General features: G+C 68.9%; 97 protein-coding genes, 1 tRNA gene and 2 pseudogenes (2 of these 100 running past the window's edge). 49 read left to right on the top strand and 51 right to left on the bottom strand.

All coding sequences use genetic code 11. The annotated features are described in order from the left end of the window. The 6 genes from EV659_RS03195 to EV659_RS03170 all read left to right on the top strand — a co-directional run. Positions 1-187: the final stretch of a phosphoserine transaminase gene (locus EV659_RS03195; RefSeq protein ID WP_132707393.1), read on the top strand. The gene continues 971 nt to the left of window position 1, outside the view; 187 of the gene's 1,158 nt are visible here — the last part of the coding sequence; its start codon lies beyond the left edge, outside the window; its stop codon occupies positions 185-187. 189 nt (positions 188-376) lie between these two features. Then, positions 377-1,963 (top strand): phosphoglycerate dehydrogenase, encoded by a 1,587-nt coding sequence (gene serA / locus EV659_RS03190; protein ID WP_132707392.1) that lies wholly within the window; start codon positions 377-379, stop codon positions 1,961-1,963. Positions 1,964-2,003: 40 nt separating this feature from the next. Then, positions 2,004-3,233: an ATP phosphoribosyltransferase regulatory subunit gene (locus EV659_RS03185; RefSeq protein ID WP_132707390.1), complete on the top strand. Its 1,230-nt coding sequence runs from the start codon at positions 2,004-2,006 to the stop codon at positions 3,231-3,233. 48 nt (positions 3,234-3,281) lie between these two features. Then, a complete protein-coding gene (locus EV659_RS03180; protein WP_132707388.1) occupies positions 3,282-4,574 on the top strand; it encodes an adenylosuccinate synthase in 1,293 nt (430 codons plus the stop codon). A 183-nt stretch (positions 4,575-4,757) separates the two neighbouring features. Continuing rightward, a complete protein-coding gene (locus tag EV659_RS03175) occupies positions 4,758-6,779 on the top strand; it encodes a protein kinase family protein (RefSeq protein WP_132707386.1) in 2,022 nt (673 codons plus the stop codon). Between the two features lie 6 nt (positions 6,780-6,785). After that, complete coding sequence (locus EV659_RS03170) at positions 6,786-7,265, top strand: hypothetical protein (RefSeq protein WP_132707384.1); 480 nt, start codon at positions 6,786-6,788, stop codon at positions 7,263-7,265. Positions 7,266-7,490: 225 nt separating this feature from the next. Here EV659_RS03170 and rpoH read toward each other — a convergent pair whose 3' ends face one another. Both rpoH and xseA read right to left on the bottom strand, forming a co-directional pair. After that, positions 7,491-8,399, bottom strand: coding sequence for an RNA polymerase sigma factor RpoH (rpoH, locus tag EV659_RS03165; protein ID WP_132707383.1), 909 nt, complete (start codon positions 8,397-8,399; stop codon positions 7,491-7,493). Positions 8,400-8,718: 319 nt separating this feature from the next. Continuing rightward, positions 8,719-10,209 (bottom strand): exodeoxyribonuclease VII large subunit, encoded by a 1,491-nt coding sequence (gene xseA / locus EV659_RS03160; RefSeq protein ID WP_132707381.1) that lies wholly within the window; start codon positions 10,207-10,209, stop codon positions 8,719-8,721. A gap of 324 nt (positions 10,210-10,533) precedes the next feature. On the opposite strand from xseA, the gene purD reads away from it, so the two are divergent. The 3 genes from purD (at position 10,534) to EV659_RS03145 (ending at position 13,790) form a co-directional block, all read left to right on the top strand. Further along, entirely contained in the window at positions 10,534-11,802 is a 1,269-nt protein-coding gene (gene purD, locus EV659_RS03155; RefSeq protein WP_132707379.1) for a phosphoribosylamine--glycine ligase, read from the top strand. A 40-nt stretch (positions 11,803-11,842) separates the two neighbouring features. Continuing rightward, positions 11,843-12,919 carry a phosphotransferase gene (locus EV659_RS03150; RefSeq protein ID WP_132707377.1) on the top strand — a complete coding sequence of 359 codons (1,077 nt, stop codon included), beginning with the start codon at positions 11,843-11,845 and terminating at the stop codon, positions 12,917-12,919. A gap of 91 nt (positions 12,920-13,010) precedes the next feature. After that, positions 13,011-13,790 carry an alpha/beta fold hydrolase gene (locus EV659_RS03145; RefSeq protein ID WP_132707375.1) on the top strand — a complete coding sequence of 260 codons (780 nt, stop codon included), beginning with the start codon at positions 13,011-13,013 and terminating at the stop codon, positions 13,788-13,790. Between the two features lie 79 nt (positions 13,791-13,869). Here the strand turns inward: EV659_RS03145 and EV659_RS03140 are convergent, their stop codons facing one another. The 4 genes from EV659_RS03140 to EV659_RS03125 all read right to left on the bottom strand — a co-directional run bounded on the left by EV659_RS03140 (position 13,870) and on the right by EV659_RS03125 (position 17,273). Further along, entirely contained in the window at positions 13,870-14,352 is a 483-nt protein-coding gene (locus EV659_RS03140) for a thioredoxin family protein (protein ID WP_132707373.1), read from the bottom strand. A 126-nt stretch (positions 14,353-14,478) separates the two neighbouring features. Further along, complete coding sequence (locus EV659_RS03135; protein ID WP_132707671.1) at positions 14,479-14,916, bottom strand: nucleoside deaminase; 438 nt, start codon at positions 14,914-14,916, stop codon at positions 14,479-14,481. Positions 14,917-14,960: 44 nt separating this feature from the next. Continuing rightward, positions 14,961-16,073, bottom strand: coding sequence for a carotenoid 1,2-hydratase (locus EV659_RS03130; RefSeq protein WP_207894048.1), 1,113 nt, complete (start codon positions 16,071-16,073; stop codon positions 14,961-14,963). 201 nt (positions 16,074-16,274) lie between these two features. Beyond that, positions 16,275-17,273 (bottom strand): RluA family pseudouridine synthase, encoded by a 999-nt coding sequence (locus EV659_RS03125; RefSeq protein ID WP_200288011.1) that lies wholly within the window; start codon positions 17,271-17,273, stop codon positions 16,275-16,277. On the opposite strand from EV659_RS03125, the gene EV659_RS03120 reads away from it, so the two are divergent. Continuing rightward, complete coding sequence (locus EV659_RS03120; protein ID WP_200288009.1) at positions 17,272-17,649, top strand: hypothetical protein; 378 nt, start codon at positions 17,272-17,274, stop codon at positions 17,647-17,649. The genes EV659_RS03125 and EV659_RS03120 overlap by 2 nt on opposite strands. After that, on the top strand, positions 17,610-18,146 hold the full coding sequence (locus EV659_RS03115) for a M67 family metallopeptidase (RefSeq protein ID WP_132707367.1): 537 nt from the start codon (positions 17,610-17,612) through the stop codon (positions 18,144-18,146). The genes EV659_RS03120 and EV659_RS03115 overlap by 40 nt, the downstream gene beginning before the upstream one ends. Before the next feature lie 266 nt (positions 18,147-18,412). On the opposite strand, the gene EV659_RS03110 is transcribed toward EV659_RS03115, so the two are convergent. Then, positions 18,413-20,605, bottom strand: coding sequence for a methyl-accepting chemotaxis protein (locus EV659_RS03110; protein ID WP_242463658.1), 2,193 nt, complete (start codon positions 20,603-20,605; stop codon positions 18,413-18,415). A gap of 425 nt (positions 20,606-21,030) precedes the next feature. Between EV659_RS03110 and EV659_RS03105 the strand changes: the two genes are divergently transcribed. Next, a complete protein-coding gene (locus EV659_RS03105; RefSeq protein WP_132707363.1) occupies positions 21,031-22,344 on the top strand; it encodes a DmpA family aminopeptidase in 1,314 nt (437 codons plus the stop codon). Positions 22,345-22,440: 96 nt separating this feature from the next. On the opposite strand, the gene EV659_RS03100 is transcribed toward EV659_RS03105, so the two are convergent. The 12 genes and pseudogenes from EV659_RS03100 to uvrA all read right to left on the bottom strand — a co-directional run bounded on the left by EV659_RS03100 (position 22,441) and on the right by uvrA (position 35,287). Then, entirely contained in the window at positions 22,441-23,169 is a 729-nt protein-coding gene (locus EV659_RS03100) for an SDR family oxidoreductase (protein ID WP_132707361.1), read from the bottom strand. Positions 23,170-23,173: 4 nt separating this feature from the next. After that, positions 23,174-23,758, bottom strand: a complete 585-nt coding sequence (gene hutX / locus EV659_RS03095) for a heme utilization cystosolic carrier protein HutX (RefSeq protein WP_200288007.1) — start codon at positions 23,756-23,758, stop codon at positions 23,174-23,176. Beyond that, positions 23,751-25,199: a heme anaerobic degradation radical SAM methyltransferase ChuW/HutW gene (gene hutW, locus EV659_RS03090; protein ID WP_200288004.1), complete on the bottom strand. Its 1,449-nt coding sequence runs from the start codon at positions 25,197-25,199 to the stop codon at positions 23,751-23,753. The genes hutX and hutW overlap by 8 nt, the downstream gene beginning before the upstream one ends. Positions 25,200-25,241: 42 nt before the next feature. Beyond that, positions 25,242-25,565, bottom strand: a complete 324-nt coding sequence (gene hmuQ, locus EV659_RS03085; protein WP_132707668.1) for a heme-degrading protein HmuQ — start codon at positions 25,563-25,565, stop codon at positions 25,242-25,244. A 243-nt stretch (positions 25,566-25,808) separates the two neighbouring features. After that, positions 25,809-25,937, bottom strand: a pseudogene (locus EV659_RS15290) (heme ABC transporter ATP-binding protein); the annotation flags it as partial. Positions 25,938-26,042: 105 nt separating this feature from the next. After that, positions 26,043-26,483, bottom strand: a pseudogene (locus tag EV659_RS15285) (ATP-binding cassette domain-containing protein); the annotation flags it as partial. Positions 26,484-26,503: 20 nt separating this feature from the next. Continuing rightward, a complete protein-coding gene (locus tag EV659_RS03075) occupies positions 26,504-27,559 on the bottom strand; it encodes a FecCD family ABC transporter permease (protein ID WP_132707667.1) in 1,056 nt (351 codons plus the stop codon). 89 nt (positions 27,560-27,648) lie between these two features. Further along, positions 27,649-28,518 carry a heme/hemin ABC transporter substrate-binding protein gene (locus tag EV659_RS03070; RefSeq protein ID WP_242463657.1) on the bottom strand — a complete coding sequence of 290 codons (870 nt, stop codon included), beginning with the start codon at positions 28,516-28,518 and terminating at the stop codon, positions 27,649-27,651. A 775-nt stretch (positions 28,519-29,293) separates the two neighbouring features. Continuing rightward, on the bottom strand, positions 29,294-30,664 hold the full coding sequence (locus tag EV659_RS03065; protein ID WP_165878679.1) for a pyridoxal phosphate-dependent decarboxylase family protein: 1,371 nt from the start codon (positions 30,662-30,664) through the stop codon (positions 29,294-29,296). Between the two features lie 341 nt (positions 30,665-31,005). Next, on the bottom strand, positions 31,006-31,422 hold the full coding sequence (locus EV659_RS03060) for a hypothetical protein (protein WP_132707353.1): 417 nt from the start codon (positions 31,420-31,422) through the stop codon (positions 31,006-31,008). Then, positions 31,397-32,074 (bottom strand): hypothetical protein, encoded by a 678-nt coding sequence (locus EV659_RS03055; RefSeq protein ID WP_132707351.1) that lies wholly within the window; start codon positions 32,072-32,074, stop codon positions 31,397-31,399. The genes EV659_RS03060 and EV659_RS03055 overlap by 26 nt, the downstream gene beginning before the upstream one ends. Positions 32,075-32,398: 324 nt before the next feature. Then, complete coding sequence (uvrA, locus tag EV659_RS03050; RefSeq protein WP_132707349.1) at positions 32,399-35,287, bottom strand: excinuclease ABC subunit UvrA; 2,889 nt, start codon at positions 35,285-35,287, stop codon at positions 32,399-32,401. A gap of 367 nt (positions 35,288-35,654) precedes the next feature. Here uvrA and EV659_RS03045 point away from each other — a divergent pair, with 367 nt between their 5' ends. The 9 genes from EV659_RS03045 (at position 35,655) to EV659_RS03005 (ending at position 44,638) form a co-directional block, all read left to right on the top strand. Further along, positions 35,655-36,143 carry a tetratricopeptide repeat protein gene (locus tag EV659_RS03045; RefSeq protein WP_132707347.1) on the top strand — a complete coding sequence of 163 codons (489 nt, stop codon included), beginning with the start codon at positions 35,655-35,657 and terminating at the stop codon, positions 36,141-36,143. 257 nt (positions 36,144-36,400) lie between these two features. After that, complete coding sequence (locus EV659_RS03040; protein ID WP_132707345.1) at positions 36,401-36,961, top strand: YbjQ family protein; 561 nt, start codon at positions 36,401-36,403, stop codon at positions 36,959-36,961. After that, complete coding sequence (locus EV659_RS03035) at positions 36,954-37,487, top strand: heavy metal-binding domain-containing protein (protein ID WP_165878678.1); 534 nt, start codon at positions 36,954-36,956, stop codon at positions 37,485-37,487. Before EV659_RS03040 ends, EV659_RS03035 begins: the two co-directional genes overlap by 8 nt. Next, on the top strand, positions 37,484-37,828 hold the full coding sequence (locus EV659_RS03030; RefSeq protein ID WP_132707341.1) for a DMT family transporter: 345 nt from the start codon (positions 37,484-37,486) through the stop codon (positions 37,826-37,828). Before EV659_RS03035 ends, EV659_RS03030 begins: the two co-directional genes overlap by 4 nt. A 107-nt stretch (positions 37,829-37,935) precedes the next feature. Next, a complete protein-coding gene (gene ssb / locus EV659_RS03025) occupies positions 37,936-38,457 on the top strand; it encodes a single-stranded DNA-binding protein (RefSeq protein WP_132707339.1) in 522 nt (173 codons plus the stop codon). 284 nt (positions 38,458-38,741) lie between these two features. Beyond that, entirely contained in the window at positions 38,742-39,884 is a 1,143-nt protein-coding gene (locus EV659_RS03020; protein WP_132707337.1) for a DUF2336 domain-containing protein, read from the top strand. Between the two features lie 85 nt (positions 39,885-39,969). Further along, on the top strand, positions 39,970-41,688 hold the full coding sequence (locus EV659_RS03015; RefSeq protein ID WP_132707335.1) for a PAS domain-containing sensor histidine kinase: 1,719 nt from the start codon (positions 39,970-39,972) through the stop codon (positions 41,686-41,688). A gap of 64 nt (positions 41,689-41,752) precedes the next feature. Continuing rightward, a complete protein-coding gene (locus tag EV659_RS03010; RefSeq protein WP_132707333.1) occupies positions 41,753-43,003 on the top strand; it encodes a trans-sulfuration enzyme family protein in 1,251 nt (416 codons plus the stop codon). A 159-nt stretch (positions 43,004-43,162) separates the two neighbouring features. Next, positions 43,163-44,638: a DUF4139 domain-containing protein gene (locus tag EV659_RS03005; protein ID WP_132707331.1), complete on the top strand. Its 1,476-nt coding sequence runs from the start codon at positions 43,163-43,165 to the stop codon at positions 44,636-44,638. A 203-nt stretch (positions 44,639-44,841) separates the two neighbouring features. On the opposite strand, the gene EV659_RS03000 is transcribed toward EV659_RS03005, so the two are convergent. The 4 genes from EV659_RS03000 to EV659_RS02985 are packed head-to-tail and all read right to left on the bottom strand — an operon-like array spanning position 44,842 to position 50,681. Beyond that, complete coding sequence (locus tag EV659_RS03000) at positions 44,842-45,156, bottom strand: DUF3240 family protein (RefSeq protein WP_132707330.1); 315 nt, start codon at positions 45,154-45,156, stop codon at positions 44,842-44,844. Then, complete coding sequence (locus EV659_RS02995) at positions 45,149-48,241, bottom strand: efflux RND transporter permease subunit (RefSeq protein ID WP_132707328.1); 3,093 nt, start codon at positions 48,239-48,241, stop codon at positions 45,149-45,151. The genes EV659_RS03000 and EV659_RS02995 overlap by 8 nt, the downstream gene beginning before the upstream one ends. Continuing rightward, entirely contained in the window at positions 48,241-49,377 is a 1,137-nt protein-coding gene (locus tag EV659_RS02990) for an efflux RND transporter periplasmic adaptor subunit (RefSeq protein WP_132707326.1), read from the bottom strand. The genes EV659_RS02995 and EV659_RS02990 overlap by 1 nt, the downstream gene beginning before the upstream one ends. Next, positions 49,374-50,681 (bottom strand): TolC family protein, encoded by a 1,308-nt coding sequence (locus EV659_RS02985; protein WP_132707325.1) that lies wholly within the window; start codon positions 50,679-50,681, stop codon positions 49,374-49,376. The genes EV659_RS02990 and EV659_RS02985 overlap by 4 nt, the downstream gene beginning before the upstream one ends. A 261-nt stretch (positions 50,682-50,942) precedes the next feature. On the opposite strand from EV659_RS02985, the gene EV659_RS02980 reads away from it, so the two are divergent. Then, entirely contained in the window at positions 50,943-51,737 is a 795-nt protein-coding gene (locus tag EV659_RS02980; RefSeq protein ID WP_132707323.1) for a dienelactone hydrolase family protein, read from the top strand. Between the two features lie 51 nt (positions 51,738-51,788). Here EV659_RS02980 and EV659_RS02975 read toward each other — a convergent pair whose 3' ends face one another. The 5 genes from EV659_RS02975 to EV659_RS02955 all read right to left on the bottom strand — a co-directional run bounded on the left by EV659_RS02975 (position 51,789) and on the right by EV659_RS02955 (position 56,673). Further along, on the bottom strand, positions 51,789-52,946 hold the full coding sequence (locus EV659_RS02975; RefSeq protein WP_132707322.1) for a GNAT family N-acetyltransferase: 1,158 nt from the start codon (positions 52,944-52,946) through the stop codon (positions 51,789-51,791). 179 nt (positions 52,947-53,125) lie between these two features. Then, a complete protein-coding gene (locus tag EV659_RS02970) occupies positions 53,126-53,587 on the bottom strand; it encodes a RidA family protein (protein ID WP_132707321.1) in 462 nt (153 codons plus the stop codon). A 97-nt stretch (positions 53,588-53,684) separates the two neighbouring features. Further along, the gene (locus EV659_RS02965) at positions 53,685-54,368 is read right to left on the bottom strand and encodes a GGDEF domain-containing protein (RefSeq protein ID WP_165878677.1); all 684 of its coding nucleotides are present in this window, start codon (positions 54,366-54,368) and stop codon (positions 53,685-53,687) included. Between the two features lie 265 nt (positions 54,369-54,633). Continuing rightward, on the bottom strand, positions 54,634-55,953 hold the full coding sequence (locus EV659_RS02960; RefSeq protein WP_132707317.1) for a DNA polymerase IV: 1,320 nt from the start codon (positions 55,951-55,953) through the stop codon (positions 54,634-54,636). A 54-nt stretch (positions 55,954-56,007) separates the two neighbouring features. Then, entirely contained in the window at positions 56,008-56,673 is a 666-nt protein-coding gene (locus tag EV659_RS02955) for a hypothetical protein (RefSeq protein WP_132707316.1), read from the bottom strand. A gap of 201 nt (positions 56,674-56,874) precedes the next feature. Between EV659_RS02955 and EV659_RS02950 the strand changes: the two genes are divergently transcribed. Then, positions 56,875-57,240: a response regulator gene (locus EV659_RS02950; RefSeq protein WP_132707314.1), complete on the top strand. Its 366-nt coding sequence runs from the start codon at positions 56,875-56,877 to the stop codon at positions 57,238-57,240. 6 nt (positions 57,241-57,246) lie between these two features. Continuing rightward, a complete protein-coding gene (locus EV659_RS02945) occupies positions 57,247-58,803 on the top strand; it encodes a PleD family two-component system response regulator (RefSeq protein WP_132707313.1) in 1,557 nt (518 codons plus the stop codon). Here the strand turns inward: EV659_RS02945 and rpmG are convergent. Continuing rightward, positions 58,796-58,963, bottom strand: coding sequence for a 50S ribosomal protein L33 (gene rpmG / locus EV659_RS02940; protein WP_132707311.1), 168 nt, complete (start codon positions 58,961-58,963; stop codon positions 58,796-58,798). The two genes, EV659_RS02945 and rpmG, sit on opposite strands and share 8 nt — an antisense overlap. Positions 58,964-59,228: 265 nt before the next feature. On the opposite strand from rpmG, the gene EV659_RS02935 reads away from it, so the two are divergent. After that, on the top strand, positions 59,229-59,999 hold the full coding sequence (locus EV659_RS02935) for a hybrid sensor histidine kinase/response regulator (protein WP_132707310.1): 771 nt from the start codon (positions 59,229-59,231) through the stop codon (positions 59,997-59,999). 297 nt (positions 60,000-60,296) lie between these two features. On the opposite strand, the gene rnr is transcribed toward EV659_RS02935, so the two are convergent. From rnr to EV659_RS02905, 6 genes are all read right to left on the bottom strand, one after another. Continuing rightward, positions 60,297-62,690 carry a ribonuclease R gene (rnr, locus tag EV659_RS02930; protein ID WP_200287496.1) on the bottom strand — a complete coding sequence of 798 codons (2,394 nt, stop codon included), beginning with the start codon at positions 62,688-62,690 and terminating at the stop codon, positions 60,297-60,299. A 6-nt stretch (positions 62,691-62,696) separates the two neighbouring features. After that, a complete protein-coding gene (gene topA, locus EV659_RS02925) occupies positions 62,697-65,561 on the bottom strand; it encodes a type I DNA topoisomerase (RefSeq protein ID WP_132707308.1) in 2,865 nt (954 codons plus the stop codon). A 155-nt stretch (positions 65,562-65,716) separates the two neighbouring features. Next, positions 65,717-66,832 carry a DNA-processing protein DprA gene (gene dprA, locus EV659_RS02920; protein WP_132707306.1) on the bottom strand — a complete coding sequence of 372 codons (1,116 nt, stop codon included), beginning with the start codon at positions 66,830-66,832 and terminating at the stop codon, positions 65,717-65,719. A 67-nt stretch (positions 66,833-66,899) separates the two neighbouring features. Then, a complete protein-coding gene (gene plsY / locus EV659_RS02915) occupies positions 66,900-67,484 on the bottom strand; it encodes a glycerol-3-phosphate 1-O-acyltransferase PlsY (RefSeq protein ID WP_132707305.1) in 585 nt (194 codons plus the stop codon). Positions 67,485-67,568: 84 nt separating this feature from the next. Then, on the bottom strand, positions 67,569-68,807 hold the full coding sequence (gene pyrC, locus EV659_RS02910; protein ID WP_132707303.1) for a dihydroorotase: 1,239 nt from the start codon (positions 68,805-68,807) through the stop codon (positions 67,569-67,571). Further along, positions 68,804-69,772, bottom strand: a complete 969-nt coding sequence (locus EV659_RS02905) for an aspartate carbamoyltransferase catalytic subunit (RefSeq protein WP_132707665.1) — start codon at positions 69,770-69,772, stop codon at positions 68,804-68,806. The genes pyrC and EV659_RS02905 overlap by 4 nt, the downstream gene beginning before the upstream one ends. 176 nt (positions 69,773-69,948) lie before the next feature. Here EV659_RS02905 and EV659_RS02900 point away from each other — a divergent pair, with 176 nt between their 5' ends. The 13 genes from EV659_RS02900 to EV659_RS02845 all read left to right on the top strand — a co-directional run bounded on the left by EV659_RS02900 (position 69,949) and on the right by EV659_RS02845 (position 83,044). Continuing rightward, on the top strand, positions 69,949-71,100 hold the full coding sequence (locus tag EV659_RS02900) for a COX15/CtaA family protein (protein ID WP_132707302.1): 1,152 nt from the start codon (positions 69,949-69,951) through the stop codon (positions 71,098-71,100). Then, positions 71,072-71,455 carry a divalent-cation tolerance protein CutA gene (cutA, locus tag EV659_RS02895; RefSeq protein ID WP_200287487.1) on the top strand — a complete coding sequence of 128 codons (384 nt, stop codon included), beginning with the start codon at positions 71,072-71,074 and terminating at the stop codon, positions 71,453-71,455. The genes EV659_RS02900 and cutA overlap by 29 nt, the downstream gene beginning before the upstream one ends. 214 nt (positions 71,456-71,669) lie before the next feature. Then, on the top strand, positions 71,670-72,128 hold the full coding sequence (gene rplM / locus EV659_RS02890; RefSeq protein ID WP_132707300.1) for a 50S ribosomal protein L13: 459 nt from the start codon (positions 71,670-71,672) through the stop codon (positions 72,126-72,128). Between the two features lie 5 nt (positions 72,129-72,133). Continuing rightward, positions 72,134-72,643 (top strand): 30S ribosomal protein S9, encoded by a 510-nt coding sequence (gene rpsI, locus EV659_RS02885; protein WP_132707299.1) that lies wholly within the window; start codon positions 72,134-72,136, stop codon positions 72,641-72,643. 155 nt (positions 72,644-72,798) lie between these two features. After that, positions 72,799-74,358: a hypothetical protein gene (locus EV659_RS14630; protein WP_165878676.1), complete on the top strand. Its 1,560-nt coding sequence runs from the start codon at positions 72,799-72,801 to the stop codon at positions 74,356-74,358. A gap of 94 nt (positions 74,359-74,452) precedes the next feature. Then, complete coding sequence (locus EV659_RS02880; protein WP_165878675.1) at positions 74,453-76,687, top strand: protein-disulfide reductase DsbD family protein; 2,235 nt, start codon at positions 74,453-74,455, stop codon at positions 76,685-76,687. 133 nt (positions 76,688-76,820) lie between these two features. Continuing rightward, positions 76,821-77,471 carry a redoxin domain-containing protein gene (locus EV659_RS02875; RefSeq protein WP_132707295.1) on the top strand — a complete coding sequence of 217 codons (651 nt, stop codon included), beginning with the start codon at positions 76,821-76,823 and terminating at the stop codon, positions 77,469-77,471. 201 nt (positions 77,472-77,672) lie between these two features. Further along, positions 77,673-78,554, top strand: a complete 882-nt coding sequence (locus EV659_RS02870; RefSeq protein ID WP_165878674.1) for a 1-acyl-sn-glycerol-3-phosphate acyltransferase — start codon at positions 77,673-77,675, stop codon at positions 78,552-78,554. A 17-nt stretch (positions 78,555-78,571) separates the two neighbouring features. After that, positions 78,572-79,189: an NnrU family protein gene (locus EV659_RS02865; protein WP_165878673.1), complete on the top strand. Its 618-nt coding sequence runs from the start codon at positions 78,572-78,574 to the stop codon at positions 79,187-79,189. A 203-nt stretch (positions 79,190-79,392) separates the two neighbouring features. Beyond that, positions 79,393-80,265 carry a flagellar motor stator protein MotA gene (motA, locus tag EV659_RS02860; RefSeq protein WP_132707290.1) on the top strand — a complete coding sequence of 291 codons (873 nt, stop codon included), beginning with the start codon at positions 79,393-79,395 and terminating at the stop codon, positions 80,263-80,265. A gap of 262 nt (positions 80,266-80,527) precedes the next feature. Continuing rightward, the gene (gene argC, locus EV659_RS02855; protein ID WP_132707288.1) at positions 80,528-81,646 is read left to right on the top strand and encodes an N-acetyl-gamma-glutamyl-phosphate reductase; all 1,119 of its coding nucleotides are present in this window, start codon (positions 80,528-80,530) and stop codon (positions 81,644-81,646) included. Positions 81,647-81,716: 70 nt separating this feature from the next. After that, positions 81,717-82,559 carry a phytoene/squalene synthase family protein gene (locus EV659_RS02850; RefSeq protein WP_132707286.1) on the top strand — a complete coding sequence of 281 codons (843 nt, stop codon included), beginning with the start codon at positions 81,717-81,719 and terminating at the stop codon, positions 82,557-82,559. 56 nt (positions 82,560-82,615) lie between these two features. Then, positions 82,616-83,044 (top strand): VOC family protein, encoded by a 429-nt coding sequence (locus EV659_RS02845; RefSeq protein ID WP_132707285.1) that lies wholly within the window; start codon positions 82,616-82,618, stop codon positions 83,042-83,044. Positions 83,045-83,201: 157 nt separating this feature from the next. Here the strand turns inward: EV659_RS02845 and EV659_RS02840 are convergent, their stop codons facing one another. From EV659_RS02840 to EV659_RS02830, 3 genes are all read right to left on the bottom strand, one after another. After that, positions 83,202-83,873: a DJ-1/PfpI family protein gene (locus tag EV659_RS02840; protein WP_132707283.1), complete on the bottom strand. Its 672-nt coding sequence runs from the start codon at positions 83,871-83,873 to the stop codon at positions 83,202-83,204. Positions 83,874-83,973: 100 nt separating this feature from the next. Next, complete coding sequence (locus tag EV659_RS02835; RefSeq protein ID WP_165878672.1) at positions 83,974-84,585, bottom strand: YceI family protein; 612 nt, start codon at positions 84,583-84,585, stop codon at positions 83,974-83,976. Positions 84,586-84,924: 339 nt separating this feature from the next. After that, entirely contained in the window at positions 84,925-87,606 is a 2,682-nt protein-coding gene (locus tag EV659_RS02830) for a zinc-dependent metalloprotease (protein WP_165878671.1), read from the bottom strand. A 204-nt stretch (positions 87,607-87,810) separates the two neighbouring features. Between EV659_RS02830 and EV659_RS02825 the strand changes: the two genes are divergently transcribed. Continuing rightward, positions 87,811-88,611 carry a hypothetical protein gene (locus EV659_RS02825; RefSeq protein WP_132707277.1) on the top strand — a complete coding sequence of 267 codons (801 nt, stop codon included), beginning with the start codon at positions 87,811-87,813 and terminating at the stop codon, positions 88,609-88,611. Between the two features lie 34 nt (positions 88,612-88,645). On the opposite strand, the gene EV659_RS02820 is transcribed toward EV659_RS02825, so the two are convergent. The 4 genes from EV659_RS02820 to EV659_RS02805 all read right to left on the bottom strand — a co-directional run bounded on the left by EV659_RS02820 (position 88,646) and on the right by EV659_RS02805 (position 94,545). Further along, entirely contained in the window at positions 88,646-89,026 is a 381-nt protein-coding gene (locus EV659_RS02820; protein WP_132707275.1) for a hypothetical protein, read from the bottom strand. Positions 89,027-89,200: 174 nt separating this feature from the next. Further along, entirely contained in the window at positions 89,201-89,746 is a 546-nt protein-coding gene (locus EV659_RS02815; protein ID WP_132707273.1) for a DUF6702 family protein, read from the bottom strand. After that, positions 89,739-92,159, bottom strand: coding sequence for a M1 family metallopeptidase (locus EV659_RS02810; protein ID WP_200287783.1), 2,421 nt, complete (start codon positions 92,157-92,159; stop codon positions 89,739-89,741). Before EV659_RS02810 ends, EV659_RS02815 begins: the two co-directional genes overlap by 8 nt. Next, on the bottom strand, positions 92,152-94,545 hold the full coding sequence (locus EV659_RS02805) for a M1 family metallopeptidase (protein ID WP_132707271.1): 2,394 nt from the start codon (positions 94,543-94,545) through the stop codon (positions 92,152-92,154). The genes EV659_RS02810 and EV659_RS02805 overlap by 8 nt, the downstream gene beginning before the upstream one ends. Positions 94,546-94,714: 169 nt before the next feature. Here EV659_RS02805 and EV659_RS15115 point away from each other — a divergent pair, with 169 nt between their 5' ends. The 3 genes from EV659_RS15115 (at position 94,715) to EV659_RS02790 (ending at position 97,400) form a co-directional block, all read left to right on the top strand. Continuing rightward, a complete protein-coding gene (locus EV659_RS15115; RefSeq protein WP_132707269.1) occupies positions 94,715-95,260 on the top strand; it encodes a PilZ domain-containing protein in 546 nt (181 codons plus the stop codon). 90 nt (positions 95,261-95,350) lie between these two features. Then, entirely contained in the window at positions 95,351-96,949 is a 1,599-nt protein-coding gene (locus EV659_RS02795) for a carbon-nitrogen hydrolase family protein (RefSeq protein WP_132707267.1), read from the top strand. A 226-nt stretch (positions 96,950-97,175) separates the two neighbouring features. After that, positions 97,176-97,400, top strand: a complete 225-nt coding sequence (locus tag EV659_RS02790; RefSeq protein ID WP_132707265.1) for a YgaP family membrane protein — start codon at positions 97,176-97,178, stop codon at positions 97,398-97,400. Positions 97,401-97,597: 197 nt separating this feature from the next. Here the strand turns inward: EV659_RS02790 and EV659_RS02785 are convergent, their stop codons facing one another. Further along, a complete protein-coding gene (locus EV659_RS02785; protein WP_132707264.1) occupies positions 97,598-98,326 on the bottom strand; it encodes an MBL fold metallo-hydrolase in 729 nt (242 codons plus the stop codon). A gap of 163 nt (positions 98,327-98,489) precedes the next feature. On the opposite strand from EV659_RS02785, the gene queA reads away from it, so the two are divergent. The 3 genes from queA (at position 98,490) to EV659_RS02770 (ending at position 100,975) form a co-directional block, all read left to right on the top strand. Then, on the top strand, positions 98,490-99,545 hold the full coding sequence (gene queA, locus EV659_RS02780; protein ID WP_132707262.1) for a tRNA preQ1(34) S-adenosylmethionine ribosyltransferase-isomerase QueA: 1,056 nt from the start codon (positions 98,490-98,492) through the stop codon (positions 99,543-99,545). A gap of 71 nt (positions 99,546-99,616) precedes the next feature. Beyond that, the gene (gene tgt / locus EV659_RS02775) at positions 99,617-100,768 is read left to right on the top strand and encodes a tRNA guanosine(34) transglycosylase Tgt (protein ID WP_132707261.1); all 1,152 of its coding nucleotides are present in this window, start codon (positions 99,617-99,619) and stop codon (positions 100,766-100,768) included. A 131-nt stretch (positions 100,769-100,899) separates the two neighbouring features. After that, a tRNA-Lys gene (locus EV659_RS02770) sits at positions 100,900-100,975 on the top strand. 96 nt (positions 100,976-101,071) lie between these two features. Here the strand turns inward: EV659_RS02770 and EV659_RS02765 are convergent. The 3 genes from EV659_RS02765 to EV659_RS02760 all read right to left on the bottom strand — a co-directional run bounded on the left by EV659_RS02765 (position 101,072) and on the right by EV659_RS02760 (position 102,556). Beyond that, a complete protein-coding gene (locus EV659_RS02765) occupies positions 101,072-101,449 on the bottom strand; it encodes a site-specific integrase (RefSeq protein ID WP_242463591.1) in 378 nt (125 codons plus the stop codon). Continuing rightward, positions 101,436-101,669, bottom strand: a complete 234-nt coding sequence (locus tag EV659_RS14970; protein ID WP_242463592.1) for a hypothetical protein — start codon at positions 101,667-101,669, stop codon at positions 101,436-101,438. The genes EV659_RS02765 and EV659_RS14970 overlap by 14 nt, the downstream gene beginning before the upstream one ends. Before the next feature lie 359 nt (positions 101,670-102,028). Then, positions 102,029-102,556 carry a GPO family capsid scaffolding protein gene (locus EV659_RS02760; RefSeq protein WP_165878670.1) on the bottom strand — a complete coding sequence of 176 codons (528 nt, stop codon included), beginning with the start codon at positions 102,554-102,556 and terminating at the stop codon, positions 102,029-102,031. Positions 102,557-102,707: 151 nt separating this feature from the next. Between EV659_RS02760 and EV659_RS02755 the strand changes: the two genes are divergently transcribed. Further along, positions 102,708-104,501: a terminase large subunit domain-containing protein gene (locus EV659_RS02755; protein WP_132707255.1), complete on the top strand. Its 1,794-nt coding sequence runs from the start codon at positions 102,708-102,710 to the stop codon at positions 104,499-104,501. Beyond that, positions 104,501-105,478 carry a phage portal protein gene (locus EV659_RS02750; protein WP_132707253.1) on the top strand — a complete coding sequence of 326 codons (978 nt, stop codon included), beginning with the start codon at positions 104,501-104,503 and terminating at the stop codon, positions 105,476-105,478. The genes EV659_RS02755 and EV659_RS02750 overlap by 1 nt, the downstream gene beginning before the upstream one ends. On the opposite strand, the gene EV659_RS02745 is transcribed toward EV659_RS02750, so the two are convergent. From EV659_RS02745 to EV659_RS02735, 3 genes are read right to left on the bottom strand one after another with little or no spacing between them, the layout of a single operon-like run. Further along, positions 105,463-105,855 carry a type II toxin-antitoxin system death-on-curing family toxin gene (locus tag EV659_RS02745; protein ID WP_132707251.1) on the bottom strand — a complete coding sequence of 131 codons (393 nt, stop codon included), beginning with the start codon at positions 105,853-105,855 and terminating at the stop codon, positions 105,463-105,465. The two genes, EV659_RS02750 and EV659_RS02745, sit on opposite strands and share 16 nt — an antisense overlap. A gap of 9 nt (positions 105,856-105,864) precedes the next feature. Beyond that, positions 105,865-106,086 (bottom strand): hypothetical protein, encoded by a 222-nt coding sequence (locus EV659_RS02740; protein WP_132707249.1) that lies wholly within the window; start codon positions 106,084-106,086, stop codon positions 105,865-105,867. 44 nt (positions 106,087-106,130) lie between these two features. After that, positions 106,131-107,690, bottom strand: coding sequence for a Fic family protein (locus tag EV659_RS02735; RefSeq protein ID WP_132707247.1), 1,560 nt, complete (start codon positions 107,688-107,690; stop codon positions 106,131-106,133). A gap of 766 nt (positions 107,691-108,456) precedes the next feature. Between EV659_RS02735 and EV659_RS02730 the strand changes: the two genes are divergently transcribed. Together EV659_RS02730 and EV659_RS02725 are read left to right on the top strand one after the other, a co-directional pair. After that, a complete protein-coding gene (locus tag EV659_RS02730) occupies positions 108,457-109,722 on the top strand; it encodes a sensor histidine kinase (RefSeq protein ID WP_132707245.1) in 1,266 nt (421 codons plus the stop codon). Between the two features lie 4 nt (positions 109,723-109,726). Continuing rightward, positions 109,727-110,710, top strand: a complete 984-nt coding sequence (locus EV659_RS02725; protein WP_132707243.1) for a hypothetical protein — start codon at positions 109,727-109,729, stop codon at positions 110,708-110,710. Positions 110,711-110,847: 137 nt separating this feature from the next. Here EV659_RS02725 and katG read toward each other — a convergent pair whose 3' ends face one another. Further along, positions 110,848-113,082 (bottom strand): catalase/peroxidase HPI, encoded by a 2,235-nt coding sequence (gene katG / locus EV659_RS02720; RefSeq protein WP_132707242.1) that lies wholly within the window; start codon positions 113,080-113,082, stop codon positions 110,848-110,850. 357 nt (positions 113,083-113,439) lie between these two features. Continuing rightward, positions 113,440-114,416, bottom strand: partial view of a methyl-accepting chemotaxis protein gene (locus EV659_RS02715; RefSeq protein ID WP_165878669.1) — the 3' portion only. 316 nt of this gene lie beyond the right edge of the window; 977 of the gene's 1,293 nt are visible here — the last part of the coding sequence; the start codon falls outside the window, past its right edge — the gene reads right to left on this strand; its stop codon occupies positions 113,440-113,442.

Genomic DNA, 114,416 nt, shown 5'->3' with positions numbered 1-114,416 from the left:
GGCCCAGGTGCCCAAGAAGATCGACGCGCTGTTGCAGGGCGAGGGTGTCGCCTACGACATCAACGGCTATCGCGACGCGCCGCCGGGCCTGCGCATCTGGTGCGGCGCCACCGTCGACACCGACGATGTGGCCGCGCTGACCGGCTGGATCGACTGGGCCTACGAGACCGTCAAGGCCGACTTTTAAGCCATTGGCACGTTCGCCCGGGCGCCGGCCGAGGTCGGCATGCGGGTTGGCACATTTTCATTGACAGGTGAGGCGACGGCAGCCCCGGACACGTCGTGTTCGGACATGCCGGCCGCCGCGTCTCGACGGCCGGTTGGGCGGTTCGTCGAGAGGCGGCCGGACCGCCCGCGCCGCACACAGGAGCATCACATGGTCAAGGTTCTTATTGCCGATAAAATGAGCCCCAAGGCGGCGGAGATCTTCCGCGACCGGGGCGTCGACGTGGACGAAAAGCCGGGCATGAGCCCCGACGAGCTCAAGGCGTGCATCGCCGAGTATGACGGCCTGGCGGTGCGCTCGGCCACCAAGGTGACGCCGGAGATCCTGGCCGCGGCCGACAATCTCAAGGTGATCGGCCGCGCCGGCATCGGCGTCGACAACATCAATGTGCCCGAGGCCACCAATCGCGGCGTGGTGGTGATGAACACGCCGTTCGGCAACTCGATCACCACCGCCGAGCACGCCATTTCGATGATGATGGCGCTGGCCCGCAACATCCCCGCCGCCAATGCCTCGACCCAGGCCGGCAAGTGGGAAAAGTCCAAGTTCATGGGCGTCGAGGTGCACGGCAAGGTGCTGGGCATCATCGGCTGCGGCAATATCGGCCAGATCGTCGCCGACCGCGCCTTGGGGCTGAAGATGCGCGTGCTGGGCTATGACCCGTTCCTGTCGGAAGACCGGGCGCGCGAACTGGGCATCCGCCGGGTCGAGTTGGACGAACTGTTCGCCAAGTCGGACTTTATCACCCTGCACACGCCGCTGACCGACCAGACCCGCGGCATCGTCGGCAAGGCGGCGTTCGACAAGATGAAACCCGGCGCGCGGCTGGTGAACTGCGCACGCGGCGGCCTGGTGGACGAAGCGGCACTCAAGGAAGCGCTCGACAGCGGCAAGATCGCCGGCGCCGCGCTCGACGTGTTCGCCGAAGAGCCGGCCAAGGAGAACGCGCTGTTCGGCACCGCCAATTTCGTCGCCACCCCGCATCTGGGTGCGTCGACCACCGAGGCGCAGGTCAATGTGGCGATCCAGGTGGCCGAGCAGATGTCGGACTATCTGTTGACCGGCGGCGTGACCAACGCGCTCAACATGCCGTCCTTGTCGGCCGAGGAAGCGCCGCTGTTGCAGCCCTATATGAAGCTGGCCGAACAGGTCGGCGGGTTCGCGGGCCAGATCACCGAGTCGAGCCTGAAGAAGGCGCGCATCGAATATGAGGGCCATGTGGCGACCTTGAACACCAAGCCGCTGACCGCCGTGGTGCTCGAAGGGTTGCTGGCGCCGCTGATGGACTCGGTCAACATGGTCAACGCCCCGGTGATCGCGCGCGAACGCGACATCGAGGTGGCCGAGGTCAAGCACGACCGCGCCGGCGATTATCACACGCTGATTCGCCTCACCGTCGAGACCGACCGGGGCGAACGCACGGTGTCGGGCACGCTGTTCGCCAACGAGGCGCCGCGCATCGTGCGCATCAACGATGTGCCGATCGAAGCGCGCTTGTCCCAGCACATGCTCTACGTCACCAACAACGACAAGCCGGGCTTCATCGGCGCGCTGGGCAGCACGCTTGGCGAGGCGGGCATCAACATCGCGCGCTTCAGCTTGGGCCGGCCCGGCGACGACGGCCCGGACGGCATCGCCGTGGCCCTGGTGGCGGTCGACCAGCCGGTGGGCAAAGAGGTGCTGGACAAAATCAACGCCTTGACCCATGTGCGTCAGGCCAAGGCGCTGCGTTTCTAGCGCGCGCACCCCGACCCCGACCGGAGGACCGACCCCAGCCATGACTGCCGAGCGACCGCCGTTCGCCCCGGGCCCCGGCGCCCGCGGGCTTCTGCCCGAAGGGTTCCGCGATCTCATGCCGCCCTGGGCCGAGCATGAGGCGCGGCTGACCGACCGGCTGACCGCGACGTTCGCGGCCCATGGTTATGAACGGGTGTCGCCGCCTCTGGTCGAGTTCGAAGACAGTCTGGCCGGGGCGGGCTTCGCCGGCGCCCCGGCCGGACGCCTGAGCGCCGGAGCGGCGCCGATGTTCCGGCTGCTCGACCCGGCGTCGAACCGCATGATGGCGGTGCGCAGCGACATGACCTTGCAGATCGCGCGCCTCGCCGCCACCCGGCTTGCCGATCGGCCGCGCCCGCTGCGGTTGAGCTATGCCGGCCATGTGATGCGCGTGCGCGGCAGCCAGTTGCGCCCGCAGCGCCAGTTTCGCCAGGCCGGCGTCGAGTTGATCGGCGCCGAGGGCCGCGAGGCCGAACTGGAAGTGATCGCGCTCGCCGTCGAGGCGGCCGAGACCGCCGGGCTCGACGGTCTGTCGCTCGACCTGACCATGGTCGGCTTCGTGCCGGCCCTGGCGCGCGGCCTGGGCCTCGACGCCGCTGCGGCCGAGACCTTGACCGCGGCGCTCGACACCAAGGATGTGGGCGCGCTCGACGGCTTGGACGAGACCGCGCGCGGCTTGGGCCGCGGCGTGCTCGAAGCCGCCGGTCTGGCCGAGCCGGCCTTGGCGCGCCTGTTGGCGCTCGACCTGCCGGACGAGGCGGCGCGCCTGGCCCGCGACCTGGCCGACCTGGCCGGGCGGATCGCCGCCGATGTGCCGGGCGTGGCGCTGACCGTCGACCCCGGCGAGACCCGCGGCTTTCACTATAAGCGCGGGGCCGCGTTCAGCCTGTTCGCCCATGGCGTGCGCGGCGCGCTGTGCCGGGGCGGGCGCTACCGCACCGGCGGCGCGGACGCGGCCGGCACCGACCGGGGCCCGGGCGGCGAGCCGGCGGTGGGCTTCTCGCTCTATCTCGATACCATGTTACAGGGCCTGGCCCCGCCGGCGCCGGCCGAAACCGTCTATGTGCCCGCCGGGACGCCGCGCGCCGAGGCCGCTGCCCTGCGCGGTGCCGGGTGGCGCACGGTCAACGGGCTTGCCAAACCGGGCGACCCCGTGGAAGAAGCACGGCGGCTGCAGTGCAGCCACGTTTTGACCGACCGGGGTCCGGTGCCCGTTTCCACCGCCGGCTGATCGCGCCGGCGCCCGCGAACCCAATTCTTCTGCACAGGAGTAACGCGCATGGCCAATGTGGTGGTCGTCGGCTCGCAATGGGGCGACGAAGGCAAGGGCAAGATCGTCGACTGGCTGTCCAACCGCGCCGATGTGGTGGTGCGGTTCCAGGGCGGCCACAATGCCGGTCATACGCTGGTCATCGACGGGGTTACCTACAAACTGTCGATCCTGCCGTCGGGCGTGGTGCGCAGCAACCGCGTGTCGGTGATCGGCTCGGGCGTGGTGGTCGATCCCTGGGCGCTGGCCGACGAAATCGACCGGCTGACCGCACAGGGCGTGTCGATCACGCCGGATAGTTTGCAGGTGGCCGCCAACGCGGCCCTGATCCTGCCGTTCCACCGCGAGTTGGACGGGCTGCGCGAGGACGCCACCACCGGCGTCAAGATCGGCACCACCCGGCGCGGCATCGGCCCGGCCTATGAGGACAAGGTGGGCCGCCGGTCGCTGCGCCTGTGCGACCTGAAGGACCCGGCGACCATCGAGGCGCGGCTCAACGGCCTGCTCACCCACCACAATGCGCTGCGCAAGGGCCTGGGCGCGCCCGAGATCGACAAGGCGGCGACCATGGAGGCGCTGGCCGAGATCGCGCCGCGGGTGCTGCCGTTCGCCACGCCGGTGTGGCGGACGCTCGAACAGGCCGAGCGCAGCGGCCGGCGGATTCTGTTCGAAGGCGCGCAAGGCATCCTGCTCGACGTGGACCACGGCACCTATCCCTTCGTCACCTCGTCGCACACGGTGGCCGGGCAAGGGGCTGCGGGCGCCGGCGTCGGCCCGCGCGCGCTCGACTATGTGCTCGGCATCACCAAGGCCTACACCACCCGCGTCGGCTCGGGCCCGTTCCCGAGCGAACAGAATGACGCGGTGGGCCAACGGCTTGGCGAGCGCGGCCGGGAATTCGGCACGGTCACCGGGCGTAGCCGGCGTTGCGGCTGGTTCGACGCCGTGGCGGTGCGCCAGGCGGTGGCGGTGTCGGGCATCGACGGGCTGGCGCTGACCAAGCTCGACGTGCTCGACGGCTTCGACGAACTCAAGGTCTGTGTCGGCTACGACCTGGACGGCAAGCGGCTCGATTATCTGCCCTACGCCATGGACGAACAGGCGCGCGTGCGGCCGATCTACGAGACCATGGACGGCTGGAGCCAGAGCACCGAGGGAGCGCGCAGCTGGGCCGAATTGCCGGCCACCGCGATCAAGTATATCCGCCGGATCGAGGAACTGGTCGGCGCGCCGGTGGCGCTTTTGTCCACCAGCCCCGAGCGCGACGACACGATCATGGTGCGCGACCCGTTCCAGGACTGACCGGACGGCGGGCGAGGCCGCGGGCCACCGACCATTGTCGGGCGGTCGGGGGCGGTCGGGTTGGGTCTCCCGCTACCCCGCCGGCGCCTGTTTAACGCCAGTTTAAGGGTCATCTGCTGTTGTTCAGCAGACGGGGGCCGGGCTGGCGTGCCGCCCGGTTCTGCGCGACCAGGGACGATTTCTATGGCTGTGACCGCGACCGACCGGACCGAAGCGCTCGATTTCATCGAGATCGACTTTACGCGGCCGTATCCCAATCTGGACACGTTCGGCGGCCGCGCGTTCGCGGCGCGCGATCTGCGCCGGCCACGTCAGATGGTTTATGCGGTGATCCAGCGTCCCGGCGTGCCGACCCGCGGCGACGTGTTTCGAAAACTGGTCGCCTTGCCGGCGGTCAACCTGGTTAACCCGACGTTTCAAGGCGTTACCAGGGTGAAGATCGACGGCCGCCAACGCGAGGCGCTGGTGACCGTGATCGAGTTTCCCGGCGACAAGCCGATGCTGGTGCCCGGCGGCAAGGCGGCCTCGGTGCCGTTTCCGACCATTCGCCAGGTGATCCTGCCGGCCTGCATCCGGGCGCTTCAGGCGCTGCATGGGCGCGGCATCTATCACCGCAACATCCGCCCCAACACCGTGTTCATGTCCGGCTCGGGCAGCCAGGATTTCTTCCTCGGCGAATGCGTGACGGCGCTGCCGGGGGCGGGTCAGCCGTCCTGTTTCGAGCCGCTCGAACGCTCCAACGCCAACACCGAGGCGCGCGGCGAGGGCGATTCGGGGTGCGACATCTTCGCGCTGGGCGCCACGCTCCTGTCGCTGTTCTTCGGCGAGACGGTGGGCCAGGACCTGACCGAGGAGCAGATGTTCGAGGCGCGGGTCAACCAAGGCTCGTTCTGGGCCTTGAGCCGGGGGCGCGACATCCCCGGCGCGCTGGGCATTTTGTTGCGCGGCATGTTGAACGACGACCCCGAGGACCGCTGGACCGTGCGCGACCTGTCCAACTGGCTCGATGGGGCGGTGCCGACCCGGCGTTCGGGCATGCGCAGTTGGGCGCTCGCCCGGCCGGTCAAGTTTCAGGGCAAGATGTTCACCGACCGGCGCATGCTCGCCCGCGCCTTCGCCGAGGACGAACGCCGCTCGGCCGAGTACATTCGCAAGCTGGACTTCGGCAACTGGATCCAGCAGATCGTCACGTCCGAGTTGTTCACCGAAAAGCTCGAACGGCTGCTCGATGTGTCGCCCGACATGGACCTGTCGGCCAGCGGCAGCAGCGACGCCAAGCTGGTCGCCCGGGTGTGTGCGTTCCTCGACCCGCGCGGGCCGATCCGCTATCGCGGCCAGTCGTTCATGCTCGACGGCGTCGGCACCGGGTTGGCGCGCCAGATGGCCGACGGCAACGAACCGGGCATCGCCGCCTATGACGACATTTTGCGCGGCGGCTTTCTGGAGACGCTGGTCGAAATTATCATGGAGAAAGACAAGGGCATCAAGCCGTTCTACGCCCATCTTTTGCCGACCATGCAGACCATGAAGACGCTCGACGTGGGCGGCGGCGTCGAATATGCGCTCTATTCCCAGTGCGACGGCATCGAGTGCCTGTCGCCCAAGTTCGACGGCAAGCATGTCAACACGCTGCGCGCCGCGTTGGTGGCGCTCGACGAAAGCGTCGCCGCCGACAGTTCGGCCAAGGCGCTGCTCGACCGGCATGTGATGGCGTTCATCGTCGCGCGCGGGCAGGGGTTGGAATCGGTGCTGCGGCGCATCGGCTCGGCGGGCGACGATAATCTCAAGCTGATCCCACCGCTGATGGATCTGCTCGGCTATCTGCAAAGCCAGGGCAATGTGGGCGATCTGCCCAATCTGGCCAGCATCATTCTCAACGCCTTCCGCCCGGTGGTGAAGGACCTGAAATCGAAGACCCGGCGCAACCAGGTGGAAAAGTTTCTCAAAAGCCTGGAGGGTATCGGCAGTTTGTCGAAGCTGATGGCCAAGATCGATCTGGCCGAAGTGACCCGCCGCGATGAACGCGAATACTATCAGGCGCAGGCCCAATGTGCCAAATTGGCGCATGATCGACGGCAACTGATCCGCAAGGTGAGCCCGCGCGAGGGACCGATTCTGCGCACCGGGTATAGCGCTGCTCAGACCATGGGCTATCTCCTGGTCTCGGGCGTGACCACCTTTGCGGCGTTCCAGTTTTTGGGATAACAGGCGATGGCCAAGGCAGCGGCCGCCCAGGCGGGCAAGAAAAGCAAGAAGAAGCGCGGCTTCGGCTCGACGCTGCTGTTTGTCCTGTTCATTCTGGGCCTGATGGTGGTCAAGCCCGCCGTGGCGCTGGTGACCGCCATCGGGCTGGCGCCGACGCTGGTGGCGATGATCGTCGAAAGCGGCGAGTTTCGGGCTGTGCGCGTGCGCACCATTTTTGCTTTCAACCTGACCGGCGTGATCCCTTATGTGGTGAAGTATTGGTTCCGCAGCGACTTGGAAATGCTTCTCCAGGACTTCACGCAGATGTGGCTGTTCATCGTCATGTATGGGGCGGCGGCGGCCGGAATGGTCGTGCTGTGGGCCGCGCCGGTGGTGGTGGCGACCTTGGTACAGATGCGCAATTTCGATCAGGTCAAGAAGATCAACAAGGTCGAAGAAGATCTGGTGGAAGAGTGGGGCGAAAGCGTCCGCCAGACCGATACCTGAGCGCACCGTTTGCCCTGCCGATCGCGCAGCGAAGCGCCGCCCATATCGGCCGTGTAACGATGGATCGGTCAGGCAGTATCACACTCTGCAAGCGACGGGCGGCCTCGCGTTGAGCCGCTGGCGGCGAGCCTGGCACCGAACGTCGCGGGCATGACCGAGGCCGGCAGGGCGCGGGGGAGGCGGTTGGCCGGGACCGTGCCTCGGCCCGCCGCTCCCCGCTCGGGATCAGGCTTCGGCGTCTTCGAGCTTCGGCGTGGCGTCCTGGCGCGCCTTGTTGCGCACCGCCTTTTGCAGTTTTTCGAACGCGCGCACCTCGATCTGGCGAACCCGTTCGCGGCTGATGTTGTAAACCTTCGACAGGTCTTCCAGCGTCGTCGGGTCTTCCTTCAGCCGGCGTTCGGTGAGGATGTGCTTTTCACGCTCGTTGAGCACGTCCATGCTGTCGCGCAGCATGTGCTGGCGGTGGCGCAGTTCTTCGGACTCGGCATAGAACACTTCCTGCGACGGCGTTTCGTCCACCAGCCAGTCCTGCCATTCGCCGTCGCCGTCGATGCGCACCGGCGCGTTCAACGAGTGGTCGGGGGCCGACAGCCGACGGTTCATGCTGATCACATCGTCTTCCGACACCGACAGCTTGGTGGCGATCTGCTCCACCTGATCGGGGTGCAGGTCGCCTTCCTCGACCGCCTTGATCTGGCCCTTCACCTTGCGCAGGTTGAAGAACAGCTTCTTCTGCGCCGCCGTGGTGCCGATCTTGACCAGCGACCAGGAGCGCAGGATGTATTCCTGGATCGATGCCCGGATCCACCACATGGCGTAAGTGGCAAGCCGGAAGCCCTTTTCGGGATCGAACCGCTTGACCGCCTGCATCAAGCCCACATTGCCCTCCGAGATCAATTCGGAGACCGGCAGGCCATAGCCGCGATAGCCCATGGCGATCTTGGCCACCAGACGCAAATGGCTGGTCACCAGCGTATGGGCGGACTCGGTGTCTTCATGTTCGACCCAGGCTTTGGCAAGCATGTATTCCTGCTGCTGCTCCAGCATGGGGAACTTGCGGATTTCCCGCAGATACTGACTAAGACTGCCCTCCGTCGCCGGGGTCGGCAGTGTTGCTCGGGTGGGCGTTGCCATGGTTTCCTCGCTCTCTTTTACCGTGTCATTTTACGGTCTACGGCCGAGACCGGATTAACCCTTTGCGGCTGGCCCGTTTAGGTGGGGTCCGACAGGCCGTTGTCAAGCCGGGGTAAACGCTCGGCCAGGTGCCTAAGCCCTTGACCTGAGTGTACGCCGCGCCGGGGTTTCCTGGCTAGGGGGCGGGGGTATGGCACAGCCCCGGTCACGACCCAGCCGACCGCGCGGCACCCGACCCGCGTCCCCTTTGGCCGCCCCGGGCTTTGTCGCAGTATGGCAGAAATCTCTCTCAACGATGGCGCTGGGGCGGGCTTGTCGGTCAGAACAGCGACGCCTGCCGACCGTCGCCGGCACCGGTCTGACGTTTTGCCGTCTTGGGCCGCTTCGCCGTCGCGCGCTTGGGTACGGCCGAGCCGGGCGTCGGGCTGGGCTCGGATCCGGCCGTGGGGCCGTCGCCGCCCGGGGCTGTCACGTCGGTGACGGTCAGCGCGGCCGCGCCGTCCTGCATCAGCGCCGTGACGCTCTGGCCCGGGGCCAGGTCAGTGCGGCGGCGCAGGACGGTGCCGTCGGCGGCTTGCAGGATCGCGTAGCCGCGCCGGAGCACGCCCTGGTGGCTGAGCGAGGTGAGCAGCCGGGCCGAGGCCGCCAGCCGGTCGCGGTCATGGCCAAGGCGCCGGCGCGCGGCCGGCGCCAGGCGCGCGGCGCTCTGGGCCAGGCGCTCGCCCTTGAAGCGCACGCCCTGGCGCAACCGGCCGAGGGTCAGCCCGCCGGCGGCGCGGTTCAACTCGCCCCGGCGCTGGCCGGCGACCGCGCGCAGGGCGCGGGGCAGGCGGCCCGCCGCCTCGTCGAGGCGCTGGCGCGCGCTGCCCAACAGGTCGCGCGGGCGCGGCAGGGCGCGGCCCAGATGGGCCAGTCGTTCGGCCCGGCGGTCGAGGTCGCGCCGCCGGGCCTGGACCAGCCGCGCCGCGCGGTCGGCCAGGGCGGCGTCCAACTCGGCCTTGACCGGCACGGCCATCTCAGCCGCGGCGGTGGGCGTCGGCGCGCGCCGGTCGGCGGCATAATCGATCAGCGTGGTGTCGGTCTCGTGGCCGACCGCCGAGATCAGCGGGATCGCGCTGTCGGCCGCCGCGCGGACGACGATTTCCTCGTTGAAGCCCCACAGATCCTCGATCGAGCCGCCGCCGCGCGCGACGATCAACAGGTCGGGGCGCGGCACCGCGCCGGTGCCGTCGAGCGCGTTGAACCCTTGGATCGCCGCGGCCACCTGGCCCGCCGCCGCCTCGCCCTGGACCTGAACCGGCCAGATCAGCACCCGGCGCGGGAAGCGGTCCTGCAACCGGTGCAGGATGTCGCGGATCACCGCGCCGGTGGGCGAGGTGATCACGCCGATCACCTCGGGCAGATAGGGCAGCGGCCGCTTGCGCTCGGCCGCGAACAGGCCTTCCGCCGCCAGCGCCTTCTTGCGCTCTTCGAGCAACGCCATCAGCGCGCCGGCGCCGGCGGGCTCCATCTCGTCGATGATGATCTGATACTTGGAGCGGCCGGGATAGGTGCTCAGCTTGCCGGTGGCGATCACTTCCAGCCCGTCCTCGGGCTTGAAGCGCAGGCGGCCGGCGGTGCCGCGCCAGCACACGCCGTCGAGCACCGCCCGGTCGTCCTTGAGCGCCATATAGACATGGCCCGAGGCGGCGCGCTTGACGCCCGACAGCTCGCCGCGCACCCGCACATGGCCAAACTCGCCCTCCACCGTGCGCTTGAGCGAGGCGGAGAGTTCCGAGACGGTGAGCGTCTGCACATTGTCGAGGGTCATGGGCGCGGGTCGAGCCTTTCATCAGCGGCGGGGCCGGGTCGGGTCGTGACCGGGTCGGCCCAGGCGGGCGGCGGATCGGGCTGGCCGGTTGGACTGCCGGTCGGGGCTGGCCGGTCAGGGCTGGCCGGTCGGGCTGGCTTGAGTCTGGCGCGCCGGCCCCGGCGGTGCAAGCCCTGGCGCCGGTCGAGGGGTGGTTTGGGGCGGTATCGTCGGCGCTATCTGCCACACGCGCACCGGGCCGGTCCACGGCGATCCTTGCCGCGCCCGCCCGGTGTGCTAGAACCGCCGCCGTTTCGATAGCGTGCGGCGACCAAGGGGGTAGGCATGAACGTGTTGGTGATCGGTGGCGGCGGGCGCGAGCACGCCTTGTGTTGGGCGTTGGACCGCTCGGCGAGCGTCCAGGAGGTCTATGTGGCGCCCGGCAATGCCGGCACGCTCGACCAGGCCCGGCCGCTCGACCTGGATGTCCAGAACAGCGAGGCGGTGGCGGCGGCGTGCGCGCGCCATGGCATCGACCTGGTGGTGGTCGGCCCCGAAGCGCCCCTGGTGGCGGGTCTTGCCGACGATTTGCGGGCCAAGGGCATCGCCGTGTGCGGGCCGGGCCGCGCGGCGGCGCAACTGGAAGGCTCGAAGACCTTCACCAAGGAGCTGTGCGCGCGCGCCGGCATTCCCACCGCGCGCTTTGAAAGCTTCGACGACCGGGCGGCCGCGCGCGCCTATGTGCAGGCCCAAGGCGCGCCCATCGTGGTCAAGGCCGACGGGCTTGCCGGCGGCAAGGGCGTGGTGGTGGCCCAAAGCGTCGACGCGGCCCTGGCGGCGGTCGACGGCTGTTTCGACAAGCCCGGCGCGCGGGTGGTGATCGAGGAATGCCTGACCGGCCCCGAGGCCAGCTATTTCGCGCTGTGCGACGGCGAGACGGTGTTGGAACTGGGCACCGCACAGGACCATAAGCGGGTCGGCGAGGGCGACACCGGCCCCAACACCGGCGGCATGGGGGCGTTTTCGCCCGCCGTGGTGTTGACTCCGGCGCTCAAGCAGCGGGTCCATGACGAGATCGTCGCACCCACCGTGCGCGCGCTGAAAGACGCCGGCACGCCGTTCGTGGGCATCCTCTACGCCGGCTTGATGCTGACCGAGGACGGCCCGAAGCTGATCGAATACAATGTCCGCCTGGGCGACCCCGAGGCGCAGGCGCTCCTCGTCCGGCTTGAGAGCGACCTGGGCGAGTTGTTGATGGCGGCGGCGCGCGGCCGGCTGGCCGGCCACACCGTGGCGCTTGCTCCGCACAGTGCGCTGTGCGTGGTCATGGCGGCCGAGGGGTATCCCGGCGCGGTCGAAACCGGCACGCCGATCGCCGGCATCACGGCGGCCGAGGCCGAAGGCGCGACGGTGTTCCACGCCGCCACCCTGCGCACCGCCGACGGCGCCCTGCACGCCATGGGCGGCCGGGTGCTCGGCGTCACCGCGCTCGGCGCGGACCTTGCCGAGGCGCGCCGTCTTGCCTACCAATCGGTGGATCGCATCGATTGGCCGGCCGGGTTCTGCCGGCGCGACATCGGCGCGGCCGCCGCCGGGGAGGGCGGCGCCACATAAGCCGGGCGGCAAGCCCCGGCGAACCGGGGGAGGACGGCCCATGTCCCGAGACGAGCAGTTTTCCGGCACCATGCCGGTGCGCGACGCCCACGCCTTCGACATCGCCGCGCTCGACGCCTGGATGCGCGACCATGTGGCGGGCTACACGCCGGGCCTGGCGGTCGCCCAGTTCAAGGGCGGCCAGTCCAACCCGACCTACAAGCTGACCGACGGCGCCGGCCGCGCCTATGTGCTGCGCCGCAAGCCGCCGGGCAAGCTGCTCAAGTCGGCGCACGCGGTCGACCGGGAATACCGGGTGATGACCGCGCTCGGCCGCCACACCGACGTGCCGGTGGCGCGCACCCACGGGCTGTGCACCGACGACGGCGTGATCGGTACCTGGTTCTATGTGATGGACCATGTGGACGGTCGGATCTTCTGGGACGCCGCGCCGGCGGGATTGACGCCCGAGCAGCGCGGCGCCGTCTTCGACGCCATGAACGAGACCATCGCCGCCCTGCACCGGGTCGACCCGGCGGCCGTCGGCCTCGGCGACTATGGCAAGGCGGGCAATTATTTCGCCCGCCAGATCGCGCGCTGGTCGACCCAGTATCGCGACGACGCGCAAGCCGGCCGCATCGCCGCCATGGACCGGCTGGTCGAATGGCTGCCCGACAACATCCCGCCGGGCGACGAGACCCGCATCGTCCACGGCGATTTCCGCATCGACAATCTGATCTTCGACGCCGAGGCGCCGCGCATCCGCGCCGTGCTCGATTGGGAATTGTCGACGCTCGGTCACCCGCTGGCCGATTTCGCCTATCACTGCTTGATGTATCGCATGCCGCCGCAGGGCTTCACCGGGCTCATGGGCCAGGACATCGAAGCCCTGGGGCTGCCGTCCGAGGCCCAATATGTGGCCGCCTATTGCCAGCGCACCGGGCGCGATCCGATCCCCGCGGACGAGTTCGATTTCTATATCGCGTTCAACATGTTTCGGCTGGCGGGCATCCTTCACGGCATCCTGGGCCGGGTCAGGCGCGGCACCGCGGCGTCGGCGCACGCGGCGAGCCAGGGCGCCATGTGCGAGCCGCTCGCCAAGCTCGCCTGGGCGCAGGTGGAGCGGCTGGCGGCCTGACCGGTGGCGGCGCATTCTTCTTTCCGGCGCGGCGCGCGGACCCGGTGACCGGGCGCGACCGGCCGAGCCATTGCGGACAAGGACCAGGGCCATGCATGTGAAAGCGGCGGGACAGCGGATCGACTATGACGCGGGCGGCACCGGGCGGCCCTTGCTGGCGGTGCACGGTTGGACGTCCGACCGGCACACCTTCATGGCGTTGCGCCCGCATCTGGAGGCGAGCTACCGGGTGCTCGCCCCCGACCTGCCGGGCTTCGGGGCCAGCCCCGCGCCCGACGACGGGCCGGTGACGCTGGCCTATTATGCCGACCTGATGGCGGCGTTCCTGGCGACGCTCCAGATCGAGGAACCGGTGTTGCTGATGGGCCATTCCATGGGCGCGCAGATCGCGCTGGAGATGATCGCCGCGCGGCCCGACGCGTACACCGGCGCGGTTCTGCTCGATCCCGCGCCGATCGTCTGGACCGACAAGATGCGCTGCGGCATGGAAGCGACCCGCGCCGGGCTTGGCCGCGATCCGCAGGCGACGCTGACCGCGCTGCGCGACAAGGCGTTTTTCCGCGGTCACGAGCCCGATTGGCTGCGCGACGAGATCGCCGCCACGGCGGCGGCCGCCGACCCCGCCGTCACGCGCGCCGCCTTCGACGCCATGCTGGACTGGGACGGGCCGGCCGCCCTGGCGCGCGCCGCCGCACGGCCGTTGCTCTATGTGGGCGCCGACCGGCCGCAGAACCGCGAACAGGACATCCGCGCCCACGCCCCGGCGATCCACTGGGGCCGCACCGTGGGCCACGGCCATTTCAACCATGTGCTGGCCGCCGAGCAGGTGTTGGCGATGATCGACACGTTTCGCACGCTGACGCGCGTCTGACCGGTCTCGGGTCGTCAAGCGGGGCAGCCAGCTTGAGCGGCGGGCCTGGGTGGTCGGTCCCGGCGACCCCAGGCGGCGCTCAGGCCTCGGTGTCCGTGTCTTCCTCGGCAGGCAATTGCCGGGCGTTTTCGGTCGGCAGATGGCGGTCCAGGAACCGGTCGATGGCATCGGGCGAGGTCAAATTGGCGGCCCGCGCCACCTCCTCGCCGTTGTGGAACAGCAGCAGGGTGCCGGTTTTGGCGACCCCGAATTGCTGCAGAAAATCCTTGTCGCGGTCGTAACTGACCCGGAAGGCGCGCAGCTGGGGCGTCCCGCCGGCGGCGGACAGGGCTTCGAAGGCATCGTTTTGGACGCGGCAGATCGGGCACCAGGAGGCATAGACCTCGACCAGCACCGGCTCGCCGCGGCTTTGCGCGCGCTCGAACGCCAGGGCGCGATAGTCCTGCCAGCCGCTGGGCATGGTGTCGGCCGGCCGCACCGCCAGATAGAGCCGGTCGCCAACCGGGCTCAGCGCCAGGATCGCCAGCGCCGCCAACAGCCCGGCCCATATGGTCTTCCTCATCACCGCTTTCCTGTCCTCAAGATCCCCCTCGACGCCGCGTTGCCCCGCCGCGTTGGCTCATTCTATCCGCGATCAGCTTGCCATAGCGGTAAACACATGCCCGCGCAGGCGTCACGAAGCAGCGAGTCAGCGGTCACGTTGGCGTGAAAAAAAGGCGCGCAGAAGGCGGGCGGCGGCGCGCTCGCCCAGGCCGCCATAGACCTCGGGGCGGTGGTGGCAGGTGGTGCGGTCGAATACCCGTGGCCCATGGACCACGCCGCCGCCCTTGGGGTCTTCGGCACCGAAATAGACCCGGCGCAGGCGGGCGTGCGCGATGGCGCCGGCGCACATGGCGCAGGGCTCCAGGGTCACATAGAGGTCGCAGCCGGCGAGCCGCTCCTGGCCGAGCCGTTGTGCCGCGGCGCGAATGGCCAGGATTTCGGCGTGGGCGGTGGGGTCGTTGAGGGCGCGCGGCGCGTTGCCCGCCTCGGCCAGCACATGGCCCTGCGGGTCCACCACCACCGCGCCCACCGGTACCTCGCCCGCCGCTGCCGCGCGCTCGGCCATCACCAGCGCGCGCGCCATGTGGGGCGAAAAGGCGGCGACCCGGCCGTCGCCGCGCCCGGCGTCTAGCGCGGCCACCATTTGCGCGGCATACGAAACGGCAGCATGGCGCGCACCAGCCCGGTGTCGAAGCGGTCCAGGTTGAGGCTTTCGTGCACGGTCGCCACCCGCGCGCCGAGCAGCGGCGCCTCCAGCACCGAACGGGTGTAGAAGGGCGAATCGTCGATGGTGCGGACGCTGTGGGGCGGCTGGCCGCCGTCGGTGCGGGTGCGCCGGTGCATCCGCCAGCCGGTCACCGGCAGCGCCACCTCGGCCGGCGGCTCGAACTCGCTGACCCGGCCGTCCGCATGGTAGCGCAGGCCCAGGGCATTGTGCGTGCCGTCGCGCCGGTCGGCGGCATAGAGCGTGACCGTGTCGCCGCCGAGCCGCCCGCGCGACCAGTCCCAGCGCGCGAACGCCTTTTCCAGCGGCTCGGTGCCCCAATTGCTGTCCACATAGGCATGACCGGACCAGGCGAGCGCGGGGGCGGTCATCGCCACCTCGGCGCGGGCCACCGGCGCGATCGGGCGCCAATGGTGGCGCGCCGCGGCGTCGAGGGCATGGGCCGTGGGGTTGAGTGCCTTGGCGTGGACGGTGATCGTGCCTTTGAGCCGCCGCGGCACCGGGGCGGTGCGTTCGTCGATCTCGATGGTCAGGGTGTCGCCGTTCCAGGTCAGCGCACTCGGCCCGACGGTGATGCCGTCGGCGCGTTGGTCGAGCGCCTCGGCGCCGCGTTCGGTCATCGCCCAGCGGTCGCCGCGGCCGCGCCCGGCCAGATCGTAAAGCGCCACATTGATCGCGCAGTGGTCGCGCGGGTCCCGGCGCCCGGCCCACACATAATAGGGCGAAAACACGCTGCCGATGAAGGCGATGATGGTCAGCCCGTAGCGGCCGTCATCGCTGAGCGCATCCACATACCACCAGCTGTAGCCACCCGGCGGCGGCGTCCACACAAAGCCAAGATCGCCGCCGCCGGCCGCGGTGGCGGCGGATCGACCAGCGTCCGGCGTCGCGGCGGCGGGACCGATGGCGGCCCCGTCGGTGCCGTCGGGTCCTTCGGCGCCTTGGGGGGCGGTGCGGTGCTCCGGGCTGCCGGGGGTGGGGCGGGCGGTCGTGTCCGATGTCATATCCGATGCCATGGGGCGCGGCTCCTCCTTCGCCTGTGGGGCGTGACCGATGCGACGGGCGCGGGCCCGCAGCGCGCGCTCGCGGCGGCTGACCGGCCCTGTCTGGTCAACTTGGCCCCGGCCCGCGCGGCGGTCAATATGGCGAGGCGGGGATCGCCCGGGTGGTGCGGCCGGGCCTTGCGGTCGGGAGCGGCGCGGTCAGGGCGGGGCCGGTCAGGGCGCGTCGGCGGCGGTGAGCCTGGCGACCAGGGCGGCCATGTCGTCGGGCAGCGGCGCGGAGAAGGTCAGTGCCGCGCCGCTCACCGGGTGGCGGAAGGTCAGGTCGGCGGCGTGCAGCGCCTGGCGGGGAAAGCCGCGCAGAGCGTCGGCGGCCGGGGCGCCCAAGGCGCGGGCCAGGCGCTCGCGCGCCGGCGCACGGCCATAGAGCGGGTCGCCGACCAGCGGGTGGCCCATATGGGCCATGTGCACGCGCACCTGGTGGGTGCGGCCGGTCTCCAGCGTGCAGCGCACCAGGGCGAGCGCGGCGGCGCGGCCGCGGCCGGCGAACCGGTCGAGCGTTTCATAGTGGGTGACTGCGCGCTTGCCGCCGGTGGCGCGCACGGCCATGCGTTTGCGGTCCACCGGGTGGCGGCCGATGGCGCCGTCGATACGCCCGGCGGCCGGGCAAGGCGCGCCCCAGACCAGCGCCCGGTAGCGCCGGGTCAGGCTGTGTTCGGCGAACTGCTGGGCAAGGCCCTGGTGGGCGCGGTCGGTCTTGGCGGCGACCATGACGCCCGAGGTGTCCTTGTCCAGCCGGTGGACGATGCCGGGCCGAGCGACCCCGCCGATGCCCGACAGACTGCCCCGGCAATGATGCAGGAGCGCGTTGACCAGCGTGGCGTCGGGGTTGCCGGCGGCCGGGTGGACCACCAGGCCCGCGGGCTTGACCAGCACCACCAGATGGTCGTCCTCGTAGAGGATATCGAGCGGGATCGCCTGCGCCTCGGGGATTGCCGGGGCGGCCGCCGGCACCGTGACCCGGTAGGTCTCGCCCAGCGCCACCGGGCGTTTGCCTTCCCGCACTGCGGTGCCGTCGGCCCGGCATACTTGGCCCGCCTGTATCAAAGCTTTAAGACGTGTCCTCGACAATGTCGGCAAACGGGCGGCCAGCCAGCGGTCGAGCCGCCCCCCCGCCTCGGCGGGATCGGTTACCTTGAGGGTATGAAACGCCATGGACGAATTGCCATCGCGCGCCGCCGCGTCTGCACCTGTACCGCCGCCACTGCCGGGGGCGTCCGGAGGCGTCTCCTGGGGTCTCAAGGCCGCCGTGGCGGTCATGGGGCTGATCCTTGCCATTGGCTTCGGGGTCGTGGTGGCGACGATCCTCTATCGCATCGGTGCGATGGAGGAAAGCGTCGCCGCGCCTGCCTCGACGACCTTCACCGCGCCGGCGGACAGCCGCCTGATCGCCACCCATCCCGCGGGGGACGGGCGCCTTGTGCTGGTCTATGCGCTGGCCGCCGGCGGTCATCTGATCGTCTTCGCCGACCCAGAAACGGAGCCCGAGACATGGCAGACCATCCGCCTGCGCCCCGCCACGTCCTTCTGAACCGGGAGGCCGCCGACCGCTTCGTCCAGACCGCCCGGGTGGCAGTGCCCAACGAGGCGTGCGGGTTGGTGGTCGGTTGGTGGGACGACGACGTGCTGACCGTCGAACGGTTCGTGGCGACCCGCAACCGGGCGGCTGGCCCGGACGAAGACGGCGGCAGCGGCCAGTTCGAAATCGACCCTCAGATGCACCTGCAACTGCAACGGATGCTGCGCGGCAGCGGCCGCAGCATCGTCGGTTGCGCCCATTCGCATCTCAGCGGCCCGGCCGAACCGTCCGCGGTCGACCGGGCCAATGCCGGCGAACCGCGTTTTCTGTGGCTGATCGTCAGCCTCGGCGACAAGGACCTGAAAGCCTGGTGGCACGAAAGCGAGGGCCGCTTCAGCCCCTTGGCCATTCGCTGGATGCACGCCAGCGACAAGGCTGACGCCCTGAGCGACGGCGTCCCGGCATCGGCCGACGCCGCCGGCTCCGACGAAACCGGCGGCGCGGCGTGATCGCGCCGGCGCGCGGGCGAGGTGTCCGCCGGGCTTGGGCGTCAGCGGACCGGCCGGTGGCTGTGCCGCCGTTCGCCCGGTCACGCCAGCCGGCCGCGGCCGAGGGTGTTGGCGTCGGTGTTGAACCATGAGGGTGTGGCTGGGAGCTTGATCGAGCAGGTGGCCCACCGAGCCGGCCCCGGACCAAGGCCGGCCGCCCTTGCCGGGTCCTGGCGTCGGCGTCGTCACCGCGCACCGCCGGGATCGGCCGGTGCGCGGTGATCGGCTCAATCCGTGGAGATCTGGCGCACGTCGTTGACGAAGCGTTCGATCTCGCTGCGCAGGCCGTTGGCGCTGCTGGCCAGGTCGTCGCTGGCTTCCTGAACCTGGCGCGAGGCTTCCTTGGTCTCGCTGACGCCGTTGGACAGGCCGGTGATGGTGCTCGACACCGCGCGCGTGCCGGTGGCGGCGTCGGCGATGTTGCGCGCGATCTCGGCGGTGGCGCTTTGCTGTTCTTCGACCGCCGCGGCGACCGTGGTGGCCTGTTCCGAGGTCGCCTGGATGGTCTTGTAGATGTCGGCCATGGCCTCGGCGGCGCGCTTGGAATGGCCTTGGACGTCGCCGATCTGGGTTTGGATCTGCTGGGTCGCGCGGCCGGTCTGGGTGGCCAGCGACTTGACCTCGCTGGCCACCACCGCGAAGCCCTTGCCGGCTTCGCCGGCGCGCGCCGCCTCGATGGTGGCGTTGAGCGCCAGCAGGTTGGTCTGTTCGGCGATGTCATTGATCAGGTCGATGACCTCCGAGATGGCGTTGGACGAGGCTTCGAGCGCTTCCATCACGCTCATGGTGGCGTGGGCCTTTTCGGCGGCGGCATGGGTGGCGCTGTTGGCGCGTTCCATCTGCTGGCCGATTTCCTGCGCGGTGGTGCCCAGTTCCTCGCTGGCGCTGGCCACGGTTTCCACATTGCTGGTGGCTTCTTCCGCTGCGGCGGCGACGGTTTGCGCCTGGCTGTCCGAGCGTTCGGCGGTGGCGGTCATCGCCTTCGAGGTCATGGCCAACTGGTCGGTGGCCGCCGACACGGTGCTCATCAACTCGGCGATCTGGGTGTCGAAGGCGCCGATGCGTTGGGCCAGGGCGTCGGCCTTCTTCTGCCGCGCGTCGGCTTCGGCGCGCTCGCGCTCACGGTCGGCGTCCTTGCGCGCTTCTTCGCGTTGACGTTCGGCTTCTGCGGCCGCGCGCTGGTCTTCTTCCAGGCGCCGGGCCTTTTCCTGGTCGCTGAGGCGCTGGACCAGGCTTTCCTTGAAGAAACGCACCGCCTTGGCCATGTGGCCCACCTCGTCGCCGCGGTCGTTATAGGGCACGTCGACGGCTAGATTGTTTTGCGACAGCGCGTCCATCACGCCGGCCATGCTGGCGATCGGCCGCGACAGGGATCGCGCCATCAACGCTCCGATAATGCCGACCAGCACGATGACCGTCAGGCCCAGAACCAGCATTTTCAGTCCCATGCCCACCACCGGGGCTTGCGCCTCTTCCATGTCCAGTTCGGCCAGCATGGCCCAACGGTTGCCCAACAACGTGAACGGCCGGTACGCCGAGAGCACTTTCTGGCCGCGATAGTCGTCAGCGATCATTACCCCTTGTTGCCCGGCGAGCGCGGCGGCGACCGCCTGACTGTCGATCCGGCGGTCGAGGATGGTGGTTTGAGCGCTGAACCGGGAATCCGAGCGCATCAGCCGGTCGTTGCCGACCACATAAGTCTCGCCGGTGTCGCCCATGCCGTCGGTACGCTGCATGATCGTATTGAGGCGATCGATCGGCATCTGGAAGGCGAGGACGCCGGCAATGCGGCCATCGGCGGTGCGAATCGGCTGGGCGATGAAGCTGGCCGGAGCGCCGTCGCTCGGCGCGTAGGCGGTGAAGTCGATGAACACCTGCTGGGCGTCTTGGCCGGCCGCCAGCGCATCGCGCACGCTGTGACCCAGGCCGGAATCGCGGTAGATCCCGGTGGTCAGGTTGGTGGCGAAATCGGGTTCCTTGAACACCGAATAGACCAGATCGCCGTCGCGATTGACCAGAAACACGTCGTAATACTTGCGTTCGGTCTGGAGCGACCGGAACCAGCGATGATAGCGGGCGTGGGCTTCGCTGTAGCGCGAGCCGTCGTCGGCGGCGTCCAAGCGCTCGCGCTGTCCCGCCGGATGGGGGTTTTGCTCGATGTACAGGCGTTGTAGCCGGGTATCGGCGTCGCGCCCCAGGGCCTGCCAGCCGTTGTCGAACGCCTCCAGCGCTTCCAGGGTGTAGGGGTTGCTGGCCACCAGCCGCAGGTCTTCCCGGATTGCCGACGTGTATTGCTCCAATTCCGCATGTCGCGCGGCCAGGACCGCTTCGAGTTTCTGGCGGACCTCGTCTTTGACCTGTGCGCCGGCAGAAAGAAAGCCCACGAGGCCGACCCCCGACGCCGCCACCATCAAGAACATAACGATCAATGATGGCAGCTTCTTGCTAATCTTAACATTATTCAGTGCTTGTAGCATTTTACTGGACCTTCACAGGGGTGGGGTCGATGGTTCGCCGCTGGCCATCTTTGCCAAAGCGCCGGGTGCTGGCACCGGCGGCTGTTGTTCGACGGCGGCTCATCAGAGGCTGCCGGTCGGTTGGCCACGCGGTCTTTGGGCGTGCGATAGCAGCAAAGCGGTTTCGATTTAGTGAACAATGACAAGAATTCGAAAACATTGTTGGTCGGCGCTTTTTCGGGGCCGAGCCGGTTCGGCGTGATGGCGAGGACGGTGTCGCCGTGCCGTGGCGGCGCGTGTTGACCCCGGCGGGTCGGCGGGTTCCTCTAGGTCGCGGCGGGCCTGCGACCACCGCCGGAGCAGATCGCCAGAGCAGGGAGGCGACGGATATGATCGAGGCACAATCGCTGGATCGACGCGCGGGCGGCGTGCGCGTGAGCTGCCGGTTGGCGACGGCTGGTGTGCTGCTGGCATTGCTGGTGGCGGGTTGGTCGCCGGTGGCGCGGGCGGCGGAGGCGCGAGTGCGTGACCGGGGCATCGAGATCGGCGTTCTGGCCACCGGGCCGCTCAACGCCATCACCGACGTGGCCGGGGTGCGCGTGGGCCAGGTGACGCTGGCCGCGCCGCCGGCGCGCAACACCGGCGTCACCGCCATCGTGCCGGCGCCGGGCAATCTGCGCCAGCGCCCGGTGCCCGCCGCGGTCCACGTGGCCAATGGCTATGGCAAGCTGGCCGGTATCAGCCAGATCCGCGAACTGGGCGAGATCGAGACGCCGATCGTGCTGACCAACACGCTCAACGTGGCCGAGGGGCTGGCCGGCGTGGTGCGCTGGACTCTCGACCGGCCGGGCAATGAGGATGTGCGCTCGGTCAACGCGGTGGTCGGCGAGACCAATGACGGGTTCTTGAACCACATCCGGGCGCGCGCGGTGACGCCCGAGCATGTGATCGCCGCCATCGAACGTGCCGAGACCGGCCCGGTGGCCGAGGGCGCTGTGGGCGCCGGGCGCGGCACGGTGGCGTTCGGCTTCAAGGGCGGCATCGGCACGGCGAGCCGGCGGCTGCCCGAGACGCTCGGCGGCTGGACGGTGGGCGTGCTGGTGCAGGCCAATATGGGCGGCATTCTGACCGTCGACGGGGTGCGCGTGGGCGAGGCGCTGGGACGCTATTATCTGCGCGAGGCGGTGGCGCCGGCGCATCACACCGATCGCCAGGGCGAGGGCGAGGGCGAGGATGAGAACAAGGGCGAGAACGAGGGCGGGGGCGCGGCGCCGGGCCCGGGAACGGCGCCCGGCGACAATCCCGACGGCTCGATCATGATCGTGGTGGCCACCGACGCGCCCTTGTCGGCGCGCAACCTGGAGCGGCTGGCGCGCCGGGCGGTCGCCGGGCTGGCGCGCACCGGGGCGTCGCTGACCAACGGCTCGGGCGACTATGTGATCGCCTTCGCCACCCATCCAGCGGTGCGGCGCGCGCCGGTGGACGGGGTGCGGCCGGTGGCGCACTGGCCCAACGCCGCCATGTCGCCGCTGTTTCAGGGCGTCGCCGAGGCCACCGAAGAGGCGATCTTGAACGCCCTGTTCGCCGCCGAGCCGGTGTCGGGCCACCGGGGCGCGGTCGACGCGCTGCCGGTGGCGCGGGTGATGGAACTGTGGCGGGCGGCCGGCGGGCGGGGTGAGAGGACCGGGGAAGCGCCGCGCTGACCCACGCGGCTTGGTCCTCGCGCGCACCCCATGCCCGCCGGCCGCCCGCAGACCCGGGGGCTGGTGTGAACCCGGGCCTGTCTGGGGGCCGGCGGGTCAGGCCGCCGGCTGATCGGCGCCGCGCCAGACGCGCACATCGTCGGGCGCGCTGAGCGTTTCGGGGTCGATGGCCGACAGCGTGCGGCCGATGGTCGCCGGGTCGTCCAGGCAGTCGAGCACCAGGCGCGCCAGGTCGGCGCGGCCGATGCGGCCGTGGACGCGCGGGTCGTCGTAAAGCTGGCCCGTGCCCTGGCCGCGCGCCCGGCCCTGTTCGCCCGCCGGACCGTCCACCAGGCCGCCGGGGCGGATCACCGTCAGGTCCAGGTCGGCGGCGCGGGCATGGTCCTCGCCCTTGGTCTTTTCGGCCAGCACCGGGCCGATCGCCGCCAACAGCCGCTCGGACGCATGGGCCCGGCTGTCGCCGGCGCCGAGCGAGGTGACCAGCACCAACCGGCGCACGCCCGCGTCGACCATGGCGTCGACCACGGTCGCGGTGCCTTGGGCGTCGGCCGAGGCGCCCACCGGCCCGCCGCCCAGGGTCGAGACCACCTGGCGGTCGCGGCCGAACGCCGACATCACCATGGCCACGTCGTCGGCGTCGAGCGCGTCGCCGGCGACCACCCGTGCGCCAAGGCTGGACAGCGCCTGGGTGTCCGACTGCGGCCGGGCCAGGGCGACCACGTCCCAGTCGCGCGCGCGGGCCAGCCGGGCCACTTCAAGGCCAGTGCCACGGGTGCCGCCGAACAGCAGGATGCGTCCGGGGGCCAAATGCTCGCTGGTCTGCATGGGCCTAGCCCTCCGCCCCGAGCGGCCCGGCGCCGTCCCGGGCCGCCTCGGCGACCAGCCGGTCGCGCAAGCGCTCGAACCGGGCCACCTGGTCGGGCTTGAGCTGGCGGTTGTCGTCGCGGCCGACGAACACCTTGAACATGATGCCGCCGTCTTCGTTGAAGAACAGGATCGCGTGGCTGGCCGAGCCCATGAACGGCCGGCTCAAGAACCGGATCGCGGCGCAGCGGTGGTGGCGGATGTGGCCGCCCAGGGGCTGGCCGCCGCCCAGATTGAAGAAGCCGTGGCCTTCCGAGCCCTTGGGCACCTCCGAGGCGCATTCCAGAATCAGGTCGGGGGTATGGACCAGGACCATCAGCCGGCCCCAATCGGTCAGGTCGTCCATGACCGTCTGGAAGAACCGGCCGGGGATCGCCGCGCCGGTCTCAGCCGGCAGGCAGTCGGCCACTTGCCGGGGCGTCAGGCCGTGGTCCTTGGCGATCGCCTCGATCACGCCGTCGGTGGATTGGGCGAACTGGGCGCGCACGGCTGCGAGTGCTGCGGCGTGGTCGTCGGTGGGGTCTGCGGGCATTGCGGCGGTGTCAGCCATGGGAACGGGTCTCCTGTGTCGATGGGGCGGCGTCGGGCCGGTGGTCGAGCCCGACCATGATCTGTTGCAGGCCGGCGATCAGGTTGGTCTGCCAGAACCAGCCGGCGGCGGTCAGCGCATAGCCGCCGGGCGCCGGCGCGATCAGGCGCGCCGCCTGCCAGTGATCGAGCAGCGGCGCCAGGGCGGCGGTCAGCCGCTCGCCGCGCTCGGGCCCGGCCAGCCGGGCGATGCGCGCCGGCGCGATGCGGCCGGTCTCCAGCGTCGCGGCGATGGCGCCGCGCCAGTCGGCGCCGGCCATGGGCCGGAACAGGAAGCTCAAGGGCTTGGTGCCTTGGGCGATGGCGGCGGCATAGGCGTCCACGTCGGCCTCGACCGCGTAGCGGTGGCCGGCCAGCCCGCCGCCCGCGCCGGCGCCGAACGCCAGCCCGGTGGCCTGGGCCTTGATCAGATGGTTGTAGAGGTTGCGCTCGCGCGGGGTGCGCGCCCAGTGCGCCTGGCTCAACTGGCGCCAGCCCGACGCGTCGAGCAGCGCGCGGCCGGCGGCATAGCGCTCGGCCTGTTGGCCCAGGTCGGCGGCCGGCGGCAGCGCGCCCTTGGCGATCGACTTGTCGAGCGGGCTGTCGGGAATGCGCGTCAGGGCATAGAGGTCGACGCCGTCGAGCCCCAGCTCGGCCACCGTCTGCACATCGTCGAGCCAGGTCTCCAGGGTCTGGCCCGGCAGGCCGTAGATCAGGTCGCAGACCACGGCGGCGCGGTCGTGGGCGACCAGGTCGGCCATGAAGCGCTCGGCGCGCGCCCGGTCGGCCTTGCGGCCCAGGCGCTGGCGCAGCGCGGTGTCGAAGCTTTGCACGCCGATGGAAAAGCGGTTGGCGCCGGCGTCCAGGCAGGCGATGACCTTTTCGTCGTCGAAGCCGTGGATGCGGCCTTCCACGGTGATCTCGCAGTCGGGCGCCAGCGGCAGGTGGCAGCGCACCGCCTGGATCAGCGTGAACAGGTCGCGCGCGGTCAGCGCCGTTGGCGTGCCGCCGCCCAGATAGACGGCGTGCACCGGGCCGCTGGCGATCGCCGGCCGGTCGGCGTGGAGCGCCAGGTCGGCGACCAGCGACGCGGTATAGCGCGCCGAGAAGTCGCCGCGCGCCGAATTGCGGTAAAAGCCGCAGAACAGGCAATGGTTGGCGCAGAACGGCACGTGCAGATAGGCCACGGTCTTGCCGGTGCGCGGCATCGCCAATAGCTCGGCAAAGCGCGCCTGGGCGTCGTCCACGGGCTCGGGCCGGCGCGCGAACCAGTGGGTCGACGCGCGCCGCTCGAAGGCGCCGGTCAGCGCCGGCCGGTCGAGCCGGGCGCGCGCGATCTCGGGCATCGCCGGCGCGGCCTTGGGCGCGGCGCCAGGTGCGGTGTCGGGCGCGCTCGGCTCGTGGCCGGACAGGGCCGCACTCATGGCCGCGCTCCGACCATGGACATGGCGGATAACAGGGTGGCTCTAACGCCCTTCACCGTCGACCTCCTGGATTACATGAAAGCCCTCGAACCGGGGGCCGCCCTCATACATATGCCGGGTCTTGCCGCCGTCCTTGTGGGCGTCGCGGAACGATTGCGATTGGGTCCACGCCTCGAATTCCTCGACCGAGCGCCACACCGTGTGGCTGGCGTAGAGGATCACGCCATTGTCTTCGGGCCCCTTGAGCATCTGAAACTCCACGAACCCCGGCTGGTCCTTGAGCCGGCTTTCGCGGCTGGCCCACACCGCCTCGAAATCGGCGGCATGGTCCTTGAGCACCGAGAAGCGGTTCATGGCGATATACATGTTGGCGATGGACATGGGCGGCAGTCTCCATGGTCTTTCGGGTTGGCGATGCGGTCCGACAGGCCCTCAGACCGGCATCAATTGGGGCGCCCCCCGGGTCGGGTGGCGCTCGATGGTGACGGCCAGGTCGAAGACGCGGCCGATCACCGGGGCGGTCATGATCTCGTCCACGGTGCCTTGGGCGGCCAGGTGCCCGTCCGCCAGCACCACCATCCGATCGGCGTAAAGCGCCGCCAGATTGGGGTCGTGCAGCACCGCCAGCACGCCGACGCCGTGACGGTCGGCCCACAGGCGCGCGGTGCGCATGAGCTGGTGCTGGTGGGTGAGATCGAGATTGTTGGTCGGCTCGTCGAGCAGCAGCAGCCGCTCGGACGGCAGCGGGTTAAGGCCGTCCGAGGCGGTGTCCGAGGCGGTGTCGGCTGCGGCCTCGGATGTGGTCTCGGATGTGGTCTCGGGCCAGATCTGGGCCAGCACCCGGGCCAGTTGCACGCGCTGGCGTTCGCCGCCCGACAGGGTCGGATAGACCCGCTCGGCCAGGTGGCCGGCGTCGACCGCTTCGAGCGCGGCCAGCGCCACCTCCAGGTCGCGGGCCTCGCTCGACCGGCCGGCATGGGCGCTGCGGCCCATCAGCACCACCTCGAAGGCGCGGAACGGGAACGACAGCTCCGACGATTGCGGCATCACCGCGCGCAGCCGGGCCAGATCGGCGCGGCGCCAGGCGCCGAGCGGCCGGCCGGCGATGCGGACCTCGCCGGCGCACGGGGCGAGCGCGCCCGACAGCACGTGCAGCAACGTCGACTTGCCGGCGCCGTTGGGGCCAATGAGCGCGGTCACCTGGGCGGTTTCCAGGTCCAGCGAGACGCCGTCGAGGATCGCGCGGCCGCGGCGGCGGACGGTCAGGTTGCGGGCACTCAGCATCGGATATCCCTCCTCGGTGTTCACCACAGGCCCAGGCCCCGGCGGCGCATCAGCAGCCACAGGAAGAACGGCCCGCCCACGCAACTGGTCAGGATGCCGATCGGCAGTTCGGCCGGCAGCACCAGGGTGCGCGCCAGCACATCGGCGATCAGCAGCAGGCTGGCGCCGAGCAGTGCTGCGGCCGGCAACAGCACCCGGTGGTCGGGGCCGATGGCCAGGCGCACCAGGTGCGGCACCACCAGGCCGACGAAGCCGATCACCCCGGTCAGCGCCACCGACGCGCCGACGGCCAGCGCCGCCAGCACCACCACCCAGTTCTTGGTGCGCTCCACGTCGAAGCCCAGATGGGCGGCCTCGCGCTCGCCGAACAGCAGCGCGTTGAGCGGCCGGGCGAGCCGGACCGCCGCCAGCGCCGGGATCAACATCAGCGGCGCGGCCAGCGCCAGCCGGTCCCAGGTGACGCCGCCCAGGCTGCCCAAGAGCCAGAAATTGAGGTCGCGCAACGCCTGGTCGTCGCTGAGAAAGATCAGCAGCCCGATGGCCGCCCCGGCAACCGCGTTGAGCGCGATCCCGGCCAGCAGCATGGTCGCCACCTCGGTGCGGCCGCCGCGGCTGGCGATGCGATAGACGATCCAGGTGGTCGCCAGGCCGCCGGCGAACGCGGCCAGCGGTACCGCCACGTCCTGGGCGATGGCGGCGAGGCCGAACGGCAACACGCCGCCGAGCACGATCACCAGCGCCGCAGCCAGCCCGGCGCCGGTGGACACACCGATCAAGCCGGGGTCGGCCAGCGGGTTGCGGAACAGCCCCTGCATGGCCGCGCCCGAGACCGCCAGCGCCGCGCCCACCAGCATGGCCAGCAGCGTGCGCGGGCTGCGCAGGGCCACCAGCACCGTCTCCTGCACGCTGGTATGGTCGGTGAGCGCGGGCAGGCCAAGCCGGCTGGCCAGGATCGACAGCGCATCGGCGGGCGGGATCGCCACCGCGCCGACGCCGAGCGACAACAGCACCGACAGCACCAACAGAGCGCCGATGGCGGTCAGGGCGATCCGGCTGCGGTCGGCGTGCTGGGCCATCGCCCGCGCCGGGTCGAAGCGGTCGGCCGGGCTCTCGGCCGGGCTCTTTGTGGGGGCCGAACGGGGCAAGACGGGGGTTCCGATGGTGCTCATCGCTGGACCGTCCGGTCCGGGTGCAGTTTGGTCGCCAGGGTGTCGACCGCTTCCGGCAGCCGCGGGCCGAAGCCCAACAGCAGCAACATGTCCATGGCCTCCAGCCGGCCGGCCCGGGCCGCCGGGCTGTCGGCGAATTCGGGCCGCGCCAGGATCGCCGCCTTGCTGCCGGCGGCGTCGAGCGTGCGTTGCGGCACCAGGATGATATCGGGGGCGGCGGCCGCCGCCGCCTCGGGCGACAGCGGCTTGAATCCGTCCATACCGTCGAGCGCGTTGCGCCCGCCGGCCAGGTCGATCATGGTCGCGGCGGACGTCCCGGCGCCGGCCGCCATGGGCGGCCCGCCGGCCAACGAGATGACGAACAGCACGCGCGGGCTGTGGTCGATCGCCGCGATCCGCGTCGCCACCTCTGCATAGGCGTTGTCGAACTGGTCGAGCAGGGTCGCGCCGGCGGCCTGGCGCCCCAGCGCCTCGGCGACCCGGGCGATCTTGGTGCGCACCCCGTCGGCGCTGGTGTCGTCGGGCACGGTGACGATGGTCAGACCGGCGGCGTGCAACTGCCGGATCACCGGCGGCGGGCCGGCGTCTTCGATCAACAGCACCAGATCGGGGTCGAGCGCCAGGATCGGCTCGGCGGCCAGATTGCGCATATAGCCCACATCGGGCAGGTCGCGCGCCGCGGCGGGATAGAGGCTGGTGCTGTCCACCGCCACCAACCGGTCCTGCGCGCCCAGGGCATAGACGATCTCGGTCAAGGCACCGCCCACCGCGACGATGCGTTCGGGACCGGCGTCGGCGGCCCAGGCAGCGGGGCCGCCAGCGGGATTGGCCGGGGCGACCGTGACGGCAAGCGCCACGGCCAGCATCCTGGCCACGGGCTGGCCCAGCGTTTGCGCGACGAAGCCATGACCCTTGGGGCGCCCCGGGCGCTTTTTCCTGTCCGGTGGCGGGCTGCCCGCCTGGTCGGTTTTCGGGTCGCGGCAGTGGGCGCAAGGTGGCTTGGGACCGGGCGAGGGTCGGCGCAGGGTCACGAACCGGAGAAAACGCATGGCGAGCCTCTTCGCTGTCGGTGGAGGGCGCCCGTGGACGCCTCCTTCGCTGCTATCGCAAATCATGCGCAATATCAATCACAATCGCGAATAAGTCGCGATATCACGCAGGGCGGCCAGGGTGCCCGATCGATGGTGCCAGGATCGGGGAGGGGATGCCGACGCGGCTATTGGCCTTGGCGGTGGCACTGTCTGGGGCACGGGCGGGCGCGCGATGGTCGACGCGGCGGGTCCGCTCGCGCTGCACCGGCAGGCCGCCACGGCGCCGCTTGGCCGGTCCGGGCTTGGCCTTGCACGCCCCACCACCGATTGCGGCATGGCGAGCCGCCCTGTGGCGGCGCGATAGGCAATCGCCGCCGGCGGCCGGATCGCTGCCGAGTGTGGGGTCTTGGCGCCCATGGCCGGCAGCGGTGTGCGGCGGCGATGGGCGGCGTCGGGGCGCTCGCCATGGCGGGATGGGCGATCAACGCGAAACGGCGGCCGGCTTGCCTGGCGTCCACCTTCGCCGGTCGGGTCGCCGTGCAAACCCCGGTGCCACCCCTGGTCGATCCCTTGCGATCGATCAGGGCGGCGCCGGGGGGGGGGCGAGCGGTCAGGCGGTTTCGTACATCTGGCTTTTCAGGAACTGCGCCAGGGTGTCGATGTCGGTGGCTTGGGTGCGGCCATTGGTAACGCAGAAGCGCAGCATGGGCACGCCGTCGAGCTTGGCCTTGGAGATCCAGAAACCGCCCTGTTCCAGAGCCGCGGTCAGATAGCGATCGACCGATTCGGGGCCTTCGGGGGGCACCAGGCAGGCGACCGCGGCGGGCGACTCGTTGGCCAAGTGCCAGCCGGCTTTGGTCAGCGTGTCCACCAGCCGGTCGATCAGCGCGATCGCATGGTCCACATGGGCGGCATAGCCCGACCAGCCGGCATTGGCCAGCGACAGGAACATCCGCAGGCCGACGAACCGGCGCGACCATTGGGTGGAGGTGCGGTAATAATTGGTGCTGCCCTCGTCGTCGGGCATGTACATGGTGTCGATGTCGAAGGTCTGTTCCAGGATCTCGGGTCGGGTGACCAGGATCATGCCCGCGCCCATGGTCATGGCGAACCATTTGTGGCCGTCGATGGTCACCGAGTGGGCGCGTTCCATGCCGGCCAGTGCGGCGCGCCGGGTCGGCGAGGCGATCAGCGCGCCGGCCCAGGCGGCGTCCACATGGCACCACATGCCGTAAGCCTCGGCCAGGTCGGCGCAGGCGGACAACGGGTCGATCATGCCGGCATTGGTGGTGCCGGCGGTGGCGGCGATCAGCACCGGCACATGGCCCAGGCTGAGGTCGGTCTGGATTTCCCGTTCGAGCGCCAGCGTGTCCATGCGGCCATGGCCGTCGGTGGCGACCAGGCGCACGGCGTTGCGGCCCAAGCCGGTGGTGTGGGCCAGTTTCACCCAGGCCAGGTGGCTCTCGCACGAGGTATAGATCACCGGCGGTCCGGCGAAGGCGGCGACGCCGTCCTGGCCGAAGCGTGGTTCGACCGCGGTCAGCGCGCACCACAGGGCGGTGGCGTTGGCTTCCGACCCGCCGCTGGTGAAATGGCCGGCGGTCTGGCGCGGCAGGCCGGCGCGTTGAGCCACCTGGCGCAGCACATGCTCCTCGATCGCCACCAGCTTCGGCGCCGCCGACCAGAAACAAACCTGCGGGTTGTAGGCGTTGACCAGTCGGTCGGCGCACTCGGCGGGAAAGGTCGGCGCGGGGTTAAAGAGGCCGATATGATGCGGGTGGGTGGTATGAACCATGCCGGTTTCAAGCGCATCGATCGACCAGTCGAGCAAGGGTTGCAAGTCTTGCGGGTGTTCGAAGTCGAAATCGGCCAGATTGTCGAACCAGCTCTGGGTCGGTGGCTCGGGCAGCGCCGGGCGCTGTCGGTATTGGGATCGCGCATCGGCCAGGCGCGCGGTCACGAGATCCTCGACCGCCGCCATTCGCTCCATATCTGGAAATAGGTCAGGATTGCTAGCCATAGTGTTTTCCCGAGGTCAGTGTAAGGTATGAAAAGTGTTGTTCCGAGACGCGTTAATAAAACGATATCAAAAAATCAGCTTTCTAGGCTTTATGGTTAAGATTTGTGTCGGGTCGTTTCCCTCCCCGCGCCGGCCGGCGCGGGCGGGAGAGAAAGACTCGTTTTCGATCAGAATTTTCCGGGCCAGACCGGCGTCGGGTGTCGGCGACGCCGCTGCCGGTCATGCCGCGCCGCGTCCCCCTTTGGCCGTGTCGCTTGGTCGCATCGGCGGCGGGGTGGGCGGTCGGTGGTGTGTCGCCGGCCTCAGCCGCCGGCGATCAGCGCCCGGGCGGCGAGCGCGCACAGCACCGCGACGGTCAGGTTCACCAGTGTGCCAAGCAGATAATAGGACGGGTTGGCGGCGATGCGCTCCTTGCGCACGAACTCCTTGGCGCCGATCAGGATGGCCAGGGCGCTGAACTGGTCGGCGAACACCAGCACGAACAGCAGAACCGTCTCGCAAAAGCCGATCCAGAAGCCGGTCGCGCGCCAGTCGAACACCCGCCCGCGGTCGCTGCTGTCGGGCAGCGGCGCCGTGGGTTCGCCCGGCCTGGGCACGGTGTTGTCCGATTTCAGGTGCGGAATGCCCAGGCGGATCACCAATGTGGACAGGATGAAGGCGACCGCGAAGGCCGCCGCCAGAATGCCGACGCTGTCAATCCAATTCCATTGATTCAGCATAATCAATGTTTTCCGATTGTTTGAGGGCGGCGAGGCGGGCGCGCAGGGTGGCCTCGGCGTCGATCAGCAGGGTCAATTTGCCCCGATGCACCGCGTCCGACACCGATTGGGGGAATTTGCCCAACGCCTCGGCCACGTCCTTCTGGTTGTCGCCCCGGGCCAGGCGCTCATAGACGGCGAACTGATAGTCGGTGAGGTCGGCGAGGGCGGCTTCCACCAGGGCGGCGAGGCTGGTCAGGGTGCGTGCTTCGAGCCCGTCGCCGACCTGCCAGACGCACGGGGCGTCGCGGGTTTTCAGCCGCGCCATGGCTTGGCTTGCGGCCTTGAACACCGGCCCGCCCACCTGGCGGATATCGGCGCTGCGGGCGCCGGCGCGCCCGGCGGCGACCACATAGCGAAACCCGGCATGATCGCGCAGCACCCCGCGCAGGTGAGCCAGCGCCTCATAGGCGGCGGCGGGATCGGCGAACAGGCCGGCGATTTCGTCGCCATAGCTGAGCGCCAGCGGCACCCGCAGGGTCTCGGCCATGCTGTCATTGAGGGTCGCCAGGGCCGGTTCCACCGCGCGCACCAGCGCGGTCGCAGCATCCCGCGACAAGGCTGTCGAGCGGCGCAGGTCGAGCATCAGCAGGATGTCGGGCGTCGGCGGCATCGGACAATGATAAGCGATTGATTATCGCGAAACAATGCTTGTGCCCGGTCGGGGCGGTCGGGGCGGTCGGGGCGGTCGGGTCGGTCGGGGTCGGTCGGGGGGAGCCGGCGGCGGCTGGATTGCCGCGCCGCCTTGCGGCGGCTCGCAAATGGCGGGGAGGGGAGGGTTGGTGGGGTGTCGCGGTGGCTGTCCCGTCCGGTGGCAGGGCGTGGGCGTCCATCCCCGGCCGCAATTGGCGAGGGTCAGCGACGCCATCCATCGGGCCGGCGGCCGGGTGCGGGAGAGAGGGCGCGGGCGGGCCGGCGCCCCCCTCCGGTCGCGCGGTTATTCGGCGGCGGCGCGGGTGCGGGCCGCCGCCAGGATCGGTTTGAGATAGCGCCCGGTGTGGCTTTCGGGCGTCTCGGCCACCTGTTCGGGCGTGCCGGTGGCGACGATCCGGCCGCCGCCGTCGCCGCCGTCGGGGCCCAGGTCGACGATCCAGTCGGCGCACTTGATCACTTCCAGATTATGCTCGATCACCACCACCGTGTTGCCCTGGTCGACCAGCGCCTGGAGCACGCCCATCAGGTTGCGCACATCCTCGAAATGCAGGCCGGTGGTCGGCTCGTCGAGCACATAGAGCGTCTTGCCGGTGGAGCGCTTGGCCAGTTCCTTGGCCAGCTTGACCCGCTGCGCCTCGCCGCCGCTCAGCGTGGTCGCCGCCTGGCCGATGCGCACATAGCCAAGCCCCACGCGCGCCAGCATGGCGAGCCGGTCGCGCACCGCCGGCACCGCCTTGAACAACTCGACCCCGTCCTCGACGGTCATGTCGAGCACGTCGGCGATCGACCGGTCCTTGAACTTGATGTCCAGGGTTTCGCGGTTGTAGCGCGCGCCCTTGCACACGTCGCAGGTGACGTAGACGTCGGGCAGGAAGTGCATCTCGATCTTCAGCAGGCCGTCGCCCTGGCACGCCTCGCAGCGCCCGCCCTTGACGTTGAAGCTGAACCGGCCGGGCTTGTAGCCGCGCGCCTGGGCCTCGGGCAGGCCGGCGAACCAGTCGCGGATCGGCGTGAACGCGCCGGTGTAGGTGGCCGGGTTGGAGCGCGGCGTGCGCCCGATCGGCGACTGGTCGATGTCGACCACCTTGTCGATCTGGTCGAGCCCCTTGAGCGCGCGGTGCGCGCCCGGCTGCACGCGCGCCTTGTTGAGCTGCCGGGCGACCGCCTTGTAGAGGGTTTCGTTGATCAGCGTCGACTTGCCCGAGCCCGACACGCCGGTGACGCAGGTCAGCGTGCCGAGCGGGATCGCCACGTCGACATCGGCCAGATTGTTGGCGCTCGCCCCCTCCACGCGCAGCATCTGGCGACGCCGAGACTTGCCCACGGTCTTGCCCCGGCGGCGCTCGGCCGGCACCGCCACCGCCCGCCGGCCGGACAGATATTGCCCGGTCAGGCTGGCGTCGTGGCCGAGCACGGTGTCGAGCGTGCCCTCGACCACCACCTCGCCGCCATGCTCGCCGGCGCCGGGCCCCATGTCGATGATATGGTCGGCGGTGCGGATCGCGTCCTCGTCATGCTCGACCACCAGCACCGTGTTGCCCAGGTCGCGCAGGTTCTTGAGCGTCTCCAGCAGCCGGTCATTGTCGCGCTGGTGCAGGCCGATGGACGGTTCGTCGAGCACATAGAGCACGCCGGTCAGCCCCGAGCCGATCTGGCTGGCCAGCCGGATGCGCTGGCTTTCGCCGCCCGACAGCGTCGCCGACGAACGGGCCAGGGTCAGATAGTCGAGCCCCACATCGTTGAGAAAGCCCAGCCGGTCGATGATCTCCTTCAAGATCCGGTCGGCGATGGCGCGCTTCTGGTCCGACAACTGGTCGGGCAGGGCGCGGAACCAGGCCAGCGCCTGGCGCACCGACAGCGCGCTGACCGCGCCGATATGGCGCCGGTCGCCGAGCTTGACCGCCAGCGCCTCGGGCTTGAGCCGGTGGCCCGCGCACGCCTCGCAGGTGGCCGAGGCCTGGTAGCGCGCCAGGTCGTCGCGCACCATCTGGCTGTCGGTCTCGCGCCAGCGCCGCTCGATATTGTGGATCACGCCCTCGAACGGCCGCTCGACGGTGTAGGTGCGCCGGCCGTCGTCATAGACCATGGCCACCGGTTCGCCGTCCGAGCCGTAAAGGATCGCCCGGCGCGCGGTCTCGGGCAGGTCGGCCCACGGCGTCTCCATGGCGAACCCATAGTGGCGCGCCAGGCATTGCAGGGTCTGGCGGTAATAGGGCGCCTGGGTCTTGGACCAGGGCGCCACCGCGCCGTCCTTGAGCGCCAGGGCCGGGTCGGGGATCACCAGCTCGGGGTCGAAATAGAGCTTGACGCCCAGGCCGTCGCACGACGGGCAGGCGCCCTGCGGGCTGTTGAAGCTGAACAGGCGCGGCTCGATCTCGGGGATCGTGAAGCCCGAGACCGGGCAGGCGAACTTCTCCGAGAACAGGTGGCGCTCGGGCTCGCCGTCGCCGTCGCGCGGCGCGGTCTCCACCGCCGCGAGCCCGTCGGTCAGCGAAAGCGCGGTCTCGAAGCTGTCGGCCAGGCGCGTCTCCAGCCCCGCTTTGACCACCACCCGGTCCACCACCACGTCGATATCGTGTTTGTACTTCTTGTCGAGCGCCGGCACGTCTTCGATGTCGTAGAACCGGCCGTCGACCTTGACCCGCTGGAAGCCCTTTTTGCGCAGCTCCTTGAATTCCTTGCGGTATTCGCCCTTGCGGTCACGCACGATCGGGGCCAGCAGATACAGCCGCTGGCCGTCGCCCAGCGCCAGCGCCCGGTCGACCATCTCGCTGACCGTTTGCGCGGCGATCGGCTCGCCGGTGGCCGGCGAATAGGGCGTGCCGGCGCGCGCCCACAACAGGCGCATATAGTCGTAGATCTCGGTCACCGTGGCGACCGTCGAGCGCGGGTTCTTCGACGTGGTCTTCTGTTCGATGGAGATCGCCGGCGACAGGCCCTCGATATGGTCCACGTCGGGCTTCTGCTGCATCTCCAGAAACTGCCGCGCATAGGCCGACAGGCTCTCCACATAGCGGCGCTGGCCCTCGGCATAGATGGTGTCGAACGCCAGGCTCGACTTGCCCGAGCCCGACAGCCCGGTGACCACGGTCAGGCTGTCGCGGGGAATATCCACGTTGACGGACTTCAGATTGTGCGCGCGCGCACCGCGCACCGACAGCGTCTTCAGCATCGGATCGATCCCAAGCGGATGGGGCCACGCCGGCCGATGGCCGGGGCGGCTGGGAACAAAAGGAGACTCAGCCGCGGACCATAGCGCAGATCCCGCACCGTGCAATGCGGCAGAGCGTATATCAGTTCCATGCGACGTTTTGTTAACAATTTCGCACTAGCGTCCGGCGCATGAGGCGGTCGGGCCCAGCGGTGCTGCGATGTCCACATATCCGGCTGGTCTCATGGCTTCGGCTCAATCCACAAGGCGTTGTTTGGTGTATTCGAGGTTCCCGGTGCGCCCGGGGGCGGGAGTATGTGGTATGGTTCGGCGGTTGATACTGTCTGTTTGTGTCGTTTTGTTGCTGTCGGGAGTGGCGGGTCGGCTGGTGGCCAGCGTCGATGATCGGCTGTTTGCTACCGGGAAGCGTGCCTATGCGACCGGCAATTATCGATCGGCGGCGGCGGCATGGCGGCCGCTGGCCGCTGGCGGCGATCCCAGGGCGCAGTATCGTCTTGGCCGGCTGCATGAACGCGGCGAGGGCGTCGCGCCCGATGGGGAGACGGCCCGGGCCTTGTACACGGCCGCGGCGTTGAGCGGGTTCGGGCCGGCGCAGTTGGCGCTCGGTCGGATGCTGGCGCACACCGGCGCGCCCTTGGACGACCTCGCCGAGGCGCTCACCTGGTTGATCCTGGCCGAAGAGCGGGACGTGGTCGGCGCGGCGGCGCTGCGGCAGGCGTTGGCGCCGACCCTGTCTTCGACCGATGTCCGGCTGGCTGAGTTGCGCGCCGAACGCTGCCGCTTGAGCCAGTATCGGGTGTGCGCCGTCACCCCGACCGACGGGCGATGGCAGTACGCCGCCAGCCAGTCGCGCTAGGCGGTCTTTGGTCCGCGATACCACCCACAGACAGGGCGGTGTGCCGGTTGCCGGTCCATGGCCGGCCACGGCGCCGCCGGGGTTGGCGCTTCGGCCGGTTGCAGAAACGCGCGCCCGGCGCCCGGCGCCCGGCGCCGGTTTCCGGGCGGCTGGTCGGCTTGTCTGCCGCTTTTTGGCTGCTTGGGCCTCCTGGCCGCTTGACCGCGTTATCGCCTTGCCTGATCTTGGTGCCCTTGCGTGCGGGGTGGGGATGAGCCATGGCGGTTTTGCGTGACAACCAGCCGGCCGGTCGGCTGATCGTAACCAATACCGAAACCGTGCCCGGCCACCGGGTGGTCGAGCAGTTGGGCGTCGTCCAAGGCAGCACGGTGCGCGCCAAGCATCTGGGCCGCGATATTCTGGCCGGCTTGAAGAATCTGGTCGGCGGTGAACTCAAAAGCTATACGGCCTTGATGACCGAGGCGCGCGAGGAGGCCATCGCCCGCCTGGTCGCCGAGGCCGACGGGCTCGGCGCGGACGCGGTGGTCAATCTGCGCCTGTCGACCATGACCGTCACCGACGGCGCCGCCGAGATCCTGGCCTATGGCACGGCGGTACGGCTTGTGCGCGTCGCGACCGAGGAGCAGGCGCCCGACCGTCAAATCCGCGAGCGCCCCGCCCCCGAGCGTCATGCCCCGCACGGACAGCCCGCGCCGGCGGCCGATCCCAACAGGGACGCCGCCCTGGGCGCAACCGTCCCCGGTCCCGGCGCGGCCGATCCCCTCTCGGACGCAGCCGACCCGGGTGCCCGGTCCGCAAGCGACCATCGCCATGACTGAGGCGGCGTCGGGGTCCGCTGTCGCCTGGCTCGATTGGGTTGGTTTTGTCCTGCCCGACACCGGGTGGCAGGTCGCGTTCGCGGCGGTGTCGGTGTCGGCCGGGCTGTGGCTGGCCAGTGTGTGGCTGGCGCGCCGCCATGACCGGGCGCTCGACCGCCATGACCGGTCGCCGGGCCGGCCGCTGTTGTCGACGCTGCCGCCGCCCGCCGATACCGGGTCGGCCCAGCTGATCTTTGCCTCGGTGGTGTTGAGCCATTCGCTGAGCCGCATGCTGTTGGTGGTGTTGCGGCGTCTGGTGGGCGGCGAAGTCGCAGCGCTGGGGCTGACGGTGCGGCGGGCCCGACGCGAGGCGCGGCGGCGGCTCGAACGTGCGGCCCGCGACGCCGGTTGCGACGCGGTCTATGGCCTGCGCTTTGCCGGTGTCAGCCTCGGCGCGGGCGGTCTGAAGACCGTCGAGGTGGTCGTCTACGGCACCGCCGTGCGCGGTGCCGGGCGCATCGACGCTCGACCCGGTGGGGGCCGATGATGGCCTGGTTGGCGTTGTTCGTCTGCATTGCGCTCGAGGTGGCGGCGACCACCTTGCTCAAACTGTCCGACGGGTTCGCGCGCCCCGGCCCGGCGACCGCGTCGCTGGCCCTTTATGGCGTGACCTTCTGGCTGCTCGCCTGGGTGTTTACCCGGTTGCCGGTGGGGATCAGCTATGCGGTCTGGTCGGGCGTCGGGGTGGCGGCGATCACCCTGATCGGCTGGGTGGCGTTCAAGCAGTCGCTCAACGGCTTGCAAATGCTGTTTTTGGCGCTGATCCTGATCGGCGCGGTCGGGCTCAACCTGACCACCGGCGCCACGCCGCCCGACGGCGGGGCTTGATCCCGGACCCGGGGCCGCGCCATATGCCGGCCCTGGCGCGGCCGGCCGGCATTCTCTAAGCTCCGGCGCGCACCCACAGCCAACCTCCCGAAACGATAGGATCAGCCATGGCAGGCAGCGTCAACAAGGTCATTCTGGTGGGCAATCTGGGCCGCGACCCGGATGTGCGCACGATGCAGAACGGCGGCAAGGTGGTGAACCTGTCGCTCGCCACCTCGGAAAGCTGGAACGACCGCCAGACCGGCGAGCGGCGCGAGAAGACCGAATGGCACCGGGTGGTGATCTTCGACGACCGCCTGGCCGAAACCGCCGAGCGCTATCTGCGCAAGGGCTCCAAGGTCTATGTGGAAGGCCAGTTGCAGACCCGCAAATGGCAGGACCAGTCGGGCCAGGACCGCTATTCCACCGAGGTGGTGCTGCAACGCTTCCGCGGTGCGCTGACCATGCTCGACGGCCGCGGCCAGGGCGCCGGCGGTGGCCAGGGCGGCGACTATGACCAGGGCCCCGGCGGCAGCGGCGGCCCGGGCGGTCAAGGCTATGGCGCCGGCGACTACGGCCATCAGGGCGGCGGCTTCGACCAGCGTCCCGGCGATCTGTCGTCCGATCTCGACGACGAAATCCCGTTCTGACGCCGGGCTGCGTGCAGCCCTTCGGGGCTGCACGTTTTGCACGATTTTCTTGTCGTCTGATCGCCTAAAAATATAGTCTCTGTGCAAAGCAAGTCGTCAACCTGAAGCATTGTTGTGGGCGTTACTGTACCGCCTTTTGGTTCAAGCATCGATGATCGATGAAAAAAGATTTGAATCCTCTTTGCTGTTCGACTAATGATAGACCGGATTTTGCCATAATCGGTGTTTCTCACACTAGGGTCGCTGTTCAATAGGGTGGCAGGGTCGACAGGGGAATCGGAGCCATGATTGCCGACATGGAAGACCTTCTGGCGCTGGCGCGGTCACGAACCGCCGAGGGCCGGCACAGGCTGGTGGAGAACATCACGGACCTGTTCCTGAGCCCGGAGTACCGCCTCTCGGATCATGAACGGGCGTTGATTTCCGATATTCTGATCAAGTTGGTCGACTCCATCGAACTGGACCTGCGCCGTGAGTTGAGCGTGGCGCTCGCCCACAGCGATGTGGAGATGACCGAATTGGCGCGTCGGCTGGCCAATGACGACATCACCGTGGCCTGGCCGCTGTTGCAACGCACGCGTCTGCTCCAGGACGTGGACCTGATCGAGATCATTCGCTTTCGCACCGAAGAGCACCGGGTGGCGATCGCCAAGGGCGACGGCGTGACCGAGCCGGTGTCGGAGGCGTTGGTCGCCTATGGCGGGATCGACGCGCTCGAAGCGCTGGTCAACAATCCCAAAGCGGCGATTTCGCGGTCGGCCATGGCCCATCTGGTGGCCGAGGCGCGGCGCTATGACAGTTTTCACGAGCCGCTGGTGTCGCGTCACGACCTGCCAACCGATCTGGCCTATCGTCTGTATTGGTCGGTGTCGGCGGCGCTGCGCCGGCACATTCTGGAGCAGTTCGATATCGACGAAGCGACCGTCGACGAAGCGTTGCGGCGCGCCAACCAGGCCGCCGAGGTCGCCCGGGCCGAGGCCAACGGCGCCCAGGTAACCGCCGAGCGGCTGGTCCGGCGCCTGGCCGAGGCCGGCGACCTGACGATCGATTTTCTGCTCAACACGCTGCGCAACGGCCATATGCCCGTGTTCGTTGCCGGCATGGCCTTTCTGGTTGGCGTCGACCAGCCGACCGTCTGGCGGGTGGTGACCGACAAGGGCGGTGAAAGCCTGGCGATCCTGGCCCGGGCCGTGGACATGACCCGGGAGCAATTCACCGCCATGGCGCTGCTGACCACCTCGTCGCGCGGCGGACCCGAAGTGCAGTCGACGGCCGTGGTCGAGAAGCTCACCAGCCTGTTCAACCGGATCGACACCGCCAAGGCGCGCAAAGCGCTGGTGCTCTGGCAACGCGATCGGGTTTTCGACGAGGCCATAGAGGAACTGCGCCATGTCCGGGAAAGCGGGGGAGCCGTCGCCGGGTCGTGAGCCCGAGGACGGCGGATTTACGGCGACCGTGACCTCCTTGCGCCCGACCGACCGCCCGGTCGGACGGCGCGATCGCACGACCGAGATGGACACGCCGTCGCCGCGCGACCGGCCGTCGTCCAGCCCGGCTGAGCCGGACCATGGCCGGTCCGACCCGGTGGCGGCCGGTCGGCTTGGGGCCGATCGGACACCGGTCGATGACGGCCGGGCGGAGGCCCGTGGCGGATGCGGCCAGCAAGCCCCGGCGGGCGTTCTCGACAGTCTGTTGGTGGATCAGAGCTGTGCGGCGTTTCTGTGCGATGCCGACGGCACGGTGGTGGCGCGCAATGCCACCAGCACCGCCGTCTGGCCCGACCTGAGCCCGTTTGCGGCGCGCCTCGAACCGGTGGCCGCGGGGGTGGCGCAGGGGCAGCAAAGCCAGGTGATGGTCGAGAGCGGTCAGGCGTGGCTGGCGCAGCGCTGTTTTCGCGGTCGGGTGTTCCCTGTTCGGCCGCCGGCATGGAACGACATCGCGGTCGCGGCTGTGTTCGAGGACATCACCGACGACCGGCACTGGCAGGCCGCCGGCGCCACGCGGCCCGAGGATGACGCCCGGCTGTCGGATTTCGCGCGGGCGGCCTCCGACTGGTTCTGGGAGACCGACGCCGACGGCCGGCTGACCGTCCTGTCGCAGCGTTATACGGCGTTGACCGGGCGGCCGTCGGTGATCGTGCTGGGCCAGCCGCTGTCGGCGGTGGCGCGGATCAATGTGACCGCCGACGCCCCTGGCCGGGTCGATGGCGATGGCGGTCTGGACCGGGGCGGCGGCCGCCATTACCGGGTCGACGATTTGCTGGCCGCCCGGCGTGGCTTTCGCGACGTGGAGGTGGCGCTGATCTGCCAGGACCAGGCGACCCTGCCGGCGCTTCTGTCGGGCGTGCCGGTGTTCGACCCGCAGACCGGCGAATTCGCCGGCTTTCGCGGCTCGGGTCGGGATATCACCGCGCTCAAGCGACGCACCAACGAGGCACTCGCGGCGCGCGCCGAGCTTGAGGACACGCTGCTGGAGTTGCGCACCCGCAACCTTGAACTCGACGTGGCCTCGGCGCGCGCCGAAGCGGCGCTCAAGGCCAAGAACGAGTTTCTGGCCTCCATGAGCCACGAACTGCGCACACCGCTCAACGCCATCATCGGCTTCAGCGAGGCCATGACGCTGCAGGCGTTCGGCCCGCTCGACGGCAAGTATCAGGAATATGGCAACGATATTCTGGGCTCTGCGCGCCACCTGCTCGGGCTCATCAACGACATTCTCCAGGTCTCGCTGATCGAAAGCGACAAGCTGGAGATCGAGGAAGAGGCCGTGTCCTTGTCCGACATGGTGCGTCAGGCCCATGCGATGTTGACGGTTCGGGCCGAGCGCCAGGGGGTCGACCTGTCGCAGGTGGCGTATGACGGCGATCTTGCGGTGCTGGCCGACCCGCGTCGGTTGCTCCAGGTGTTGACCAATCTGGTCACCAACGCGGTCAAGTTCACGCCGTCGGGCGGCTCGGTCGGCGTCCAGGTGCGCGGGCCCGAGGACGACGGGCTGATCCGGGTGACCGTGTGGGACACCGGCCAAGGCGTCCCCGAAGAACACCGCGAGGCGATTTTCAACCGCTTCCACAAGGGCGCGAGTTCGGTCTATGCCAGCAGCGGCGAGGGCGTCGGGCTCGGCCTGTCGATCAGTCGCCACCTGGCCCAGGCGATGGGCGGCAATCTGTGGCTGGAAGACAGCAGCGACGCCGGCAGCCGCTTCACCATCGACCTCAAGCCCGCCGCAGCTTAGAACGGGTCCCACGCGGGGGCGCGACCGCCCATCCGTGCCGTGCCATTACACCGGGACCGACCCCATGACCTGCTCAGAGCCGCGCTCCGAGACCACAACAGAGCCCTCCGCCGAGCACTTCGCCGGGCGTGGCGGCGACCGCCCGACCGCGCCGCGCACCTCGACCGCCGGGCTGGCGCCGGCGACCCTGTGCGCCCAAGCGGGCCATGCGCGCGACGCCGCCACCGGCGCGGTGGTGCCGCCCGTTCACCTGGCCACCACCTATGCCCGCGACGCCGACTATGCGCTGATCGGCCCGGAATATACCCGCGACCAGAACCCCAGCTATGCGGCGGCTGAGCGGGTGATCGCCGGCCTTGAAGGCGGGGCTGAGGCGGCGCTGTTCGCGTCGGGTCAGGCGGCGGGCCAGGCGGTCGCTGCGGCGCTGGTGCCGCCCGGCGGGCGCATGGTGGTGCCCACGCTCGGCTATCACGCGCTGTTGCGCCAGTTCGCGCGGCTGGGCCGGCGCTATGGCTTCGCCGTCGACCGCTACGACGCCCGCGACCCGGACGCCCTGGCGCGCACGATTGCCGCCGGGCCGGTGGATCTGGTCTGGGTCGAGACGCCGTCGAACCCGCTGTGGCAGGTGGTGGACATCGCCCGCGCGGCCGAACTGGCGCACGCCGCCGGGGCGGTGCTGGCGGTCGACAACACCGCCATGACGCCGCTGTTGCAACGGCCGCTGGCGCTCGGCGCCGATCTGGTGATGCACTCGGCCACCAAGGCGCTCAACGGCCATTCCGACGCCATGGCCGGCGTGCTGGTGACCGGACAGGCCGACGAGACCTGGGCCCGGGTGCGCGCCGAACGCGCCCAGGCCGGCGCGGTGCCCGGGCCGTTCGAGGCCTGGTTGCTGCTGCGCGGCCTGCGCACCCTGGCGCTGCGCGTGGGCCAGGCCTCGGCCAATGCGCTGGCGCTGGCCGAGGCGCTGATGGGCCATCCGGGCGTCGAGGCGGTGCTCTATCCGGGGCTGGCCGACCATCCGGGCCACGCCGTCCACCGCGCCCAGACCGACATCCGGCGCGGCCATGGCAGCCTGCTGTCGATCCTGGTGCATGGCGGGGCGACCCGGGCCCGGCGGGTGGCGTCGGCGACCCGGCTGTTCATCCCGGCGACCTCGATCGGCGGCGTGGAAAGCCTGATCGAGCACCGCCACACCATCGAAGGCCCCGACAGCCCGACGCCGGAGAGCCTGTTGCGCCTGTCGGTGGGCATCGAGGACGCGGACGACCTGATCGCCGATCTGGTCCAGGCCCTCGACCGCACGGCGCCCTGATAGGGCCCCGGCAGTCTCGGACCATCTCTGGCACGGGCCCTGGTCCGCCTTGCGCCCCGTTGCCGCCGGCTTCCGGCCCGGCCACACTGGCGGCCGCGGTCGGATCACAGTTTCGCCACGCCGCCGGGTTGTGATCGCCCAAGGACAATGGAGGACTATATGGCTCAGACGACGATTTCCCGCCCCCGGCGTCATGGCGTTGCCGCGCTGGCGCTGACCGCGCTGCTCGGCTCGGGGCTCGGCTCGGGCGCGGTGGTTTTGGCCCCGGCCGCCCGGGCTGCCGACGCGCCGGGCGAGCGCACCGCCACGGTCGACCAGCGCACCGGCCTGTCGTTGACCATCTATAACGACGATCTGGCGCTGGTGCGCGACGCCCGCCGGGTCGATCTGCCGCGCGGCCGTACGCGGCTGGCGTTCGAGGGCGTGGCCCCCGGCATCGACGCCCCGACGGCGCTGCTCAAGGCGCCGGGGGTGACGCTGGTCGAACAGAATTTCGACTATGACCTCTTGACCCCGCAGAAGCTGCTGGACAAGGCGGTGGGTGGCACCGTGCGGCTCTATCGCACCAACCCCGCGACCGGTAAGGAGACGGTGGAGACCGCGCGCGTGCTGGCCGCCAATGACGGCGCGGTGCTGCGCATCGGCGACCGGATCGAGACCCTGGCCGGTGACCGTCTGCCCGGCCGCATCGTCTTCGACAGCATCCCCGACACCCTGCGCGCCGAGCCGACGCTGAGCCTGACGCTCGACGTGCCCGAGGCGGGCGAGCGGCCCTTGTCGCTCACCTATATGACCGGCGGTCTGTCGTGGCGCGCCGATTATGTGGGCGTGCTGTCGGCCGACGAGACCGACTTGTCGCTCCAGGGCCTGGTCACGCTGACCAATGACAGCCCCATGGCGTTCGACCAGGCGCTGACCCAGTTGGTCGCCGGCGACGTCAACCGGGTGCGCGACGACCGGCGCAACGACATGGTCCAGCCGCGCATGGCGATGATGGCCGAGGCCCGCGGCCAGGCCGAAAGCGAGGCGCTGATGGACTATCACCTCTACACGCTGCCCGAGCGCACCACCATCGGCGCGCGCCAGACCAAGCAGGTGGGCTTCCTCCAGGCCGACGGCGTGCGGGTCGCCAAATCCTACAGCCGGCGCTTCTACGGCTTCAACACCGCGCCCAAGCCGGTGCCGGCCCGGGTCGCGCTCGACCTCACCAACGACGCGGCGAGCGGGCTCGGCCAGCCGCTGCCCGCCGGCATCGTGCGCGTCTACACCGCCGACAGCGCCGGGCGCGCGCAATTCGTCGGCGAGGACCGGATCGACCACACGCCCAAGGCCGGCGACGTCCGCCTGGCGCTTGGCGAGGCGTTCGACGTGCGCATCGAGCCCAAGCTGGTGGCGCGCCAAGAGGTCGCGCGCGACCGCGACACGCGGGTCTACGAGGCGACCCAGCGCTACACGGTGACCAATGCCCGGGCCGAGCCGGTCACCGTGGCGGTGGAACAGGCGATGCCCGGCACCTGGGAGATTCTGGACGAGAGCCAGCCCCACGAGCCGGTCGACGCGCGCACCCTGCGCTGGACGGTCGAGGTGCCGGCCGAGGGCGAGACGGTCCTGGAACTGCGCGCCCGCATCCGCTGAGTGAACGACGCCGAGGGCGCGGCGGTCTGGTCGCCCCCTCGGCGCCCGCGCCTGGCCATGGCGGCCCCCCTGGCCGCCGTCCGGTTCGGGGCCAAGCACCGGCTGGATGGCGTCGCTGGCGCTCGCCATGACGGCTGAATGCGGGCACGGCGGCGAAACGCCGGACGGTGCGGTCCTTGTGCCCGCCCCGTCCGGCGCGTGGTCTACAGCCGTCCCGAGCCGAGCACCGGCAGCAGCCAATAGCGCAGGCCGGTGCCGGCGAAGTCTTGTTCCAGGCCGGCGAGCAGGTTGTGCGCGCGCTCGGCCGGGCACAGCAGTTGGAACGCCACGCCCTCGCGGCGGCCGGCGACCTGTTCGCGGACCGTCATGGTCGACGGGGCCTCGCCATGGCCGCGCCCGGCGAAGCTGAAGAAACCCGGCGCCTCGGCGCGCGCCATCAGCCAGTCGACCATGTCGGTCTCATGGGCCGGCGGCACCATCAGGGTCAGGATCACCTCGGCGGTGGCGAACTCAGTCATGGGCGAGCGCTCCCTTCACGCCGGTGGCGGTCTTGACGCCGAACCGGCGGTACAAAATCGGCAGGATGATCAGCGTCAACAGGGTCGACGAGATGACCCCGCCGATCACCACGATGGCCAGCGGGCGCTGCACCTCGGAGCCGGGGCCGCTGGCCAGGGCCAGCGGGATCAGCCCGAAGGCGGTGATCGAGGCGGTCATCAACACCGGGCGCAGGCGCCGCTCGGCGCCCTCCTGGACCAGCCGGTCGAGCGACCAGCCGCGGTCGGCCAGATGGTTGAAATGGGTGATCATCACCACCCCGTTCATCACCGCGATGCCCAACAGCGCGATGAAGCCCACCGACGCCGGCACCGACAGATACTCGCCGGTGATCGCCAGGGCGACCACGCCGCCGACCAGGGCGAGCGGGATGTTGCTCAACACCAGCACCGCCTGGCGCACGCTGCCCAGCGTCGAGAACAGGATCAAAAAGATCAGCCCGAGCGCGATCGGCACCACCACCATCAGCCGCTTGGCGGCGCGCTGCTGGTTTTCGAACTCGCCGCCCCATTCGAGATAATAGCCGGTCGGCAGGTCCACCTGGGACGCGACGGCGGCCTGGGCGTCCTCGACGAAGCCCACCAGGTCGCGGCCCGAGACGTTGGCGATCGCATAGGCCAGCCGGCTGCCGCGTTCGCGCGCGATCGCCACCGGGCCCTCGACGCGCTCGATGGCGACGATGCGGCCGAGCGGCACGGCGCGGTGGTCGGGCAGGGTGATGCGCAGGCTTTCCAGGCGCACCGGCGAGGTGGCCATGTCGCCGCCGGTCTTGATCTGCATGGGCAGGCGCCGGTTGCCCAGATAGATGGTGCCCACGTCGAGCCCTTCGAGCTGGGCGCGCAGCACGTCGGCGACCTGGTCGACGCCGAGCCCCAGCCGCCCGGCGGCCATGCGGTCGATGGTCAGGCGCAGATATTGCTGACCCTCCTGGGTCGGCGTGTAGACGTCGGCGGCGCCGGGCACCTGGGCCACCACGTCGACCACCCGCTGGGCAACCCGGCTGAGCGCGGCCGGATCGTCGCCGAAGATCTTGATCGCCAGGTCGCCGCGCACCCCGGTCAACATCTCGTCGACGCGCATCTGGATCGGCTGGGTGAAGGTGGTGGCGACGCCGGGGAAGCGGTCGAGCAGGGTGCGGATGCGGTCGATCAGCGCGTCCTTGCTGGCCACCGTCCACTGGTCGCGCGGCGCCAGTTCCAGGAACGTGTCGGTCTCGTTGAGCCCCATGGGGTCGAGGCCGATCTCGTCCGAGCCGGTGCGCGCCACCGTGCCGGTGACTTCCGGCACCTCGGCGAGCAGGGCGCGCTGGAACGACAGGTCGATGTCGAGCGACTGGTCGAGCGTGATCGACGGCTGTTTCTGCAACTGGACGATAAGGTTGCCCTCGTCCATGGTCGGCATGAAGGTCTTGCCCACCTGGGTGAACAGCAGCCCCGCCACCGCCAGCAGCCCCAGCGCGCCGCCGATCACCAGCCGGCCGTGGCCGAGCGCCAGTCGTAGCGACGGCCGGTAGAGCGCGTGCAGCCGGCGCACCAGCCACGGGTCGCGGCCGCCCGGGCGCAGCAGGAACGAGCCGACCACCGGGATCACCGTCAGCGCCAGCACCAGCGCGCTCGCCAGCGCGAACACGATGGTGATCGCCACCGGGCGGAACAGCTTGCCTTCGAGCCCCTGCAGGCTGAGCAGCGGCAGGAACACCACGATGATGATGCCGATGCCGGCGGTCACCGGGGCGGCCACTTCCGTCGCCGCGCGGTACAAAAGGTGCAGGCGCGGCAGGCCGCTTTGGCCCTGGTCGCGCAGCTTGGTGGCGCTGTTCTCGACCACCACGATGGCCGCGTCGACCAGCAGACCGATGGCGATCGCCAGCCCGCCCAGGCTCATCAGATTGGCCGACAGCCCCACCGTGTGCATCAGGATGAACGTGGCCATGGCCGCCAGGGGCAGCACCAGCGCCACGGTCAGCGCCGCGCGCCAGTCGCCCAGGAACACCATCAACAGCAGGATCACCAGCACCACCGCTTCCAACAGCGCCTCGGTGATCATGCCCACCGCGCGTTCCACCAGGTCGCCGCGATTGTAGAACACGCGGATCTCGACGCCGTCGGGCAGGCTTTGTTGCAGCGTCTCCAGCTGTGCCTCGACGCCGGCGACCACTTCGCGGGCATTGGCGCCGCGCAGGCCCAGCACCAGCCCCTCGACCGCCTCGCCGACGCCGTCGCGGGTGACCCCGCCATAGCGGGTCAGATGGCCGAAGCGCACGTCGGCCACGTCGCCGACGCGCAGCGGCTCGGCCGGGTCGGCGCGGATCACGATGCGGCGGATGTCCTCAAGCGTGGTCACCGCCCCTTGGGTGCGCACCAGCAGGGTTTCTTCGCCGTCGTCGATGCGGCCGGCGCCGTCATTGCGGTTGTTGGCCGCCAGGGCGGCGCGCAACTCGGCATAGGTGGTGCCGGTGCCCTCCATGCGCGCCGGGATCGGGCTGACCTCATAGGTCACCGCCTTGCCGCCGAGCGCGTTGACGTCGGCCACACCCTTGACGCCGCGCAGTGCTGGACGGATCACCCAGTCGAGCAGGGTGCGCCGCTCGGTCAACGACAGGTCGCCGCCCTGGATGGTGAACATGAACATCTCGCCCAACGGCGTGGTCAGCGGCGCCACGCCGCCCTCGACGCCCGCCGGCAGGTCGCCGCGGATGCCGGTCAGCCGTTCCTCGACCCGGGTGCGCGCCCAATAGATGTCGGTGCCCTCGGTAAAGTCGATGGTGATGTCGGCGAGCGCGTATTTGGTGGTCGAGCGCAGCAGATTGACCCGCGGGATGCCGAGCATCTCGCGCTCCAGCGGGCCGGTGATGCGTTCTTCCACCTCTTCGGGCGTCATGCCCGGCGCCTTCATGATGATCTTGATCTGCGGCGTCGACACGTCGGGATAAGCGTCGATGGGCGTGTTGCGATAGGACCACCAGCCGCCGGCCAGAAGCGCGCCGGCAAGCAGCATCAAGAGCAATCGCTGGGTCAGCGAAAATTGCACCAGGCGTGTCAACATCACTGCGCCCCCGTCTCGGCCCAGACGCCCTTGAGCGCCGACGACCCGCCGGTGGCGATGCGGTCATCGCCCGCCAGGGCGGCGCGCACCACCAGGCTGTCGGGCTCGCGCGCGACCACCTCGACGGCCAGGGGCCGGAAGCCCCCGGCCTCGGCGACGAACAGATAGGTCCGGCCGTCGCGGCGCACCACGGCGCTGCGCGGCACCCGCCAGCCCTCGCCGTCGTCGAGCGCGCGGGCGATCTCGGCCTCGATCAACTGGCCCGGGCGCAGGGCGTCGAGCCCCTCGGTCACCTCGGCGCGCACCAGCACGCCCTGGTCGATCCGGTGCACGATGCAGCCGACCGCCATCACCCGGCCCTGGGCCGCGCCGCCTTGGATGCTGACCGCGAGCCCCTCGGTGAACTGCCGGCAACTGTCGATGGGCGCATGGATTTCCAATTGCAGCCGGGCGATCTGCGCCAGTTCGTAGACCGGCGCGGCGCGCTCCAGCCGCTCGCCCACGGTGGCGCGCTGGCTGACCACCATGCCGGCGATCGGCGCGCGCAGCACCAGCCGGCTGTCGAACTCGCGGCGCTCGGTCAGCCGGTTGAGGTCGGCCTGGGTCAGGCCGGCCAGCAACAGCGACTGGCGCTGTTCGTCGCGCCGCGCGCGGGCGTCGTCGAGGGCGTTTTCGCTTTCCTGCAAGCGCCGTTCGGAGATGATCCCCTCGTCGCGCAGGCGGCGGTCGCGGTCGGCCTCGCGCTCGGCCAGGTCGAGCGCCAACAGCGCCTGGATATAGCCGCGCTGGATCTGCACCAGTTCAGGGCTTTGCAATTCGGCCAACACCTGGCCCTTCTCGACCCGCTCGCCCTGGGCCACCAGCATGCGTTCGACGACGCCGGCCGCGCCCACGGTGACCATCTGTTTGTCGGCATTGGGCACCACCACCTGGCCCGGCAAGGGCGCCGAGAAGGCTTGGGTGACCGGCTCGGCGCGGCCGACGGTGATGCCAAGCGCGCCTTGTTGCGCCTCGCTCATGGTCAACAGCGGGCCGGTACCGTCCTGCGGCTGGGCGGCGAGGTCGGGGGCCAGCAGCGCCAGCGCCACGAGAGCGGCGGCGGCGGTGCGCGCGGATGGGATCGGGCAGGGGATCACGGCATGACTCCGGCGGCTTGATTATAGTCGGCGATGGCGCGGCCCAGGTCGACGGCGCGGCGCTCGGCATCGGCGATGGCGCGCAGCGCTTCTTCCCGGGCGCGCAGCAGCGCCACCAGGTCGGACTCGCCGACCTCGAACGAGATACGCGCCAGACGCAGCGCTTCCTCCGCCGTGGCGCGCCGGCGGTCGGCGAGCGTCGCCGCGCGCCGGGCGGCGTCAAGCCGGTGTTCGGCGGCGTCGAGCGCCAGGCGCAGGTCGCGGCGTATCTGGGCCAGGGCGCGTTCGGCCTGGGCCAGGCTGTCAAGCGCGCCGACCTCGGCGGTGCGGTTGAACAGGCCGAAATCCAGCGGCACGGTGACGAACACGCCCAGCGACCCGATGGTTTCGGCGCCGCGTTCGGGCCGCTCGCCGCGCATGCCGACGCCGACGCTGGGCTTGGTGGTCCAGGTCTTGCCCGCCACCCGGTGCGCCTGGCGCGCCCGGTCGCGCTCGGCGAGTGCGCGGCGCGCGTCCGGGTGGTCGGCCAGGTCGACGGTCTCGGCTGCAACCGCGGTCTCGCGCAGGCCCGCGGGCAGGGCGGTGAGCCCGGTCAGTTCGGTGAAGCGGTGGCGCGCATGGGTCAATTCGGCCTCGGCGTCGACCACGGCGCTTTCCTGCGCCAGCGTCTCGGCCTGGACCAGCGGCAGGTCGGCCTCGGGGCGCTCGCCCTCGCGCACCCGGATCGCCAGGTCGCGTTCCAGCAGTCGGGCGGTCTCTTCGGCGCGTTCGGCCAGCGCCAGGTCGACCGCGGCGCGGCGCACCACCCAGGCGGCCTCGCGCACCTGGCCCGCGACCATCAGCGCCACGCTGTCGGCCAGCGCGGCGGTGGCGTCGCTGCGCTGGCGTGACAGGGCGCGGCGGGCCTGACGCTCGCCCGGCGGCGTGATCGGCACATTGACCGTGGTTTCCCACTCGCGCTCGCCGATGGCGTCGGCGACCCGGTCGGTCTGATAGCGCCCGGTCAGCGTCGGCGCCTGGCGCACCCAGCGCCCGGCGTCGCCGCGCTGCACCCGGTCGGCGCGGCGCCGGCCGACGATCTCGGCGGCGGCAGGGTGGCGGGCGATCGCTGCGTCCACCGCCGCCGCCAGAGACGCCGCCAGAGACGCCGCCAGAGACGTCGACTGCGACGCCGACCGAGACGCCGCCTGGGCCGTCGCCATAGCGGTCGCTGCGGGGGCTTCGGTTGCTGCGTCGGCGGTGTCGGCCGGCGGCATGTCCTGGGCGCGTGCCACCGCTGCCGGGGTCGAAAGGCTCAGGCCCAAGGACAGGCATAAACCATAGGACCAACAAGACAATAGATTTTGCAAATCACTCTCGCTTCACGCGTTTCAATTGGTCGGCCAATGCTATGCTGTCCCCTACCATAGTCGGCAAGTGACGCCTAAGTTTATATTTTCTTTGCATTTGCTAGTGAAACGCAGCGACTTTTTCGGTCTTGGCCGGGTGCCAGCCGATTGCCCTGGGCCGGTGGCTGACTTAAGCTCGGTCGATCATATTGCGATCCCATGGGCAGGGAGACGGCCATGACGGCGGATCAACCGGGCGTTGCCCGACGGCAAGTGTTGCAGGGCGTTTTGCAGGGCTTGGGCGGTCTTCCGCTGGCCGCGGTGCTGGCCAATCCCGCGCTCGCCCAGGCGGCCGCCGAGACGCTGACGGACGTGACCATCGAGACCGCGGACGGGCGCAGCGTGTCGGGCGCGCTGGCGCTGCCCGAGACCTTGCCGGCCCCCGCGGTGATCGCGATTCACGAATGGTGGGGGCTCAACGATCAGATTAAGACCGTGACGGCGGAGTTCGCCCGCCAGGGCTATGTGGCGCTGGCGGTGGACCTCTATGACGGTGTCGTCGCCGACACGCGCGAGCGGGCATCGGCCTTGGTGCGCAGCATCGACGATATCGAGGCCACCGAGACCATGGCCGCCTGGGTCGACTGGTTGCGCGCCCATGAGGCGACCACCGGGCGGTTGGGCACGGTCGGCTGGTGCTTTGGCGGCGGCTGGTCGTTGAACACGGCGATCGCCGCGCCGGTCGAGGCGTGCGTGATCTATTATGGCCGCTGCGACCGTCCGGCCGAGGCGATGGCGCGCCTGCAAGGCCCGGTGCTGGGGCATTTCGCCACCCAAGACGGCTATATCGACGCCGCCATGGTCGACCGCTTCGCCGACGCCATGAACGCGGCCGCGCGCTCCTATACGGTGCACTGGTACGAAGCCGACCACGCCTTCGCCAACCCCACCGGCGCGCGCTATGACGCCGCCGACGCCCAGCTTGCCTGGGCGCGCACGCTCGACTTTCTCGGCCGCCACCTGCGCGCCTGACCGGGCCCTTAAGGCTCCATCGGGCGGTCAGGGGGGCGGCGTCGGGGGCGCTCAGCCGTCGGCGTCGTGGCGGAACGGCAGGTGCTCGGCGAACAGCGCGGCTTCGGCGCTGATCACCCGGCGCTCGCGCGACAGATAGTGCTCGACCGCCTCGTGAAACCCGGGGTCGGCCAGCCAGTGTGCCGACCAGGTGGTGTTCGGCTCGTAGCCGCGGGCCAGCTTGTGCGGGCCCTGGGCGCCGGCTTCGACCCGGTCGAGGCCATGGGCGATGGCGAAATCGATGGCCTGATAATAGCAGACCTCGAAATGCAGGTGCGGGTGGTGCTCGGTGGCGCCCCAATAGCGGCCATAGAGCGTGTCGGCGCCGAGGGCGTTGAGCGCGCCGGCGATGTAGCGCCCGTCGCGCCGCGCCATCACCAACACCAGCCGCTCGCCCATCGCCTCGCCGACCATCGAGAAGAAGGCGCGGCTCAGATAGGGCCGGCCCCATTTGCGCATGCCGGTATCCTGGTAGAAGTCGAAGAACCGGTCCCAGACCGCCTCGGTCAGATCGGCGCCGGTCAGCCAGTCGATCTCGATGCCCGCCGACAGCGCCTCGCGCCGCTCCTTGCGCACCTGCTTGCGCTTGCGCGACGCCAATTGGGCCAGAAAGTCGTCGAACGCGGCATAGCCGCGATTGTGCCAGTGGAACTGTTGGTCGGTGCGCAGCAGCAGGCCGTGGCGTTCCAGGCGCCGGGCCTGATCCTCGGGCGCGAAAGTGACGTGCAGCGACGACACGCCCCGGCGGCGCGCCAGGGTCAGCGCGGCGGCGATCAACTGGTCGGCGGTGTCGCCCGGTTCGCCGGGCCGGGTCAGCAGCCGCGGACCGGTCGCCGGGGTGAACGGCACGCAGGCCTGGAGCTTGGGATAATAGCGGCCGCCGGCGCGGGCATAGGCATCCGCCCAGGCATAGTCGAAGACATATTCGCCCTGGGAATGGCCTTTCAGGTACAGCGGCATAGCCCCCCGGATGCCGCCCGCGCCGTCGGGCAGCACCACATGCTGGGGCGCCCATCCGGTCTCGGCGGTGGCCGAGCCGGAACGTTCGAGGGCGCCCAGAAAGGCGTGTGACACGAACGGATTGTCGGTGCCGGCGCAGGCGTCCCAGGCGGCGGCGTCCAGATCGTCGATACGGGCCAGGATCTGGGCCTCGAAAGCGATGTCGTCCATGGCGCGGCGGTCCCCCTCGCGGCGTGTCGCGGTGGGCGTCAAGGTCGCGGCCGGCGCCCTCGGTTTATACGCACGCCGGCGCCGGGCCGATGACGGTGGCGGCGCGCGTCCGGTCCGGTGCCGTCCAAGGGCTGGCCTTGGCCGGGCCGGAAGCGGCGGCTAAGCGGCGTCGCGGCCGCTCAGGCGTTGATGGCGATCAGCGCGTCGATTTCGACGGCGACGCCGAGCGGCAGGGCGTTGACGCCCACGGCGGCGCGCGAATGGCGGCCGGCCGCGCCGAACACCTCGACCATCAGGTCGGAGGCGCCGTTGATCACCGCCGGCTGGTCGGTGAAGTCCTCGGTGCAGCGCACGAACCCGCCGAGCTTGACCACCCGCGCGACCCGATCCAGATCGCCCAAGGCCAGCTTGACCTGGGCCAGAATGTTGAGCGCGCAGGCGCGGGCGGCTTCCTGACCGGCCGCCACGTCCAGATCGGCGCCCAATCGGCCGGTGATCAGCCGGCCGTCGGCGGTCTTGGCGATCTGGCCGGAAATGCTGAGCAGGCCATCGGCGGCGACGAACGGCACATAATTGGCCACCGGCGCCATGGCGTCGGGCAGGGTGAGGCCGAGGCTGGCAAGACGGTTTTCGGCTGACATGGGGCTGGGCTCCTTCACAGACGGGTCGGCCGGCGCCAGGCGGCGACGGTCCGAATGCCTGATAGCAGCCGTGGGCGGATCGCTCAATCCGCGCGGGTTACCGGGGCCAGCCACCCACCGCTGCGACCGCTGGCTGGGCCGGACTGACGGCGCGTTTTTCGGCGTACATGCGGCGATCGGCAGCGGCCACGGTTTCGTCGGCGCTGCGCTTGGGGTCGAGCGGCTCGATGCCCAGGCTGGTGCTGATCCCCAGCCAGGTGTCGGCCCACGGGATGCGCAACCGGTCGATCCGGGCCTGTAGCGTGCGCAGCCGGCGCGCAGCGCCCCCCGGCGTCGCCGGCGCCATGACCACGACGAATTCGTCGCCGCCGATGCGGCCGGCGAAGTCCTCCACCCGGACGCCGTCGCGCAACACCTCGGCCACGTGGCACAGCAGCCGGTCGCCGGCATTGTGGCTGAAGGTGTCGTTGACGGCCTTGAACCCGTTGAGGTCGAAATAGCCGATCACCCCGTCGGTGCCATGGCGGCGGGCGGCGGCCAGCGCACGGTCGAGATGGGCTTCGAAGGCGCGGCGATTGCCGATTCCGGTCAGTTCGTCGGTCATCACCAGGCTTTCCAGTTGGGCGATGCGCGCTTGCTGGTCGGCCAGGCGCTGGCTGGCGACAACGGCGAAATTGAGCATTTCGGCCACCAGGCCGCGTTCGCCGTCGCCCGGACCCCCGGTCGCCCCCGCGCCCTGGACCATCTGGCCCTCGACCAGGCGGGCAATCATCCGCGCCATCCCCGCCTCGTCGGTCCCATGACTGGGCAAAAGGGTTAACATGTCCGTCACCATGGGCGGTCCCTCGCCAACAACACCAGTTACAGCCCGCCAATTAAGCAAGGGCGATGCCAAACCGCCTTTTGCCGTCGACAATTCGTGGCGAATTGTTTCGACAAGGCAAGGGCGCGCAACGGCTCGGTAAATCCGGCCGCGGCCGGCAGAATCTGCCGGGCAGAAAGCGCCCGCCAGACCGCCGCCGGCGATCGGAGGCGCGTGCAGGGTGTTAACTGTTTTCCGGCGGATCGGGATCGCTGCCGGCGGCGCCCCTGGCCGTCAGCGCGCGGCCGAGGCGCACCGCGCCATCGCCGAAGCGGCTGCGCAAACTGTCCATGGCGCGTTCCACTTCGGTGCGCTTCGCGCGCTCGGCGTCGATCAGGTCGGGGCCGTCGGCGCGGTCGGGCGGACCCAGATGGTCGACGCCGACGCCGATCAGGCGAAACGCTGTCCGGCCGTCGCATGCCTGGGCCAGCAGCGGCCGGGCGGCATCATACAGGCGATGGGCCAACTGGGTCGGCTCGTCGAGCGCGTGCGAGCGCGTGCGCAGCCGGTGGTCGGCGGTTTTGAGCTTGAGGACCACGGTGCCGCCCGCGAGGCGTTTGCGTTTGAGCGCCGTCGACAGCCGTTCGCATTGGGTCCATAGCACCGGCTCCAGGGCGTCGAGATGGGCCAGATCCCGGGCCAGGGTGGTCTCCGACGATACCGATTTGGGCGCGCGTTCAGGCGTCACGCTGCGCGCGTCCTCACCGCGCGCCAGGCGATAGAGCCGGCGCCCCATGACACCGTGGCGACGCATCAGCGTGGCTTCGTCGAGCGCGCGCAAATCGGCGATGGTGCGGATGCCGTCGGCCGCCAATTTGGCCCGCAAGGCCCGGCCGACGCCCCAGATCGCCGACACCGGCAGCGGCGCCAGAACGTCCCGGGTCTCGGCCCGGCCGATGACCGCAAAGCCGCGCGGTTTGCGGAAATCGGACGCCAGCTTGGCCAGGAACTTGTTGTGGCTGAGGCCAATGCTGGCGGTAACCCCGACCTCGTCTTCGATGCGGCGTTGCAGCGCCACCAACATGTCGGCGGGCGGCCGGCCGTGCAGCCGCTCGGTGCCCGACAGGTCGAGGAACGCCTCGTCGATGGACAGCGGCTCGACCGCCGGGGTCAGCGCGGTCATCAGGGCGCGGATCTGGGCGCTGACGGCGGCATATTTGGCCATGTCCGGGCGGATCACCACGGCATGGGGACACGCTTTCAGCGCCTTGAACATGGGCATGGCCGAGTGGACGCCGTAGGTGCGCGCCACATAGCAAGCGGTCGCCACCACGCCGCGCCGGCCGCCGCCGACGATCACCGGCCGGGGCTCCAGGCTCGGGTCGTCGCGCTTTTCCACCGCAGCATAGAAGGCGTCGCAGTCCAGATGGGCGATCGCCAGCGTGTCCAATTTGTCGTGGCGCACCAGGCGCGGGCTGCCGCAGGCGGCACAGCGCCGGCCCCGGTCGCCGTCCGGCGTGCCGCGATGGCCGCAATCCTGGCACAGGCTGGTGGTGGCGGCCATGGCCGCGTCTCCCTTGGCTGTTCGCCGGCCCTGACCGGCGGTTCCGATTGCCGGTCAAAAGCCGGCGTCGGTCATGTGCCGGTCGATATAGGGGCCCGCGTCGGCCCAGCGGTCGATGCGGGCGTGGGCGCCGTCGGCCGGGCCGATCAGCCGGGCCAGCCGGGGGTCGGCGACGAAATGGATGCGATGCACCGGCGGCGCGGCGTCGGCCACCGAGGCGATGTTGCCCGGCAGATCGTCGAGAAACAGGCACGGCGCGCGCCGCCCGGCGACCAGCGCCGCCACCGCAGGGCCCTTCGGCCCGGCATTGGCGACCAGCGGATAGGCGAAGCCCTGCGCTGCCATGGCCCGTTCGCGCGCTGCGCGGGCGGCCATCGGCACGTTGCTCAACACCACGATGTCGGTGCGCCGGGACAACTGCGCCAACGCCTCCACCGCGCCGTCGACCGGCGGGCAATCGGCAACCCGTTCGTCGAAAAAGCGGGCGATCAGGCCGTGGACGGTGGCGTCGTCGGCGACCGCGCCGCTATCGGCGTGGCGGACATTGCCCGACAGGCGGAAGCTGTCGAAGCGGACCGTGAACCCGGCATCGTCCAGAAACCGTTCGAGCGTGACGGCGAACTGCACCAACACCTCGTCGGCGTCGCAGATCAGCAACGGACGGTCGGCATCGACGGGCAGGCGGACGATCTGGTCGGCAATCGGCGGAGCGAGCGACATATGGCAGTAAACCCTTTTACACGGACATGGAGAAATTATGACCAATTTTAAGGCCGGTTGCACTTGTCAGGATTTGCCGGCATGGTGGGGATGGTTGTGGCTGGTCCGTCCGTGGTTCGCGAGCATGCCGCATCATCCTGTGCTGCCTCTGGTTTCCGGGTCTCGCGCCCCCGCCCGGGAAGGACAAGGGAACGGAGTTCCATGCCGAAGAAGGTGCTGATTGTCGAAGACAATGATCTGAACATGAAACTGTTCTGCGATTTGCTGGAGGCGCATGACTTTACGACAATCCAGACCCGCGACGGCATGGCCGCGCTGGAACTGGCGCGGACGGAAAAGCCCGATTTGATCTTGATGGATATCCAACTGCCCGAGGTGTCGGGTCTGGAGGTGACCAAATGGATCAAGGAGGACGAAGAGTTGCGGTCGATCCCGGTGGTTGCGGTGACCGCGTTCGCCATGAAGGGCGATGAGGAAAAAATCCGTGAAGGCGGCTGCGAGGCGTATATCGCCAAGCCGATTTCGGTGGGCAGCTTTCTTGAAACGGTCAAGCAGTATGCGGGCTGAGGGTCGATGACGGCGCGTGTCCTTGTTGTTGACGATGTGCTGCCGAACGTCAAGTTGCTGGAAGCCAAGCTGACCAGCGAATATTTCGACGTTCTGACGGCGACATCCGGTCCCGAAGCGCTGGAGATCGTCCAGCGTGAATTGCCCGATATTGTCCTGCTCGACGTGATGATGCCGGGTATGAACGGCTTTGAGGTGTGCCGGCGCATCAAGACCGAGCCGGCGACCGAGCATATTCCGGTGGTCATGGTCACTGCGCTCGACCAGCAATCGGACCGTATCGCCGGGCTCGAAGCCGGCGCCGACGATTTTCTCACCAAGCCGGTGCAGGACGTGGCCCTGTTCGCCCGGGTCAAGTCGCTGGTGCGGCTGAAGGTGATGATGGACGAGCTGCGCAACCGGGAGAACACCGGGCTCAGCCTGGGCTGGAACATTGACGAGCCGGAAAGTCGCCACGAATTGCCGCCGCCGGGCGAAGTGGATGTGCTGGTGGTCGACGAGCGTCAAAAGGCGGCTCAGCGCATTGCCCATGGCCTCGCCGACACCGCGCAGGTGTCGTTCATCGCCGGCAACGAAGCGGTCGCCGAGCATGTGCGCGAGAAAAACTACGATCTGGTGATCATCTCGCTGTCGATGACCGAGGTGGACGGTCTGCGCATCGTCTCGCGTCTGCGCTCGTTCGAGGAAAGCCGCCATTTGCCGCTTCTGGTCATCGTCGACGACGACGAGAAGGGCACACGGCAGTTGGTCCGGGCACTGGAGATGGGGGTCAATGATTATCTGATCCGGCCGATCGACCGGTTGGAATTGTCGGCGCGCGCCCGCACCCAGATCCGCCGCAAGCGGTTCACCGACCAGTTGTGGGAAAACTTCCACATGTCCATGCAACTGGCCACCACCGATGCGGTGACCGGGCTTTACAACCGTCACTATATGACCAGTCACCTGGAAACCCTGGTGATCGCGGCGCGCCAGCATCGCAAGCCGCTGAGCCTGGCACTGATGGACATCGACCGGTTCAAGGTGGTCAACGACACCCACGGTCACGCGGTCGGCGACGAGGTGTTGCAGGATTTCGCCCGCCGCATCGCGCGCAATGTGCGCGGCGTCGATCTGGCCGCGCGCTACGGCGGCGAGGAATTCGTGGTGGTGATGCCCGAGACCGGCCTGCAAGACGCCGGACGGATCTGCGAACGGCTGCGCGCCACGGTGGCCGATGACCCGTTCCGGGTGTCCACCGGCGTCGAACTGGACGTGACCACGTCGATCGGGCTGGCCGCTTTCGATCCGTCGATGCGCAAGTCGAGCGCGCTGCTGGATCTGGCCGACAGTGCCTTGTATGCGGCGAAGAATCAGGGCCGCAACCGGGTTGTTTTCGCTGATCCCGACGGCGGGCCGAGCCCGGCGGCCAAGACGGTTGCACGCGATCCGCAGGGCAAGGCGGCATCGCTATCCGCGCCCGGTGCCGAGGGCACCGGGGCGAGCCAGGGCAAGGCGGGCGACCCGGCGGCACCGTCTCCGGCGGCCGAGAACGCCCGCAAGGCGTCGGGGCGCGCTACTTGATCTTGGCTTCCTTGAATTCGACATGCTTGCGCGCCACGGGGTCGTATTTGCGCAGGGTCAGCTTGTCGGTCATGGTGCGCGGGTTCTTCTTGGTCACGTAGAAATAGCCGGTATCAGCGGTGCTGACCATCCGGATCTTGATCGCTGCGGGCTTTGCCATCGTTGTTCACTCCAGGAACGTCGCGGAAACCGGGACGGGCGGCAGCCGGCCGTCCGACGGAAATTCAAGCCCGCGACCATAAGCGTCCGTCGGCCCATGTCAAGCCTGGCCTATGGCGAGCCTGGCTTCTGTTCCGTCGGGCCGTGCCAGGCATTCTCGGCGCTGGAGCTTTTGGCCTAACCCGGTCTTAAGAGTTTAGGGGGTACAGGCCGAGCCATGGTTGCGACAACAACGCCGCGCTACTTGTTTGGGAAGGGCATACGGGATGAACGAGTTTGTTAGCTTTGACGATCTGACCGCCGAGGCGCTGGATGCAGCCGACGACCGTATTGCCGAGATCAACCGCCAGATTGCCGCCGCGCGCGCCGGGGAGCAATCGCCCGAGACCGCGCTCAGCGAGATCCGCGGCCTGGCCAATTCGCTCAAAGGCGTCGGCCAGACCTACGGGATTTCCGTGTTGCGGGTGCTGTCGCATCGGCTGGAGGATTATCTGGCCGAGGTCAAGGACCTGAGCGACGCGGTGCTCGACGACGTGCAGGTGTTCGCCGACCGGACCGCCGAGGCGCTGGAAACCCATCTCAAGGCATCGGCCGACGAGATCGCCCAGTTCGTTCGCCGCCTGCCCGCCAAGGGGAGTGCCGGTTTCGAGGTCAGCGACGTGCGCGTGCGCGATATCGAGGTGATGCTGGTCATGGAGCCGTCCACGGCGACGCGTTTCGTCACCCGAGAGTTGCAGGAATGCGGCTATCGCATGACCAATGTCTGGTCGACCATCGACGCCTTTCAACTGGTGCCGCACATCCGCCCCGACCTGGTCATCGTCTCGAACGTGATGCGGGATCTGACCGGCGTGGATTTCTGCTGTGCGATCAAGGCGATGCCCAGCACCAAAGATACCCTGGTTGCGCTTTTGACCAGCGAACGCCGGGACAATGCGGCGTTCAAGGCGCTGCCCGAAGGCGTGCCGGTGCTGTCCAAGTCGAGCCGTTTCGGCGACGACGTGACCCGGGTGTTCTCGGATCTGGGGCTGCTCTGAGCCCCAAGGGCCACCTCTCTTCGGGTCGGGTTCGAGCGCCCGGTGGCCGACGGCGGTGGTTCGCTCCCGCCGTGATGCCGCTCGGAAGGCCCGGGCCTGTCAGACCGGGCTGGCTCCGTCCTGCTCCCCCAAACCGATAGGTCGAGCCGCCGCCAGGCGGCTTGGCAAGCCATGGACGCCGGCGGTCGGATCGAGGCCCGGCGGGGTCTTGCGCCCATGGCCGGCGGCGATTGGAGGGCGTCGCTGCGCTTGGCCCATGGCGGGTGGACGATCGCGGAGGGTGCCTTGCCGCTGCGCTCAGCGGCGTTTGCCGGCGGTCTTCCGCCTCGGCGGCTTGCCGCGCCCGCCCTTGGCGCCTTTGGGGCCCTTGGCCGACGCCTTGGCCTTGGTTCGGCCCGGCTTCGCCTTGGCCTTGCGCGGGGGGCGGCCGTTAGCGCCCGGGCGGCCGGCTGGCAGGCTGGGTTCCCCTAGCAATTCCATGCGCAAGCCGCCCTTGACCGGTGCCACCTCCACCAGCCGCACGTCGGCCCGGTCGCCGAGCCGATAGGTCTGGCCGAACCGCCGGCCAACCAGCGCGCGGGCGTTTTCGTCGAACACATAATAGTCGTCGCCGAGCGAGCCCACCGGCACCAGCCCCGAGGCGCCGGTTTCGTCCAACTCGACGAACAGGCCGAAGCGGGTGACCCCGGCGATGCGGCCGGCGAAGATCTCACCCACCCGACCCGCCAGATAGGTCGCCAGATAGCGATCCACCGTGTCGCGCTCGGCCAGCATGGCGCGGCGTTCGGTGGTGGAGATGTGCTCGCCGATGCGTTCCATCTGCTCGGCATCGGCGTCGGTCAGGCCGTCGCCGCCGAGGCCGAGCGCGCGGATCAGCCCGCGGTGGACCAAGAGGTCGGCATAGCGCCGGATCGGCGAGGTGAAGTGTGCGTAGCGCGCCAGGGCGAGGCCGAAATGGCCGCGGTTTTCGGGCGAGTAATAGGCCTGGGTCTGGCTGCGCAGCACCACCTCCGAGACCAGATGCTCGACCTCGGCGGCGCGGGCGCGGTCGAGCACCCGGTTGAACACCGCCGGGCGCACCGTCTGCGCCTTGGGAAACGCCAGATCCAGGCTTTCCAGGAATTCGCGCAGGCTGTCCAGCTTGTCCACCGAGGGTTCTTCGTGCACCCGATACATGCAGGGCGTGCGCTTCTGTTCGAGCGTTTCGGCCGCGCACACATTGGCCAGGACCATGAAATCCTCGACCAGCCGGTGGGCGGGCAGGCGCTCGCGTTCGCGGATCGCCACCACCCGGCCGGCGTCGTCGAGCTCGATCTTCTTCTCGGGCATGTCCAGGTCGAGCGGCTGGCGCGCCGCGCGCGCGCGGGCCAGCGTCTGGTGGGCGGCGAACAGCGGTTTGACCACGGTCTCGGTCAGCGCCTCGCCCACGGTGCCGTCGTCATGGCCGTCGGCGGCGAACTGGGCGTCTTCGTAGGTCAGATTGGCCGCCGAGCGCATCAGGGCGCGCATGAACCGGTGGCGGCGCTTGTGGCCGTCGCGGTCGATCCAGATGCGCACCGCCATGCACGCCCGGTCCTGGCCCGGCATCAGCGAGCACAGATCGGTGCTCAGCGCCTCGGGCAGCATGGGCACCACCTGGTCGGGGAAATAGGCGCTGTTGCCGCGTTCGCGCGCCGCCTTGTCGAGCGCGCTGTCGGGCCGCACATAATGGCCCACGTCGGCGATCGCCACGGTCAACACCCAGCCGTCGGGGTTCGCCGGGTCGGTGTCGGGTTCGGCGTGGATGGCGTCGTCATGGTCGCGGGCGTCGCGCGGGTCGATGGTGATCAGCGCCACATCGCGCAGGTCGGTGCGCCGGCCAAGGCTGACCGGCTGGGCCTGTTCCGCCTGCTCGATCGCCGCCTTGGGAAACACCGTCGGCAGGGCGTGGGCGTGGATGGCGATGCGGCTGATCGCGCGCGGGCCGGACACGTCGCCGAGCCGCTCGATCACCCGCACCGGCTTGAGCCCCATCGGGCGGTGCTTGTGGCCGCGGCCGGCCGGTTCGGCCAGCACCAGTTCGCCGTCTTCGGCACCGCCGTCGTCGCCGCGGTCGACCCAAAAATCCTTCTTGGCGCCCTTCTGGATCGGCTCGACCCGGCCGCCGAGGTCGCCGCCGCGAAACACCCCCAGGATGCGGTTGGGCTGGCTATCGAGCACCTTGATGATGCGCGCGGTATAGGTGCGCTGGTCGCGATTGAGGCTGAGCCTGACCAGCGCCCGGTCGCCCTTGGCAAGCGCTGGGCCGCGGCGGCGCTTGTCGGGCGCCAGATAGATGCGCGGCGGTGCGCCGTCGCCGTCCCAATGGGTGGGCGCGGCCAGCGGGTCGCCGTCCACGTCGGTGCCGGTGATCTCGACCACGGTGACCGAGGGCAGGGCGTTGGCGGTGCGCAGCGACTTGGCCGGGTCCTGTTCCAGCGCGCCTTCGTCCTTGAGCGCGCGCAACCGGGCCTTGAGCTCCACCTTGTCGGCGCCCTTGACCTTGAAGTGGCGGGCGATGTCGCGCTTGGTGACCCGGGCGTCGGCCTGGGCCACATAGGCCAGGATCTCGGCCTTGCTCGGCACCGGGTCGCCGGGCGCGCGGCTGCTGTCCGGCTGGTCGGCGCGCGGCGCGCGCGGTTTTGCCGGGGGCGTGTCGGAGTTGTTGGCCACGGCGCCTCAGCTTTCCGCCGGGTCGGCGGGGCTGCCCGATTTGCCCGCCGTCGCGGCCTTGGCCGCCGTCTTGGCGCCAGCCTTGGGCGCGGTCGATTTGGCCCGCGTTGCCGTCTTGGCGCCGCTCTTGGTCGTCGTCTTGGTGGTGCCTTTCGCGGCGCTGCCGTTGCCGGCGGCCTTGGCAGCGGACGTTTTGGGGCCGGCGGCTTTTGTGCCCGACGCCTTCGCCGTCTTGGTCCCGGCCTTGGCGGTGCTTTTCGTCGCCGTGGTCTTAGCGGCCGTGGTCTTGGCGGCGGTTTTCTTCGCCGGTGCTTTCTTGGCCGGGGTCTTGCGCGCGGCGGTCTTCTTGGCCGGCGCCTTCTTGGCCTTTTCCGCCAACAGCGGCAGCGCCTGTTCCAGCGTCAGGGCCTGCGGGTCCTGGCCCTTGGGGATCGTGGCGTTGACCTTGCCGTGTTTGACGTAAGGCCCATAGCGGCCGTCGAAGATCGCCACCGGTTCGTCGTCGTCGGGATGGCTGCCCAGTTCCTTGAGCGGTGTCTGCGCGGTTGCCCCGCGCCGCTTGGTCTTGGCCTCGGCGATCAGCGCGACGGCGCGGTTGATGCCCACCGAGAACACCTCGTCGGTGGACGACAGCCGGCCATACTGGCGCTGGTGCTGCACATAGGGGCCATAGCGGCCGATATTGGCGGTGATCGGTTCGCCGGTCTCGGGGTGCAGGCCGACCTCGCGCGGCAGCGACAGCAACTGCACCGCCGTGTCCAGGTCGAGCGTCTTGGCGTCGCGGTCCTTGGGGATCGACGCGCGCTTGGGCTTGTCGCCGTCTTCGGCCGGCGGCATTTCCACATAGGGTCCGAAGCGGCCCACCTTGACGCTGACCTCGCGCCCGGTCTCGGGGTGCTGGCCGAGCACCCGGTCGGCGGCCGCCGCCGCGTCCTCGCCGCCGCCCATCACCTGGCCCAAGGGCTTGGTGTGGCGGCACTCGGGATAGTTGGAACAGCCGATGAAGGCGCCGAACCGTCCGGCCTTGATCGCCAGCCGGCCGTCGGCGCATTTGGGGCAGGCGCGCGGGTCGGGATTGTCCTCGGTGGCCTTGAACACCAGCGGGCCCAGATGATCGTTGATGGCGTCGATCACATGGGCGTTGCGGATGCCCAGCACCTCTTCGGTCTTGGGCTTGAAGTCCGACCAGAAGTCCGACAGCACCCGCTTCCAGTCGAGCTGGCCAGCGGAAATCTCGTCGAGCTGCTCTTCGAGCTTGGCGGTGAAGTCATACTCCACATAGCGCTTGAAGAAGCTTTCGAGGAACGCGGTGACCAGCCGGCCCTTGTCTTCGGGGTGGAAGCGCTTCTTTTCCAGCCGCACATAGTTGCGATCCTGCAGCACCGACAGGATCGAGGCATAGGTGGACGGCCGGCCGATGCCCAGTTCCTCCAGCTTCTTGACCAGGCTGGCTTCGGAATAGCGCGGCGGCGGCTCGGTGAAGTGCTGTTCGGGGGTGATCTTGTCGGCGGCCACCGCCTCGCCCTGGGCGAGCTTGGGCAGCCGGGCCTTGTCGTCGTCGTCGCCCTCGTCGTCGCGGCCTTCCTGATAAAGGGTCAGAAAGCCGTCGAACTGGATCACCTGACCGGTGGCGCGCAGCACCGCCGCCCCGTCGGCGGTGGTGATGTCGACGGTGGTGCGTTCGACCCGCGCGCTTTCCATCTGGCTCGCCAGGGTGCGCTTCCAGATCAGGTCGTAGAGCTTGAGTTCGTCGTCGTTGAGTGCCGAGCGCAGCAGCCCCGGACGCCGGCCGAGGTCGGTCGGGCGGATCGCTTCGTGGGCTTCCTGGGCGTTCTTGGCCTTGGACTTGTAGACCCGTGGGCTGGCCGGCAGATAGTCGGGTCCGTAGTGGCTTTCGATCTGGCGGCGCGCGGCGTGCAGCGCTTCCGCAGCGATGGTCACACCGTCGGTCCGCATATAGGTGATCAGACCCGTGGTCTCGCCGTCGAGTTCCTTGCCCTCATAGAGCGACTGGGCGACGCGCATGGTCTTCGACGCCGAGAAGCCGAGCTTGCGGCTGGCTTCCTGTTGCAGGGTCGAGGTGGTGAACGGCGGCTGGGGATGGCGCCGGGCCGGCTTCTTCTCGACCGCCTGGACGGACAGGGCGCGGCCCTCGATGCGGGCCACGGCGGCGCGCGCCGTGGTCTCGTCCTTGAGGTCGAACTTTTGCAGCTTGCGCCCCTCAAGCGCATGGAGGCGCGCCTTGAACGCGTCGCCGCCGGCCGAGGTCAGGTCGGCGGTGACGGTCCAGTATTCCTGCGGTACGAACTGGTCGATCTCGGTCTCGCGCTCGCACACCAGGCGCAACGCCACCGACTGCACGCGGCCGGCCGACTTGGCGCCGGGCAGCTTGCGCCACAACACCGGGCTGAGCGTGAAGCCGACCAGATAGTCGAGCGCGCGGCGGGCCAGATAGGCGTCGACCATCTCCTGGTCGACCTCGCGCGGGTGGGCGACGGCGTCGAGGATCGCCGACTTGGTGATCTCGTTGAACACCACCCGGCGCACCGCCACGCTGTCGACCAGCTTGGGCTTCTTGTGCCGCAACCATTCGAGCACGTGCCACGAGATCGCCTCGCCCTCGCGGTCGGGGTCAGTGGCGAGAAACAGCGTGTCGGCGTTCGACAACTCGTCGGCGATCGCCTTCAGACGCTTCTGGCCGTCGCTGTCCACTTCCCAGGCCATGGCGAAGTCTTGCTCGGGGTCGACCGAGCCGTCCTTGGACGGCAGATCGCGCACATGGCCATAGCTGGCGACCACGCGATAGTCCTGGCCCAAATATTTGTTGATGGTCTTGGCCTTGGCGGGCGACTCGACGACAACGACTTTCATCCCCATCCCTTCTGTCGTGCCCAGCCGGTCCGGTCGGCGGAAGACCCGACCCGGGGGCACGCTGCGATCTGATTGGTTCGGTCCGTCCCGGCGGTTGTGGCCGTTCTGGCCGGTCTGACCGGTTGTTGCCGGTCTCGGTCTTGAGCGTCGGCCGGTCAGGCCAGCGCCACGCGCCCTCCGGGATGGCGCTGAATGGTGCCGCCCAGCTCCATTTCCAGCAAAATGGTCAAAACCCGATCCACGGTCAAGGCGGACAGCCGCACCAAATCGTCGATCGGCGTCGGCGCCGGCGACAACAACAAGCGCAACCGGGCGCGTTCATCGTCGCTGGGCTCGGCCCGGGCGTCGGGCCCGGCGCCGGCGAACAGGGCTCGGGGGCCGGGTTCTTCCATGGGTCGCCTCATGCTGTCCAGCAGTTCCAGTATGTCGCGCGCGCTTTCGACCAAATGGGCGCCGTCGCGCAGCAGCCGGTTGGCGCCCTTGGCCCGCGGATCCAGCGGCGATCCGGGCACCGCGAACACCTCGCGGCCCTGTTCGCCGGCCAGTCGCGCGGTGATCAGCGAGCCCGAGCGCTCGGCCGCCTCGACCACCACCACGCCGAGCACCAGGCCCGAGATGATCCGGTTGCGGCGCGGGAAATGGCGCGCCTGGGGCTCGGTGCCCGGCGGCGCCTCGGTGACCAGCAGCCCCTGGGCGGCGATGCGGTCCTGAAGCGCGGCATTTTCACGCGGATAGCGAATGTCCGCCCCGCCGGCCAACACCGCGACGGTGCCGGTGGCGAGGGCGGCGTCATGGGCGGCGGCGTCGATGCCGCGCGCCAGGCCCGAGACCACCGCCACGCCGGCGGCACCCAGCCCGCGCGCCAGATCGCCGGCCATGCGCCGCCCGGCGGCCGAGGCGTTGCGCGCGCCGACGATGGCGATGCCGGGCGTGTCCAACAGGTGCCGGCTGCCGCGCGCGTAGAGCACCGGCGGCGCATCCTCGATCGCCGACACAAGCGGCGGATAGCCGGTATCGCCCAGGAACAGCGGTTCGGCGCCGATCGCGGCGGCGGCGGCCAGTTCGCGCTCGGCCGCGGCACGGGTCGGGATGGTCGGCGGCTTGGCGCGGCCGCCGCGCCGGGCCAACAGCGGCACCGCTTCGAGCGCCGCGACCGCCGTGCCGTAGCGCGCCATCAACTGGCGGTAGGTGATCGGCCCGACCGTCTCGGTGCGGATCAGGCGCAGCCGGGCAAGGCGCTCGGCTTGGGGCAGGGAGGAGGACGCTTCCATGGCATCATGGTTTCGCCGTGCGCGGGCCCTTGTCAATCAAAAGTGGTATAATGACATCGAGTGTCGGCTATTTGGCGCCGATGCGCGGTTCGGTACCGGCGGCCAGGCGCTGAATATTGGCCTTGTGGCGCCAGGTGATCACCAGCGCCAGCGCCAACAGCGCCACCGCCGGATCGATGCCGACCAGGAGATAGGCCGCCACCGGCGTCACCGTCACCGCCACCAGGGCGGCCAGCGACGAGAAGCGGAAGGCCAGCGCGGTCGCCACCCAGGCGGCGCAGGCGGCAGCGCCCAGGCGCCAGTCGACGGCGATCACCAGGCCCAGGAAGGTCGCCACCCCCTTGCCGCCGCGGAACTTGAGGTAGACCGGGAACAGGTGGCCGACCACCGCGGCCACGCCGGCGGCGAGGGCGGCGGTGGGCGCGAAGGCGAGCGCCAGGCCATAGGCGAGCGCGCCCTTGCCGGCGTCGAGCAGCAGCACAGCAGCGGCCAGCGGCTTGTTGCCGGTGCGCAGCACGTTGGTGGCGCCGATATTGCCCGAGCCGATGCGGCGAATGTCGCCATAGCCCGCGGCCCGGGTCAGCACCAGCGCGAAGGGAACCGCCCCCAGCAGATAGCCGAGCAGGATGGCGGGCAGAACGGGCGTGATCATGGCGAGGCGGGCTCCGGTCTGGCGTGAACGGGTCTGAACGGGTCGGGCCGGCGGCGGCGCCGGGCGCGCGCGCGCGCCCCGTGCCTAGGCTTGGTAGAGGGTTTCGCCGGCCACCAGGGTGCGGCGCACCCGGCCCTGGACCGGCAGGCCGTCATGGGGCGTGTTCTTGGTGACGCCCTTGAGCGCGGTCTTGTCGATCCGCCACGGCGCGTCAAGGTCGATCACCACCAGGTCGGCGGGCGCGCCCTCGACCAGCCGCCCGGCGGCCAAGCCCAGCAACTCGGCCGGCCGGCTGGTCAGACAGCGCAACACGGTGACCAGGTCGGCCTCGCCCTTGTGGTAGAGCGCCAGCGCCAGCGCCAGCAGCGCCTCGGCGCCGACCGCGCCCGGCGCCGCCTCGGAAAACGGCAGGCGCTTGTCCTCTTCGTCCTGCGGGTCGTGGACCGAGACGATCACGTCGACGGTGCCGTCGGCGACGGCTGCGGCGCAGGCCGCGCGGTCGGCCTCGTCGCGCAACGGCGGCGACAGCTTGGCGAAGGTGCGATAGTCGCCGACCGCGGTTTCATTGAGCGTCAGATGGTGGGGCGAGACCCCGCAGGTCAGCCGCACGCCGCGCGCCTTGGCCCGGCGCACCACGTCGAGCGTCTCGGCGGCGGTCACCTGGCCCAGATGGCAGCGCCCGCCGCTGAGCTCGGTCAGCCGCGCCTCGCGCTCGGCCAGGATGGTCTCGGCGGCGGCGGGGATGCCGGCCAGGCCCAGCCGGGTGGCGGTGGCGCCCTCGTTCATGACCCCGCCATTGGCCAGGGCGGGGTCCTCGCAATGCTGGACCACCAGGGCGTCGAAGCGCGCGGCGTAGCTGAGCACCCGGCGCATCACCCGGGCGTCGCCGATCGCCCGCCGGCCGTCGGAAAAGCCGACGGCGCCGGCGGCGTGCATCAGCCCCATCTCGGCCATTTCCTGGCCGGCGAGGCCGCGCGTCGCCGCCCCATAGGCCAGCACCCGCACGCCGTCGCGCCGGCCGGTCACATGCTCGACCGCCGCGTCGGTGTCGATCGGCCGGCCGGCATCGGGCATCAGGGCGACGGTGGTGATGCCGCCGGCCAGGCACGCCGCCGGTTCGGCCTTGAACGCCATCATGTCGACGAGGCCGGGGCACAGCAGATGGCCGGCCAGGTCGACCCGGTCGGCGCGCGAGGTGGCGGCGGCCTTGGCGCCGTCGCCGATCGCCTCGATCCGGCCGTCGCGCACCAGCAGCGCGCCCAACTCGTTGCGGCCGCTCGCCGGGTCGATCAGGCGGGCGTTGAGGAACAGCGTTTCGGTCATTGGCCGGCTCCCTTGGCCGCGCGGGCGTGGCGGGTCAACACGTCGAGGCACGCCATGCGCACCGCGACGCCCATCTCCACCTGTGCTTCGACCACCGAGCGGCCGGGCAGGTCGGCGACCGCCGTGGCGATCTCGACGCCGCGGTTCATCGGCCCGGGGTGCATGACCAGCGCGTCGGGCTTGGCCAGGGCCAGCTTGTCCTCGGTCAGGCCGTAGAAGGTGAAATACTCGCGCTCGCTGGGCACGAAGGCGCCGTCCATGCGCTCGCGTTGCAGGCGCAGCATCATCACCACGTCGGCGCCGTCGAGGCCTTCGGCCATGTCGGTGTGCACCGACGCACCCAGCCGCTCGGCGTGCGCCGGCATCAGCGTCGGCGGTGCGACCAGGCGCGGATAGGCGCCCAGGGCGTTCAACAGATAGATGTTGGAGCGCGCCACCCGGCTGTGGGCCACGTCGCCGCAGATCGCCACCTCCAGGCCCTCAATCCGGCCCTTGTGGCGCAGGATGGTCAGCGCGTCGAGCAGTGCCTGGGTCGGGTGTTCGTGCCAGCCGTCGCCGGCGTTGATCACCGCGCCGTCCACCTTCTGGGCCAAGAGCGCCACCGCGCCCGACTGGCGGTGGCGGACCACCAGCACGTCGGGGCGCATGGCGTTCAACGTCTGCGCGGTGTCGAGCAGGGTTTCGCCCTTGCGCACCGAGCTGGCCTCGCCGGTCATCGACACCGTGTCCATGCCCAGCCGTTTGCCGGCGATGTCGAACGACATCATGGTGCGGGTGGAGTTCTCGAAGAACAGGTTGATCTGGGTCAGCCCGGCCAGCGTCGGCTTATGCTTCAGGGCCTGGCGGTTGTGTTCCACATAGCTGTTGGCGGTCTGCAACAGGAAGCGGATTTCCTCGGGCTTCAGCCCGGCGATGCCGAGCAGATGCTTGTGCGGAAACGGATCGCCGCCGGGCGCGTCGATCATCGCCCGGGCGGGAAAGACAAAGGGGTCGGCGGTTTCGGTCATGGCTGGGGTCTATAAGCGCCGGCCGCTGAAAAGGGAAGGGGGCGGCGGTGTGGGCGCGGCAAAGGGGAAGGGCCCGGCGCTGCGGCATCCGATCTCTCTTGTCGACGCTTGCCGGCATGGGTAAGTGAACGGCCATGACCGATCTCCTGCCATCCGCCGGCGCGGGCGAAAGCCTGTCGGCTCCGTCGTCCGCTTCGCCGATCTCCGCGCGGGCGTCCGCCCCGCCGGGCGCGCGTCGGGCGGTGGCGCTGTGGCTGATGGGGGTGGCCGGGCTGGTCGCCTTGATGGTGGTGGTGGGCGGCATCACCCGGCTGACCGAATCCGGCCTGTCGATCGTCTATTGGAAGCCGGTGTCGGGCATTCTGCCGCCGCTGAGCCAGGCCGCCTGGGAGGCCGAGTTCGCGCTCTACCGCACGTCGCCCGAATATATGATCGTCAACCGGGGCATGTCGCTGGGCGAGTTTCAGGTCATCTATTGGTGGGAATATGGCCACCGCTTGCTCGGCCGGCTGATCGGGCTGGCGTTCGCGGTGCCGCTGCTGGGCTTCGCGCTGGCCCGGCGCATCCCGCAGGGCTATGGGCCGCGGCTCTTGGGGCTGCTGGCGCTCGGCGGCGCACAGGGGGCGATGGGCTGGTACATGGTCCAGTCGGGGCTGGTCGACGAGCCCGAGGTCAGCCAGTACCGGCTGGCGGCGCATTTCATGCTCGCCATGGCGATCTTCGCCGCCCTGGTGTGGACCGCGCTCGACCTGTTGCGGCCGCAGGGCGACCCGCCGGCGCGCGCGGCCCGGGCGTCGCGGCCGGCGGTTTGGGTGGCGGCGGCGTTGCTGGCCTTGATCGCCGTGCAACTGTGTGCGGGCGCGTTCGTCGCCGGGCTCAAGGCCGGCCATGTCTACAACACCTGGCCGTTGATGGGTGATCGTTGGCTGCCGTTCGCGCTGTGGGACCTGCGCCCGGCCTGGGTCAATGTCTTCGAGAACCCGGCGACGGTGCAGTTCGTCCACCGGATGACCGGCTATGCCCTGGTGGCGGTGAGCCTGGGGGCCGGCTGGTGGATGGTGCGCCGCGACGAGCCGGTCGCCGGGACCGCCCTGGCGCTCGCCGGTGTCTGCCTGTTGCAGATGACCCTGGGGATCGCCACGTTGCTGGCTCATGTGCCCGTGGCGTTGGGGGCCGCCCACCAGGCCGGCGGGGTGGCCGTGCTGACGCTGGGGATGATTCTGCTGCATCAATCCCTGCCGGCCCGGGAGCCCGCCCATGAGCGCCAACCTCAGCCCGGATCATAGTCCGGACCGCGCCACCAGCGCCGACACCGCGACCGCCGCCGAGGCTGTCACGCTCTATATGACCGCGGCGTCGACCGACGAGGCGCTGGCGATCGCCCGCGCGCTGGTCGCCGAGCGGCTGATCGCCTGTGCCAATGTGGTCGACCCGGTGACCTCGGTGTTCCGCTGGGAGGGCGGCGTCGGGGAGGAGCGCGAAACCGTGGTGTTCATGAAGACCAGCCGGGCGCGCGCCGACGCCGCCATGGCCCGCATCGTCGAACTGCATTCCTACGAGGTGCCGTGCGTCACCGTGCTGCCCGTGGTCGCCGGAAATGCCGGCTATCTCGCTTGGGTAAAACAAGAAACGGAAGATTGAGGTACCCGGATACCTCAACGATAAGCCCCTGTCCCGCAACGCATTTAAAGCTTGACCTGCGACCCGCAAGGGCCTATTCAGCGCGTCAGGACCAGGGCGACGACGGCAGGCGCCGGTCGCCCGACCATGCCTGAATCATGCGACAACAGTGCCGCGGCACGGGTGCGCCTCGATGGGCGGGCCGGTGCCGGTGTGAGCTTAGGAAGGACGAGCCATGAAGACCTATTCGGCCAAGCCCGCCGATGTGGAAAAGAAATGGCTGCTTGTGGACGCGGAAGACGTGGTGCTGGGCCGGTTGGCGGCCGTGGTCGCCAATGTGCTGCGCGGCAAGCACAAGCCCATTTACACGCCCCATATCGACTGCGGCGACAATGTGATCGTGATCAACGCTGACAAGGTGAAGCTGACCGGCAAGAAGCGCCGCGACAAGGTCTACTATCACCACACCGGCTATCCCGGCGGCATCAAGTCGAATACCGCTGCCGAGATCCTGGACGGTCGCTTCCCCGAGCGGGTGATCCAGAAGGCGGTGCAGCGCATGGTGCCCAAGGGCCCGCTCGGTCGGCAGCAGCTGCGCAATCTGAAGGTTTATGCGGGCGCCGATCACCCGCACGCGGCCCAGCAGCCCGAAAAGCTCGACCTGGCCGCCATGAACGATAAGAACGTGAGGTAAGGGCGATGGCCGAGGAAAAGCAAGGTCTGCAGGATTTGAAAGACATCGCCACCGGCGCTGTGTCCGCCGGCGACACCGGTCTGGCCGAAGCCGACGCGCCGACCGAGCGCCAGCCCGAAATCGACGCCCAAGGCCGTGCCTATGCCACGGGTAAGCGCAAGGATGCCGTGGCGCGCGTCTGGATCAAGCCGGGCAGTGGCCGGGTGACGGTCAATGGCCGCGACCAGGAGGTTTATTTCGCCCGTCCGACGCTGCGGCTGATCGTCGATCAGCCGTTCCAGGTGGCCGGCCGCCAGAACCAGTTCGATGTCATCGCCACGGTCAGCGGCGGGGGTCTGTCGGGCCAGGCCGGTGCGGTCAAGCATGGCATCGCCCAGGCGCTCAGCCGCTATGAGCCGGCGCTGCGCTCGCCGCTCAAGGCCGCCGGCTTCCTGACCCGCGACAGCCGGGTCGTCGAACGGAAAAAGTACGGCCGCAAGAAAGCTCGCCGCAGCTTCCAGTTCTCGAAGCGTTAAGTCGAGTTTACATCAAATTGTTCAGAGGCGACCGCTGCCGGCGGTCGCCTTTTTTATTTGTCGATATCGCAGCGACATTTGCGCATGGCGTTCGAACGGGAGTAAGAAGAACCGGCGAAGGAACAGGACGTCGGGTCATCGGGATGGGAGCGGCAATGGTGCGCGAGGACGTCAACCGTAATGTGGTGCGTTTGTTGAGCCGCTTTTCCACCGTCGACACCGCCGCGCTGCTGGTCGAGGCGCAACGGGTCTCGGAGACGGCGCTTCTGGAGACCAGCGGGCTGGTCGACCGCAACGGCCGGGTCAAGCTGCACCTGATCGGGCTGATGGAGGCGCTGCTGACCATGGCGCTGGGCGGCCGGTCGTCGTTTCGAATCCCCAACGACCTGACGGCGGTACGCGACGCGCTGGTGCTGTTTCTCAAGCTCAACCACACGCAGCGCTTTGCCTATCGGGTCGACGACACGCCGATGAGTTGGACGGTGCGCCTGCTCGATCATCTGTTCGCCACCTTTGCCGAGCGCGACCTGTTGACGCTGCAGGACCGGCTGGTGCTGCGGCGGATCAGCGAAAGCGGCGTTTGGGAGACCGCGTTTTCCGCCGCGCTCGAACTATATGTGCGCGCGGTCGAGGGCGGGGCGGCGCTGCTGGCCGAGGCCGACCGGCCGGCCATGGCGTCGGCGGCGACCACGTTCAAGAAAGCGGTCCGTCAGCGTTACGACCGGGTGCCGAAGACCAAGTATGGCAATCCCAATGCCAATTTTCGCGACGTGACCGAATACGCCATCGGTCAGTATCTGGGCGGCTTGGACGTCAACGAGGCGCTCAGCCAGACGCTGGTTCAGGCCCAACTCGGCATCGGCAGCGACCATGGCCAGGCGCGCTTCGAGGCGTTTCTCAAGGCCAACAAGATTACCCCGCAGACCTTTCCCACCACGGTCAAGGAACTGCACAACACGGTCGGCCGGTCGATCCCGTTTCGCGAGACCGAGGCCGAGATCGCCAATGCGCTCTATGCCTATGCCAGCCATGTGGGCAAGGCCCGCGACATGCGCGCGGTGTTCGCCAGCTTCACCGAATCGGTGCTGCCGGTGGCCGCCAAGTGCGCCAAGCTGTTCCGGTTCGCCCATATGGACCAGACCGACCGGGCGCATCTGATCGCGCGGTGGATGCGCGACACCTCGGCGCTCGGCGCGGTGCGCGGCATGAGCCTGCGCGACGAGGTGGAATTGCTGCTGCCCCAGATCACCAAGGACGATCTGCAAAATCTCGGTGCGTTCCGCGGCGGGCGGACCAAGGGGGCGAGACTGACCGAGGCCGAACTGGACGGCTATGTGAAGACCCGCACCGACCTTTTGACCCTCAATGCCATCAACCAGAAGATGAAGCGGGTCGAAGACGCGATCCTGGCCCAGATCGCCAAGACCGAGCGCTTCACCGCCCAACCGGGTCAGGCGCAGCCGCGCGACACCACCTTCGGTATCCAGGAGTTTTTCCGCTGCATGCGCGCGGTGTTCGAGGACATCTTCGAGATCGCCGACACCAACCGGCGCCAGCAACTGCAAAGCCTGAGCACCTTCAACCGGGCTTATGGGCCGTTGTCGCTGGTCAACATGCTGGTGCCGCGCGAACGCAAGGTGCGCATCGAGGACTGGGTGCCGCAGGCGCGCGCCCGGCTGGCCGAGGTGCCCTATTATGTGTTCGAGGGCGAGTGACCCGCAGGCCGAAACGCCCGGTCACGCACAGTTGAGACCCGCGCTCGATCGCGCTGCCTTTAAACTGACGCGCGATCGGCGTATCTCGGGGGCCATGACACGGTCCCTGATTTCCCTTTTCCTGCTCGTCCTGTCGATGGCCGCGCAGGCGCAAACGCCCCAAGCGGTGGTCGAGAACGACAACACCACCGTGCGGGTCTATAGCGAGGTCGCCTCGGTGGCGCCGGGCGAGCCGTTTTGGCTCGGCGTCGAGCTCGACCCCAGCACCGGCTGGCATACCTATTGGCGCAATCCCGGCGATTCGGGCATGACCAACGCGCTCGCCTGGACGCTGCCCGAGGGCGTGACCGCCGCGCCGCCGCTCTACCCGGTGCCCGCGCGGCTGCCGCTCGGGCCGCTGATGAACTATGGCTACAAGGGGGCTGCGACCCTGCTGGTGCGGGTGACGCCGCCCGACGATCTGGGCCAGCGGGTGGCCGGCGACCGGCTGCCGGTGGTCCTGGCCGCCGACTGGTTGGTGTGCGCCGATATCTGTGTGCCGGAATCGGCGCGGCTGTCGTTCTCGTTGCCGCTCGGCGACGGCGCCGCCGACCCGGCGGCCGCCGAGCGTTTCGCCGGTGCGCGTGCCGCGCTGCCGGGCGCCAGCCCCTGGACCGCCCAGGCGGTCAGCGATGGTGAGCGTTTGCGCCTCGACGTGACCACCGCCACGGCGGCGCTCGCCACCGTCACCGAGGCCTATTTCTTCCCGCGCGACGCCATGCTGATCGACCATGCCGCCGGCCAGGCGGTTTCGGCGGGCGAAGACGGCTTTTCGCTGACCGTGCCGCTGGCCGCCGGCGTCGAGCCGGAGGGGCCGGTGCGCGGGCTGCTCAAGGTCTGGCCGGCCGATGGGCCGGCGCGCGGCTATGCGCTGACCGCGGCGCTGGAGCAGGGGCCGGTGGCCGCCCCCGCCGGCACGCCCAGCGCGCAGGCCGCCGATGTCGGCGATCGCGGCGCCGGCGATCAGGGCGCGGGCGCGTCCACCGTTGGCGGCGCCGGCGCGCCGGGGGCCGATCTGGGTGTGCTGACGGCGCTCGCTTTCGCGTTGGTCGGCGGCGTGTTGCTCAATCTGATGCCGTGCGTGTTTCCGGTGCTGTCGCTCAAGGCGTTGGCCATGGTTCAGGGCGGCCAACGCGGCGCCCGCCATCGCCGGGTCGAGGGCGCGGCCTACACGGTGGGCGTGCTGGTGTCCATGCTGGCCCTGGCCGGCGTGCTGTTGGCGCTCAAGGCGGCCGGCCAGTCGGTGGGCTGGGGCTTCCAGTTGCAGAATCCTTGGATCATCCTCGGCTTGATCCTGGTGTTGTTCGCCGTCGGGCTCAACCTGGCGGGGCTGGTCTCGGTCGGTGGGCGGTTCGCCGGCGTGGGCCAGGGCCTGACCCAGCGCTCAGGCCCGGTGGGCGCTTTCTTCACCGGCGTGCTGGCCACCGTGGTGGCGACCCCGTGCACCGCGCCGTTCATGGCCGTGGCTCTGGGCTTTGCGCTGACCCAGACGGCCGGTGTGGCCCTGGCGGTGTTCGCCGCCCTGGGTCTGGGGCTGGCCCTGCCGATTCTGGCGATCAGCACGATCCCGCCCCTGGCCGCGGTGCTGCCGCGCCCCGGCGCCTGGATGGAGGTGTTCAAGCAAGCGCTCGCCTTTCCGGTGTTTCTGACCGTGGTCTGGCTGGTTTGGGTGCTCGGCATCCAGACCGGTGCCGACGGCGTTGCGGCGGCGTTGGCGGCGATGGTGCTGCTGGCGTTCATGGTCTGGATGGCGCGCGTATGGGGCGGCAGTGCGGCGTGGCGCGGCGTCGGCGTGGTGTTGGCGCTGGTCGGCACGGTGGCCTGGGTGATGGCGGCGCCGGTGACATTGGCGTCGCGACCGGTGGCCGGGCAGGCCGCGAGCGCCGGGGCGGTGGCGCAGCAACCGTTCAGCCGGGACCGGCTGGAGGCCCTGCGCGCCGCGGGCGAGCCGGTGTTCGTCTACTTCACCGCTGCCTGGTGCATTACCTGTCAGGTCAACGAGCGCGTGGCGCTCGCCGCGCCGCGGGTCGAGCGCTTCCTGGCCGAGCGCGATATCCATGTGCTGGTCGGCGACTGGACCAGCCGCGACGACCGCATCGGCCGGGTGCTGCGCCGCTATGGGCGCAGCGGTGTGCCGCTCTATTTGTTCTTCACCGGGCCGGGGGAGCCGGTTATCCTGCCTCAGATCCTGACGCCCGAGGGCGTGATGGACGACATCTCGGCAGCCCTGGCGGCCGCCGAAGCCGCGGTGTCGGGTAGCCGGGCGGATGCTGCATCGTCGATGCGCTGAGGTGCCGGCCGGTGGCGGTCCCAGGGCCAGCGCATCGGCCAGCGGATCGGCCAGCGGAGCCGCATACCGGCAATCGGGAAACCGGACCGGCGATACCGGATCGGTCATCCGGGCAGGAGGCAGGAGGGACAAGATGGCGCGTGTCTGGCAAGCCACCCGAACCGCGGTGCGAAGCGCCGGCCTTGGTCTGGGCGTTTTCGTTTGTGTGCTCTTGGGCGGTGCGAGCGCCGCCGTCGCCGCCGAGGGGCCGCAACCCAACGCGCCCGCGCCGGTGTTCGAAGGCGCCACCGCCGACGGGCACATGGTCGCGCTCGACCAGTTTCGCGGCCAGCCGGTGGTGCTCGAATGGACCAACCATCTGTGCCCCTATGTCCAGAAACATTATGGCGCGGGTAACATGCAGGCGCTGCAACGGCGTCTGACCGACGCGGGGGCGGTGTGGCTGTCGGTGATCAGTTCGGCGCCCGGCAAGCAGGGGTATGTGAGCGGCAAGGAGGCGCGCGCGCTGACCGATGCCCGCGACGCCGCGCCCACCCATGTGCTGTTGGACCCCGACGGCCGGATCGGTCGGGCTTATGGCGCCACCGCCACCCCGCACATGTTTCTGATCGACGCCGAGGGGATACTGCGCTACATGGGCGCCATCGACGACCAGCCGTCCGCCGATCCGGCGACGGTTGAGACGGCGGAGAATTATCTGGCAGCCGCCTGGGACGCCGTGGCGGCGGGCGCGGCGCCCGAGACCCAGGTGACGCGGGCTTATGGCTGCTCGGTCAAGTATTAAGGCGGGACAGGCTCGTCGTCCGTCGGGCTTCGGTCGCGGAGGATGGCATCGAGGCGGCAAGGACCATCGGCGACCATGACCCTTGGACGGACCACCCAAACCCCGGCCGGACCGCTGCGCGTTCGCCACAACGCGGCGTCGACGCGGAGCGTGCGATGGCCGGACGGCGGCGACCCGCACAACACGGACAAGATGGACGCGATGAGCGACACCAATAAGCATATTGTCGATGTGCTGATCGAGGAGCGCGCCACCCGGCTGCGCCGCCACCCGATGGTCTGGGCGGCGGTGCGTAAGGTGTTCCTGCCGATCCTGCGCCACAAGACGGCGATCCAGATGGTCGATGCCGTGCAAGGGCTGACCGCCTTCGACGTCATGGACAATGTGGTCGATCTTCTGGACCTCGACGTCCGCATCGACGGGCTCGACCGGGTGCCCAAGGAAGGCCCGGTGGTGATCCTGCCCAATCATCCCACCGGCATCGTCGACGGCATCACCATCTATCAGGGCCTGCGCGGCTATCGCTCCGACGTGGCGTTTTTCGTCAATCGTGACGCCATCCGCGCGGTGGCGGCGCTGGGGCAGATGATGATCCCGGTGGAGTGGGAACAGGAGCGCCGCAACCGCAGCCGCAGCAAGGAAACCCTGCTGGCCGCCGTGCGCATGTTTCAGGAGGCGCGCGCTGTGGTGATTTTCCCGTCCGGCCGGCTGGCCTATCGCCAGGGCGGGCGGCTGCGCGAACGGCCATGGCTGTCGACGCCGCTGACCTTCGCGCGCAAGTATAACGCGCCCATCGTGCCGCTGCACATCAATGGCCGTAATTCGCACATGTTCTATTTTCTGGCGGCGATCAACGAAGAGCTGCGCGATATGACGCTGTTCAACGAGATGCTGAACAAGCGCGGCACCCGCTTCGACATGACCTTCGCCGACCCGATCGACCCGTTCAGTCTCGACGAGGACCCGGCCGAGGCAATCGGGCAATTGCAGGATTATGTGGAAAACGACCTGTCGGCCGGCCGCGATTGGGCGGCGCGCTTTCCGCAATGGCGACGACCGGCGCCCGCGCCGGCGGCGGATTAACAGGAGGAAGCGACCCGATGACCACGCTGACGGCCGGATTGGCCCTGTTCTTCGGCAGCCATGTGGCCAGTGGCCTGTACCCCGTGCGCCGGGCCCTTGCCGGTGCCATGGGCGAGGGCGCCTATAAGGGGCTGGTCACCGTCGCCAGCCTGGCCGGGATCGCGCTGATGGTGCTCGGCGCCCGCGCCATGGGCTTCGTGCCGGTCTATACGCCGCCCGCCTATGGGCCGCTGGTGCCCGCTCTGCTGATGCCGGCGGCGTTCATCCTGATGTCCGGGGCCTATTCCGACCCGGGCATGAAGGCGGTGGTGCGTCACCCGTTCCTGTGGGCGATCGGTCTGTTCGCCGCCTCGCACCTGGTGGCCAATGGCGAGTTATCGCTGTTGATGGTGTTCGGCGCCTTTCTGGTTTACGCGCCCCTGGCCATGCTGCTGGCCGACGCCAAGATGCGGGCGCGCGACCCGCAGAGGTTCGCCGAGTTGGCGGCGCGGTCGTCCAACATCCCGTTTGCCGCGTGGGCCAAGGCGCCGCAAAAGCCCAAGCTGCGTAGCGTGATCGTCGGCCTGGTGCTGTATGTCGTGGTGTTCTGGACCCATGCCCTGGTGATCGGCAAGTCGGCCGCCATCAGCCTCTGAGCGCCGACCGCCCAAGCGCTCGCCGCGCACGTCAGCGCGATCGGGCCACCGGCACCGCCGGCCGGCGGGGTGATCCATGCCCGCCCGCCGGCAACCGCCGCCGCCGCCGCCGCCGGCCCGCCGCCCTTTAACCGTTTCTTAGGCGCGTCAATGCCATATCCGGTGGAACGCCAGAGGTTTGTTTTGCCCCAGAGAAACGCCTGATGTTGATCTTTATCGGCCTTGCCCTCACGTTTGTCATGGTGTTCGCCGGGTATATCCTGTCCGGCGGCTCGATGGGCATCATCCTCAAGGCGCTGCCCTACGAGTTGATGATCATCTTCGGCAGCGCTTGCGGCGCGTACTTGATGGCCAATTCGGGGGGCGTGCTCAAACACACCTTTCAGGGCATCTCCAAGGTCATCAAAGGCCCCAAATGGGGCGCCGACGACTATAAGGACGCGCTCAGTCTGATCTACCTGCTGGTCAAGTTGATGCGACAAAAGGGCGTGATCGCCGTCGAGCCGCACATCGAAGACCCGGAAAGTTCCAAGATCTTCCAGCACTTCCCGAAGATCGCCGCGGACCACCATCTGGTGACCTTCATCTGCGACTATATCCGCATGATGACCATGAACTTCGAAGACCCGAGCCAGATGGAAGAGGCGATGGACCTGGACATCGCCCGCCACGAGGCCGAGGAGCACGAGCCCCAGCACGCGCTGCAAAGCATGGCCGACGGGATGCCGGCGCTGGGCATCGTCGCCGCCGTGCTCGGTATCATCAAGACCATGGCGTCGATCAACGAGCCGGTGGACGTGCTCGGCCGCATGGTCGGCGGCGCCCTGGTCGGCACCTTTCTCGGCATTTTCCTCAGCTATCTGATCGTCGGCCCGATGTCGCAGCGGCTCAAGCAGGTGCTGGCCGAAGAGCACCAGATGATGAAGATCATCAAGGTGATGCTGATCTCGCACCTGCAGGGCAATGCGCCCCAGGTGACGGTGGAGATCGGCCGGCGCAACGTGCCGTCGCACCTGATGCCCGGCTTTGCCGAAATGGAAGAAAAGGTCAGCGAACTGCCGCCGGACCTGGCCTGACCGGCACGGTCGGCGCCGACCGCCCGCGCCCGTGGTCAGACCAGGGCCGAGGCGGTCGCCGGCCTTGCTCGCGCCTCAAGGCGACGCTGCCCGCGTCGCCTTTTTTCGTTCCGGGCCCCGGGGCCGCTCGATTAACCGTCGCAATGCGGCTGGCGGACCACGGTTTGGTCTAGCGATCCGGGGCGCCGCTGCGCTATGCCGGGCGCAATGGCGGTCGCGGATCACGCGCGGCCGCGCTCAGCCGAAGAAGGGGTTGCATCCGATGTCACAGAAAAAGCGCGTCGCCGTCCTGGGCGCCTCGGGCTATACGGGCGCCGAGACGGTGCGCCTGCTGGCCGCCCATCCGCACGTGGAAATCGTCATCCTGACCGCCGAGCGCAAGGCTGGCCAGGCGCTGGGCGCGGTGTTCCCGCATCTGGCCGGGCTGGCGCTGCCCGATCTGATCCACCTGGACGATGTGGAGTGGCACGGGGCCGAACTCGACGCGGTGATCTGCGCGCTGCCCCATGTGGCGAGCCAGGAGGTGGTCGGCGCGCTGTTCCATGCCACCGAGCACACCGTCCTCGACGACATCGTGGGTCTTGCCGAACCGTCGCCCACCGGGTTCGAGGGCCAGGTGCGCGTGCTCGACCTGTCGGCGGATTTCCGGCTCACCGATGCGGCGGCCTATGAGGAATGGTACGGCCGGCCGCACCAGGCGCCCAAGCTGCAAACCCGCGCCGTCTATGCGTTGCCCGAGCGCAACCGCGCGGCGATCCGCAACACCGCGCTGGCTGCCATGCCGGGCTGCTATCCCACCGCGGCGTTGTTGGCGCTGTTGCCGCTGGTCGACGCCGGCCAGATCGACGTGGACGACATCGCCATCGACGCCAAGTCGGGCGTCTCGGGGGCCGGGCGCTCGCTCAAGGAGCAGAACCTCTATTGCGAGGTCGGCGAGGCCATGCACCCCTATGCGGTCGGCCGCCACCGCCACATGCCCGAAATGGAGCAGGAACTGGGCAAGGCCGCCGGCCGGCCGGTGCGCATCGGCTTCACGCCGCACCTGGTGCCGATGAACCGGGGCGAGTTGGAGACCATCTATGTGCGCCTGAGCCCCGGCCACACCGCCGAGGCGCTCAAGGACACGTTGCGCGCGGCCTATGCCGAGGAACCGTTCGTCACCGTGCTGCCGGGCGATCTTGCCCCGGCGACGCGCATGGTGCGCGGCTCGAACCAGTGCGTGCTCAACGTGTTCGAGGACCGGCGGGCCGGCCGCGCCATCGTCGTCGCGGCGATCGACAATCTCATCAAGGGCGCGGGCGGTCAGGCGGTCCAGGCCATGAACATCATGTTCGGCTGGGACGAGACCACCGGGCTGACCCAGGCGCCGCTATTCCCCTGAGCGGCTCAGGCACCGCGTCGCAACGCGACCGCTTCGAACCGCCGCCCCCACGCCCGGCCAAGGAGAGGCCATGGACGCCGAGACCGCTCGCTACTGCGCCGACATGGTGCGCGACGACGATTACGACCGCTATCTGACCGTGCTGTGCGCGGCGCCCGAACACCGCCGGGCGCTGTTCGCGCTCTATGCCTTCAACCAGGAGGTCGCCAAGACCCGCGAGCAGGTCACCGAATCGACCCTGGGCGAGATCCGCTTGCAGTGGTGGCGCGAGACGGTGGACGGCCTCTATGCGGGCGACGCCCGGCGCCACCCGGTGGCCGAGGAACTGGCCGCGGCACCGGCTGCCGGGCTGCCCCAGGCGCTGCTGATCGAGATCATCGACGGCCGCGTCGGCGACCTTTATGACGACGCCCCCAAGCGCTTCGACGACTTGTTCGCCTATGCCGACGCCACCGGCGGCGCGGTCACCGAAGCGGCGGTGCGCCTGACCGGCACCGACGCGCGCCGGGCGCTGGCGGTGGCGCGCGGCGTCGGCGTCGCCTGGGCCTTGGTCGGGCTGGTGCGGGCGTTCGGCTTCCACGCCGAGATGCGCCGGTCCTATCTGCCCGAGGCGGAGATGGCGGCCGCCGGCATCGCCCGCGAGACGCTGTTCCGCGGCGAGTTCGCGCCCGAGCTGACGCCGCTGATCGAGCGCCTGGGCGACGAGGCCCGGCGGCGCATCAAGGCGGCGCGCGGCTATCGCGCCGAGGTGCCGGCCGCGGCCCGGCCGGTGCTGCTGATCGCCGGCCTGGCCGAGGGTTATCTGGACCGGTTGAAGGCGGCGCGCGGCAACCCGCTCGACGCCGATTTCCACCGCGGCCAGACGGCCCGGCTGTTGCGGCTTTATGGCCAGTCCCTGACCGGGCGGTTCTGAGCCGGCGCGCCGAATAGCGGTTTCACCGGTCGGCCCATGCCGGTAAGGTATGGCCCATGGACCAGAGATTGAGCGTCATCACCCTGGGGGTGGCGGATTTGGCCGCCTCGCGGGCGTTTTATGACCGTCTGGGGTGGCGCGCCGCCAATGCCGGAACCGAGGAAATCGCCAGCATCGTCGCCTATGACCTGAACGGGTTTTCGTTGGCGCTGTACCCGCTCGACCGGTTGGCGCAAGACGCCACGGTTCCGCTGACCAAAGGCGCCCATCCGCCGGTCACGCTGGCTTATGGGGTGTCGTCGCCCGATGAGGTCGACCACATGCTGGTCCGGGCGGAGCGGGCCGGCGGCGCGCTCGTCAAGGCAGGGCAGAAGGTGTCCTGGGGCGGCTATTCGGGCTACTTCGCAGACCCGGACGGCTATCTTTGGGAAGTGGCGCACAACCCCTTCGCCACTTTAGGCGCCGACGGGTCGTTCAAGTGGTAGCATTGGCATAGGCCCTTTGCCGGGGCCGTGGCCGATTGCCGTCTATGACCGTTTGGCCGTGGCCGCCGTCGATTGACTGGACGGGGCGGTTTGGCCGAAAGCGGCCGGATGCTGTCAATGCTTTGCTCGTGCGGGCCCGGGCGGCCCCATAAGCCGCTCAGCGTTGGTCCAGGTGGCGGCGGCGTTCGGCCAGGGCGTCGGCGAGGCGTTCGCGCAGGTCGGCCACCAGTTGGGGGTCGGCGGCGTCGGGCGAGCCGGCCCGGAACGGCGGCTGCGGGTCGTATTCCATGGACAATTGGATCAACTGCGCGGTGCGCGCGCCGGCCAGTTCGGCGACCACGGTCAGCGCGAAGTCGATGCCCGCGGTGATGCCGGCGCCGGTAATCCGGTTGCGGTCGCGGACCACCCGGTCGTGCACCGGCACGGCGCCGAACTTGGCCAGATAGTCGGTCCATAGCCAATGGCTGGTGGCGCGATAGCCGTCGAGCAGGCCGGCAGCCCCCAACACCAGCGAGCCCGTACACACCGAGGTCACATAACGACAGCTGGGCGCCATGGCGCGCAGAAAATCGAGCGTTTCAGTGTCCTGGAACAAGGCCGTCTGACCCGGTCCGCCGGGCACCAGGATCAGGTCGAGGCCGGGGCAGGTGTCGAAGGTGGCCGACGGCGTCAGCCACAGGCCGCTTTCCGCCTGTACGGGGTCGAGCGATTTCCAAATGAGATGCTGGCGGCAGTGGGGCAGGCGGGCGAATACCTCGTGCGGACCGGTCAGGTCCAATTGCGTGACCCCGGGAAACAGCAAAAAGCCGATTTCGATCGCTGGTTTCATGGCATCGCGTCGCCGATCCGATTGCTCTCTTGCACCCTAAAGGGCGTGCCGGGGGATGCAAGGGCGTCGATGGCCCGCCGGCCGGCAGCGACGGTCGGTCTCAGGGCCGGGCGGGCGATGCGGCAGGCTGGTAAATCAGTTCGGCGTCGATGGTCAGATGCACCGTATCGCCCACTGCCGGCCGCCAGCGCCCCAGCCCCAGGCGTGACCGACGCACGGTCCCGGTGGCCGAAAAGCCCAGCGTCTGTGCGCCGCTGATCGGGTTGGGGGCGGCGCCGTTGAAGGTCACGTGAAGGCGGAGCGGATGGCTGCGGCCCTTGAGCGTCAGCATGCCGTCGACGGTGCCGGCGGTGGGGCCGGTGAGCGTGATATCGCCGCTGTCGAACCGGATCAGGGGGTGGGCCTGGCTGTCGAACAGGTCCGGCGCGTGCAGTTGGGCGTCGAGCGCCGGCACGCCGGTGTGCAGGCTCAGCGTGTCGACGGCCACCGCCAAGCGGCTTTTGGCCGGGTCTTGGGGGTCGAAGGTCAACCGGCCGGTCACCGTGTCGAAGCGGCCGCGAAAGACAGAATAGCCCAGATGGTCGACGGCCCACAGCACCGCCGTGTGGTCGGGATCGATCCGGTAGACGCCGGCGGGGGCCGCCTGTGCCGAGGGGTCGGGGCTGTGGGTGATCACCCGCACCGCCGTACAGCCGGTCAACGCCGCCAGCAAGGCGAGACCGGCCGCGCGCGGACGGGGCGGGGGCTTCGGCCGGCCCAGGCGGCCCCGGCGGCGCCGGCGGCCCGGGCGGGCTGGGCGGTTTGGGAGCTCGGGGTGGGTTGGCGGCCGGGCGCGGATGGGCATGATCGTTTGACCGGTTTGGCGGCCGGGCAGCCAGCAGGGCCGTCCGGGTGGATCGCGGCATGGGCAGGATGGGCCCGGCCGCCACCGCTGTGGATCGGGTCGTCGTCCGAAGCGGCCGATACCGGGCGCCATCCGATCGGATGACCCGACCTGTTTGGGCACCCGGATCGCCAACATCGCGGCGGGGCAATCCGGGCGCCAACCGCGCTAGAGATCCTGGCGCGGATAGAGAGCGCGTTCGAGCAGCAGCGTCACATGGGTGCGATGGGCGCGGGTTTCGGCATTGCCGCGCCGGGCGCTGTCCATCCAGTCCTCGATCTGCTTGATCGCCGCCAGCGCCGCCGAGCGCGCCACATGGTCATAGGCCTCGGTGTCGTCGAGGATCTCGGTCAGGCGGCGGGTGTACTCGATCTGCAGGTTCTGACGGATCGTCGAGACGTCGCCGCGCAGATCGGCTTCGAACACCGCGTCGGTCAGGTCGCCCATCATCTCAGCAGCGCCATAGTTGTTGCCGTAGAGCCGGCTGTCGGTGACCCGGCGCAGCGTGTTGGGGTGCGTCAGATGGGCCAGAATCTCCGCCTGGATCGACAGATAGCGCTGGTGCAGCGTCGGGTCGTAAGGCTCGAAGAAATGGTCGAAGCCGCGGCGCTGCTTTTGCAGATGGTTGAGCAGGTCTTCCGGCGTTTCGAAGGCTTCGGGCGCGAACAGATGCTCGGCCAGCACCGCCATGGCCTCGCGCTGGGTGTCGCCCGGCACCGGGGCGAACGGCGGCCGGTCGCTCGCCTGGTCGGTGAACGCGCGGTTTTGATAGATGCCGCCGATATAGCGCGACACCACGCGCATGGCCGTGTTGTGCTGGCCGGTGAGGATCAGATAGGCGTTGCGCAGCGCGTGCCAGGACTGGCCCGGATCATCGAAACGCGCCTTGGCCTCGCTCAGCGTATCGCGCACCAGCTTGACCCGGTCGCGGGCGTACTGGATCGGGTCGTCCGACAGGTCGCCGATCATCACCCGGGGGTCGTTGCCGCGGCCGGGCGCGCGCATGTCGTCGGCGTCATTGCCGAACACCAGCGCCGGCTCGGTCGAGCGCGCCAGATGCGCCGCCCGCGCCTCGGCGTCGGCAAGGTCGGGATCGTAGGCGAAGCGGATTGCCCAGACGTCATAGGGGCCCGGCCGGGTGTCGAAATAGTTGGGCTGGTCATCGGGGTCGGGCGAGACGTTGAGCGCTTGATAGTCCATCACGCTGCCGCTGATCGTGCCCTGGGTGATGTCGCGGTCGTAGATGCCGTCATAGGACACGGCGTGGGTCGCCATCATGTTGTGGTTGAGGCCCAGCGTGTGGCCCACCTCGTGCAGGGTCAACAGCCGCAGCCCTTCCTGGACCAGGCGTTCCTTCTCGGCGTCGCTGTAGCCGCGGGCGTCGAGCACCGACTTGGCGAACAGCGTGTTGACCTGAAGGTGGTGGCCCATGGAACACATCATCGCCTTGCCCGGGGCGTCGCCCGCGGTCGCCGGCGCGCCCGGCAGCGGCAGCGGCTGGGGCGCCAGGCCGCGCCCGGCCACGTCGAACAGGTCGTCATAGACCAGCCGGTTGGTCACATAGACGTTTTCCAGCATGATGTCGGCGCCGAGGATCTGGCCGGTCAGCGGATTGGTGAAGCTCGGCCCATAGCCGCCGAACGGCGGCTGCGGCGACGAGGTCCAGCGCAGCACATTGTAGCGGATGTCGCCGGCGTCCCAGTCGGCGTCGTCGGGCTGCACCTTGACCACCATGGCGTTCTTGAACCCGGCGGCCTCGAACGCTTCGTTCCAGGCTTCCACGCCGGCGCGGATGGCGTCGCGATAGGCGTCGGGGGTGGTGTTCTCGATCCACCAGACGATCGGTTCGACGGGCTCGCTGAGCTTGGCACCGGGGGTCTTTTTGCGCAGGTCCCAGCGGGTGATCATGTCGCGATAGGGGGTCGCCGAGTGGCTGGTGAGGTCGGTCACCCGGTCGAAGAAATAGCCCACCCGCGGGTCGTCGAAGCGCGGCTCATAGTCGGTCTCGGGCAGGGCGATCAGCGAGTGTTGCAGGGTCACCTGCACGGCGCGCGGGTCGGTCACCGCCTCGGACCCACCGACCAGCGGTTGCGGGTTGGTGTAGACATAGTCCACGGTCACCGCGATGTTTTCGGGATAGGTGGCGATCCGGCGGATCTTGGTGCGGTCATCGGCCAGCTTGCCGACCTTGAACTGGCTGCCCGGCGGCGCCTTGGGATTGGGCGTCGGGGCGACCTGGTGGAAGGCTTCCTTCAAGAACAGCCCGTCGGCCTTGATCAGCAGGGTTTCGCCGTCCTCGCTCTCGGCCTCGATCTCGGCGGCTGCCAGCACGGCGGGCGAGATGTTGGCGCTGGCCGCGCGCGACAGGGCGTTGTCCGGGTCGAAATAGAAATGCGTGTTTTCTTCGACGAATTCGATGCAGTCGAAGTGGCGGTTGATGGCGAAGATGGTGTTGTCGCGGAACGCGCCCCGGAAGTGCCCGGCTTCGAGCACCCCGTCCACCGTGTGGGTGAAATAGACGAACCGGCCGCCCAGTTGGTCCTTGGCGATCGCCATGCGCACGGTGCCGTCTTCCGGGTCGCGGTAGAGGGTGAACAGCCCCTCGTGCACGGTGTGGCCATCGACGATCTGTTCGAGGGTCTTGTCCTCTTCCGCGTCTGTGTCGGCGTCTTTGTCTTCGCCGTCATCGGCCGCGTCGTCCGCCGCGTCGTCGGTGTCCTGGGCGTCGGTCTCTTGGGCGGCCGGCTGGGCCGGTCCGGGCGCGTCGCGGCCAATGGCTTGCGGGGCAGGGGCAAAGACGATTGCGCTGGTCAAAAGCCAGGCGATCAGGCGCGGGACGGGGCTGGCCATGGGCTTCTCCATCTTCGTGCTGTCGAGGATTGAACGGCGGGGGACGCGCCCCCTTCTTGCGTGGTTTGCGCTTAGAACAACGATCGTGACGGTTGGTTGAGCGTCAGGCAAGAGCCTAGCAGCGTCTCGGGCCCCGACCGATAGAATTGACTCCTTCCAATCCGCTCCCATGTTAAAAAAGACAAGCACAGCAAGGAGGCTTTCATGCGAGCGATGCGCAACAGTGTCGCGGCCCTGGTGGCCGCAGGCGTTTTGGCCGGCGTGACGGCTCCGGCCATGGCTCAAGACAATGCAAAGGATCGGGGGGCAAGTGATCGGGAGACCAGCGATCGGGCCGCCGGCGAGGCGCCCGCGTCCACGCGCGCCGGCGCGGACATTCCCGTCGAAGTGCGCTTGTCGCGATTTTGGGAAAAGAATGTCGACCGGCTCAATGTGATCGAGCAGCGGCTCGAAGAGCGCTTCCGTGACCACGCACTGAACGAACGGCGGCCGAACAGCAGCGTCTTCCGGCTTAACGAGGCGCGCACCGCCGGCACCGAATGGGCCAATGAACGGCTGATCGACAAGGCGGAGAATTATACGGTCACGAACCTGGTCACCCGGCTGGTGCAGCACAATCTGGACCGCGCCGGGATCGAGCCCGAGGGCACGATCCGCGTCACCATCGACCGGATCAACCTGACCAATGCGGATCTGGCGGTGCTCAACGGGGCCACCAACTGGGTCAAGGGCCGCTTCGCGCTGGTCGGTCCCGATGGCGAGGTGGCCCAGGACATCAAGGTCAGCACCAATTTCGTCGCCAACCCGACGGTGGACCAAGCCTATGACGGGCCCGAATACGCCTTCTGGGCGTTCGACGAGACCACCCGCGTGGGGCCGGTGTTGAGCCAGTTCGTCGAGGAGGGGTTGGAGAAGATGTACCCCGAGCACAAGGACGCCATCCACGGCCCGGTGCTGGTGCAGCCGATCCTGTCGGCGCCGACCCAGACCTTCTTCCGTAACTGAGGGCAGGGGGCGCCGGCGCGCCCGGCCGTCCGGTTCAGCGCTGGGCGCGCAGCCGCTCCTCCAACCGCTCGGCGACCGCGCCGCAATCGGCCCGGGCGCCGCGCGCCTCGCTCAGCGAAGCGGTGTTCTCCAACTCGATCCGCGCCATCACCCGGTCGGCGCGGGTCTCGGACAACGCGTTGATGCGCGCCTCTGCGGCGACCAAAAAGTCTTCGATATCGTCCGCGTCCAGCGTGCAGTGGCGGGCCAAGCCCAACAGCCGGCCCATGGCGGCGGCCGCTTCCATGGCGGCGCTCGGCGCCTCTTCAGCGACCGGTCCGACCGTGTCGCGGCCAGGCGGTGGTGTCGTCGGCGCTGTCTCAGGCGGTGCGTCGGCGGCGCTGTGCAAGGCGAGGGCGAGAAACAACCAATACACGGGCATGTCATCCTTCAGGCTGGCGAGGCGGCTTGAGGCGGGCGGGGCCGGACGGCGTTTGTGATACGCTCGCCCGGCCCCGATCCGTCGGTCGACCGGTCATCGCGGCCGGTCGGGGAGGTGGTCGCGGGGCCGAGCCTGGGGGCCTGTGACCGGTCCCCGGGGTGGGGCGGGTCAGTCGCGCGCCACCGGGGCGACGATCTGTTCGGCGGTCTCGGCGGTGAACAGCGCCGAGCCGCGTTGCCGGCCATCGGTCAGCACCACGGTATTGCGCTGGTCGGGAAAGATGTCGACCAGAATCGCGTTGCGCACGCCGTAGCGCACCGGGCCCGGGGGCAGCGGTGCCTCGGCATAGGCAATCACCGTGTCGCCGTCCACCTCGGCGCCCAGATAGTCGAGTTTGAGCGCCCCGTCTGGCCCATAGATCCTGAACCGTTCGGCCAGATAGCGGCCGAGCGCGCGCTCGGCGCGCTCGAACTCGCCCTCGTTGAGGAAGCTGATCTTCTCGTCGGCGATCACCGACACCGCCACGTCGATGTCGTGCAGGGTCAACTGGTGGATCACCTCGACCGTCTCGGCGCGGTGGTTGATGTTGATCCGGGTCAGCGCGGCATAGAAGTTATGCGCCAACGCGATGCCCGCCACCAGCGCGACCAGAGCGAGGCCGGCCAAGACCAGCCCCGTGCCCCGGAACGAGGCGAGACGACGCCCCTTAGCCATCGCGCGCCTCCTCGGACATCGGCGCGGTTTCGCCCATGTCGCGCATCAGATTGGGGCGCGGCGGCCGGGATTGCAGCTCGATCCGGCTGTCGGCGGCGGCGCGCGGCCAGACATTGTCGCTGTGGTCGGCGTCGGCGATGGAACGATACTTGGCCACTTTCACCGAGCGGATCGCCTTGTCGCGGATCAGCAGCTTGGTGACCTCGCTCTGGTTGCGGCGCCAGATCTCGGCCGGGATCACCAGCCGTTCGTTCGAGCCGTCCTCATAGGCGATGTCCAGGGGCAGCGGCGTCACCAGCCCGCCCTTGTTGGCGAAGTGCAGAAAGTAGAGCCGGCTGTCGTCGGACAGCAGGCGCTTCTGCCACATCTCCAGGCCCGCCACCATGTCCTCATAGGCCTTGCGTTGCGTCGGCGTGACCGTGAACCGGTCATGCTCGTTGTAGAAGTCCTTGAGGCCGGGGAAGCGGTCGACCCGGTAGTCGAGGTCGGCGGCCTTGTTGCGCTCGGCCATGATGGTCGGCGCCCGGTCGGCGTCGCGCGCCCGCGCGATCTCGGCTTCGGTGTCGGGGTTTTGGGTGTCGATGCGCGCTTCGGTGACGCCGGTCAGCGCCACGTCCACATGGGTTGTGGTATAGAACCAGCCGCGCCAGAACCAGTCCAGGTCGCGCCCCGACACCTCTTCCATGGTGCGGAAGAAGTCGGCCGGTTGCGGGCGCTTGAACTTCCAGCGCTCGGCGAAGGCGCGCAGCGCGTCGTCGAACAACTCGCGCCCGATGACCACCTCGCGCAGCACGCTCAGCGCCGCCGCCACCTTGGTATAGGCGTTGCCGCCGCGATTGTTGAGCGCATCGCCCTGGACCATCACCGGCACCTGATCGGCCGAGGTCATGTAGCGAATGGCGTTGCCGGGCAGGTCGTCGGCGGCCGGGTGGTCGGGTTCCCATTCCATTTGCGCCAGCGTGTCGAGGAAGCTGTTCAGCCCCTCGTCGAGCCAGATGAACTGGCGCTCGTCGGTATTGATGACCATGGGCAGCCATTGGTGGCCGATCTCGTGGATCACCACGCCGATCAGGCCGTACTTTTCGCGCCGGCTGTAGGTGCCGTCGTCGGCGGCCGGGCGCGGCGCGTTGGCGACGATCATCGGGAATTCCATGCCCGAGCGGATCGGCGCGTTGACCGAAATCGCCACCGGATAGGGGTAGGGGAAGGTCATGCGCCCATAGACGTCGAGCGTGTGCGCCACCGCCTGGGTCGAATAGCGGCTCCAGATCGGCTCGCCCTCCTGCGGGAACAGCGACATGGCCATGACCGTGCGGCCGTCGCGGGTTTGATAGCCCATGGCGTCCCAGATGAACGCCGGCGACGCGGCGAAGGCGAAGTCGCGGACATTCTCGGCCCGGTAGCGCCAGGTGCGCGTGCCGTCGGGCGTCTTGGCGCGGCGTTCGGCGGCCTCGGCCGGCAGGATGATCGCCACCGGCTTGTCGGCTTGCGCGGCGCGGTCGAGCCGGCGGCGCTGCACGTCACTCAGCACCCGGCGCGGGTTCTGCAACTCGCCGGTCGCCGCCACCGTGAACGTGTCGGGCACGGTGATCGCCACGTCATAGTCGCCGAATTCCAGCGCATATTCCACATACAGGAACGACTTGGTGATCCAGCCGTCATAGTCGGTGTAGGCGGCGACGCGCGGGTAGAAGAACGACAGGAAATAGTTGGCCGCGCCGTCGTCGAACACTTCGAGGCCGTTGCGGTTCGACAGCACCGCGCCGGGCGTGACCACCGGGTGCTGCCAGTCGATGGCGATCGCCACGCTGTCGCCGGGCGCCAGCGGTTCGAACAGGTCGACGCGCATCTTGGTGTCGTCGATCACATGGGCCAAGGCGGCGCCGCCCTGGGCCAGCGCCACCCGCTCGATGGTCATGCCCCAGTCATTGTTCCGGGTCACCAACAGCCGGCGCAAGGTGTCATAGGCCATGCGCTCGGTGTCGTCATTGGTCTCGGTCAGCCGCGAATGAGACCGCGCGTCGAAGCGGTTCTGGTCCAGTTGGAACCAGATATAGCGCAGGGTGTCGGGCGACTTGTTGGTGTAGGTGACCACCTGGCTGCCGACGATGCGCTGGTTGGCGTCGTCGAGGGTCACTTCCATGTCATAGTCGGCGCGCTGCTGCCAGTATTGCGGGCCGGGCTTGCCGCCGCCGGTGCGATAGACATTGGGCGTCGGCAGGATCTCGGTCAGTTGCCGGAACTTGTCCTCATGGCCCTGCTTGGTCTGGCTGATCGGATAGACGCCGCGGTCGCCCGCCTCATGGCCCTGCTGGCCCCGGTCGGAGGCGCCCGCCGCGATGTCCGAAAGGCCCATGGCGGCGACCAACGCCGCCGCCATGGTGAAAAGCCGGGCTGGTTTGCGATTATTCATCGCCGCCGGTCTCCTCGCTCGTGTCGTCATCGGCGCCGTCGCGCATTTCCTGCATCAGGTTCGGCCGCGACTTGTACTTGAACAGCTCCAACCGGGTCTTGACGGGTTCGGCCGGCCAGACATTGTTGGTGGTGTCGGCGTCGGCGGTCTCGCGGTGCGGGTCGAGCTGGATCTTGGCGATTTCCTTGTCGCGGATCAGCAGCTTGGTGACCTCGTTCTGGTTCCGCCGCCAGATCTCGGCCGGGATGCGCAACTCTTCGGTGCTGCCGTCGGCATAGGTGATGTCCAGCAGGATCGGCATCACCAGGCCGCCGATATTCTCGAAGTCCAGGAAATAGAGGTTGGCGCCGAGGGCGAGCATCTCCTTCTGCCACTCCTCCAGGCCCTCGACCATGCCCTCATAGCTCTTGCGGTCCTTGGGCGTGACGGTGAAGCGGTCGTTTTCGTTGTAGAAATCCTTGAGCTCGGGGAACCGGTCGACGCGATAGTCGATGGCCGCCTCGGCATTGCGCTTGGCCATGATGGTCGGCGTCTTGGCCGCTTCCTTGGCGCGCTGGCGGGGCTTTTCCACATCGGGGTTCTGGGTCGAGAGGGTCGCCCGGGTGACGCCGGTCAGCGCGATATCCACATGGTCGGTGGTATAGAACCAGCCGCGCCAGAACCAGTCCAGGTCACGGCCCGAGGCGTCTTCGAGGCTGCGGAACAGGTCGGCGGGTTGCGGGCGCTTGAACTTCCAGCGCCGGGCATATTCCTTGAACGCGAAGTCGAACAGCTCGCGCCCGACCACGGTCTCGCGCAGGATGTTGAGCGCGATCGCCGGCTTGCCATAGGCGTTGTTGCCGAACTGCAGGATGCTGTCCGACTGGGTCATGATCGGCACCTGGTTGGGGCTGACCATATAGTCGACGATGCTCTCGGGCGCGCCGCGCCGCGAGGGATAATCCTCTTCCCATTCCTGTTCGGCGAGCGTTTGCAGGAACGAGTTGATGCCCTCGTCCATCCAGGTCCAGTTGCGCTCGTCGGTGTTGACGGTCATGGGGAAGTAGATATGGCCGATCTCGTGGATGATCACCGAGATCAGGCCGTATTTGGTGCGCCGGGAATAGCTGCGCTCGCCGGTTTCCTCGTCGATTTCGGGGCGCGGGCCGTTCGACGTGATCATGGGATATTCCATGCCGCCGCCGATCGGGCCCATCACCGACTGGGCCACCGGATAGGGATATTCGAAGCTGTAGCGCGAATAGGTGTCGAGCGTGTGCAGGATCGAGTGGGTGGAATACTTGTCCCACAGCGGCATGCCTTCTTCGGGGTAGAAGGACATGGCGAGCACGGTGCGGTCGTCGTCGGGCGTCTCGGTGTCCTGGTCGAAGGTGAAGCCGGCGGCGTCCCAGACGAACTTGCGGCTCGACGCGAACGCGAAGTCGCGCACATTGTCGGCCTTGAAGTGCCAGGTGCGGGTGCCGCGCGCCTTGGACTTCTGGTTTTCCTTGGCCTCTTCAGGCGTGATGATGAAGATCGGCTCGTCGGCCTCGCGCGCGCGCTCCAGGCGCTGGCGCTGGCGGCGGTTGAGCACGTCGCCGGGGTTCTGGAGCGTGCCGGTGGAGGCGACCACATGGTCGGCGGGCACGGTGATCTCCACGTCATAGTCGCCGAATTCGAGCGTGAACTCGCCGCCGCCGAGGAACTGCTTGGTGTTCCAGCCGGCGTCGTCGGTATAGGCGGCCAGGCGCGGGAACCACTGGGCGATGAAATAGACGTGGTTGCCGTCGTCTTCGTAGAACTCCCAACCGCCGCGCGCGCCAAGCACCTTGGCTTCGGGGATGTTGTAGGACCAGTCGATGGTGAAATCGACCGTCGCGCCGGGTGCCAGCGGCTCGGGCAGGTCGATGCGCATCATCGTGTCGGTGATCGTGTAGGCCAGCGGATTGCCGTCGGCGTCGGTGACCGCGGCGATCTTGTGGCCGCCGTCATGGTCCATCTGGCGCAGCCGGGCGCGCAGCGACCGGAACGCCATCTTCTCGGCCTGGTCCTTGCCGGCGGTCAGCGTGGCATAGGCGTCGGAATGCTTGGCGAAGCGCTGCTGGTCGAGCTGTACCCAAAGATAGCGCAAGGTGTCGGGCGACTGGTTATGATAAGTGACCGTCTCCACGCCGCTCAACCGCCGGGCATCGGCGTCGAGCGTCACGTCGATCTCGTAATCGACCTTTTGCTGCCAATATTCGTGCCCCGGGGCGCCCGATCCTGTACGATAGACATTGGGCGTGGGCAGGATTTCATCCAGTTGCCGAAATTTGTCGGTGTGGCCGGACTTGGTCTGCTCGATCTGAGCGGACGCGGGCAGCGCCGACAGACACAGCGCGGCCGCAAAAAGAGCGGAAAGACGCATGGAAGAGAGTCCTTTTGCTTGTGGGACAGCGGCCAAGACCCTAGCGGGCGGGTCGGGGGATGGCAAGGCAACGCCCGGGGCGTCTTTCGTTCCTATCATTGCGGTTGCGCCGTTCCATGCTATGCAAAGATGACGACAAGGGGCAGGGCGATGATCGAAGGTGGCGGGCATGAGCGGTGAGGGGCTGGGCGAAAACCGCGGTGGCGACGCCAACCGCCGCCGGGAAGACCGCTTGGCGGTGGGGGTTCCCTGCGTTATCGGCCTGGACGGCGTCGAGGCCGAGCGGGCTTTCATCGTCGATTGGAGCGATGGCGGGTTGGGGCTGCGATTGCCTGCGGTGTCCGCTCTGGCCCCGGGTCAGGTGGTCCACCTGACGGCGGCCGGTTGCCGGTCGCTGACCATGACGGTGGCCTGGGTCTGCGACGATCGGTTGGGGCTCAGCGGCGACGGCGCGACGGCTTTCACCCATGCGCTCGCCCAGTTGGCCGGTATTCCGCTGCCCCATCAGGAGCCCGATGCGACCGCCGGGGCCGCCGGGGCCGCCGGGGCCGTCGCTGCCGGGCGTCTTGCCCCCGATCCCGGCCCCGATCCTGATCCCAATGCCGAGTCCAATGCCAATTCTGGCGCCGACGCTGCCCCCGCTTCCGTTTCCGGGTCGCAAACGGGCGCCCGTTCCGAACCGGGGCCTGGGCCCGGTCGCGACGAGACCGCCTGACCGACCGAACGCTGGCGACCCGACCGCCCCATTGGCCGGACCTGTCCTGGCCGAGCGGGGCGGTCCATTCGTTTCGACAAAGGAGTATCCATGGCCGCTCAACAGTATCGCGCCAAAATCCATGTGCGCGAGGCGACCCCCGAAGACGTGCCCGCCATCCACCGGCTGCTGCGCAAGGCGTACAACAATGACGACATGATGGCCGAGACGCCCGAGGCGCTGCGCGGCGCGCTCAACCGGTTTCCCCAGGGCCAGTTCGTGGCGCTTTGGGAAGACCGGGTGGTCGGCTATTGTTCCACCTTCGTGATCCGTTCGGAGGTGGCGCTGCGCGCGCATACCTATGCCGAGATCACCGGCAACGGCTTTGCCGCGCGCCACGACCCCAGGGGCGACATGCTCTATGGCATGGAGGTGGCGGTCGACCCCGACATGCGCTCCAAGCGCATCGGCCAGCGGCTCTACAATGCGCGCAAGGAATTGTGCGAGCGGCTCGGTCTCAAGGGCATCGCGTTCGGCGGTCGCATGCCCGGGCTCGCCCGGCGGCTGCGCAAGGTCGGTTCGGTCGAAGCCTATGTGGAGGCGGTGCAGAAGCGCCAGATCCGCGACAGCGTGCTGCACTTCCAGTTGCGCAATGGCTTCGAGTTCCAGCGCGTGCTGCCCAACTATTTGCCGTCGGACCGCCAGTCGATGGGCTATGCGGCGCTGATGGTCTGGCACAATCCCAATGTGCCCGACGAATCGGTGGTGCGCACCATGCCCAAGGACCCGACGCTGGAACGCGCCGTCCGGGTCTGTACGGTGCAGCTCAAGATGCGCGCGGTGTCGTCGTTCAGCGAGTTTATCGCCAATGTGGAATATTTCACCGAGGTGGCCAGCGACTATGAGGCCGATTTCGTGGTGTTCCCCGAATTGTTCACCCTGCAACTGTTGTCGGCCGAGCCGCGCAAGCTGTCGCCCGCAGACAGTATCGAGGCGTTGACCAATTATACCGAGCGCTTCCGCGACCAGATGCGCGACCTGGCGGTGGCCCATAACATCAACATCGTCGGCGGCTCGCACCCCACCAAGGTAGCCAATGGCGAGGTGCGCAACGTGGCCTATCTGTTCGGCCGTGACGGCGCGGTGCACGCCCAGGAAAAGATCCACCCGACGCCCAACGAAGCCTTCTGGTGGAACATCACCGGCGGCGACCGCTTGAGCGCCATCCAGACCGATTGCGGGCCGGTGGGCATCCTGATCTGCTACGATACCGAGTTTCCCGAACTGGCCCGCCATCTGGTCGACCAGGGCGCGGTGATCCTGTTCACGCCGTTCTGCACCGACGAACGGCAGAGTTATCTGCGCGTGCGCTACTGCGCCCAGGCCCGGGCGGTGGAAAACCAGTGCTATGTGGTGCTGTCGGGCAATGTGGGCAATCTGCCCAATGTGGAGAACATGGACATTCAGTACGCGCAGAGTTGCATTCTCAACCCGTGCGATTTTCCGTTCGCGCGCGACGGCATCGCCGCCGATACCACGCCCAACGCCGAAATGGTGGCGTTCGCCGACCTGCACCTGGACGCCCTGATGCGGGCACGCAATGACGGCACGGTGCAGAACCTCAAGGACCGGCGCTTCGACCTCTACAGCGTCAACTGGAAGAAGCCGCTGCCCGAGGACGAGGAATCCGACGCCGCCGCCGGCGACTGACCGCAGGCGCACGCGTCGGCCGGCCCGGGCTGCGATTGCGCTGGGCACCGGATCGCGTCCGCGACGGGAAGGTCGGCGCGGGCCGGCTGGCGGTGGGCCGTGCGCTGCGGTGGGCGGGGCTGCCGTCATGGTCGCCCGTCGGTGCGGCGGATGGACCGGGCCTCTCGCAAAAATGCAATGATATACCATATCATTGCATTGGCATTTCGACACAAGGAGGTTGATGATGACGGTCGAACGGATTGTTTTGTTGTTCGTGGGCGCTGTGGTGGTGGCGAGTGCCGTACTGGCGCAGGTGCACAACCCCAATTGGCTGTGGCTGGCCTTGGCCATGGGCGTCAATCTGATGCAGATGGCGTTCACCGGATTCTGCCCCATGGCCGCCATCGCCAAGGCGCTCGGTGCCCGGCCCGGGGCCGTGTTCGCCCGGGGCGAGAGCGGCCGCGCCTGAGAGCCCCTCTTCACGAGACCGACCGGGCCGGGGCGGGCCGCGTTTGAACCGCGACCCGGCTCGGATCTGGGCCCGAGCCTGGGCCCGGATCTGACCTGGGGTTTGGGCCGAGGCGGTCTTGGGCCGCCGCATGGTCCCCCAGCCGTCGCGTCCCACAGCCGGGCGCGCGAGCGTTGCGCCATCGCAGCTTGGGCGCCCTAAAGGCGGATCACCCGGCCGTCGTCCAAGCGCTCGAAATCCGCCGGGGCGGCGGCCAGCACGTCTTCGCCCATGTGGCTGAGCGCGATGCGTCGCGCCCCCAGCCGGTCGCGGTGGCGCACCAGTTCTTCATGGCTGATGTGCCACGGCACGCCCTCGCACATGGCCGAGCATTCGATGATCAGCAGGTCGGCGCCGTCGGCCAGCCGCTCGACCCCCTCGCACCAGGCGGTATCGCCGGTGAACGCCAGCGTCTTGCCGTCGGCGGCGACGCGAAAACCCAGCGTCGGCGCCCCCGAGGGGTGGCGCATGGCCTCGGTGGCGATGTCGAGCCCGGCGACCTCGGTGGCGTCGCCCGGCATCAATTCGGTGATCTGGATGTCGAACGGCAACTTGCGCCAGGCGCCGGGGTAGAGCGCCGCACTCAGCGCCTCCAGCCGGGCCCCGAGCCCGACCGGTCCGACCAGCCGGATCGGCGCCAGCTTGCCGGCGCGAAACGCCCGGTCGATCAGCAGAAACGGCAGGCCGCCCATATGGTCGCCATGGGGGTGGGTGATCAGCACGGTGTCGGCGGCTTCGGGCTTGAGCCCCTGGCGCTTGAGCGCGGTCAGCGAGGTGGCGCCGCAGTCGATCAGCGCGCTGCCCTGGTCGTGGTCGAGCCAGAAACAGGTGTGGAACCGGCCGCCGGAAGAAAAGGCGTCGCCGCAGCCGGCGATGGTCAGGTGCATGGCGAAGGCTCCTCAAGACAGGTGGCGCCTGAACCGATCGGTGGCGCTCACAGGCGGGCGCCATGGGGCAGTCGGTCCCGATGGACATTTAGCCCCTAAAGAAACGCAGGCCGAGACTGCCCCGAGGCTTGCCCCCGGCGCAAGGCCCCATTAAACCGCACCCATGCGTGTTGATGCCTTCGATTTCCACCTGCCCGAAGACCGGATCGCCCTGCGCCCCGCCGAGCCGCGGGATGCGGCGCGCCTGCTTGTGGTGCGGCCTGACGAGCTGCTCGACCGCGGGGTTCTGGACCTGCCCGACCTGCTCGGCCCCGGCGACGTGCTGGTGGTCAACAACACCCGGGTGATCCCGAGCCGTCTGCACGGCCGCCGCGGCGAGGCCCGGGTCGAAGTGACGCTGCACAAGTCCGAAGGCGGTACGGTGTGGGCGGCGTTCGCCCGCCCGGCGCGCAAATGCCGCCCCGGCGACACGCTGGTGTTTGGCGACCTGTGCGCGCAGGTGGTCGAACGGCGTGCCGGCGGCGAAGTGGTGCTCGCCTTCGATTGCGCCGACGACCAGATGATGGCGGCGCTCGAAGCCCATGGCGAGATGCCGCTGCCGCCCTATATCGCCGGGCGCCGCGCCGTCGATACTAAGGATGACAGCGACTATCAGACCGCCTTCGCGGCCGAGGCCGGCGCGGTCGCCGCCCCCACCGCCGGCTTGCACTTCACCGACCGGCTGCTCGCGGCCCTTGCCGCGCGCGGGGTCGGGCGCGAGGAGGTGACCCTGCATGTGGGCGCCGGCACCTTCCTGCCGGTCAAGGCCGAAGACACCGACGCCCATGTGATGCACGCCGAATGGGGCCGGGTGCCGCGCGCCGTGGCCGAGCGCCTGACCGCCGCGCGCGCCGCCGGCGGCCGGGTGGTCGCGGTCGGCACCACGTCGCTGCGCCTGTTGGAGAGTGCCGCCGACCAGGCCGGGCGCATCCAGCCGTTCGAGGGCGACACCGACATCTTCATCACGCCGGGCTATCGGTTCCGCGCCATCGACCGGCTGATGACCAATTTCCACCTGCCGCGCTCGACCCTGTTCATGCTGGTGTCGGCGTTCTCAGGGCTCGACCGGATGCAGTCGGCCTATGCCCATGCGGTGGCCGAGCGCTATCGTTTCTACAGCTATGGCGACGCCTGCCTGTTGCACCCGTCGACCCCGTCGGTCGGTGGCGCGGGCCGCTGACGCGCCCCTGAGACACCGCTGAGGCGCCGGCGCCGGCCTTTTGTTTCTGCCATTGTGGACCCAGACCGCCCATGACCGCTTCCCCCCGTCCCCGTTTCCACTACACCGTCCACGCCCGGGATGGGCGCGCGCGCACCGGCACGCTGGCCATGGCGCGCGGCGACATTGCCACGCCGGCGTTCATGCCGGTGGGCACGGCGGCGACGGTCAAGGGCATGCTGCCCGAACAGGTGCGCGCCACCGGCGCCGACATCCTGCTTGGCAACACCTATCATTTGATGCTGCGCCCGGGGGCCGAGCGGGTGGCGGCCCTGGGCGGTCTGCACGGGTTCATGAACTGGGACCGGCCGATCCTGACCGACAGCGGCGGCTTTCAGGTCATGTCGTTGACCGACTTGCGCAAGCTGACCGAGGAGGGCGTCACCTTCCGGTCGCACCTGGACGGCACCAAGCATCTGCTGACGCCCGAACGGTCGATGGAGATCCAGCGCCTGTTGGGCAGCGACATCGTCATGGCGTTCGACGAGTGCACGCCGTTCCCGGCCAGCCACGACCAGGCGCGCACGTCGATGGAATTGTCCATGCGCTGGGCGGCGCGCAGCCGGGCGGGCTTCGACGCCGGCGGCGACCATGCCGCCCGTGCGGCGCTGTTCGGGATCGTCCAGGGCGGCGTCTATGAAGACCTGCGCGCGCGCTCGGCCGAGGCGCTCCAGGCCATCGGCTTCGACGGCTATGCGGTCGGCGGCCTGGCGGTGGGCGAGGGCCAGGACTTGATGTTTCAGACCCTGGACCACACGGTCCCGCATCTGCCCGACGACGCGCCGCGCTATCTGATGGGGGTCGGCAAGCCCGACGACATCGTCGGCGCGGTGTGTCGCGGCATCGACATGTTCGATTGCGTGCTGCCGACGCGCTCGGGGCGCACCGGCCAGGCGTTCACCTTCGCCGGCCCGGTGACGCTCAAGAACGCCCGCCACCGCGACGACCCGCGGCCGCTCGACCCACGGGTGGCGAGCCCGGCGGCCGCCTACAGCCGCGCCTATCTGCACCATCTGGTCAAGGCCGGCGAGATGCTCGGCGCGATCCTGCTCACCTGGCACAATCTGGCCTTCTATCAGACGCTGATGGCCGAGCTGCGCCAGGCGATCGCCGACAACCGCCTCGACGCCTATGCCGAGGCGTTCCTGGCCGGCTATCGCGGCGGCGACATCGAGCCCCTTTGAGCGACCGGGGCGCGTCCGGCCCGAGGGGGTGGGCGCGACGGGAAAAAACAGGTCGGGGGCGTGAAAAAGCATGATCGAAAGGCTTGACCCCGGCGGCGGCCAACCATAGGGTGCGCCTCGCCCACGCCAAGGGGCCCGTAGCTCAGCTGGTAGAGCAACTGACTTTTAATCAGTAGGTCACAGGTTCGAACCCTGTCGGGCTCACCATATATTTCATTGAAAAATAAGCACTTCTTTCATGCCGGCTCGGTCGGGCGAGGGCTATTCCGACCTTTTCCCAGACCGCCGTTCCGAACTTTCCGCTCATTCGGCCCGCATCGCACGGCGTTTTCGGGCGGCCGAGGCGGCCTGGGTGCGGGTGGTTCGGGTGTAGATGGTGAGCATCTGCCGGCTCTTGTGCCCGCCCAGGCTCATCAACTCCTGGTCGGTGCCCTGGGCGTCGCCCAATTCGGTCAGTCCGCCGTGCCGGAACCCCATGAAGTAAAGGTCGCGCGGCAGCCCGGCCTGGTCCGCCAAGCGGCGGTAGAGGTGGCGGAAATAGTCGCCCTTGTAGGGCAGATGCACCTTTTCCCGGCGGTCGGGGCGGTCGCGCATGACAATCAGCGGCCCACGCCGCGGCGTGGCCTCCAGGCGCTCGACCAGGCCCGGGAACAGAGGGCCGTCCCGGTCATAAAGGGGCACCCAGATCCACGTCCCGGTCTTGTGCTGGCGGATTTGGATTTCCGCCCGCTCTCGGCCGACGGCACCGATAGCCGTCCCACGACAGCCCGTGCCACCGTCCGTCCGGATCACAGGTGCCGATCACGTCGCCTTCGCGCTGGCACAGTTCGAACGCCAGCATCGCAGCGGTGCCGATCGAGGGCAGGCCCTCGGCATCGGCGGTGCGGATCAGGGCTTCCAACTCGGCGCGCGTGGCCGGCCGGGTGCGTCCGCCCACGCCTCTGGTGTCCAGGCCCATCTTGGAGAAGGGATTGCCGCGCCTCACCCAGCCGGCACGCAGACCGATCGACTAGGCGCGCCGCGCGCATGGCCGCGTTGGCGGTCGCCAGGCGCCGGCGACGGGTGACCGTGCCGTCCTTGGCCATGTCTTCGACCCATTGCAGCGCCTCATACAGCGCATCGGCATGGCGCGGCTCGATGGCGTCGGCCAGCACGTCGCCCATGCGGCGACCGCTGCGCAGCACATGGCCCTCGATCAGGGCAAAGCTCTTTAGACACTGGTCCTGGGGCCGGGCTCCCTTCCACACCTGCGATGCTACCTCATCGACAACAGAAAGGGGGGCGGCCATCAGCCGGCGCGGCGGCTTCCATGGGCGCGTCCACCGGCACGCTGTACAGGCGTTCGGGCGGGGTCTGGTTGAGTTCGGCGCGATGGGTCAGCGACAGCTTGATGATCTCGGTGCCGAGGCTCGCCGGCGTGTCGGTGAGGGCAAGGCCGCATAGATAGGCCTTGCCGCTGGCGGCGAAGTCGGGGTCGATCTCCACCGACCAATAGACCTTCTGGCGCCGGGCGTTGAGCTTGACCAGGTCTTCGGTGGCGTCGATCTGGGCCAGCAGTAGCCGGTGGCCGTCCTGGTCGGTCTCGGCCTTGAGCGCGAGCACGTCGCCATAAGCCTTGAACGGGGCGTCGTCGTTGGGCAGCAGCGAGCGCAGATGCTCGACCCAGACCCGCGCGCCATAGGTGTCGGGGTCGTAGGTCTCGGCCATCTGGTCGATCTGTTCGGGGGTGATGGTCCGGCCGTCGATGGTCGGGCCTGAACGGCAGACGCGATAGAACTTCGTCTTCATGCGGGCTTCCCGGGGTTGAGGCACGATCAGCAGGGTTGCGCCATGCTGCGCGCGCCGCTTCTGGCGATGCCACCGGGAAGCGGTTGTCATGGCCGGCTTGCAACCTGGAAGGCCGCGCGCGCCACGGCCGGCTGTTGCCAGTGTTGCCCCCATGGACCAGGACGAAGACAGCCAGGCGCCGCGCATCGAGGCGCGCACCCTCTATTGGCGGGGCACCAGTTGCGCCCAGATCGCCCGGCTTCTGGACGTGCCCTATTCGACTATCGACAGTTGGAAGCGCCGTGACGATTGGGACGGCGCGCCGGTGGCGGTGCGCGTGGAAGCCCAGGTGCACGACCGGCTGATGGCGCTGATCGCCCAGCCGGCCAAGTCGGACCGCGACTTGGCGGAGATGGACAATCTGGCGCGCATTCTGGAGCGCACGGCGCGGATCCGCCGGTTCGAGGACAGCGGTCGCGATGGCGATCTCAACCCTGCGGTCGCCGAACGCAACGCCAAGCGCGACCGCGGCCGGCGCAAGAAGAAGGACGAAAAGAACAGCCTGAGCCCCGACCAGGTCGACCGGTTGTGCGCGGCCTGGGACGCGGCCTTGTTCGGCTATCAGCGGCGATGGCACGCGGCGAAGCGCCACCGGTTGCGCAACATCCTCAAAAGCCGGCAGATCGGGGCCACCTGGTACTTCGCGCGCGAAGCGTTGATCGACGCCATCACCACCGGCGACAACCAGATCTTCCTGTCAGCCTCCAAGGCGCAGGCGCACGTGTTCCGCGACTACATCGTCCAGTTCGTCAAGGACGAGACCGGTGTGGAATTGAAGGGCTCGCCGATCAAGCTGTGGAACGGCGCGACGCTCTACTTCCTGGGCACCAACGCCAAGACGGCGCAGTCCTATCACGGTCATGTCTATCTGGACGAATATGCCTGGATCAGCCGCTTTCTGGAGTTTCGTAAGGTGGCCAGCGCCATGGCCACGCACAAGAAATGGCGCATCACCTATTTCTCGACCCCTTCGACCATCAATCACGACGCCCACGCATTCTGGTCGGGCGACGCCTTCAACAAAGGCCGCAAGAAGGCCGACCGGGTCGAGGTCGACGTGTCTTATGCCGCCCTGGCCGAGGGCGCGCGCGGCCCCGACGGTCAATGGCGCCAGATCGTCACCATCGAGGACGCCGCCGCCCAGGGCTGCGACCTGTTCGACATCGACCAGTTGCGCCTGGAGTACAATGACCAGGATTTCGCCAATCTGTTCCTGTGCGAGTGGGTCGACGACAGTGCGGCCTTCTTTACCTTCGACGAGTTGAAGCGCTGCATGGTCGACGCCTGGGACGCCTGGCCCGACTGGCACCCGGACCAGGCCGCGCCCTATGACGGGCCGGTGTGGTTGGGATATGACCCGGCCTTGAACCAGGACTGCGCCTCGATCGCCGTGGTCGCGCCCCCGGCGGTCGAGGGCGGGCGCTATCGGCTGCTGGAACGGATCAGCTTCGCGGGCGTCGACTTCCAGGCTCAGGCCGAGGCGATCCGGCGCCTGACCGCCAAGTACCGGGTCGAGCATATCGGCATCGACATGACCACCATCGGCGCCGGCGTCTACGAACTGGTGCGGGCGTTCTTCCCGGCCGCCTGCGGCATCAAGTACAGCGTCGAGACCAAGAGCCGCATGGTGCTGAAGGCCAAGCACCTGATCGCCAAGCGACTGTTCGAGTTTGACGCCGGACAGACCGACGTGGCCATGGCTTTCATGGGCATCAAGCGCACGGCTACCGCCAGCGGCCGTCAGACCACCTTCGCCGCCGGCCGCGACCGCGAGACCGGCCATGCCGACGTGGCCTGGGCGATCATGCACGCGCTCGACCGGCTCGATTTCACCGCCTTCGACAATGACGACACGCTGGCCAGCGGCAGCACCGCCGGCCAGGGCAACATCATGGAGTTGTTCTGATGGACCACGGCGCGGCCGGACCCGGCCACTGCGAAGCCTTCACCTTCGGCGACCCGACGCCGGTGCTCGACCGACGCGAGGTGGCGAGCTATTTCCATGCCGCCTGGAACGGCCGCTTCTACGAACCGCCGATCAGCCTTGACGGCCTGGCGCGCTTGTTGCCGTCGAACCCCCATCACCAATCGGCAATCACGGTCAAGGCGAACATCCTGTCCAGTTGCTTCCGGCCGACCGACCTGGTGTCGCGCCAGACCTTCAAGCGCCTGGCGCTCGACTATCTGGTGTTCGGCAACGCCTATGCTGAACTGATCGCCAACCGCTTGGGCCAGCCGCTGGCCATCCGGCCGATCCCGGCGCGCTGGACCCGGTGCGACCGGGACGGCGGGTTCGTGATACTGATCGACGGCCAGGAACAGCCGATCACGGGCCGGGTGGCGCACCTGATGGAGCCCGATATCTCGCAGGAAATCTACGGCATGCCGCCCTATACGGGCGCGGTGCAGTCGGCACTATTGAACGAAGCGGCGACGCTGTTCCGCCGCAAATATTATGTCAATGGCAGCCATGCGGGCTTCATTCTCTACATGACCGATCCGGCCCAGAGCCAGGATGACATCGACCGGTTGCGCGAAGCCATGCGCGAGGCCAAGGGGCCTGGCAATTTCCGCAACCTGTTCATGTACGCCCCCAACGGCAAGACCGACGGCCTGAAGGTGATCCCGATCGCCGAAGTGGCGGCCAAGGACGAGTTCCTGTCGCTCAAGAATGTTTCCAGGGATGACGTGATGGCGGCGCACCGGGTGCCGCCTCAACTGATGGGGGTGATCCCCAACAACACCGGCGGCTTCGGCGATGCCGACAAGGCGGCACGGGTGTTCGCCGCCAACGAACTGCGGCCGTTGATGGAGACCTTCAAGGATCTGAACGCCTGGGCCGGGGCCCCGGCCGTCCGCTTTGACGACTATACGGTCGGGTAGGGCCGGGCGCTGGCGGTGTTGACGCGCAGCCAAGCCTCCAGCGCCTCACGGGAAAGGCGCTGTTTCTCGTAACACTCACTCAGGAAGCCCCAGAGATCATCGGCCTTTGCTGTTACTTCCATACCATTGATTTCCAAGAAAACCATGGTTGCAGCCAGGGCCGTTCGCTTATTGCCATCAAGGAAAGGGTGATTCTGCGATAGGCTTTCCCAAAGGGCTGCCGCTTCAGCGATCAGGTCGAGATAGTAACCTGTTTGGGGGCGAAAAAGTGCGGATTGCAATTGCCCCCAGTCGCGAACGCCATGCGTTCCACCAAATCGATTAACCTGATCTTCGTGCAGCGTAAGGACTTCGCCCAGGGTCAAATAGTCGTGCATAAGCCTGCATTATCGGGCGAGTTTTTCATACACAGACCCGTAGCGTTCAAGGCTGCCCTCATAAGCCCGCAGAACGTGAGGGCGTGCGCGCCCTTCGCGTTTCGCGGTCAGGTATTCCGACAAGGCTTCCTGCACCAGCGATTGGATCTGTCGACCTTCGGTTTTCGCCAGGGCGCGCAGGTCCTGTAATGTATCGCTGTCCAACTGCGTGGCAAATTTTTCTAAAGGCATGGTGGACCTCGTTGATTAGCTCGCGCAGATGGTATCACGGTGTTTCAAAAAAGGGCAAAGGGCGCAGACGCCACAGCCTGCCGAAAGATATCCTCGACCTGGGCGGCTTCGGTGTCGGTCAGAGCGGCGAACTCCTTTTGGCGCGCGCGCTTCGAGAGTGTGCCGCCATTCTGGTCCAGGAAATGGAACAGCAGGTCGGCTGTGCTGTCCGGCATGTCCACCAGCGCCTGCACGCGATCGCGGAACGCGTCGTATTGGCGGAGGAACAGGGCTTCCTGCGGCAAGTCGCGTTCGACCGTCCGGCGCACACAATCATAGAGGAATTCGGCGTGCGGCGTCGCGTCGAAGAAGCGGTAGAAGTCGCCGGTGTCGTCGAGCACATGGACGTTGAACCGTTCCGTGGGTTCCCACCGGATCACCGGCAGCAGCCGGGCGGAATAGGTCTCAAGCGTGCGGCGATAGTCCTCGATCCGGTCGAGGATCGCGGCGGACACCGGAAACACCAAGCCGGGCGGGTTGAAGCCGCGTTCGGCGAGGACATGGTGGATCAGATAGCGGTGCAGTCGCCCATTGCCGTCCTCGAACGGGTGGGCATAGACGAACCCGAACGCCAACACGGCGGCCGCAATCACCGGGTCGAGCGCCTGGGCCGGGCCAGTGTCGAAGGCGATCATGCCGTCGATCAGGCTGTCCAGGTCCTCGGGGCGGGCGCTAAGGTGTTCGGGCAGCGGCAGACGGCTATCGCGGTCATGGCTGCCGACAAACCCGCCCTCATCTCGAAAGCCTAAGCGGACGAACCGGGTATCGCCGATGACGATTCGTTGCAGACGCAACAACTCTTGCCGATCGAGCGCCTGGCGTCCGGCTTCTCCGATAGCCCGGCCCCAGCGCTGGATGCGATCCTGGGGCGGACGTTCGCCTTCAATAGCATAGCTTGACTTCGAATCCTTCAGCAGCAGGAAGGCCGCGGTGCGGGCCAGCAGGTCGCGCGGCACGGCCGCCGCCACGTCTCGGGCCTGGCCGGCCAGGTTGCGCGCCGCCTGCTCGTCGAGGGTCGGGGTGCGGAACACCAACGGGCAGAACGCCGGCGTGCCCGGCAGATTGTTCTTGACCCGTTGGCGTCGTACCGTCCGGCCCTCTATGCCCCATTGCAGGCGCGGGTCCAGCACCGGCACGTAGCGCCCAGCCTCCGCATCTGGCAGGTCCAGCAGCTTGCCGATCAGCCATTCATAAAGGAACCACAGCCGCCGGGCGTAGGTCCCGGTGGGCTGGTCGCGCACGATCCGTTCGATTGGTTCGGGGCCGGTGGTGAGGAACAGGCGCTTCAACACTGCCAGGTCCAGGCCCTCATAGCGCAGGGCGAAGGTCAGGTGACCCGCCGGCGTGGCGTCGGGCGCGTGTCGGGGCGTCATGATCCGCCAGCCGTCGCGCTCTGTCACCCGGTGACGGGTGCCAATGCCACACAGGGTCCGGGGCAGGGGAACAGCCAGGCCATAGGCGTCGATCAGCGCGCTGTAGCCCGCCAGGGCGGCGGGCTCGGGCAGGCGCTGTTCCTGAAAAACGGTCACTGTGCCTGAAAACGGGTTCTGGCGAGGCTTGATCATGAAAACTGATCATAGCGCCTGAAAAATGGCTCTCAAGGCCTCATATTCATGAAAACTGATCCTGCGTCGTTCGGGCAGCGAAAACGGCGGAAAAACGAAATTCTCCCCCCGCCTCGCCTGCGCTCAAAACCTGGGGGTTTCTCTGCACTGCGGAACCACCCGAAAACACCCGCCAGATGCGCCTTTGGAGGCGATCATAGGGCAATGCAATCTCCGCAAATCTCTGCACCGGATAGAGCCGGTCCCGGCGGCCATTCGCACACGCGATCCGAGCGCATGACCGCCAGCCGGCCAGGGCAGTGTCGCATTAACCATTGCGACCTCAGCGGCACGGCCAAGCCCTCCTAAAATTCGTGACCCCATCGGAAACGGGTTACATCGGTTACACCCCTATTTGAACAGGGGTAAAGCTCTGATTTTACAAAAACTTTTAATCAGTAGGTCACAGGTCGAACCCTGTCGGGCTCACCAATAACGCCGGCTAGTCAGGTCGGCGTTCGCGTTTGTTTCCAGGCTGGGTTGCCGCATCTTTTGCCAATTGCTCTGGAGGCTTGACCGCGTTTCGGCCGGGGGCCACTCGTCTCATGGCGCTCATGGCGCGGGGTCGCGCCGGTCGGCATTGGATCGGATTTTCGAAAATTTGCGCTGGTTACGCGGCGGGCCGGAAATGTGCGGTGTTGGCGCGCCGCTCTTGCTATTTTCCTGCCATCTTGTTTTGCGTATGATGCTTCCGGTTGCATGAGTGTGCTGGCCGAGGAGCGCGACCGTGAATGGCGATATCGTAAACACGTTTTCCTACGCCATCGCGATCGCGGCTAACGCCTTCACCTTCGTCATCCTGGCGGTTTTGTCGTCCAACAGGGTCAATCGTCGCTTTGCGTTCGTGGCTATCGGGCATCTGGTCAATGCCGCGCTCTATTCGGTCGAATTGGCCTTCGAGCTGAAGGGCGATGCGGCGATTTACTTCGTCATCTACAGCGTCTACGGCCTGCCGTCATTGCTGGTGTGGTTCGGCATGAGCCGGTTGCCGGTGCGCGCGTTCCTGGTCATCCTACCCGCCTTCATCGGTCTCCAGACCGGGCTGCACGCGCTCAGTCAGGTCAACACGCTGGCGTTATGGCTGACCCACGCCATGACCATGGGGTTGTGGGTCGCCGCCGCCTGGCTCGCGTGGCGCGACCTCTCGGTCGATCGGGTGGTCAAGGGGGCGGTGGCCAGTCTGTTCGTCGCCAGGGGATTGCTGGTCCTGGCCATCGGGGCGGCGTTCGTCTCGTCGGCGAACCTGCCGGTTTGGGTCGGCATCGGCGCCGGGCTGCTGGCGATGGCGAACGGTGCCGCCCTGGTGTGCTTCGCCTATAGCCGCCTGCAGACCCACTATGATCGCGCCATGCAAGCCGCGCGCCGCGATGCCGGCGCCATGCGCGCCGCCTTGCGGACCCAGGACGTGTTCATCAGCGGCATGAGCCACGAACTGCGGACCCCGCTCAACGCGGTCATCGGCTATGGCGACCTGATGGCCCAGAATTGGTCGCAGCACGCCCACAAGCTGTCCGAATATCGGGCCGCCATCGCCCAGGGTCGGCAGCGGCTGATCGACATACTGGACGAGATCGCGCTGTTTCTGAGCGTGCAGGCAGTGCGTTGGCGGCCGGCCGGCGGATCATCGGGCGCGGCCACGGCGGTGGCAACCGGCGTCGACCTCACCGGCGGCCATTATGACATCCTGGTCGATCGATTGCGGACGCTGTCGGTCTCGGGCACGGTGACATCGGTGGTCGATCCCGACCATATGGTGCTCAGCGCGCGGTGGCCGGCCACCGACGGCCTCCACCAGACGCTCAGCGGCATCTTCGAAGGGCGCGTCGATCCCTATGTCTCGCGCGCATCGATCAAGGCGGATCTGAGCCTGTGTCTGATCGAGACCATCGTCGCCCAAGCCGACGGCGACATCGAATATCACACCCGCGACAATAGCGATTATATCCGCGTCCGGCTGCCGATCGGCGAGGCGCGGTGGAAAGAGGCGTCCTGATCCCATGGGGAACCACGTCTTAGAGGTCTTTCTGTTGTCGGTATCGCTGTGCGGCTTCGCCAGCGCTGCGCTGATCCTGGGCTTTTTGTCCTGGCATTGGCGCTGGCGCGGTCTGCCGCTGTGGATCAGCCTGTCCTGCGCGTTCATGACTCTGACCCTGTTGGGCCAGCTTGTGGACCTGACCCGTGCGGCGGGCGGGCTGGCGATATTCGTGCGGCTGTGTTTTCCCTTTTACGGCTTGTTTTTGATGATCGGCTGCGTGGTCGAGCCGGCCGGGTCGCCGGTCCCCGGCGCGCCGCGGGCCGGGGCGGCGGGTCGGATGCCGGTGTTGGTCGCCGCCACGGCGGTGCTGGCTGGCGCCCTGGCGCTGGCGGCGCGCACGTGGCCGGCGCTCGATCTGGCGTTCTTTCTTTGGAACGCCGGGCTGCTTGGCGTGTGTGCGGTGGCCTTGCTCGGCCAGGCACGGCGTGCGCCGGCGCTCTACGGTGTGCTCGCGGCGTTGTTGGTCGCCCAGGCGGTGGCTTTGGTGGTGTTGGGGATCGGTTATGTGAACCGGCTGCGCCTGCCGGTTTGGGAGGGGCTGCTCGGTGTCCTGGCGGTGGGGCTGGCGGCGGCGCTCGTCTTGTTCGTCCTGCACCGCCGTACCACGGCGACCGCCGCGATGATGCGCCAAAGCCTGTACGCGAAACGGGTTGCCGAGACCGCCTATGGCGCGCGTCTGGGGTGTCTGGCCGCGATTGTCGACGGCTCGCGGCAGACGCTGGCGGATCTGGACGGCTTGCTGGCATTGCCGGTGGAGGGGCCGCACCGCCTGGATGCCGAGGGCTTTGCCCGGATTGCCGGTCTTGGGCGGCGATATCTGGCCACCGTGGAAACCGCGCTGAGCCAGGCCAAACTGCCCGAGGACCCGATCGCCGATTGGGCCCCCGATCGCGCGGCGGGGCCGGACGCTGCGGACCCCGACCGCCGCCGGGCGCGGCGCCGCTGAGACGCTCCGTGCTTTCCTTGGGTCTTTCTCGGGCCTTTCTCGGGCCTCCCTTGCGCCTGCCTCGGGGAGCGCAGGGCAGCAGCCCGCCCATCCGTGGTCGGGATCGGCGGGCTGGATCGTCAGGGGGCGCCGGTGGGTCAGGAGCGCGCGTCGAGGTCGAAGCGGTCGCGGGTCATCACCTTGGTCCAGGCGGCCACGAAGTCGTCCACGAACCGCGCTTCTGCGCCTTCGACCGCATAGGCTTCGGCCACCGCGCGCAACTCGGCGTTGGACCCGAACACCAGATCGACCGAGGTGGCGGTCCACCGGGGCTCGCCGCTCTGGCGGTCGCGGCCCTCATAGACATGCTCGGCGTCCTCGGCGGGCTGCCAGCGGGTGTCCATGTCCAGCAGGTTGACGAAGAAGTCGTTGGTCAAGGTGCCGGGACGCGCGGTCAGCACCCCGTGCTGCGATTGGCCGGTATTGGCGTTGAGCGCACGCATGCCGCCCACCAGCACGGTCATCTCGGGCACCGTCAGGCCGAGCAGGTCGGCGCGTTCGATCAGCAGCGCTTCGGGCGACCGGTCGAGACCGTCGCCATAGTAGTTGCGAAACCCGTCGGCCTTGGGTTCGAGCACCGCGAACGAGCCCGCGTCGGTCTGCTCGGCCGAGGCGTCGGTGCGCCCGGGGTGAAACGGCACGGTCACCGGGTGGCCGGCCATTTGGGCCGCCTGTTCGATCGCCGCCGCGCCGCCGAGCACGATCAGGTCGGCCATCGACACCCGCTTGTCGTCCTTTTGCGCGCGGTTGAAGTCGCGCTGGATGCGGTCGAGCGCCCTGAGCACCCGCTTCAGGCTGCGGGGATCGTTGACCGCCCAGTCCTTCTGCGGCGCCAGGCGGATGCGCGCGCCGTTGGCGCCGCCGCGCATGTCGGTGTCGCGATAGCTGGCCGCAGCGGCCCAAGCGGTCTCCACCAGGTCGGCGCGCGACAGGTCGGAGGCCAGGATGGTCTCCTTCAGCGCCGCGATGTCGGCGTCGTCGATCAGCGTGTGGTCGACCGCCGGCACCGGGTCCTGCCAGATCATCGCCGCGTCGGGCGCCAGATCGCCCAGATAGCGCGCCCGCGGCCCCATGTCCCGGTGGGTGAGCTTGAACCACGCCTTGGCGAACGCTGCTTCGAACGCTTCGGGATTGTCGTGGAAGCGCTTGGCGATCTTGCGATAGTCGGGGTCCACCTTCAGCGACAGGTCGGTGGTGAACATGATCGGCGCGTGGCGCTTGTCGGCGTCGTGGGCGTCGGGCACCAGGGTCTGGGCATAGTCTTGGCTGGGCACCCATTGGGTGGCGCCGCCGGGGCTTTCGGTCTTGACCCAGTCGAAGGTGAACAGATTGTCCAGATAGCTGCTGGTCCAGGCGGTCGGGTCGATCGACCAGGCGCCTTCTAAGCCGCTGGTGATGGTGTCGCCGGCCTTGCCCGAGCCGCACTCGTTCTGCCAGCCCAGGCCCTGCCGCTCGACACCGGCGGCGGCCGGTTCCGGGCCTAGGCAGTCCGACGCCTTGGCGGCGCCATGGGCCTTGCCGAAGGTGTGACCGCCGGCGATCAGGGCGACGGTTTCCTCGTCGTTCATGGCCATGCGCGCGAACGTCTCGCGGATCGCCGCGGCGGCGGCCATCGGGTCGGGCTCGCCCTTGGGGCCTTCGGGATTGACGTAGATCAGCCCCATCTGGGTGGCGCCGAACGGACCGTCGATGTCGCGCCCGCCCTTGTAGCGCTCGCCCGCCAGCATCTCTTCCTCCGGGCCCCAATAGACCATTTCGGGCTCCCAGGCGTCGATGCGGCCGCCGGCGAAGCCATAGGTCTCGAAGCCCATGGACTCGAGCGCCACCGTGCCGGCCAGGACGATCAGGTCGGACCAGGACAAGGCGTCGCCATATTTCTGCTTGATCGGCCAAAGCAGGCGCCGGGCTTTGTCCAGATTGGCATTATCGGGCCAACTGTTGAGCGGCTCGAAGCGCTGCATGCCGCCGTCGGCGCCGCCGCGGCCGTCGCTGACCCGGTAGGTGCCGGCGCTGTGCCAAGCCATGCGGATGAACAGCGGGCCATAATGGCCATAGTCCGCCGGCCACCAATCCTGCGAGGTGGTCATCAACTCTTCGAGGTCGGCCTTGAGCGCCTCAAGATCGACGCTCTCGAACGCGGCGGCATAGTCGAAATCGGCGCCGCGCGGGTCGAGGGCTGTCGCATTGTCGCGCAGCGGGCCGAGGTCGACCAGCTCGGGCCACCAATCCTGAAGCGATTTGGCGGCCCCTTGCGCCTCGGCCGCACTGATCGGCATGAGCAGGCACAGCGCGCTCGCCATGGTGGAGAAAACGGGTCTCGTTGGTCTCGGCATCGAAGCTCTCCCTTGTCTATTTGGAGCCACCCCAAAGGTCGCATGCCCCAGGGGCAAGCCATGGCCCGGACACTTGGCGTCGCGCGATGGCATCGACGTGCGATGGGGTATTCCAATATCAACATTTTGCCCGAGACGCTTGATCGATCAATTGAATTATTCCGATCCCGGTGATCGAAAAAAGCAATGCGGAACCGGATCAGCGTCGATCCGGGGTGTGTCGGCGCACACCGGGGGGCGGCGATGCGCCGCCGGCATGGTCCGGAGCCCGACCGGCGCCCGGCGGCGGGTCACCGCCGGGGCCAGCGGGACGGCGGATCAGGCGGTCGGATCAGCCAGAGAGATCAAGAAAAAAGATCAGGTGGGCGCCACATCTTTGGCAATCCGCGACAACAGCGCCAGCACGGTTTCGGACGCGGTGCGCGTGTCGGCAAACACCGCGACCGCGCCGTCCAGATCGCCGGCCTCGTAGCGTCGGGCGGTTTCGATGCCGCTGCGGTGGACATCGGCGTGGGCGGTGTGAAGCGCCGGCCAGTCGGGGTGATCGACGAGTTGGGGATCGGTTTGGCGGTTGGCCCAGCGGCCCAGGCGACATTGGTGCGCGTCGGCCAGCTCCGCAGCCTTCAATCCGGCGCGCCCGACCAGTTTCTGGGCCAATCGGCGCACCCAAACCACATGATCGGATTGCGCCACATAGACCGTGTCGAGGCCGGCATCCGTCCCGGCCAGGGCATCGATCAACGCGGCCATGGGCCCGTCGGCCTGTTCCATCTCGGCGACGATCCGCTCGACCGACCGGAGGTTGTCGCGGCCCAGGCGGGCGATGGTTTCGGTGTCGCGGGCGATGGTTTCGGCGGTTTCGGTCTGGTCGGTCAGCAGTCGGGTGATGTCGCGGGTGACGCGGGCCATGGTCTGGACCTGATCGTCGATGCAGGTCATCTCGGCGTTGGTTCTGTCGATCACCGTCTGGCCGCTGGCGACCTTGTCGGCGCTGGCGTCCATGGCGGCGACGATGGCTGCGGTGCCATCTCGCACGGTTTCAATGCGGGCGCGGATGTCCACGGTGGCTTGGGCGGCTTGTCCGGCGAGGGTCTTGACCTCGCCGGCGACGACGGCGAAGCCGCGGCCGGCCTCGCCGGCGCGCGCCGCCTCGATGGTGGCGTTGAGGGCGAGCAGGTTGGTTTGCCGGGCGATTGCCTCGATGTCGTCGACGATCGAGCCGATCTGTGCCGATGCCTCGGCCAGGGCGTCGATCTTGGTTCGGGTGTCGGCGGTGGCAGCGGCGATGTCGGTCATGGTCGCGCGCGCTTGCGCCGATGCTTGGGTGCCGGCCG

The sequence above is a fragment of the Rhodothalassium salexigens DSM 2132 genome, from assembly GCF_004341375.1.
GTDB classification, from domain to species: Bacteria; Pseudomonadota; Alphaproteobacteria; order Sphingomonadales; family Rhodothalassiaceae; genus Rhodothalassium; species Rhodothalassium salexigens.
Note: the sequence above shows the minus strand (reverse complement) of the source record. Positions and strands in the feature narration are given on the sequence as shown.

Excerpts from the sequence above, each read along its gene's own strand:
- EV659_RS02965 (WP_165878677.1), bottom strand. The coding sequence starts at position 54,368 with ATGGCGCGGATGATTGCCCGCCTGGTCGAGGGCCAGATGGTCCAGGGC.
- EV659_RS14630 (WP_165878676.1), top strand. The coding sequence starts at position 72,799 with ATGGTGCGCGAGGACGTCAACCGTAATGTGGTGCGTTTGTTGAGCCGC.
- EV659_RS02980 (WP_132707323.1), top strand. The coding sequence starts at position 50,943 with ATGACGGCGGATCAACCGGGCGTTGCCCGACGGCAAGTGTTGCAGGGC.
- EV659_RS02750 (WP_132707253.1), top strand. The coding sequence starts at position 104,501 with ATGGACCACGGCGCGGCCGGACCCGGCCACTGCGAAGCCTTCACCTTC.
- EV659_RS02805 (WP_132707271.1), bottom strand. The coding sequence starts at position 94,545 with ATGCGTCTTTCCGCTCTTTTTGCGGCCGCGCTGTGTCTGTCGGCGCTG.
- EV659_RS02830 (WP_165878671.1), bottom strand. The coding sequence starts at position 87,606 with ATGGCCAGCCCCGTCCCGCGCCTGATCGCCTGGCTTTTGACCAGCGCA.
- EV659_RS03135 (WP_132707671.1), bottom strand. The coding sequence starts at position 14,916 with ATGGCGCGCGCGCTGGTGATGGCCGAGCGCGCGGCAGCGGCGGGCGAG.
- EV659_RS02825 (WP_132707277.1), top strand. The coding sequence starts at position 87,811 with ATGCGAGCGATGCGCAACAGTGTCGCGGCCCTGGTGGCCGCAGGCGTT.
- tgt (WP_132707261.1), top strand. The coding sequence starts at position 99,617 with ATGACCGCTTCCCCCCGTCCCCGTTTCCACTACACCGTCCACGCCCGG.
- EV659_RS02865 (WP_165878673.1), top strand. The coding sequence starts at position 78,572 with ATGACCACGCTGACGGCCGGATTGGCCCTGTTCTTCGGCAGCCATGTG.
- EV659_RS02935 (WP_132707310.1), top strand. The coding sequence starts at position 59,229 with ATGAACGAGTTTGTTAGCTTTGACGATCTGACCGCCGAGGCGCTGGAT.
- EV659_RS02900 (WP_132707302.1), top strand. The coding sequence starts at position 69,949 with ATGACCGATCTCCTGCCATCCGCCGGCGCGGGCGAAAGCCTGTCGGCT.
- ssb (WP_132707339.1), top strand. The coding sequence starts at position 37,936 with ATGGCAGGCAGCGTCAACAAGGTCATTCTGGTGGGCAATCTGGGCCGC.
- EV659_RS02795 (WP_132707267.1), top strand. The coding sequence starts at position 95,351 with ATGGCCGCTCAACAGTATCGCGCCAAAATCCATGTGCGCGAGGCGACC.
- EV659_RS03150 (WP_132707377.1), top strand. The coding sequence starts at position 11,843 with ATGTCCCGAGACGAGCAGTTTTCCGGCACCATGCCGGTGCGCGACGCC.
- EV659_RS02845 (WP_132707285.1), top strand. The coding sequence starts at position 82,616 with ATGGACCAGAGATTGAGCGTCATCACCCTGGGGGTGGCGGATTTGGCC.
- hutW (WP_200288004.1), bottom strand. The coding sequence starts at position 25,199 with ATGAGTGCGGCCCTGTCCGGCCACGAGCCGAGCGCGCCCGACACCGCA.
- EV659_RS03010 (WP_132707333.1), top strand. The coding sequence starts at position 41,753 with ATGACCTGCTCAGAGCCGCGCTCCGAGACCACAACAGAGCCCTCCGCC.
- EV659_RS03055 (WP_132707351.1), bottom strand. The coding sequence starts at position 32,074 with ATGCCGCCGACGCCCGACATCCTGCTGATGCTCGACCTGCGCCGCTCG.
- EV659_RS02740 (WP_132707249.1), bottom strand. The coding sequence starts at position 106,086 with ATGCCTTTAGAAAAATTTGCCACGCAGTTGGACAGCGATACATTACAG.
- EV659_RS03145 (WP_132707375.1), top strand. The coding sequence starts at position 13,011 with ATGCATGTGAAAGCGGCGGGACAGCGGATCGACTATGACGCGGGCGGC.
- topA (WP_132707308.1), bottom strand. The coding sequence starts at position 65,561 with ATGAAAGTCGTTGTCGTCGAGTCGCCCGCCAAGGCCAAGACCATCAAC.
- cutA (WP_200287487.1), top strand. The coding sequence starts at position 71,072 with ATGAGCGCCAACCTCAGCCCGGATCATAGTCCGGACCGCGCCACCAGC.
- EV659_RS02975 (WP_132707322.1), bottom strand. The coding sequence starts at position 52,946 with ATGGACGACATCGCTTTCGAGGCCCAGATCCTGGCCCGTATCGACGAT.
- EV659_RS03140 (WP_132707373.1), bottom strand. The coding sequence starts at position 14,352 with ATGAGGAAGACCATATGGGCCGGGCTGTTGGCGGCGCTGGCGATCCTG.
- EV659_RS03185 (WP_132707390.1), top strand. The coding sequence starts at position 2,004 with ATGACTGCCGAGCGACCGCCGTTCGCCCCGGGCCCCGGCGCCCGCGGG.
- EV659_RS03125 (WP_200288011.1), bottom strand. The coding sequence starts at position 17,273 with ATGGCGTTTCATACCCTCAAGGTAACCGATCCCGCCGAGGCGGGGGGG.
- EV659_RS03020 (WP_132707337.1), top strand. The coding sequence starts at position 38,742 with ATGATTGCCGACATGGAAGACCTTCTGGCGCTGGCGCGGTCACGAACC.
- EV659_RS02995 (WP_132707328.1), bottom strand. The coding sequence starts at position 48,241 with ATGTTGACACGCCTGGTGCAATTTTCGCTGACCCAGCGATTGCTCTTG.
- EV659_RS02760 (WP_165878670.1), bottom strand. The coding sequence starts at position 102,556 with ATGAAGACGAAGTTCTATCGCGTCTGCCGTTCAGGCCCGACCATCGAC.
- EV659_RS02955 (WP_132707316.1), bottom strand. The coding sequence starts at position 56,673 with ATGTCGCTCGCTCCGCCGATTGCCGACCAGATCGTCCGCCTGCCCGTC.
- pyrC (WP_132707303.1), bottom strand. The coding sequence starts at position 68,807 with ATGACCGAAACGCTGTTCCTCAACGCCCGCCTGATCGACCCGGCGAGC.
- rpsI (WP_132707299.1), top strand. The coding sequence starts at position 72,134 with ATGGCCGAGGAAAAGCAAGGTCTGCAGGATTTGAAAGACATCGCCACC.
- EV659_RS02810 (WP_200287783.1), bottom strand. The coding sequence starts at position 92,159 with ATGAATAATCGCAAACCAGCCCGGCTTTTCACCATGGCGGCGGCGTTG.
- motA (WP_132707290.1), top strand. The coding sequence starts at position 79,393 with ATGTTGATCTTTATCGGCCTTGCCCTCACGTTTGTCATGGTGTTCGCC.
- EV659_RS15115 (WP_132707269.1), top strand. The coding sequence starts at position 94,715 with ATGAGCGGTGAGGGGCTGGGCGAAAACCGCGGTGGCGACGCCAACCGC.
- EV659_RS03105 (WP_132707363.1), top strand. The coding sequence starts at position 21,031 with ATGATCGAGGCACAATCGCTGGATCGACGCGCGGGCGGCGTGCGCGTG.
- dprA (WP_132707306.1), bottom strand. The coding sequence starts at position 66,832 with ATGGAAGCGTCCTCCTCCCTGCCCCAAGCCGAGCGCCTTGCCCGGCTG.
- katG (WP_132707242.1), bottom strand. The coding sequence starts at position 113,082 with ATGCCGAGACCAACGAGACCCGTTTTCTCCACCATGGCGAGCGCGCTG.
- serA (WP_132707392.1), top strand. The coding sequence starts at position 377 with ATGGTCAAGGTTCTTATTGCCGATAAAATGAGCCCCAAGGCGGCGGAG.
- hmuQ (WP_132707668.1), bottom strand. The coding sequence starts at position 25,565 with ATGTATATCGCCATGAACCGCTTCTCGGTGCTCAAGGACCATGCCGCC.
- hutX (WP_200288007.1), bottom strand. The coding sequence starts at position 23,758 with ATGGCTGACACCGCCGCAATGCCCGCAGACCCCACCGACGACCACGCC.
- EV659_RS03040 (WP_132707345.1), top strand. The coding sequence starts at position 36,401 with ATGGCGGTTTTGCGTGACAACCAGCCGGCCGGTCGGCTGATCGTAACC.
- rpmG (WP_132707311.1), bottom strand. The coding sequence starts at position 58,963 with ATGGCAAAGCCCGCAGCGATCAAGATCCGGATGGTCAGCACCGCTGAT.
- EV659_RS02790 (WP_132707265.1), top strand. The coding sequence starts at position 97,176 with ATGACGGTCGAACGGATTGTTTTGTTGTTCGTGGGCGCTGTGGTGGTG.
- argC (WP_132707288.1), top strand. The coding sequence starts at position 80,528 with ATGTCACAGAAAAAGCGCGTCGCCGTCCTGGGCGCCTCGGGCTATACG.
- EV659_RS02950 (WP_132707314.1), top strand. The coding sequence starts at position 56,875 with ATGCCGAAGAAGGTGCTGATTGTCGAAGACAATGATCTGAACATGAAA.
- EV659_RS03175 (WP_132707386.1), top strand. The coding sequence starts at position 4,758 with ATGGCTGTGACCGCGACCGACCGGACCGAAGCGCTCGATTTCATCGAG.
- EV659_RS02905 (WP_132707665.1), bottom strand. The coding sequence starts at position 69,772 with ATGATCGACGCGCCCGGCGGCGATCCGTTTCCGCACAAGCATCTGCTC.
- EV659_RS03035 (WP_165878678.1), top strand. The coding sequence starts at position 36,954 with ATGACTGAGGCGGCGTCGGGGTCCGCTGTCGCCTGGCTCGATTGGGTT.
- EV659_RS02735 (WP_132707247.1), bottom strand. The coding sequence starts at position 107,690 with ATGATCAAGCCTCGCCAGAACCCGTTTTCAGGCACAGTGACCGTTTTT.
- rpoH (WP_132707383.1), bottom strand. The coding sequence starts at position 8,399 with ATGGCAACGCCCACCCGAGCAACACTGCCGACCCCGGCGACGGAGGGC.
- EV659_RS02945 (WP_132707313.1), top strand. The coding sequence starts at position 57,247 with ATGACGGCGCGTGTCCTTGTTGTTGACGATGTGCTGCCGAACGTCAAG.
- EV659_RS03120 (WP_200288009.1), top strand. The coding sequence starts at position 17,272 with ATGGACGAATTGCCATCGCGCGCCGCCGCGTCTGCACCTGTACCGCCG.
- EV659_RS03180 (WP_132707388.1), top strand. The coding sequence starts at position 3,282 with ATGGCCAATGTGGTGGTCGTCGGCTCGCAATGGGGCGACGAAGGCAAG.
- EV659_RS02960 (WP_132707317.1), bottom strand. The coding sequence starts at position 55,953 with ATGGCCGCCACCACCAGCCTGTGCCAGGATTGCGGCCATCGCGGCACG.
- EV659_RS03005 (WP_132707331.1), top strand. The coding sequence starts at position 43,163 with ATGGCTCAGACGACGATTTCCCGCCCCCGGCGTCATGGCGTTGCCGCG.
- EV659_RS03000 (WP_132707330.1), bottom strand. The coding sequence starts at position 45,156 with ATGACTGAGTTCGCCACCGCCGAGGTGATCCTGACCCTGATGGTGCCG.
- purD (WP_132707379.1), top strand. The coding sequence starts at position 10,534 with ATGAACGTGTTGGTGATCGGTGGCGGCGGGCGCGAGCACGCCTTGTGT.
- EV659_RS02745 (WP_132707251.1), bottom strand. The coding sequence starts at position 105,855 with ATGCACGACTATTTGACCCTGGGCGAAGTCCTTACGCTGCACGAAGAT.
- uvrA (WP_132707349.1), bottom strand. The coding sequence starts at position 35,287 with ATGCTGAAGACGCTGTCGGTGCGCGGTGCGCGCGCGCACAATCTGAAG.
- EV659_RS02970 (WP_132707321.1), bottom strand. The coding sequence starts at position 53,587 with ATGTCAGCCGAAAACCGTCTTGCCAGCCTCGGCCTCACCCTGCCCGAC.
- EV659_RS02755 (WP_132707255.1), top strand. The coding sequence starts at position 102,708 with ATGGACCAGGACGAAGACAGCCAGGCGCCGCGCATCGAGGCGCGCACC.
- EV659_RS02880 (WP_165878675.1), top strand. The coding sequence starts at position 74,453 with ATGACACGGTCCCTGATTTCCCTTTTCCTGCTCGTCCTGTCGATGGCC.
- EV659_RS03110 (WP_242463658.1), bottom strand. The coding sequence starts at position 20,605 with ATGTTCTTGATGGTGGCGGCGTCGGGGGTCGGCCTCGTGGGCTTTCTT.
- rplM (WP_132707300.1), top strand. The coding sequence starts at position 71,670 with ATGAAGACCTATTCGGCCAAGCCCGCCGATGTGGAAAAGAAATGGCTG.
- plsY (WP_132707305.1), bottom strand. The coding sequence starts at position 67,484 with ATGATCACGCCCGTTCTGCCCGCCATCCTGCTCGGCTATCTGCTGGGG.
- EV659_RS02840 (WP_132707283.1), bottom strand. The coding sequence starts at position 83,873 with ATGAAACCAGCGATCGAAATCGGCTTTTTGCTGTTTCCCGGGGTCACG.
- EV659_RS02815 (WP_132707273.1), bottom strand. The coding sequence starts at position 89,746 with ATGGCTAAGGGGCGTCGTCTCGCCTCGTTCCGGGGCACGGGGCTGGTC.
- xseA (WP_132707381.1), bottom strand. The coding sequence starts at position 10,209 with ATGACCCTCGACAATGTGCAGACGCTCACCGTCTCGGAACTCTCCGCC.
- EV659_RS03015 (WP_132707335.1), top strand. The coding sequence starts at position 39,970 with ATGGACACGCCGTCGCCGCGCGACCGGCCGTCGTCCAGCCCGGCTGAG.
- EV659_RS03170 (WP_132707384.1), top strand. The coding sequence starts at position 6,786 with ATGGCCAAGGCAGCGGCCGCCCAGGCGGGCAAGAAAAGCAAGAAGAAG.
- EV659_RS03070 (WP_242463657.1), bottom strand. The coding sequence starts at position 28,518 with ATGCTGGCCGTGGCGCTTGCCGTCACGGTCGCCCCGGCCAATCCCGCT.
- EV659_RS03065 (WP_165878679.1), bottom strand. The coding sequence starts at position 30,664 with ATGGCGGCGGTCGAGGATCTCGTGACCGCGCGCCTGGCCGATGCGCGA.
- queA (WP_132707262.1), top strand. The coding sequence starts at position 98,490 with ATGCGTGTTGATGCCTTCGATTTCCACCTGCCCGAAGACCGGATCGCC.
- EV659_RS03115 (WP_132707367.1), top strand. The coding sequence starts at position 17,610 with ATGGCAGACCATCCGCCTGCGCCCCGCCACGTCCTTCTGAACCGGGAG.
- EV659_RS03060 (WP_132707353.1), bottom strand. The coding sequence starts at position 31,422 with ATGCTGAATCAATGGAATTGGATTGACAGCGTCGGCATTCTGGCGGCG.
- EV659_RS02725 (WP_132707243.1), top strand. The coding sequence starts at position 109,727 with ATGGGGAACCACGTCTTAGAGGTCTTTCTGTTGTCGGTATCGCTGTGC.
- EV659_RS02850 (WP_132707286.1), top strand. The coding sequence starts at position 81,717 with ATGGACGCCGAGACCGCTCGCTACTGCGCCGACATGGTGCGCGACGAC.
- EV659_RS03030 (WP_132707341.1), top strand. The coding sequence starts at position 37,484 with ATGATGGCCTGGTTGGCGTTGTTCGTCTGCATTGCGCTCGAGGTGGCG.
- EV659_RS03075 (WP_132707667.1), bottom strand. The coding sequence starts at position 27,559 with ATGGCCCAGCACGCCGACCGCAGCCGGATCGCCCTGACCGCCATCGGC.
- EV659_RS02870 (WP_165878674.1), top strand. The coding sequence starts at position 77,673 with ATGAGCGACACCAATAAGCATATTGTCGATGTGCTGATCGAGGAGCGC.
- EV659_RS03130 (WP_207894048.1), bottom strand. The coding sequence starts at position 16,073 with ATGGCATCGGATATGACATCGGACACGACCGCCCGCCCCACCCCCGGC.
- EV659_RS03100 (WP_132707361.1), bottom strand. The coding sequence starts at position 23,169 with ATGCAGACCAGCGAGCATTTGGCCCCCGGACGCATCCTGCTGTTCGGC.
- EV659_RS02785 (WP_132707264.1), bottom strand. The coding sequence starts at position 98,326 with ATGCACCTGACCATCGCCGGCTGCGGCGACGCCTTTTCTTCCGGCGGC.
- EV659_RS02875 (WP_132707295.1), top strand. The coding sequence starts at position 76,821 with ATGGCGCGTGTCTGGCAAGCCACCCGAACCGCGGTGCGAAGCGCCGGC.